This window comes from Xanthomonas sp. NCPPB 3218, from assembly GCF_056725185.1.
In genome coordinates this window covers 1,087,159-1,199,694 of sequence record NZ_CM161516.1, presented here as the reverse complement: position 1 = coordinate 1,199,694, position 112,536 = coordinate 1,087,159, and the positions used below count along the sequence as shown (strand labels likewise).

Sequence of the window (112,536 nt, the reverse complement as noted above, 5' to 3'; positions counted from 1 at the left end):
CGGCCGGCATGTCGATGCCGTAGATATTGGGATAACGCACCGGCGGCGCGGCCGAGGCCAGATACACCTTGCGCGCACCGGCATCGCGCGCCATCTGCACGATCTGCCGGCTGGTGGTGCCGCGCACGATCGAATCGTCGACCAGCAGCACCACGCGGTTGCGGAACTCCAGGTGGATCGGATTGAGCTTGCGCCGCACCGATTTCTGCCGCTCGCCCTGCCCCGGCATGATGAAGGTCCGGCCCACGTAGCGATTCTTGACGAAGCCCTCGCGGTACTTCACCCCGAGCACGTTGGACATCTCCAGCGCCACATCGCGCGAGGTGTCCGGGATCGGAATGATGGTGTCGATATCGTGGTCCGGGCGCAGCCGCAGGATCTTCTCGCCCAGCTTCAGGCCCATGCGCATGCGCGCCTTGTGCACCGAGATGTTGTCGATCATCGAGTCGGGACGCGCGAAGTACACGTACTCGAAGATGCACGGCGCGTTGACGGTCGGCGCAGCGCAGACTTCCGAAAACAGCTCGCCGCGCGCGGTGATCACCATCGCCTCGCCGGGGCGCACGTCGCGCACGCGCTGGTAGCCGAGGATGTCCAGCGCGGCCGATTCGGAGGAGACGATGTATTCGGTGCCTTCGGCATGCTCGCGCTTGCCCAGCACCAGCGGACGGATGCCATGCGGGTCGCGGAAGGCCACCAGGCCCAGGCCCAGCACCACGCTGACCACCGCATAGCCGCCCTTGCAACGGCGGTGCACGCCGGCCACCGCGCGGATCGCCGCCTCGGGGGTGAGCATGCGCTGCGCGTCCAGCTCGTAGGCGAACACGTTCAGCAGCACTTCGCTGTCCGAATCGGTGTTGATGTTGCGGCGGTCGGCTTCGAAGACCTGCTGGCGCAAGGCCTCGGTGTTGATCAGGTTGCCGTTGTGCGCCAGCGCGATACCGTAGGGCGAGTTGACGTAGAACGGCTGCGCCTCGTCCATGCCTTCCGAGCCTGCGGTCGGGTAGCGGCAATGCGCGATGCCGACCCGGCCTTCCAGCACCGCCATCTTCTTTTCGTCGAAGACGTCGCGTACCAGCCCGTTGGCCTTTTGCACACGCAGGCGCGTGCCGTCTGCGGTGGCGATGCCTGCGGCGTCCTGCCCACGATGCTGCAGGACGGTCAGGCCGTCATAGAGCTGCCCGGCGACGTTCTGGTTGCCGACAATACCGACGATGCCACACATGGTGCGCGTTCTCCGCTACGGCTTGCGCCGTTACTGTGAAGGGGGCCGTGCCTGGCCTTGGGACTCGACCCGAGCCGGGTCGCTTTCTCCGCCGCGAACCTGCGCCGGATCGATATTGGCCGGCATCGCCTGCGCCGGATCGCGTCCGTCGCTGGCGGCTTTACCGGGTTGCCCGAGCGCACGCGTGATGGTGTCGCTCAGACCGGACCCGGACAGCGCCTTGCCCAGGTCCGTATTATCGCCTGCCGAGGGCAACTTCCCCAACTCCGTTGGCAAGTTGCCGAGTTCCATCGATGGCATGTCCATCGACGGCATCCGCCAGGCCGGCAGTTGCGCCCGCATCCAGCTCGCGCCCGGCGACAGCATCGGCATCAGCATCGACTGGCGCCAGGACGGCTCGCGCGGCAGCGGCGTGAAGCTCATCAGCAGCACCAGCACGCTGGCCAGAAAACCGCCGCGCACCAGACCCAGGCCGAACCCGAGCATGCGGTCCATCCCGCCCAGGCGCACCGCATCCACCCCGGCACGGATCACCATGCCGATCACTGCCACGGTGATCAGCACGCCCACGAACACCATCGCGTAGCCGCCAAACGATTCGGTGGCCGACGGATGCTTGCCGTCGGCGATCCAGCGTGCGGCCGGGCCGCCGAACTGGAATGTCGCCCAGCCGGCCAGCAACCACGACAGCGTGCCGACCACGATGGCGACAAATCCGCGCAGCAGGCCCAACAGGGCCGACACCAGGATGATGACGCCCAGCACCATGTCGATCATTACCCACTTCTCCGCGCGACGCGCGCGCCGCTGGTCCAACCTGGCTCGGTGTTCATTGCGCTCCCCTCCATGGGTGTGAGGCGATCAGGAAATCCGCTCGCCGCTGGCGATACCACGCAAGCGGCGATCGGGCGGGCTGCGGACGAGCCGCACTGCGCGTAGCGAACCAACCGTCATGCCGATCTCCGGCATGTACCGCGCCCGCCGGTTGGCGGCGCAGTCGTTTACGGATGCGGACGCACCATGCCGGAAATGCCGACCTTGGCCGCCACCTGCGCACGCAACTGTTCGGCATCGCCACGGTTGGCCACCGGGCCGACCCGCACGCGGTTAAGCGCGCCCTTGTCGGTCCGCACCTGTTCGACGAAGGCACTGAAACCGGCGGCGCGCACGCGGTCGCGCAAGGCGTCGGCGTCTTCGGCGCGCCCGAAGGCGCCCAGCTGCACCGCAAAGCCGACCGAACTGGCCGCAGGCGCTGCCGGCGCGGCGGGCGCCGCGACGGCCGGCTTGGTCGGCTCGGGCTTGGCCGGCTCCGTTTTCGCCACCTCCGGCTTGACCGGAGCGGGCTTGGGCGCTTCGGCCGGCTTGGGCGCGGCGGCCACCGGCTTGGCCGGTTCTGGCGGCAGGCTTTCGGTCTTGGTCGGTGCGGCGGTGCTGGCGGCGGCCACGCTGCTGCTGGGTTTTGCGGCCGGGGCCGGCGTCGGTGTACTGGCTGCAGGCGCTGGCGCGGCGGCATTGGCATCCAGCGTCACCACCTGGGCGTTGACGTCGCTGCGCACCTTCACTGCCTGCAGGCGCGCCGATTCGGCCTGCGCCTGGTCGACATACGGCCCCACGCGCACGCGCCAGGCCGGGCGGCCGTTGATCTGGGTCTTTTCGCTGAAGCCGGGCAGCTGCGCCTGCTTGAGCCGCGCCAGCACCGCGTCGGCGTCGGCGCTGGTGGCGTAGGCGCCGAAGTTGACCGCGTAGTTGCCGGCCGCCACCTCAGGCGCCGACGGCGCGCTGGACGGGTTGGCCAGATCGGCCGCGTCCGGGTTGTCCTGCACCGCAGCCGGCGCCGAGGCGGCGCCGCGCATGCCCAGCGCGCCACCGACAGGCGCATCGCCCGGGGTGACCAGCGGCAATTCGCGGGTTTCGAACTCGCCATTGGCCGGTGCGGCAGGCGCCTCCAGCGGCACATCGGCCACGCCGCTCGACGGCGCAGGGCCCTTGACCAGCATCGGCAGGAAGATCACGGCAAGCGCCACCAGAACGATGGCGCCAATCAGTCGCTGTTTCAGAGCAGTATCCACGTAGAGAGACGAGAGGCGGCGTGGCGGGGTGCCGCGGCGATTATAAGGCCGCAGCCGGGCTACCGACCCGGGTGGACTGAACGAAGTGCGCTTAGGGCGTCGGCAACGGTATGAAACGAGCCGAACACCAGCACCCGATCGCCCGGTGAGGCCTGCGCCAGCACCGCGCGCAGTGCGCCCGCCACATCGCCATGGCAGGCCGCCTGCGCTGCGGCACTGCCCTGCAGACGGGCCTGCAAGGCCTGCGCCGACTGCCCCCGCGCACCGTCCAGCCCGGCCAGGGCCCAATGGTCGACCTGCGCGGCCACCGCCTCCACCACGCCCAGCACATCCTTGTCCGCCAATGCGGCGTAGATCGCATGGGTGGTGCCGGTGTGCGCCTGCGCGCCCAGCGCATCGGCCAGCGCGCGCGCGGCCTGCGGGTTGTGGCCGACATCCAGCAGCACCTGCACGCCATCGATGTCGCTGCGCTGCAGGCGCCCGGCCACCCGTGCATTGGCAATGCCCTGCGCCCAGGCGGCATCGGGCAGTTCCACCGGCAAGGCCTGCAACGCGGCGATCGCCGCGGCGGCGTTGGCCAGTTGCACCGGCGCCTGCAAGGCCGGCATCGGCAGCTCCACGGTCACCGCGACATCGCGCCAGCGCCACTGCGGCGCGTCCGGGTGCTGCGCCTCGATCGGCTCGAAGAAATAGTCGCTGCCGGCGCGGATCGCATTGGCGCCCAACTGGTAGGCCCGCCGCAACACGCTCGACGGCGGGTCGATTTCGCCCAGCACCACCGGCTTCCAGGCGCGGATGATGCCGGCCTTCTCGGTGCCGATCGCCTCGCGGTCTTCGCCCAGCCAATCGGTGTGGTCGATATCCACGGTGGTGATCACCGCCACATCCGAATCAATGATGTTGACCGCGTCCAGGCGCCCGCCCAGGCCGATTTCCAGCACCGCCAGGTCCAGCCCGGAGCGCTGCAGCAGCCACAGCGCCGCCAGCGTGCCGTATTCGAAATACGTCAGCGCGGTCTGGCCACGTGCCGCTTCGACGGCGGCAAAGGCGTCCACCAGTTGCGCGTCGCCGGCCTCGTTGCCGTCGATGCGCACGCGCTCGTTGTAGCGCAGCAGATGCGGCGAGGTGTAGCTGCCCACCTTCCAGCCGGCGGCCTGCGCGATCGCCTCGATAAAGGCCACGGTGGAGCCTTTGCCATTGGTGCCGCCTACGACAATGACATGCCTGGCTGGCGCTTCAATCTGCAACCGCGCAGCGACCTCGCGCACGCGCTCCAGGCCCATGGCGATGTTCTGCGGATGCTGCTGCTCGATGTAGGCGAGCCAGTCGGAGAGGGAGTCGGTTGCGTTCACGGTCAGGGCTGCGCGAGAAGAAGCGCATTATCGCCGTTTGCCGGCGCGCAGCGCATATCACCAGGCACGCCGGCAGATCGCGCACCGTCGCATGGGCCGACAGGGTGCGCGCGCCTCGGCCAGCAACTGGAGGAGCGCTGTCGCCCGCAGTCAGGGGACATCGGAAATGGACGCAATGCGCATGCCCAACACGGAGCGTTGACCGCGCAACAGCACCGAGACGCGCTGCTCGGGATGACGCCGATATTGCGCTTCGTCGATGCACAGATGGCCCGGAAAACGATGCGCGAGCGGCCCGCCACTCAACCGGTATTTGCACGCTCGCGCGCCGGGCATGGCGGCGGTCTGCATGACATGCGTCTCTTCGAAATCGACACCGGCGATGCGGGTGTAGACCCAGGGCCCACCTCTGGCCAGCACCAGCCAGCACAGCAATCCCAAGAGCGGCGGCGCCAGGCAGAGCGCCAGCACGGTGTTGAACAGCTGCTTGCCAACGACCGCCTTCCACCCGCCGATGCGATAGGCCGGCGCGACGATCGATACCGTCAGACCGCTTCCCAGCAGCACCATCGGCGCTATCCAGGCCCGACCGGACAGGAAAGGCGCGGGAATGAAGTCGGAGAACGCCCCCAGCGCCAGCAGGCCGGACACGCTGCCAAAAACAGCGTAGCGAAGCGCCCTGGGCCACCTGGCAATTGTGCCGATATCACAGGCCACGGTCTCATCCAGCGTCCGTGCCGGGCGTTGTCTTACAGCGCCCGATGCTTGGCTTCACCAAAAAACGGCGTGTGGTGCGCGCAGTCGTTGAGCCGCACCACTTCCAGATGATCCACGTCCTCGCCTTCGAGCAGGTTGAGCGTGGTCGGTGCCTGGCGGAAGGTCCACAGCCGGGACAGCGGCAGGCCCAGGATCTTGCACAGGATCACGCGGTTGACCGCATCGTGCGCGACCACCAGCAAGGTATCGGCCGCGCCCAGGCCTTCGGCCGCGCGCGCCAGGCCGCGCCAGCTGCGGTCCAGCACCTGCCGCAGGGACTCGCCGCCGGGCATCAGCACGGTATCGGGCTCGTCGCGCCAGGCGCGCAGACGTGCCGGATCCTTGTCGTTGATCTCGCTGGCCAGCAGGCCTTCCCATTCGCCGTGGGCGATTTCCTGCAGGTCCGCATCGGTCTGCAGCAGGCTTTCGCGGTTGCTGCCCAGCGCCAGCCTGGCGGTGGCCTGCGCACGCGACAGCGGCGATGCCACCGCGCGGGTGATCTCCAACGATTGCAGGCGCGCGCCGAGGGCGGCGGCCTGGCCTTCGCCGACCGGCGACAGCGGGATATCGATCTGGCCCTGGTAACGGCCTTCGGCGTTCCACGGCGTCTCGCCGTGACGGGCAAGCAGGATGCGCATGCGCGAGGGATTCCTTGGGGAAGGGGCCGGCTCGCCGCAGCGAAACGGGAGCGCATGATAACCCCTCCCGCTGCGGCGCCGGCCGCCCGCGTCGGCACACGCCGAATTCCGGCAACAGCTGCGATGCCGGGCGACTCCGGCATGACCCAGCGCAAATACCGGCTATCCACGGCGACCGTGCGGGTCATCGCCGGATCGAAGAGCCCGTTGTAGCCCACCGACGCTGGGTTGCCGTCGAGGCCAGAACGACCCGCCTCCCCTGCGCGTCCATCACCGGTGCGCCCCCGGCGCCGGCTCAGGCGCGCCCGAATGCCGGATCGCTGCGGCTGGGCCTGCCGGTTTCCAGATGCCCGGCCAGGCGGCGGCGGAATGCCGCGCCCGGCTGTTCCAGCACCAGGTCGTACCAGTGATCGCTGGCAGCAAGCGCCAGACGCACGGTCTGGCGCTGACCTGCGGCCAGGTGCAGCGAGCGCGCGGTCGGGTCTGCGTAGTCCAGCGCGCGCAGTTGCAGCGTGCACGGCTGCTGCCCGGCATTGCCGATGTCCAGCACCAGCGCCTCGCCGTCCTGCCGCGCCTCCAACCATGGCGCAGCCGACTGCGTCCCGGCCGCAGCGAGGTCGCCGGCGAATTCGCGCAAGAAGCCATTGGGTCCATGCACGCTCAGCGCATAGGCATCGTTGTGCGCAGCGCCGACCGGCACATCGTCGAGGCGGGTGCCGGGCAATACGGTGTAGTACCACGGGCCCCCACTCGCAGCGCTGGAGTAGACGTTGAACGCGGCTGCCGCAGCGCCGCTGTTGACGAACTGCAGCTGCACGCCGCCGTCGCCCTGCTCGCGCGCATGCACCTGCAAGGCATACGGCAACGCGCGCGCCGGACGTTGTCCCGGCTCCTGCCGCGGCATGCTGCCCTTGGCCGGCGGCACCGGTAGCGGCTTGTTGCGCACCGCGGCGGTGCGCGCGCGGTAGTCGTCGACCGACGGCAATGCGCTCAGCGCTGAATCGTCCGGCTTGCGGAAATCGAACACGCTGGTCAGATCGCCGCTCACCGCGCGACGCCACGGGCTGATGTTCGACTCGGCCACACCGAAGCGGCGTTCCAGCAAGCGCAGCACCGAAGTGTGATCGAACACCTGCGAATTGACCCAGCCGCCACGCGTCCAGGGCGAGATCACCAGCATCGGCACGCGGATGCCCAGCCCCATCGGCACGCCCTCGTACACCTCCCCGCGCGTATCGACATTGCTGCGCCCCATGCGCGCATCCAGCGCCGGCAGCGCTGCGGGCACGTGATCGAAGAAGCCGTCGTTCTCGTCGTAGTTGATGATCAGCGCGGTCTTCGCCCACACCTGCGGGTTGGCGGTGAGCGCATCGATCAGGCGCGCCACCAGCGATTCGCCATAGGCCGGCGGCGCTTCCGGATGCTCGCAGTACGCGGTGGGCGGCACGATCCAGGACACCTGCGGCAAGCGATCGGCCTGCACGTCGGCGGCGATTGCAGCGATCAGGTGCTCGGCCTGCGTGGTGGCGGCATTGTCTGCAGTGGACCCGGGCACGCAGGCACGTGCGCGTCGATAGCGTTCGTCGCCGGGGTGCAGATCGCGGTAGTGCGAAAAATACGCCAGCGAGTTGCAGCCGAAGTTGTCGTACTCCTGGTAAACGCGCCAGTCCACACCTGCGGCCTGCAGGCGCTGCGCATAGGTGGTCCAGTCCATCGCCGCATAACCAGGCTTGTCGCGCGCCATGTCGGCAGTCCAGTTGCCGTCGTCGGCATTGGTCACCGCCTGCGCGCCGAGATTGCCCACGCTCGGGCCGCTGGTGCCGGTGAACAGGTACATGCGATTCGGATTGGTCGGCCCGTGCAACGAACAGAAATAGCCATCGCAAATGGTGAACGCATCGGCCAGTGCGTGGTAGTACGGGATGTCGTGACGCTGGAAATATCCCATCGTCAATTCGCCCTTGTACGGCACCCAGGCGTCGTACTCGGCCCAGCGCGCCGGGTCCTGCCCATGGCCGGCTTTCCACGAGTGATCCAGGCTCTTGATCAACGGCGCACAGGTGTCTTGCGAATCGAAGGCGAACGGCAGCAGGCGACGACCATCGGAGGCCGGCTGGCTCCATACCGGGTGACCGTCGCGCAGCTGCAACGGGCGCGGATCGCCAAAGCCGCGCACGCCACGCAGCGCACCGAAGTAATGATCGAAGGAGCGGTTTTCCTGCATCAGGATCACCACGTGTTCGATGTCGCGCAGCGTGCCGGTGCGCGAGTTGGCCGGCAGCGCGAGTGCGCGGCCGATCGAGGACGGCATGGCGCCGGCGGCGGTCAGCGCGGCGACGCGCTTGAGGAAATCGCGGCGCGAGGGGGAGGACGTCATGGCTACGGAACCTGCAGGAAATACGTGTACATCGCCGCGCAGTGCGGCTGGGTACGACACGTATAGCGGGCAAGCACGACAGTTTTGCGACAGCCACCGTCATCAATGTTTCATACGTCGTTGACACCCTGCGTCGCGAAACGCCGGTCCTGCACCGTGCGTTGCCCTCAGCCGTGCTCGAACAGGATTCCCCCATGACTTCCGCTCGCCGTTTTCATGTCACTCCGCTGGCGCTTGCCCTGGCCGCGCTGCTCCCCGCCATCGCCTCTGCTGCCACACCGGCGGCCGATCCGATTGCCGGTGCAGATGCGCCGGTAGCCGATGCCCCGGCCAGCGTGGCCGATGCCGCCACCAACGCCACCCAGCTGGACGCGATCAACGTGGTGTCGCAAGGCAGCACCCGCCAGGTCCAGCGCATCAGCCGGCAGGACATCGAGCAGCTGACCCCGGGCAGCAGCGCCTTCAAGGCAGTGGAAAAGCTGCCGGGCGTGCAGTTCCAGTCGGCCGATCCGTTCGGCACCTACGAGTGGTCCACGCAGGTCACCCTGCACGGCTTCGATCAGAGCCGGCTGGGTTACACGCTCGATGGCATTCCGCTCGGCAACATGAGCTACGGCGTCACCAACGGCCTGCACATCACCCGCGCCATCATTTCGGAAAACCTCGGCTCGGTGGAAATCGCGCAAGGCGCCGGTGCGCTGGGCACTGCGTCCAACACCAACCTTGGCGGCACCATGCAGTTCTACTCGGCCGACCCGCAGAGCACGCCGGGCCTGCGCCTGGTGCAGACGGTCGGCAGCGATGCCACGCGCCGCACCTTCGTGCGCGGCGACACCGGCGATCGCAACGGCTTGTCGGCGTACCTGTCATATGCCAATGCCAGCACCGACAAATGGAAGGGCTTCGGCGACCAGCAGTCCGAGCAGGCCAACCTCAAGACCGTCTACCAGTGGGGCGACGGCAACCGTCTGAGCCTGTTCGTGGATACCTCGCGGCGCAAGGAATACGACTACATGGACCTGTCGTTGACCAGCCAGCGCGCACTGGGCTGGGACTACGACTACCTGCAGCCGGATTGGGCCACCGCCGTGCAGATGGCGCGTGCGTATCAGAACACCGGCGCCACCAGCGGCGTGGCCAACGGCTATCCGCAATCGCTGGCCGGGCTGCCCGACGATTACAGCTGGCTCGATGCCAGCTACTACGCGGGTGGCGGCCTGCGCCGCGACAACCTGGCCGGGCTGTCGGGCACGTTCCTGTTCGGCGGCGCCACCCTGGATGCCACCGGCTACTACCACGGCAATCGTGGCGAAGGTCAGTGGGTGACGCCGTATGTACGCACCTCTGCGCAGGTGCCGCTGTCGATGCGCACCACCGACTACGGGCTGGATCGTTTCGGCGGCACCAGCGCCTTGAAATGGGCGTGGGGCAACCACGATCTGGAAGTGGGCCTGTGGGCGGAAAACGCACGCACCACGCAGCAGCGCAACTACTTCGCGCTCGGCAACGAGGGCTATACCTCGCTGTACAACGTGTATGAAGCGCAGACCCCGTTCCGTCGCGATTTCCTGCAGCGCTACACCACCCAGACCCGCATGCTGTACCTGCAGGACACCGTGCGCCTGCTCGACGATCGGCTGACCCTCAACTACGGCGCGAAGGCGCTCAGCACCACCACGCGCGCGCAATCGCTGGTGCCGACCACCGCACTGGCACAGGGCCGCATCCGTGCCGAAGACAACTTCCTGCCGCAGGTCGGCGTGAACTACAAGCTGGACGAGCGCCAGGACCTGTACGCCTCCTACAGCAAGAACATCGCCGCGTTCGGCTTCACTCCGTTCGGCACCTCGCAGGCGGCGTTCGACCGCAGCCGCTCCACGCTGGAGCCGGAAGAATCACAGACCGTGCAGGTGGGTTACCGCGTGCAGGATGCGCAGTTCCAGCTGTCGGCCGACGCCTACTTCACAAAGTTCTCCAACCGCTTGTTGACCACCTCGCCGTGTACCGCCGTGCAGACCTGCGCGGCGATCCTGAGCAATGTCGGCGCCGTGCATAGCGCGGGTGCCGATCTGGCCTTGATGTGGCGCCCGGTGGAGGGCCTGAGCTGGTTGAACTCGCTGTCGTGGAACCGCTCGCGCTACCAGGACGATTACCTCAACAACGGCGTGGTCGCCACCTCCGGCAAGGACGTGGTCGGCATCCCCGCGTTGATGTTCTCCTCCAGCGCGAGTTACCAGCTCGGCAACCTGCGCCTGGATCTGGACGGCAAGTACGTCGACAAGCGCTACATCACCTTCCTCAACGATTCGCAGGTGCCTTCGTACTGGCTGTTCAATGCCGGCGCGCGCTACGACTTCGGTCGCGTGGGCGGGGTGGCCGATGTGGCGCTGGCGCTCAACATCACCAACCTCACCGACAAGCGCTATTTCGCCAGCACCGGCACCAACGGCTATGTCGCCTCCGATCCGGATGGCTACAACCAGACCATGGTGGTCGGCGCACCGCGGCAGTATTTCATGAGTCTGGACGTGAAGTTCTGAGTCGCCGCCGCCCCTCTTCTCGGGCGAGAAGACACGGCTTGCGCACCCAGGCGCGCGTGCTTTGGAGCGTCCCGCCGCGGGTGCGGGCAGGGGCGCGGAGCGGAGGCGTTGAGGGTGAGAGTGAGGGTGACGCCGATCATTCATCCTGGCGACGCGTGGCGACGCGCTTGCCATCGCAGGCGGCGACAGATCTCTGAGGCGCCCCTTCATCCGGCGCTGCGCGCCACCTTCTCCCGAGGGGAAACGGACGGCACCGGCCCTACCCCGTCATGAACCCGGTCAGCCGACATCACTCACTTCCCGCACCGCCGCATGGCCCCGACCTCGCGCCGCATATAATCGCCGTCTTACTTTCACTCAGCAGGTCCCGCCAGATGGCGCAGACGATGAAGGCGCTGGTCAAGCGCGAAGCAAACAAGGGCATCTGGCTGGAACAGGTCGCCATCCCCAGCCCCGGCCCCAACGAGGTGCTGATCAAGCTGGAAAAGACCGCGATCTGCGGCACCGACCTGCATATCTACCTATGGGACGAGTGGAGCCAGCGCACCATCAAGCCCGGCCTGACCATCGGCCATGAGTTCGTGGGCCGCGTGGCCGAGCTCGGTTCGGCGGTGACCGGCTACCAGATCGGCCAGCGCGTGTCGGCCGAAGGCCACATCGTCTGCGGCCACTGCCGCAACTGCCGTGGCGGCCGCCCGCACCTGTGCCCCAACACGGTCGGCATCGGCGTCAACGTCAACGGCGCCTTCGCCGAGTACATGGTGATGCCGGCCAGCAACCTGTGGCCGATCCCCGACCAGATTCCCTCGGAGCTGGCAGCGTTCTTCGACCCTTACGGCAATGCCGCGCACTGCGCGCTGGAATTCGACGTGATCGGCGAGGACGTGCTGATCACCGGCGCCGGCCCGATCGGCATCATTGCCGCCGGCATCTGCAAGCACATCGGTGCGCGCAACGTGGTGGTCACCGACGTCAACGACTTCCGCCTCAAGCTGGCGGCCGACATGGGCGCCACGCGCGTGGTCAACGTGTCCAAGACCTCGCTCAAGGAGGTCATGGCCGACCTGCATATGGAAGGCTTCGACGTGGGCCTGGAAATGAGCGGCAACCCGCGCGCCTTCAACGACATGCTCGACTGCATGTACCACGGCGGCAAGATCGCCATGCTCGGCATCATGCCGCGCGGTGCCGGTTGCGACTGGGACAAGATCATCTTCAAGGGCCTCACCGTGCAGGGCATCTACGGCCGCAAGATGTACGAGACCTGGTACAAGATGACGCAACTGGTGTTGTCGGGTTTCCCGCTGCACAAGGTACTGACCCACCAATTGCCGATCGACGACTTCCAGAAGGGCTTCGACCTGATGGAAGAAGGCAAGGCCGGCAAGGTCGTGTTGAGCTGGAACTGATCGGCCGATACGTTTCAACGCAAAAGGCGCCGCAAGGCGCCTTTTGCATGTCCGTCTTCAGAGCGAGGCAAAGCGTAGTGGGCCGAAGGCGCGGCGGCCTCACCGCACCAGAAAATGCGTCGGTTGCCTTGTTGAAAGCCTGCTTGTTGCTTTGCTTGTGATGGAACGTCTGTCAGACGCACCGTCATCCGAACAACGCACGCCATGTCCTGCTTGCAACCCTGCACACCGACCATCTCGACTGGTCCTTGCCCGCTCACCGTCGCGGGACCTTACGCAGCATGGATGCCGCGTAAGAGCCTACAAGGACGTACTTGCGGCGTGTCCTGCGATGGTGGGCGGGCAAGGGCCCTGCAGCCACGCAGCAGATCAGCCGCTCCGCAAGTGATCCATCCACACGATGCATCGCTCAAAGACAAAAACAAACGAGATTTGAGCCTCGGTGTCGTTCAACTTCAGGCGCTGAGGAACCCATGCATCAACTCTTGCCGCCTCACCACTACCACTGCACGGCTGCGTCGCTAGAGCCGCTGTTCAAGCGATTGCCATCACGGCATCACGGCCAGGTGACCGTGGCAGTCGCGACCAGATGGTTCTGCGAATTCTGCCGACCGAAGCCGAATTCCGCCGCCTCGCTGGTGTCGTAGTAGCCAACGCTCAGGCCCAGCGGACCGAAGGCCTTGCCGACATTCACGCCGAAGTCGTTGTAGTCGTGATCCACCTGACTCAGCGACGAGGTATAGACGCTGTGCCCCGCATGCGCGCCGAAGGTGAAGTCGTAGGGCAGCGACCAGTTGGCATCCAGCGCGTAGTAGTAGCCATCGGTCTTGGTGCCGTAGAGATCGTTGGTGTAGGCAACGGTGAGGCTATAGGTTTTCAGGAACGTGGTCTTGGTGATCAACTCGGCGTAATTGGACGCGCCCGCTCCCAGATACTGGTAGCGATTGACCATCACATCGAAATTGAAATTGGTGCCCAGATCGGTGTTGTAGCCGACAAAGCCATCCACTTCCCAATCCGGATCGCCGGCACCGTAGTCGACGTTGGACGTCCAGGTGCCGATGTACAGGCCGAATGGTGTCTTGTAGGTGAGTCCGGCCTGGAAGGCGGGCTCTTCATTGGTCTGCGAAATACCGCGGAACAGATAGTCACTGGTCACCGCAAAGGTGCCGCTGAAGGGAGAAGCGGGGGCTTCTTCGTCCTGCGCCTGTGCCAACGGCACCACACCGAGCAACAGCAACGACAGACAACACGCGAGCGAGGACGGCTTCATGGACATCTCCTGGAACGATGGGCGGTCGGATTGCGCAAGGCGGGACTGCCATGACTTCTTAGTCCAACCGTCATTGCAGCGCAACATACACGTCGCGCTCGCTTGACCCAGCGCACACGCTCGAGCGCAGATGACGCAGGTCAGCGTTCTGTCTCATCGACCGCCGGCGCGGAATCTTGATGGGCCGGGAGTGGAGATTGGGGATTAGCAGGGATTCGCTTCGCTTCTGCGAATCCCCAATCCCGAATCCCGGCTTAGATCAGACCGGAAACACGCCGTAATGCCGCGCGGCCAGCCGCAGCTGCTGCCCGGGCTGAAAGCTGCCCGCCGATGCCGGCAGCTCCACCTCCACCTCATTGCCTGCCGGCTCCAGCGTTGCACGCAGGCGCAGACGCGCCCCGCTACGCTGCGACCAGGCCACCGTGGCCGGCCAGCCAGCGTCGTCCGGCACCAGATCTTCCGGCCGCACGTAAACCTCGACCGGGCCGGCCGCCAGCGCGGCATTGGCTGCCGGCAAGGCATGCCCGGCAACCTGGATCTGGCCTTGCGCCAGCACGCCGGGAATACGGTTCACCGCCCCCACGAACGAATACACGAACGGCGAAGCCGGCTTGTCGTAGATCATCGCCGGCGTGTCGAGCTGCTCGATGCGGCCACGGTTGAGGATCGCCACCCGGTCGGCCAACTCCAGCGCTTCTTCCTGGTCATGGGTGACGAACACCGTGGTCAGGCCGGTCCGCTCGTGCAGTTCGCGCAGCCAGCGGCGCAGATCGCGGCGCACCTGCGCATCCAGCGCACCGAACGGCTCGTCCAGCAACAGTACGCGCGGCTCGATCGCCAATGCACGCGCCAAGGCCACACGCTGCCGCTGGCCGCCGGACAGCTGGGTGGGATAGCGCTGCTCCAGGCCCTGCAACTGCACCAGCGCCAGCAGCTCCTCCACCCGTGCGCGGATGCGCGCTTCGGCCCAGCGCTCGTTGCCGCGTCGCACCCGCAGGCCGAACGCGATGTTCTCGAACACGTCCATATGCTTGAACAGCGCGTAGTGCTGGAACACGAAGCCGACCCGGCGCGACTGCACGCTCATGCGGGTGGCGTCTTCGTCGCCGAACAGCACCTGCCCGCCATCGGCATGCTCCAGCCCGGCCATGATCCGCAGCAAGGTGGTCTTGCCCGAACCGGACGGCCCCAGCAAGGCCAGCAACTCGCCCTGACGCACGTCCAGGGTGATGTCGTCCAGCGCGGTGAACGTATCGAACTGCTTGCGCAGGCGGTGGATGCGGATGCCCATGTTCACCTCAATGTCGGTGGTTGGCGGCGAGCGAATCGCCGTGCCGCCATTCCAGGTACGTCTTCAGCGCCAGCGTCAGCAGCGCGGTCAGTGCGAGCAACGAGGCACACGCAAACGCGGCGCTGTAGGCGTATTCGTTGTAGAGAATTTCCACATGTAGGGGCAGTGTATTGGTGCGCCCGCGGATATGCCCGGATACCACCGACACCGCACCGAACTCACCCATCGCACGCGCTGCGCACAGCAACACGCCGTACAGCAGGCCCCAGCGGATGTTCGGCAGGGTCACCCGCCAGAACATCTGCCAGCCGTTCGCGCCCAGGCTCAAGGCGGCCAGTTCTTCATCGCTGCCCTGCTGCTCCATCAACGGCATCAGCTCGCGCGCGATGAAAGGAAAGGTGACGAAGGTCGTCGCCAGCACGATGCCGGGCAACGCAAACACGATGCGCGGCAACTGGATCAGCAACTCGCCAAAAAACGGCAACTGCAGTCGCCAGCCTTCGTCGATCAACGGCCACGCCCAGCCGCTGCGGCCGAAAATGAGCACGAAGATCAGGCCCGCCACCACCGGCGACACCGAGAACGGCAGGTCGATCAGGCTGATCAGCAAGCGCTTGCCGGGGAATTGGTGCTTGCTGACCGCCCACGCCGCCGCCACGCCGAACACCAGGTTCAGCGGCAGCACGATGGCAGTGACGATCAGGGTCAGCTTGATCGCCGACAACGCATCCGGGTCGACGATCGCGCGCAGAAAGGTCCCCCAGCCGCCGCGCAGCGCCTCGGCAAACACCAGCACCAGCGGCAGCAGCAGGAACGCCAGCAGGAACAGCAGCGCCCCCGCAATCATCAACCACTGCACCCAACGCGGCTCGTTGGTGGCCGAGTCGGTGATGCGGCGGGCCTGTTCGGTCATCTGGCGGGTGTGCAACATGGCAGGCAGCGGCGAAACAGCATCGTTCATGCAGTCCTCCGTTGATAGCGCAGCAGGCGTGCCTGCAGCGTATTGACCACCAGCAGGATCACGAACGACAGCAGCAGCATCGCCGCGGCAATCGCGGTGGCGCCGGCATAGTCGAATTCCTCCAGCCGGATGGTGATCAGCAGCGGCGCGATCTCGGTCGAATTGGGCAGGTTGCCGGCGATGAAGATCACCGAGCCGTACTCACCCACACCACGCGCGAAGGCCAGCGCAAACCCGGTCAGGACTGCCGGCCAGAGCCCAGGCAGCACCACTCGCCACACTGTCTGCCAGCGCGATGCGCCCAGCGTGGCCGCGGCCGCTTCCAGCTCGCGCTCGCTCTCGGCCAGCACCGGCTGCACCACCCGTACCACGAACGGCAACCCGACGAACACCAGCGCCAGCACGATGCCCAACTGCGTGTAGGCCACCTTGATGCCGATCGCCTCCAGCCAGCGCCCGATCCAGCCGTTGCCGCCGTACAACGCGGTCAGCGCGATGCCGGCCACCGCGGTCGGCAATGCGAACGGCAGGTCGATCACCGCATCGAACAGGCGCTTGCCTGGAAAGTTGTAGCGCACGAACACCCACGCCACCCAGGTGCCCATCACCGCATTGAAGGCGCCGGCCGCGAACGCGGTGCCGAAGCTCACCCGCAGCGCCGACAGCACGCGCGGCTCGCTCCACACCCGCCACAGCCCATCCCAGCCCAACCCGCTGGTCTTGATGAAGATGCCCAGCAGCGGGATCAACACGATCAGTCCCAGCCAGGTCAGCGTGATTCCAAGACTCAAGCCCAGCCCCGGCATCACGCGTCGGCGCGGTGACGGCGCTGGGTGGGGTGCAACCGACATCGGCATCGCCTACTTTTTTGCCTGGATCTGATCGAACACGCCACCGTCGGCGAAGTGTTCCTGCTGCGCCTTGTCCCACGACCCGAACGCGTCCTGGATGGTCACCAGCTTGATGTCCGGGAATCGTGCCAGGTCGGCAGGGTCGGCAAATTCCGGATGGCGCGGCCGATAGAAATGCTTGGCCGCCAGCTTCTGCCCTTCCGGCGCATACAGGTAACGCAGATAGGCCTCGGCCACCTCGCGGGTGCCGTGCTTGTCGACATTCTTGTCGACCAGCGCCACCGACGGCTCGGCCAGGATCGACAGCTTGGGCACCACAATCTCGAACTTGTCCTTGCCCAGCTCTTCGCGCGCCAGCAGCGCCTCGTTTTCCCAGGCCAGCAGCACATCGCCGATGCCACGCTGCACGAACGTGGTGGTGGCGCCGCGCGCACCGGTGTCGAGCACCGGCACGTTGCGGAACAGCGCCTGCATGTAGCGCAAGATACGCTCGCGGTCGCCCTTGAAGATATGGTCGGCGTAGGCCCAGGCGGCCAGGTAATTCCAGCGCGCGCCACCGGAGGTCTTGGGGTTGGGCGTCACCACCGCCACGCCGGAGCGCAGCAGGTCCGGCCAATCGTGGATGTTCTTCGGGTTGCCCTTGCGCACCAGGAACACGATGGTCGAAGTGTACGGCGCGCTGTTGTCGGGCAGGCGCTTTTCCCAGTCGCTGTCGATCAGCTTGGCCTTTTCGGCGATCGCATCGACGTCGTAGGCCAGCGCCAAAGTGACCACATCGGCTTCGATGCCGTCGATCACCGCCCGCGCCTGTTTGCCCGAGCCGCCATGCGAGGTCTCCACCGTGACGGTGTCCTGCGGATGCTGCTGCTTCCAGTTCGCGGCGAAGGCGCTGTTGTAGTCGCGGTAGAACTCGCGGGTGGGGTCGTAACTGACATTGAGCAGGCCGATATCGCGCGCGCCTGCCGGGCCGGCCAGGACCAGCAGGCTGCACAACACGGTCGCCATAAGACGGAAGCGGGGGTGGGTCACAGCAATCTCCAAACCGTTGGGGCGCAGCTGAACAGCAAGCATGCCATGCTGCGCAGCGGCACGCAGGCGGTGAAATGACATCAAGGCCGCACCTTATGCCGATTTTGCATGACGTAGTGGTATGCCACCGTGATCGTTAAAATCATGCGTCTCTTGCCACTGCGACCGCCATGACCAACGCTCCCGCCGCGCTGACTGCCCATTACGCCGCCGAACTGGAAACCATCCAGTCCCAGGGCCTGTTCAAGTCCGAGCGCATCATCACCGGCCCGCAGTCGGCGCGGATCACCCTGGCCGATGGCCGCAGCGTGCTCAACTTCTGCGCCAACAACTATCTGGGCCTGGCCGACCACCCGGACATCATCCAGGCCGCCAAGGACGCGCTGGACACGCACGGCTTCGGCATGGCCTCGGTGCGCTTCATCTGTGGCACACAGGACCTGCACAAGCAGCTCGAGCGCACCATCGCCGACTTCTTCGGCACCGAGGACACCATCCTCTACGCCGCCTGTTTCGATGCCAACGGCGGCCTGTTCGAACCGCTGCTCGGCGAAGCGGACGCGATCATTTCCGACGCGCTCAACCACGCCTCCATCATCGACGGCGTGCGCCTGTGCAAGGCCAAGCGCTTCCGCTACGCCAACTGCGACATGGCCGATCTGGAAGCGCAGCTGCAGGCCGCCGATGCGGCCGGCTGCAAGACCAAGCTGATCACCAGCGACGGCGTGTTCTCGATGGACGGCTTCATCGCCCCGCTGGACGAGATCACCGCCCTCGCCCGCAAATACAACGCGCTGGTGCATATCGACGAATGCCATGCCACCGGCTTTCTCGGCGCCAGCGGCCGCGGCTCGGCCGAGGTCAAGGGCGTGCTGGACCGGATCGACATCATCACCGGCACGCTGGGCAAGGCGATGGGCGGCGCCCTGGGCGGCTTCACCACCGCCAAGCGCGAAGTCATCGAACTGCTGCGCCAGCGCTCGCGCCCATACCTGTTTTCCAACTCGCTGCCGCCGCATGTGGTGGCCGCCGGCATCAAGGCCTTCCAGATGCTGGAAGCCGCCGGCGAGCTGCGCACGCAACTGGTCGACAACACCCGCTACTTCCGCGAGCGCATGACCGCTGCCGGCTTCGATCTCAAGCCCGGCGTGCACCCGATCAGCCCGGTAATGCTCTACGACGCGCCGCTGGCGCAAAAATTCGCCGAGCGGCTGCTGGAAGAAGGCATCTACGCGATCGGCTTCTTCTTCCCGGTGGTGCCCAAGGGCCAGGCGCGTATCCGCACCCAGATCAGCGCCGCGCACACCCGCGAGCAGCTGGATCAGGCGATCGACGCGTTCATCAAGATCGGCCGCGAACTGGACGTCATCCAGCACTGATGCGCTCGGTGCTGCGCCAACGGCTGCTGCTCGCGGCGCAGACCGATACCCAGGCGCAGCTGTTGGATAGCAACTGGGAAACCCGCTGCCTGCATTGCCGTCGGCGCCTGCAACTGCGCGCCGATGGCGAACCGCTCGGGCACACCACGCTGGAACACGTGGTCCCGCAGGCCTGGTTCGGCCGTCGCGCGGCGGCGGCCCTGTGTGCGCTGGTCGGCGACGATGCCAATGCAGCGCGCAATCTCGCCCTGGCCTGCGCCGGCTGCAATCACGCCAAGGGCCGACGCCACGATGCCAACGGTGCCGGCGACGCCCGCGCCGTCGAGGTGGTGAGCGCCTTGCTCAGCGCGCGTCTGGCGCGCTGGCGGGAGCCGCCGTCAGCGCACTGACTTCCGCTGGGCTGAGCATGCGCCACGCACCCTTGCCCAGCTCGCCCATCGCCAGCGAGCCGATCGCCACCCGCACCAGCCGCAGCACGCCGATCTCCACCGCGCCCAGCAAGCGGCGAATCTGCCGATTGCGGCCTTCGTCCAGCACGATCTCCAGCCACGCATTGCGCTCGCCTTCGCGCAGCACGCCGACCCGCTTGGCGCGCAGCAGCACGCCCTCGCCGTCCGGATCGGGATCGACCACGCCGGCCTGCAGTTGCGCCAGTTGCGCAGCGCTCGGGCGGCAATCGATCTGCACGTGATAGGTCTTGTCCGGCCCGGTCATCGGGTCGGTCACCGTGGCCGCCCATTGCGGATCGTTGCTGAAGAGCAGCAGGCCTTCGCTGGCCTTGTCCAGGCGCCCGACCGGGGCGATCCACGGCAAGCCGGCGCCATCGAAGCAGCGATACACCGTGTCCCTGCCCTGCTCGTCGCGTGCGGTGGTGACCACGCCACGCGGCTTGTTGAGCATCAGGTAGCAACGCGCCGGGCCGGCCAATGGCTGTCCGTCGACGCAGATGGTGGAGTGCTGATCAGCGCGGATCGGATATTCGGGATCGCGTATTACGCGCGCGGCCACGCTGACCCGCCCGTCGGCGACCCAGCGCGCCGCTTCGGTACGCGAACACACGCCCAGTTTGGACAGCACGCGCGCCAGCCCGTGGCGTGGCGCGGTGGTCGTACCGGAGGCGCGCGATGCGCCCGCCGGACCACGCGTGCGCTGCCGGGACGTCGCCGGCGCAGGCCGCCGGGTCATGCCGTCCCGACCGCGTTGCTTACTTGTTTTCGACCGACTTGGCGTCGGCCGCAGGCGTTGCGGTTGCGGCAGCAGCCGGAGCCGGCGCAGCCACCGGGCGTGCCTTGACCACGCGCACGCCGCGCGCCTTCATCCAGGCATCGAATTCTTCGGCGGTCATGCGCTTGCCGTTCTGGCTCATGTCAAAGCGCCACGGCGTGTTGTCGAACGCGGTGGTGGCCTTGTAGGCGGCCGGATCGTTCGGATTGACGGTGCCGCCGGGCGGAATGACCTTGGCCAGATCCTGGCAGCCTTCCACGCGCAGACGCAGCAGCACGCGGTCCACCGACTGCTCGGTGGTGTAAGGCTGTGCCAGCACGCCGGTGGGCATGCCCAGCTGCACGCTACGGGTATAGAACTCGGCGGCCGCCGGCGCGATGACGGTGGCGGGCAACGGCAGCGGCTGGGACACCGTGCTGCCGGCGCAGTTCGGAGCGGCGTAGGCGGCGGGAATCAAGGCGAGACAGAGCAATCCAGCCGTAGCGGTACGCAGCATCGGGTTCTTCCAATTATGAGTGTGGTATTGACGCGGCGAGTGTAGGCAGCGATGAACGCCGTTTCAACCGGAAACGTGCCTGGATGGCAACGCAGACAGGATTTGCACCGTCCAGGCGCGGGTTTTGCGGTCCCCACAAAGACAAAACCCGGCGCAAGGCCGGGTTTTGTATGCAACAGCTAGCGGTCCAATTAGTTCTGGACGTTCAGCTCGGTACGACGGTTCTTCGCACGGCCTTCCGGATTGTCGGAACCATCCGGGTTGGTGTTCGGAGCAATCGGACGGCTCTCGCCGTAGCCGATCGGACCAACCAGACGCGACGCATCGACGCCGTTCTTGGTCAGGTAGTCGTACACGGTGGTCGCACGACGCTCGGACAGCTTCTGGTTGTACTCGTCGGTACCCTTCGAGTCGGTGTGACCAGCAACCTCAACCTTCAGGTCGGGGTAACGCTTCAGGATCTCAGTCGCTTCGCTCAGGATCGAGACGGCGTCCGGACGCAGGGTCGACTTGTTGAAGTCGAAGTTCACGCCCTTCAGATCGATCGACACAGGCACCGGGCAACCGTCCGGACCGATGGTCTGGCCAGGCTGCGAAGCCGGGCACTTGTCGTCGCAGTTGTTGACGCCGTCACCGTCGTCATCCAGGTCTGCGCAGCTCGGAGCAACCGGAGCCGGAGCCGGCGGCGGAGCGGTCGACGGAGCCGGTCCCAACGGGATCACGACGCCGACCGAAGCCAGCACGTCGCCGAACCAGTCTTCCTGCGGAGCAGCAACGCTCTGGTCGTTGAAGTCAGCGCGGTAGGCCAACTCGGCACGCACGGCGACGCGCTTGTCGAAGGTGGTCTGCAGACCGACACCAGCCTTGGCGGCAAAGTTGCCGTCCTTCTGCTGGCCCGGCGAAACCGGGTTCGGGGTCGCGTCGAATTCTTCTTCCGAACGCTGGTAGCCCAGACCGAACAGCAGGTAGGGGTTCCAGCCGCGGCCTTCCTGGATGAAGTGGCGACGCAAGTCGAACGAGATGCCGTACTGGCTCCAGTTCTGATCCTGGTTGGCATCGAAGTTCGGGTTCTGATAGTTCAGCTCGCCGTCGATCGACCAGTTCGGGCTGACGAATTTGCCCAGACCCAGGGTGACGAACGGGGCATCATTGGTCAGACGATCGCTGTCCTGGAAGTTGAAGCCAGCGCTACCGGTCAGGTACCAACGGTCATCGAACTCCTGCGCGGAAGCAGCCTGGGCAACCGCCAGACCGCCGAGCAACGCGGCAGTGAGAATTTTCTTGTTCATGTGTATACAGCTCCTTCTTTGGGAGATAAAACCGATAGAGGCGTTGTTCTTGGTAAAGATGCTCATCACATCCAGAGCCATCGGGGCGCAGATTAAGCCGGCTTCAGTGAAGATCGCGTTAACGGTCATATAACATGTGAAAGCAATCACCAGGGCCGGCGATCCCTTTCAATACTACGTATACAGTTTCATGAAGGGAAGGACCGCGCACTCAGTTTGCACATCCGACCTGCATGAACCGCAGCCCAATTAAGCCAGTTGAATACGCTGGCCGATCTACCTCGTCGGCGGGCTGCACAGTGATGCGAAAACCACATTGGTGAACGCCAGGCCCCGTCCGAGCTGAATTGTGGGGTCGGTGGTTGCGGCGCGACAGCTTCACAACGCACCCTGAACTCCCCACATGGAGCGACCCGATGAAAGCTGTCGTTATGACCCGTCATCTTCCGATCGACGATCCCGCCGCACTGCTTGACATGGAACTTCCGGCCCCGTCGGGCCCTTCGGGGTATGACTTATTGGTTCGCGTCGAGGCGATCTCGGTCAATCCGGTCGACACCAAGGTGCGTGCACCCAAGCCACAGACGCTGGATGCGCCGAAGATCCTGGGCTACGACGCGGCTGGCGTCGTCGAAGCGGTAGGCCCTGAGGTCACCGCGTTCGCGGTCGGCGACGAGGTGTATTACGCGGGCGACATCGGCCGTCCGGGCAGCAACGCGCAATACCAATTGGTCGATGCGCGCATCGCCGGCTGCAAGCCCACCTCACTCAGCTTCGCCCAGGCAGCGGCCCTGCCGCTGACCACGTTGACCGCCTGGGAGCTGCTGTTCCAGCGCATGCCGTTCTCTTTCGACGGCGCGCGCAATCGCGGCAAGCACGTGCTGATCATCGGTGGCGCGGGCGGCGTGGGATCGATCGCCATCCAGCTGGCGCGGCATGCCGGCTTCAGCGTGATCGCCACCGCCTCGCGACCGGAAACCATCGAATGGGTGCGGCAGATGGGCGCCCAGCATGTGATCGACCATCACCAGCCGCTGCAGCCGCAGTTGCAGGCCTTGGGAATGCAGAGCGTGGACGCCGCACTCAACCTGGCCGACACCGACCGCTACTGGGAGCAACTGGGCGAGATCCTGGCACCGCAGGGGCATGTGGGCTTGATCGTGGAGCCGCGCGGCCCGCTGTCGATCGGCGATCCCTACAAAGCCAAGTGCATCGGCATCCACTGGGAGCTGATGTTCACCCGTGCCCGCTATGCAACCGAAGACATGGTCGAGCAGCACCGCATCCTCAACCGCGCCGCCAGCCTGATCGATGCGGGCGAGCTGCGCACCACCCATACCGAAACGCTGTCGCCGATCAATGCGCAGCAATTGCGCGAGGCGCACCGACGGCTGGAAAGCGGCAGCACGATCGGCAAGCTGGTACTGGCGGGTTGGTGAGGTGATCGCCGTTACCGCTTGAGTCCGGCTGCCGCAGCGGGCACGGGCCGTTGGCTCGCAGAGGAAGAAGGCAGCACGGCCCCAGCGCGCGCACGTGACCCAGCGGCAAGGCGGGAGGGGCACCCTGATCGTGCGGTCCGCCTCGCTGCTGGGGCGCAGGCCCGATCGCAGAGACGTTTCCTGTAATGCGAGGCGATCTGTTCCGCGGCAGCGGCGCGGGCGGATCGGCCCCGCTCGACAGAGACTCGCCCCCGCGACCCGCGCGGCGCTGGAGCGCGGCCGCCCGGCTGACAGCACTGATCAAGAAGTCGGCAAGTGCCCGCTCGAGCCTCAGCCAGCCAGCGGGCCAGCAGAGGCGTCTTCTTCTTCGCGCCATTGGTTGCGCTTGGCAGACATGGGACGCCCCCACTGAGATACGGCCCGATGTGCAGGCCAACCATCGCCTCCCCTCCGAAACCGCCGATTGCGCCGTACAGGTGGGTCAAGACTTGCCGCCAGGCCCGTTTGCCTGCATCGTGCGCACTCCGTACGCCAGCGTATCCACACCATGTCGCCCGCCACCGGCCCATCCGTCTCGTCCTACCCGCACCTGTTCGAACCGCTCGATCTGGGCTTCACGCAACTGCGCAACCGCGTCCTGATGGGCTCGATGCACACCGGTCTGGAAGACCGGGCGCGCGATTTCCCCAAACTGGCCGCGTATTTCGCCGAGCGCGCTGCCGGCGGAGTCGGCTTGATCGTCACCGGCGGCTTTTCGCCGAACGTGGTGGGCTGGCTCAAGCCGTTCGGCGGCAAGCTGTCGTGGCCGTGGGAGGTGCGCCCGCATCGCCAGGTCACCCGGGCGGTGCATGCGCACGGCGCGAAGATCTGCCTGCAGCTGCTGCATGCCGGGCGCTACGCCTACCACCCCCTGTCGGTGGCACCGTCCAGGCTCAAGGCGCCGATCAACCCGTTCACCCCACGCGCGCTATCGGCACGTGCGGTGGATCGTCAGGTCGCCGCTTACGCGCGTGCGGCGCGGCTGGCCCGCGACGCCGGCTACGACGGCGTGGAGGTGATGGGATCGGAAGGCTATCTGATCAACGAATTCACCGCCGCGCGCACCAACCAGCGCAGCGATGCCTGGGGTGGCGATGCGACCAAGCGCATGCGCTTTGCGGTGGAGATCGTGCGACGCATCCGCGAGGCGTGCGGGCCGGACTTCATCATCATCTACCGGCTGTCGCTGGTGGACCTGGTCGAAGGCGGCAACCAGTGGCAGGACATCCTGACGCAGGCGCAGGCGATCGAAGCGGCCGGCGCAACCATCATCAATTCCGGTATCGGCTGGCACGAGGCACGCATCCCGACCATCGCCACCTCGGTACCGCGCGCCGCATTTGCGGGTGTGACCGCCAAGCTCAAGCCGCACCTGCGTATTCCGGTGGTGGCCACCAACCGCATCAACATGCCCGAAGTGGCCGAGCGCATCCTGGCCGACGGCGCCGCCGACATGGTGTCGCTGGCGCGCCCGCTGCTGGCCGATCCGCAGTGGGCCAACAAGGCACGCACCGGCCAGTCGCACGCCATCAATACCTGCATCGCCTGCAATCAGGCCTGCCTGGATCATGTGTTCGACAACAAGCTGGCGAGCTGCCTGGTCAACCCGCGCGCAGCGCACGAAACCGAACTGATCTACGCACCGACCCCCAACCCCAGGCGCATTGCGGTGGTCGGTGCCGGCCCGGCCGGTCTGGCTTGCGCGACAGTGGCCGCCGAGCGCGGTCATCGCGTCACCTTGTTCGATGCGGGCGATGCAATTGGTGGGCAATTCAATGTCGCCAGGCGCATCCCGGGCAAGGAAGAATTCAACGAGACGCTGCGCTACTTCGGCCACCGCATCGATGCGACCGGGGTGCAGCTGCGCCTGAATACCCGGGTAGAAGCCGCAGACCTGAAAGACTTCGACGAGATTGTGCTGGCCACCGGCATCGAGCCGCGCAAGGTGGACTTCCCCGGCGCCGATCACCCGATGGTCGTGAGCTATCTCGACGTGGTGCTGGGCCGCCATGTCGCTGCCGACAAGGTCGCGATCATCGGGGCCGGCGGGATTGGCTTCGATGTCGGCGAATTTCTCGTGCACACAGGGCCATCGTCGTCGCTGGACCCTGCGCGCTGGATGGCCGAATGGGGCGTGGACCCCAGCTTCGAAACGGCTGGGGCATTGGCCAGGCCGCAGCCCGAGCGCCCTGCCCGCCAGGTCTGGCTGCTGCAGCGCAGCCCCGGCAGACCCGGCGCGCGCCTGGGCAAGACCACCGGCTGGATCCACCGCGCCACGCTCAAGGCCAAGGGCGTCAAGATGCTGGGCGGCGTGGAATATCTGGGCGTGGACGACGCCGGACTGCGGATCCGCGTGGACGGCGCCGAACAAGTGCTCGATGTCGGCACGGTGGTGGTCTGCGCCGGGCAGGAGCCGCGCCGCGACCTGCTGGCCGCGCTGCAGGCCAACGGGCAGCAACCGCATCTGATCGGCGGTGCGGATGTCGCCGCCGAACTGGACGCCAAGCGTGCGATCGATCAGGCCTGCCGACTGGCGGCGAAGTTGTAACACGCGTTGCCGCAATGCGCTGAACGCCACAGCAGCCTGAGCGCGACACCCGCACCAACCTCTTTGTGAGCGTCATGGAGCGGGGCTGGCGCAACGTCAACGCCGGTGGTGGTGGCGGTGGTGGCGGTGATGAAACGATGACCGGTTCACCCATGAGATGCCGGCGCCGGGATCCATATGCGCCGGATCGATGCAGGCGATGACGCTGCCATCGACCTGGCGCCCAACCCCGTGAGCGCCGCTGATCGGTGCAGCGCAGTCCATTCTCTTTCTTTTCGCAGCTCGGCGATAAACCGGGCATGCCCGCGACGCCGACTACATCGCTGCATCCACTTCCCGCCGATGTCCATCTGATCAGCGTATTGCTGCTCAGCCTGCCCTTCCGCGCCGCTCATGCAGTCGGCGACGTCGCACAGAACACTTTGCTGGGATTGGGCCACTGGTCCTGGCGTGGCACGCGCGGCGTCAGTGCGCTGCGTCCGATCGGCAGCGGGCTGGCCGCGCTCTTGGTCAGCGCCGCGATCGGCTTGGTTCTGAAGGCGGCACGCCTGCCGCCGCGTCGACTGCGTTGATGGTGGTCGCTTTGGTCAGCAGTATTGCCGTGCTGTCGGCATGGTGGTTACGCAACGCATTGCAGCCTTACGCGCATACGGCTGCCACGACTGCATCGCCACTAGCTGCGCTGAAGTGGCGGCGCGATCAGTTGCTGCCCTTGGCGGTCATCGCAGCACTGGCCCTGGCATTGCTGACGCTCACCAAATTGGCACCGTATCCGGCGCAGTTGCGTACCGGCTCGCCTGCTCGCCTGCTCGCCTGCTCGTCTGCTCGTCTGATCGTCTGCATGTCTGCATGTCTGCATGTCTGCATGTCTGCATGAGATTGTTTCGCACCATGTTGAACTTGATGCGTGTGATTCAACACGCCTGATGCGTTCGAACATGTGCACTGCAAATAGCAACAGCGTTAGCAAGCGCGCACTGCGATTGCCGCATGGCCAACGCCGCTGTGCCACCGATACCGTCGAAGGAATCGTGATCGATGATTTTGACGATCTCGGCTGCATATCGTCGCAGCCACTACAAGCCATCTAAAATTCCGCTGACGCATTTGTGCACGATGGATATGCAAGCCTGGCGCGCGACTTGGTGCTGCGATGCGAGGGCCAATACCGTCGTGGCGCTTCGTGTTCACTCGCCACCATCAACGCGCATCGAGCACTTCGGACGCCTCCTCTAGTGATTACAACACCGCGTTCTACGATGCACATGCGAGCGCTCGATGCATGATCCGGACAGCATCAAGCACCATGCACTGAAAGCTCCTTTATGCACCCCGCGTTCGCATCTCGACACAGCCCCGCTGCAGTAGAAAGCGGCGATACGCAAGCACATCCCTCAGTGACGATGACGTGTAGCGCAGACTGCAGATGGCATTGCATGCGTAGCCTAAGTGCAACGCATTGCACGTCTCGAGCCATTGCGCAGGCGCAACAGCGCACGCGCACCGTATCGAGATCCGTTGCGGCATCCGCTGTCGCCAGCGCGATGCGACGCACACGACGGATGCGTCGCGCTGGTGTCATCGAACCAAGCCGCAGATGCAGCAAGCAATTACACCCGTCAACCCCGCCTATTCAGCCGCGATTCTGTGATCGACGCCTACCTTGCGCCAACTTTTTGACCCGCCGCATTTGGCGGGCACCTCCGGTAGATCTTCTTTCGCCGGAGACCGGGCGACCCGTGGCAGGCCGCCTCCCCATGACGCCAAGCCCTCTGTACTGGTGCATCCACCTTGGATGCTCTGCGGATCGGCCCATACGGAGCAAGGAGTTATATGAAACTGGTTTGGATACTTTGGCTGTCGCAGTTGTTGCCGCAGCCGGCTGCAGATTCGTTGTGCTTGAGCACCACCGTGTACCTGGAAGCGCGTGATCAGACCTTGCGCGGCCAGCAAGCCGTCGCCGAAGTTGCGTTGCGTCGGCTGGACAGCGGCTTGTGGGGCGACTCGATGTGTCAGGTGGTCACTGCACGCAAGCAGTTCGCGCCCACCATCGTGGCTCCGGGGACGCAACTGAAAAACGACGATGCCTGGAACAAGGCGCTGGATGTGGCACTGGCTGCAGAGCGCAACTGGGCGCTGCCGGTGGGGCAACGCAAGGAAATCGTGCCGGGCGCCAGTCACTTTGCCGCAAGCGCGATCGCAAGCCCGAGCTGGCGTAATGCCTACCAGGTGGCCACCATCGGCGACCACACGTTCTACCGCGTACAGAAGCTGCGCCCGCGCACCGCATCCTGACGCTGCCCACGCACTCACGCGTTGCCGCTAAGCTTGCGTCTTCGTTCTTGTGCGGAAATTCTCATGAAGCTGTACACCAAGCCGGGCGCATGTTCGCTGGCAGATCACATCGTGCTGCGCTGGTCGGGGCTGCCCTTTGATCTGCAGGTGGTTGACGCCGCCACGATGAAGTCCCCCGAATATCTGCGCCTCAACCCGGCCGGTGCTGTGCCGCTGTTGGTCGTCGACGACTGGGCACTGACCCAGAACGCCGCCATCCTCAACTACATCGCCGACATCGCGCCGCTCACCGGTCTGTCCGGCGATGGCACCGCGCGCAGCCGTGCGGAGATCAATCGCTGGATCGCCTTCGCCAATGCGGATGTGCATCCAGCCTTCAAGCCGATCTTCGGCAGCACCGCCTATCTTCAGGACGACGCGCTGATCGCGCGCAGCCATGACGACGCACGCAGCAAGCTGCGCACCTTGTACGAACGTGTCGACACGCATCTGCGGGGACGCAACTGGCTGGCAGGCGACACCCACACCGGCGCCGATGCGTATCTGTTCGTGACGCTGCGATGGGCGCAGAAGGTGTGCGTGGACCTCAGTGGCCTGAGCGCGATAGATGCATTCGTGCAGCGCATGCTGGACGATGCCGATGTGCAGGCCGCATTGCAGGCCGAAGGCCTGGCCTGAGCCGGGGCATCGCACAAGCGCCACATAAAAAACGCCGGGCATTGCCCGGCGTTTTCGTTACAACAGCAAGGCGAGAAACTCAGCCCAGCAGATGCGACACGCCGCTGCGCTCTTCTTCCAGCTCGGCCAGGGTCTTGTCGATGTACTTCTGGCTGAAGTCGTCGATCGGCAGATCCTTGACCAGGGTGTACTCGCCGTTGGCGGTGGTCACCGGGAAGCCGAAGATCACGCCTTCCGGGATGCCGTAGGAGCCGTCGGACGGCACGCCCATCGTCACCCACTTGCCGTTGCTGCCCAGCACCCAGTCGCGCACGTGATCGATGGCGGCATTGGCGGCCGACGCAGCCGAGGACAGGCCGCGCGCTTCGATGATCGCCGCGCCGCGCTTGCCCACGGTCGGGATGAAGGTGGACGCGTTCCATTCCTGGTCGTTGATCGCATCACCGATGGACGCGCCATTGGCGGTGGCGAACCGGTAGTCCGGGTACATGGTCGGGCTGTGGTTGCCCCAGACCACCAGCTTCTCGATGCCGCCGACCGGCTTGCCGAGCTTCTGCGACAGCTGGCTGAGCGCACGGTTGTGGTCCAGACGCAGCATGGCGGTGAAATTCTTCGGGTTCAGATCCGGCGCCGACTTCATCGCGATGTAGGCATTGGTGTTGGCCGGGTTGCCGACCACCAGCACCTTGACGTCACGCTTGGCGACCTTGTTCAACGCCGCGCCCTGCGCGGTGAAGATCTTGGCGTTTTCCAGCAGCAGGTCCTTGCGCTCCATGCCCGGGCCGCGCGGACGCGCACCGACCAGCAGGGCGACGTCGATGTCCTTGAACGCCACTTCGGCGTCGTCGGTGCCGACCACGCCGGCCAGCAGCGGGAATGCGCAATCTTCCAGCTCCATGATCACGCCCTTGAGCGCGGCCTGGGCCTTTTCATTGGACAGTTCCAGCAATTGCAGGATCACCGGCTGATCCTTGCCCAGCATTTCGCCGGAGGCGATGCGGAACAGCAGGGCATAGCCGATCTGGCCGGCAGCGCCGGTCACGGCAACACGAACAGGTGCTTTCATGGGGAGTTTCCTCTGCTAAAAAACATGGGTGGAGGTGCACGCTGGCGTGGCGCAAGGCCTGGCGGCGCGCAGTGACAGACGAACGGCCGCACAGGGCGGCCGTTCGGGAAAGACATCAGGCGGCGAGGATCTTGTTCCACTCCGCGACACGGTCGGCCTTGGCGGCCAGCACGGCGTCGGTATCGCCTTCGATCGTCACCTTGTTGATCACATCGCCCTGGGCGACGGCATCAACCACGTCCAGGCCCTGGGTGACCTTGCCGAACACGGTGTGCTTGCCGTCCAGCCACGGGGTGGCGGTGTGGGTGATGAAGAACTGGCTGCCGTTGGTGTTGGGGCCGGCATTGGCCATGGACAGCACGCCGCGCTCGTGACCGACGCCGTTGTTGGCTTCATCCTCGAAACGGTAGCCCGGGCCGCCGCGGCCGGAGCCTTCCGGGCAGCCGCCCTGGATCATGAAGTCGGCGATGACGCGGTGGAAGCTCAGGCCATCGTAGAAGCCGCGCTGGACCAGGTTGACGAAGTTGGCAACGGTCAGCGGGGCCTTGTCGGCGAACAGCTCGACCACGATCGGGCCGCGGGTGGTGTCGAAATGGGCAATCAGGGACATGGAAATCCTTGCAGGTTTCAGGGTGTATGACAGCCCATTAGGATACACCCGGGCGTGCAGGCGGCCGTGCAGGTTGGACCATCGTCGGGGGTATCCGGGCTAGCTGAATGGGCGTTTTGGACCGCTCGGCGGCCGAACGCAACGGCACGGCAACGAAACCGCTATAATGTCGGGCTTACCTCATCTCAAGACTGGCGCCAGACAGGGGCCCTTTCCGCATGTCTATCGAAAAACTCCGCAATATCGCCATCGTCGCGCACGTTGACCATGGCAAGACCACCCTCGTCGACTGCCTGCTGAAGCAGTCCGGCACCCTGTCCGAACGCACCGTGCTGGCTGAGCGCGTGATGGACAGCAACGACCAGGAAAAGGAGCGTGGCATCACGATCCTGGCCAAGAACACGGCCATCACCTGGAACGGCAACCGCATCAACATCGTCGACACCCCGGGACACGCCGACTTCGGTGGCGAAGTCGAGCGCGTGCTGTCGATGGTGGACTCGGTGCTGATCCTGGTCGATGCGATGGACGGCCCGATGCCGCAGACCCGCTTCGTCACCCAGAAGGCGTTCGCGATGGGCTTCAAGCCGATCGTGGTGGTCAACAAGATCGACCGTCCCGGCGCACGCCCGGACTGGGTCATCGACCAGGTGTTCGACCTGTTCGACAAGCTCGGCGCAACCGACGAGCAGCTGGACTTCCCGATCGTCTACACCTCCGCCCTGAACGGCTACGCCAGCCTGGATTCGAGCGTGCGCGACGGCGACATGACCCCGCTGTACGAAGCGATCATGCAGCACGTGTCGGCACCGGACGTGGATCCGGACGGCCCGTTCCAGATGCGCATCAGCCAGCTCGACTACAACAACTTCGTCGGCGTGATCGGCATCGGCCGCATCCAGCGCGGCGTGCTGAAGAAGAACATGCCGGTCAGCGTGATCGACCGCGAAGGCAAGAAGCGCCAGGGCAAGGTGCTGCAGGTGCTGGGCTTCCTTGGCCTGGAGCGCATCGAGCAGGACACCGCCGAGGCCGGCGACATCGTCGCCATCTCCGGCGTGGCCGAGCTGACCATTTCCGACACCGTGTGTGCGCTCGACGCCCCGGAAGCGCTGCCCGCGCTGACCGTGGACGAGCCCACCATCTCGATGACCTTCCAGGTCAACAACTCGCCGTTCGCCGGCAACAAGGACCTGTCCGGCGGCAAGTTCCTGACCAGCCGCCAGCTGCGCGACCGTCTGGACCGCGAGAAGGTGCACAACGTGGCACTGAAGGTCGAGGAAGGCTCCGACGCCGACAAGTTCCTGGTCTCCGGCCGTGGCGAACTGCACCTGTCGGTGCTGATCGAGAACATGCGTCGTGAAGGCTACGAGCTGGCCGTGTCGCGCCCGGAAGTCATCATCAAGGAAATCGACGGCAAGCAGATGGAGCCGATCGAACAGCTGGTGGTGGACATCGAAGAACAGCACCAGGGCGGCGTGATGGAAAAGCTGGGCACCCGCAAGGGCCAGCTGAAGAACATGGAGCCGGACGGCAAGGGCCGCGTGCGCCTGGACTACATGATCCCGGCGCGTGGCCTGATCGGCTTCCAGAACGAGTTCCGCACCCTGACCCAGGGCTCGGGCCTGCTGTTCCACGTGTTTGACCATTACGGTCCGAAGGAACAGGGCGCGATCGCCAAGCGCCAGAACGGCGTGATGATTGCCAACGCAGCGGGCGCCACCCCGGCCTATGCGCTGGGGCCGTTGGAAGAGCGTGGCCGTCTGTTCGCTGCCGAAGGTGACAACGTGTATGAAGGTCAGCTGGTCGGTATCCACTCCAAGGACAACGACCTGACCGTCAACGCGATCAAGACCAAGCCGCTGACCAACATGCGCGCCTCGGGCAAGGACGATGCGATCAAGCTGACCCCGGCGATCAAGTACACGCTGGAGCAGGCACTGGACTTCATCGAGGACGACGAGCTGGTGGAAGTCACCCCGAAGGAAATCCGCCTGCGCAAGAAGTTCCTCACCGAAAGCGACCGCAAGCGCGCTGGCCGTTCCGGCTAAACACGGGACGTCCATCTTCGTGAGCAACACGCCCTACAGCCCGGATCCGCGTGCGCATCCGGGGCTGCATGTGATCGCCTTGCTAGAGGCGGTCAAGGGGACGCTTGCGCTGTTGGCGGCGACGGGCCTGGAAATTCTGGGCCCGCTCCCGCTGCAGAACGCGGTCAGCACACTGATCCGCCGCTTCAACCTGGATCCCGACCACGGCGCATTGCCGTCGTTGCTCAAGACCATCAGTCCCGACGCCGTCCATCTGGCCGCTGCCGCAATGCTGGCCTATGGCCTGTTGCATGTGGTGGAAGCCTGGGGTCTGTGGCGTGCCAAGGCCTGGGCGTCGCTGCTGGGCTGCCTGTCGGCGGCCATCTACCTGCCGTTCGATATCTACGCCATCGTCCGCCATCCCGGCTGGACCGCCTGGGGCGTGCTAGCGATCAATCTGATCGTGGTCGGCGTGCTGGCACGCGATCTGATCAAACGCCGGCGCCACTGAGGCCCCCTGCCCGTCTGCGGGCATGTCATACACATTGTCACCCCGCCGCAGCGCCGTTAGCCTGCGAACAATCCCCGGGGAACACCGCCAATGCGATCCACCACCTTGTCCTTCGCGCTGCTGCTTGCGCTGTGCGGCTGTGCGCATACCGAAAGCCTGACCCCGGCCGGTGCCAACGCAGCCACTGCCAGGCAAGACGATCTGATCGACGCCGACATCGTCGGCCTGCAGGCACGCATGGCGTCCGGCACGACCAGCAGCCTGGATCTGACCCGCGCGTACCTGCAGCGTATCGCCACCATCGATCGCGCCGGGCCCACCCTCAATTCGGTGATCGAACTCAACCCGCAGGCCGAAGCCGACGCACGTGCATTGGACGCCGAACGCCGCGCCGGCCGTGTGCGCGGGCCCCTGCATGGCATTCCGGTACTGCTCAAGGACAACATCGATGCGCTGCCGATGGTCAACAGCGCCGGCTCGCTGGCACTGGCCGATTTCAGGCCCGGCCGCGATGCGTTTCTGGTGCAGCGCCTGCGCGCCGCTGGCGCGGTGATCCTGGGCAAGACCAACCTGAGCGAGTGGGCCAACTTCCGCTCCACCAAGTCCAGCTCCGGCTGGAGCGCACGCGGCGGGCTGACCCGCAATCCGTACGCACTGGATCGTAATCCCTGCGGCTCCAGTGCCGGCACCGGCGCGGCGATCGCCGCCAGCCTGGCCACGGTCGGCATCGGCACCGAAACCGACGGCAGCATCACCTGCCCGGCCTCGGTAAACGGCCTGGTCGGGCTCAAACCGACCGTGGGCCTGGTCAGCCGCGACGGCATCATTCCGATCTCGGCCAGCCAGGACACCGCCGGCCCGATGACGCGCAGCGTCGCCGATGCGGCCGCGGTGCTGCAGGCGATTGCCGCGCCCGACCCGCAGGATCCGGCGGCGCGCACTGCACCGACGTCCGCGCCGGACTATCTGGCGCATCTCAGACCCGATGGCCTGCGCGGCGCCCGCCTGGGCCTGCTGCGCAATCCCTTGCGCGAAGATCCGGCCATTGCCGCCGCGCTGCAACGCGCGGTGCAGACGCTGCGCGCCGCCGGCGCCACCGTGATCGAAACCAGCCTGGCGACCGAGGGCCAGTGGGACGCCGCCGAGCAAACGGTCTTGTTGGTCGAATTCAAGGCCGGCCTGAACGCGTATCTGCGCAGCCACGCCGCGCCGGTGTCGAGCCTGGAGCAGGTGATCGCCTTCAATCGCAGCCACGCGCAGCGCGAGATGCCCTACTTCGGGCAGGAGCTGTTCGAGCAGGCGCAGGCCGCGGCCGGACTGGACGATGCCGCCTATCTCACAGCCCGCGCCACTGCCAAACGGCTGGCCGGGCCGGACGGCATCGACGCCGCGTTGCAGGCCGATCGCCTGGACGCGCTGATCGTGCCGACCACCGGCGCTGCCTGGGTCACCGACCTGGTCAAGGGCGATACCTTTCCCGGAGCAGGCTACGGTGCGGCCGCGGTGGCCGGTTATCCCAGCCTGAGCGTGCCGATGGGGCAGACCCAGGGCCTGCCGCTGGGCTTGTTGTTCATGGGCAGTGCCTGGAGCGAGCCGCGCCTGATCGAACTGGCCTACGCCTACGAACAACGCAGCAAGGCGCGTGTTGCGCCCCGCTATGCGCCGACTGCGCCCAGCGCACCGGCGGCCGCGCCTGCAGCTATACCGTAGTCGCAGGCTCACCGTCTTCGGCACCGGGCGAGCGCACGCTCTCTTGGGCGATGGGTGCGGCGGCGCGCAGGGGCGGCTTTTCCTGCGCGGCGATTTCGGCGCGAATCCTGGGCAGTGCGTACGGGTGCTCGCGAGTCAGGAAGTCGATCATGCGCTCGCGGCTGATGCAGCGCAGATCGAACGCATCGCCGGAATTGCGCGCGCTCACCAGCAGGCGTACCTGGATTGTGCTCTCGCTGGTTTCGGTCACCTGGGTCACGCACACGCGTCCATCCCACAGCGGCTCGCTCTTGCAGATGCGCTCCAGCTCGGCGCGCACCGCCGCGATCGGGGTGCGGTAATCCAGCCACAGGAATGCGGTACCGAGCAGGTCGGCGCTGCTGCGTGTCCAGTTCTGGAACGGGTGCTCGATCCACCAGGTCAACGGCACCACCATCCGCCGCTCGTCCCAGATCCGCACCACCACATACGAGCTGCCGATCTCCTCGATGCGGCCCCATTCGCCTTCCACGATCACCACATCGTCCAGCCGGATCGGCTGGGTCAAAGCGATCTGCAAACCGGCGATCAGGTTGCCGAACACCGGCTTGGCCGCGATGCCGGCCACCAGGCCGATGATGCCGGCCGAGGCCAGCAGCGTCTTGCCGATCTGGCGTACCTGCTCGAAGCCAAGCAGTACCACCGAGATGCCGAGCAGGATCACCGCGCCCATCACCACCCGGCTCAGCACGCGTGTCTGGGTCTGGATGCGCCGTGCGGTGAGGTTGTCGGACACCTCGATCGGGTTGCTGCGCAGGATTGCCGCCTCGCCGGCTGCTACCGCGCGTACAAGCAGCCAGGTAATGCAGCCGACGATTCCCACATGTAGCAAACTTTGCAGTGCCGCGAGTCCCTTACCCTCCAGCGGCGTTGCTTCCGTGGCGATACGCAAGAACAGCAGCGGCAGGATGAAGGCAGCCGGCAGCGTGACAACGCGAATGATGCGTGCGCGGCGATAGTCGCGGCCCTGCATGCGGCGAAACAGCCACAGCATCAACGACCAGGTGACGATGCCCGCCAGCAGCGCGGCACCAAGCGGGATTGCGTATTCGCGGATGACGTTCCAATCGGCAGTCAAACCGTTCCTCCTGTGGGGGGAAAGAGGGATGGCTGCAGCATCATGCCGCACGCGGCATGAGCATCACGTCATGCGTACGGTGACATCACGCGCCCAGCGGTTGCGACGCCACCTGCTGTTGCTTGCGCACGATCGCCATTGCGATTTCCAGCGACTGCTCGTAGTTCAGCCGCGGATCCACGCTGGAGCGGTAGGCGCGCTCCAGATCGCGCTCGGTCAACTCGCGCGCGCCACCGGTGCATTCGGTGACGTCTTCGCCGGTCAGTTCCAGATGCACCCCGCCCAGCCGCGTCCCGGCGGCCGCATGCAGATCGAAGGACAACTCGACCTCGCTGCGGATATTGTCAAAACGCCGTGTTTTATAGCCATTTCCGGTGCTTTCAGTATTGCCGTGCATCGCATCGCACACCCACAACACCCGACGTCCATCGCGCTTGACCGCCTCCAGCAGCGGCGGCAACTTCTCGGCGATCTGCGCCGCACCCATGCGATGGATGAAGCTCAGGCGACCGGGTTCGTCTTCGGGATTGAGCACGTCGATCAGACGCAACAGCTGATCCGGCTGCACCGATGGCCCCACCTTGATCGCGATCGGGTTACGCACGCCACGCAGGTATTCCACATGCGCGCCATCCAGCGCAGCAGTACGCATGCCGATCCACGGGTAATGCGTGCTCAGGTTGAACCAGCCCCACTGGCGCGGCACCTGCCGGGTCAGGCCTTCCTCGTACGGCAGCAACAGCGCCTCGTGCGAGGTGTAGAAGTCGATGCGATTGAGGTTGTAGACCTCAGCGCCGGACAGGGTCTCCATAAAGCGCACCGCATCGCCGATCGATGCCACCATCTTCTGGTAGTCCGCCGCCAGTGGCGAATACCCCACCCAGTCCAGATTCCAGTATTCGGGATGGTGCAGGTCGGCAAAGCCGCCGTCGATCAGAGCGCGCACGAAATTCATCGTCATCGCCGAGCGCGAATGCGCGGTGATCATGCGCTGCGGATCCGGCACGCGCGCCGCTTCGGTGAAGGCTGGCGCGTTGATCACATCGCCGCGGTAGCTCGGCAAGGTCACCCCGTCGCGGGTTTCGGTATCGGCCGAGCGCGGCTTGGCGTACTGCCCGGCAAAGCGCCCTACCCGCACCACCGGCAGGTGCAGGCCATGCACCAGCACCAGGCTCATTTGCAGCAGCACCTTCAGGCGATTGGAGATCGTGCCCGATTCGCAATCGCTGAAGTTCTCGGCGCAATCGCCGCCCTGCAGCAGGAAGCGCTTGCCTTCCTGCGCCTCCGCCAGCTGGCGCTTGAGCGCAAAGATTTCCCAGGAGGTCACCAGCGGCGGCAGCTGCCGCAACTCGCCCAGCGTGTGTTCCAACGCAACGGCGTCCGGGTAGACCGGCATCTGCAACGCCGGACGCTGCCGCCAGCTCTGCGGCGACCACTGGTCTGCCTGGTTGACGGACGAATGAGGGGAAGCGGACATCGTGAACTCCAGAAATCTCGGGCGCCGGCCAGCGCCGGAACGAAACGATCAGAACAGTTTGCGCGGACCACGCTGCCTGAAGCCGGCGTACAGCGCCCACAGCGCCAGGCCCACGAACCACAGCATGCTCCACATCGGCATGCTCAGGCCCAGAAAGCGCCAATCGATATTGCCGCAGTCGCCGGTGCCGGTCAGCACGGTGCGGAACACTTCGAACGGCCCCATCGTCTCGCTCAGGAAGCTCAACGGCGGCCCGCACGAGGACATCATGTCCTTGGGCCGGATCTGCACCCAGACATGCCGCGCCGCGATGCCCATGCCGACGCCGGCAGCGATGAAGCTGAGCACGCCATAGAGCTTGCGCGTGCCCGCTGCGCGCGGCCCATGCAACGCGCCCAGCAGAAACAACAGCGCCAGCGCCGCAAACGCGATCCGCTGGAAGATGCATAGCGGGCATGGCTCCAGCCCAAGATGCAGCTGTACGTAGATCGCATAGGCAAGCAATCCTGCGCAGGCAAGAAAGCCCAGCAAGAACTGCGCCCGGAAACCCCAACGAAATGGATTCATCGCTACCGCTTGCCTAGGATCGAATGCCCGATTATCAGCCATCGCTGCCGCGGTGACCACGGATGGCTGCATCGGGCAGGTCGCCCGGCAGCAGGCCCGGTGCAGCCATGCATGTCGCCAGTCATGTGTCGGTCTGCAGACCCTCGACACCGCCCGGAGACGGCCGCCTTTGCGGCGGTGAGCTTGATCCTGGTTGAGGCATGCACATCGCTGCGCTGTTGCCGAAACACCCATACCAAGACCGACCGCCATGGTCCGGCACAGGCAATAAAAAAGCCCGGCGCTAGCCGGGCTTTTCGAGAATCTTTGCGAAGGGCGAACCGATTACTCGGCCACTTCCTCGGCGACGACCGGACGGTCGACCAGCTCGACATACGCCATCGGCGCATTGTCACCGGCACGGAAGCCGGCCTTCAGGATGCGCAGGTAGCCGCCGGGACGGGTCGCGTAACGCGGGCCCAGTTCGACGAACAGCTTGCCCACCGCTTCCTTGTCGCGCAGGCGAGCGAACGCCAGACGACGATTGGCAACGCCATCGACCTTACCGATGGTGATCAGCGGCTCGGCGACGCGACGCAGTTCCTTGGCCTTCGGCAAGGTGGTCTTGATCAGCTCGTGCTTGAACAGCGACGCGGCCATATTGCGGAACATGGCTTCGCGGTGCGCGCTGGTACGGTTGAATTTACGACCGGATTTCTGGTGACGCATGAGTGTGATTTCCTAAGGAATGTTGAGACTGCTTGAGAGACGCTGTCGCCATCCTGGCGCTGTTGAATGGACTGCGGTTGGTCCGAGCCGGCCGTCCTTTGACCGGATGTCACCGCGGGCTTTGGCCCGTCGATGTAAAAAAAACAGCATGGGCGCCCGAAGACGCCCATGCGGTGATGCATTAACCAAGCATGCCGTGCTGGGCGACACCGGCCGGCGGCCAGTTCTCCAGCTTCATGCCCAGTGCAAGGCCGCGCTGTGCCAGCACTTCCTTGATTTCGGTCAGCGACTTCTTGCCGAGGTTCGGGGTCTTGAGCAGCTCCACTTCGGTCTTCTGGATCAGATCACCGATGTAGTAGATGCTCTCGGCCTTCAGGCAGTTGGCCGAACGCACGGTCAGCTCGAGGTCGTCGATCGGGCGCAGCAGCACCGGATCCACGCCGCTGGCAGCCGGCTTGGCCGCACCGCGATCGCGGTGGGTGAAATCGCCGAACACCGACAGCTGATCGCTGAGGATGTCGGCGGCGGTGCGCACGGCTTCCTCGGCATCGATCGTGCCGTTGGTTTCGATATCGATCACCAGCTTGTCGAGGTCGGTGCGCTGTTCAACGCGCGCAGCTTCCACGGCATAGGCAACGCGACGCACTGGCGAGAACGACGCATCCAGCATCAGACGACCGATGGTGCGGGTCTCTTCGTCCGGACGACGACGCGCGGCAGCCGGCTGATAGCCGAAACCACGCTCGATCTTCAGGCGCATGTTCAGCGCCGTGTCCTTGGTCAGGTGGCAGATCACGTGGTCGCCGTTGATGATCTCGACGTTGTGATCGGTCCTGATGTCGGCCGCAGTGACCGTGCCCGGACCCTGCTTGGACAACGACAGCGTCGCGCTGTCGCCACTATGCATACGAATCGCCACGTCTTTCAGGTTGAGCAGGACGTCAAGCACGTCTTCCTGCAGCCCTTCGACCGTGGTGTACTCGTGCAGCACGCCGTCGATCTCGACCTCGGTGATCGCAAAACCCGGGATCGACGACAACAGCACACGACGCAGGGCATTGCCCAGCGTGTGCCCGTAACCGCGCTCCAAGGGCTCGATCACGACCTTTGCGCGATTGTCGGTAAGACGTTCGATCTGCGGACCACGGGGGCGCAGAACCTGGTTGGCGGTAACCGTCATGTTGCGGGGTCTCCTGCGAACCTCCGGCGGTGCCGGAGGCTCTCCAATGTGAATTACTTCGAATACAACTCGACGATCAGCGCTTCGTTGATATCCGAAGGCAGGTCAGCGCGATCCGGAACGGCCTTGAACACGCCGCTGAACTTCTTCGAATCGACTTCGACCCACGACGGCGTCATGTCGTGCTGCTCAGCCACGGTCAGGGCTTCCTGCACGCGAAGCTGCTTCTGTGCCTTTTCCGACAGCGTGATCGCATCGCCAGCCTTGATCTGGTACGAAGCCAGATTCACCGACTTGCCATTGACCAGCACGCCACGGTGCGACACCAGCTGGCGCGCGGCCGGACGGGTGACGGCAAAGCCCATGCGGTAGCAGACGTTGTCCAGACGGGTTTCCAGCAACTGCAGCAGGTTCTCGCCGGTGTTGCCCTTCTTGGTCGAGGCCTTCTTGTAGTAGTTGCGGAACTGACGCTCCAGCAAACCGTAGATGCGCTTGACCTTCTGCTTTTCGCGCAGCTGGGTGGCATAGTCGGAGAGCTTGCCTTTGCGAGCCGCGCCGTGTTGGCCGGGCTTCTGCTCAAGCTTGCACTTGGAGTCCAGCGCGCGCGCCGGGCTCTTGAGGGAAAGATCGACGCCTTCGCGGCGGGCGAGCTTACAGGTAGGACCGATATAACGAGCCATTTCTTATCGCTCCCTTTAGACGCGACGCTTCTTCGGCGGACGGCACCCGTTGTGCGGGATTGGCGTCACGTCGATGATGTTGGTGATCTTGTAGCCCACGTTGTTCAACGAACGCACGGCCGACTCACGGCCCGGACCCGGACCCTTGATACGCACTTCCAGCGACTTCACGCCGTAGTCGAGCGCAGCGCGGCCAGCCTTTTCGGCGGCAACCTGAGCAGCGAACGGGGTCGACTTGCGCGAACCACGGAAGCCGGCGCCGCCGGACGTGGCCCACGACAGTGCATTGCCCTGGCGATCGGTGATGGTGACGATGGTGTTGTTGAACGAAGCGTGGACGTGAGCGACGCCGTCAGTGATGACGCGCTTGATCTTCTTCTTCGTTTTCTTTTCTGCTGGCTTTGCCATGATCTATCCCTTACTTCCTGATCGCCTTGCGCGGACCCTTGCGGGTGCGGGCGTTGGTACGGGTGCGCTGACCACGCAGCGGGAGACCACGGCGATGACGCAGACCGCGATAGCAGCCCAGGTCCATCAGTCGCTTGATCGCGATACCGATTTCGCGGCGCAGGTCGCCTTCGACGACATACTTGCCGACCTCGGCGCGCAGGCGCTCGATTTCGGGTTCGGACAGATCACGAATCTTCGTGGTCGAGGTAACGCCTGCGGATTCGCAGAGCTTCTTCGAACGGGTACGGCCGATGCCGTAGATGCTTTGCAACCCGACCCAGACGTGCTTCTGGGCTGGCAGGTTGACGCCTGCAATACGCGCCATGACGCGATTCTCCAACTGAGTGATGGCCCGACAGCGCCCAGGCGCCATCCGGCAGGATGGATCAAAAGTGAACTCGGAATTGTAGCAAGGCCTCGGATTGCTTTGAAGCCCGTGGAACCAAAAGTTCCATGGACCCGGCGTGGGGAGTGTGCCCTCGCTCCGGCGCCGGACGATGTTGATCCAGAAAATTTCTCCGAATCGCCTGTACTACTCCCGCACAGGACCACCTCGTCACACCCGCGCGCGAGACGTCGCGCGAGCCGCCCTTCTGATCGGAAGATCGTGGCCCGGGAACCAGGCCGTCTTCACGCAATGAAGATCTAGTGTACCACTTAACTGCGCGCCAGACCGCCGCGCGAGCCACCCTTGAGGTTGGCCTTCTTCAGCAGGCTCTCATACTGATGCGACATCAGATGGGCCTGGATCTGCGCGATGAAGTCCATCACCACCACCACGGCGATCAGCAGCGACGTACCACCGAAGTGGAACGAGGTGCCCAGCTGGGTGCGCATGATTTCCGGCAGCAGGCAGACGATCACCAGGTACAACGAACCCGCTGCGGTCAGCCGGGTCAGCACGCCGTCCACATAGTCAGCCGTCGCCTTGCCAGGACGGATACCCGGAATCAGTGCGCCAGACTTCTTGAGGTTGTCGGCGGTTTCCTGCGAATTGAACACCAGCGCGGTATAGAAGAACGCGAAGCCGATGATCAGCGCAGCGAACACCAGCATGTGCACCGGCTCGCCGGGCCCGAGCGCATTGGCGATCTTCTGCAGCCAGGAGCCCACGCCACTGCCCGACGCCGCCTGACCCGACCACATGGACAGCGTGGCCGGGAAGGCCAGGATGCTGGAGGCGAAGATCGGCGGAATCACGCCTGCCATGTTGAGCTTCAACGGCAGGAACGAGGTCTGGTTCATGTACGCATTGCGGCCGCCCTGGCGGCGTGCGTAATTGACTGTGATACGCCGCTGCCCGCGCTCGACGAACACCACGAACAGCGTGAACGCCAGAATGGTGATGACGATCAGCAGCAGCGAGATGAAGCTCAGATTGCCTTCGCGGAAGGCCTCGACGGTCTGGATTGCCGCCGACGGAAGGCCTGCAACGATGCCGGCAAAGATGATCAGCGACACGCCGTTACCGATGCCACGCTCGGTGACCTGCTCGCCCACCCACATCAGGAAGATGGTGCCGGCAGTCAGCGCAATCACTGCGGTGAGCACGAAACCCATGCCCGGCGCATACACCACCGGAGCGCCACCAGGCGCGGTCTGGTTCTGCAGTGCCAGCGCGATACTGCCGCCCTGCACCACCGCCAACAACACCGCACCGATGCGCGAATACTGGGTGATCTTACGCCGGCCGGATTCGCCTTCCTTCTGCATCGCCTTGAGGGCGGGAAAGATGTGCGTGGCCAACTGGATCACGATCGATGCCGAGATGTACGGCATCACGTTCAACGCAAAAATACTGAAACGGTGCAGGGCGCCGCCCGAGAACATGTTGAACATGTCCACGATGCCGCCGCCCTGCGCCTGCATCAACGAAAGCATGGCATCGGGATTCACGCCCGGCACCGGCACATAGCAGCCGATGCGATAGACGATCAATGCCCCGAGGACGAACAGTAGCCGCTGGCGAAGTTCCGTGAACTTGCCGAGCCCGCCACCGAGGTTACCAATGCCAGCCTGCGCCATCTGCCGATTACTCCTCTACGCTGCCGCCGGCAGCTTCGATTGCTGCCTTGGCGCCCGCACTTGCGGCGACACCCTTCAGCACGAACTTCTTGCTCAGCTCGCCCTTCAGCACGATCTTCGCCTTCTTGGCGCGGCTCGGGACCAGATTGGCCGCACGCAGCGCTGCAAAGTCGATCTCACCGGCTTCCAGCTTGTCCAGCTGGTAGGACAACACTTCGGCACTGTCACGCGCCATCTTGGAACGGAAGCCGATCTTCGGCAGACGGCGCTGCATCGGCGTCTGGCCGCCTTCGAAGCCGGCCTTGATCTTGCCGCCGCCCTTGCGAGCGAACGAACCCTTGTGGCCGCGGCCGCAGGTCTTGCCGAGGCCGGAGCCGATGCCACGACCGACGCGGGTGCGCTCGGTACGGGCGCCGTCGGCGGGCTTGAGGTCATTGAGATGCAAAGTCATGGGATTAGTCCTCAACCTTGACGAGGTAGTGAACGGTGTTGATCAGACCGCGAACCTGCGGGCTGTCCTTCAGTTCACGCACATCGTTGAGCTTATTCAGGCCCAACGCACGCACCGACAGGCGGTGACGCGACTGGGTTCCACGCAGGCCACGCACCAGGCGCACCTTCACGGTCTTGTTGGTGTCCTTAGCCATGGTTGAGCTCCTCCACCTTCTTGCCGCGCTTGGCCGCAACACGGGCCGGCGACTGCACTTCCGACAGACCCTTCAGGGTTGCACGGACCAGGTTGATCGGATTACGCGAACCAACCGCCTTGGCCAGCACGTTCTTGACGCCGACCGCTTCCAGCACGGCGCGCATGGCACCGCCGGCGATGACGCCCGTACCTTCCGACGCCGGCTGCATGTAGACGCGTGCTGCGCCATGGCCGGACTTGACGGCATGCCACAAGGTACCGTTGTTCAGATCCACAGTCGCCAGGTTCTTGCGCGCCTGCTCCATCGACTTCTGGATGGCGACAGGCACTTCGCGCGCCTTGCCATAACCGAAACCGACCTTGCCCAGACCATCGCCGACCACGGTCAACGCGGTGAAGGTGAACTGGCGACCGCCCTTGACCGTCTTGCTGACGCGATTGACCGCGACCAGCTTTTCGATCATGCCATCGTCGACTTTCTCTTCGCGGTTACGGTCGCGATCACGACCCCGCGGTGCACGTTCTTCTGCCATCTTGATTCCTTGATTGATTGGGTATGTACGGCTCGAAGCCGCTTATGGTTGTGAAGTCACGCTGTGTTCCCGGCACCGTTGCAAAAGAACGGGACGGTCCGGCATCTCCCCTGCCGGCGGTAACGCGGATGTGGCCGATGGCCACATCCGCAGCAGTGCTTAGAACTGCAGGCCGCCTTCGCGAGCTGCGTCGGCCAGCGCCTTGATACGGCCATGGTAGCGATAGCCCGAGCGGTCAAATGCGACCTTCTCGATGCCCGCAGCCTTGGCGCGCTCGGCGATCAGCTTGCCGACCTTGACGGCTGCATCGCTGTTCTTGCCGTTCTTCAGGCCTTCCTTGACGTCGGCCTGCAGGGTGTTCGCCGCAGCGATCACCTTGGAGCCGTCGGCGGTGAAGACCTGCGCATACAGATGCTGGCCGGTGCGCAGCACCGACAGGCGAGCGACGCCCAGTTCACGGATGTGCGAACGGGTGGACTTGGCGCGACGCAGACGGGCGATGTTCTTGTTGATGCTCATGATATTTATCCTACGGAAGCTGAAGGGAAAGCGTGCTCCTATCAAAAGTCCGCACAGGGATGTGCGGGCTCTTGCGAGGGACTCGCCATTAAGCCTTCTTGGCTTCCTTGCGAATGATGACTTCACCGGCGTACTTCACACCCTTGCCCTTGTAGGGCTCCGGCGGACGGAAACCGCGAATCTTGGCGGCAACTTCGCCGACGCGCTGCTTGTCGGCGCCCTGGACCACGATTTCGGTCTGGGTCGGGGTCGACAGCGTGATGCCTTCCGGCGCCACGAACACCAGCGGGTGCGAGAAGCCGAGCGCCAGGCTCAGGTCCTTGCCCTGCATGGCGGCACGGTAACCGACGCCCACCAGCTCGAGCTTGCGCTCGAAGCCTTCGGACACGCCCTTGACCATATTGGCAAGAATGGCGCGCACGGTGCCGGTGATGGCGATCTGCGACGGCTCGTTGGCCGACAGCGTGGCAACGTCGCCGTCAACGGCGATTTCGACGCCAACCGGCTTCGGCAGGGTCAGGGTGCCCTTCGGGCCCTTGACGCTGACCAGCTCGGGCTGGACCTTGAGTTCAACACCCTTCGGAAGGGAGACAGGCTTCTTGGCTACACGGGACATGATCGATTCCTTCCCTTAGGCCACGAAGCACAGGACTTCACCACCAACGCCGGCTTCGCGAGCCTGCGCATCGGTCATGATGCCCTTCGACGTGGAAATGATGGCGATACCCAGGCCACCCAGGACCTTGGGCAGCTCGGTCTTGCCGCGGTACTGGCGCAGACCCGAGCGCGAGAAACGCTTCAGGGTCTCGATGACCGGACGGCCTTCGAAATACTTCAGCACGATTTCCAGCTCCGACTTGTTGTTCTCGGTCGCTGTCACGCGCAGGTCGGTGATGTAACCCTCGTCCTTCAGGACCTGGGCGATCGCGACCTTGATCTTGGACGACGGCAATTTCACCGTCTGCTTACCAACCGCGGCCGCATTCTTGATGCGTACCAGCAGGTCGGCGATGGGATCAGTCATGCTCATATGAGTACCTTTGAGTGCACCGATATCCGCTTTCGCGAAAATCTTGTGTTTTCCTGGGGATGGGCCAGGACCCTTTACGCCATGCCAGGCCCGTGCGGGCAAGACAGAAGCGGAAGTATACGACAAAAGAGCCCGACTTGCGTCGGACTCCCATGTTGAACAGAACCATCCTGCTCAAGCCGGCCGCGAGCGGCCGGCAATGCTGTTACCAGCTTGCCTTGCGCAGGCCCGGAACGTCGCCGTTCATGGTGGCTTTGCGCAGCATGTTGCGACCCAGACCGAACTTGCGGTAGACACCGCGCGGACGACCGGACAACTCGCAACGGTTGCGGTGGCGGCTCGGCGACGAATCGCGCGGCAGCTTCTGCAACTTGGTCGACGCGTCGATCTTCTCTTCGTAGGACGCATCCTGGCTGGAGAGGATCTTCTTCAGCGCATCACGCTTGCCGGCGAATTTCTTCGCCAGCTTTGCACGCTTGATGTCGCGGTGGATCATGGAGGTCTTTGCCATTTCGGATGTCCTCGACGGTCAGTTACGGAACGGGAACTTGAACGCTGCCAGCAGCGCCTTCGCTTCCGCATCCGTCTTGGCGGTGGTGGTGATGGCGATATCCATACCGCGGATCGCGTCGACGGCGTCGAAGTCGATTTCCGGGAAGATGATCTGTTCCTTCACACCCATGTTGAAGTTGCCACGACCGTCAAAGGAGCGACCCGAAACACCACGGAAGTCGCGCACGCGCGGCAGCGAGATGTTGATCAGACGATCCAGAAACTCGTACATCTTGGCGCGACGCAACGTGGTCTTGCAGCCGATCGGCCAACCGTCACGAATCTTGAACGATGCGACCGAAACGCGCGACTTGGTGACCACCGGCTTCTGACCGGAGATCTTGGACATGTCGGCGACCGCATTTTCCAGAATCTTCTTGTTGGTAGCCGCCTCGCCCACGCCCATGTTGAGCGTGACCTTGACCAGCTTCGGCACTTCCATCGGATTGGTGTAGCCGAATTCCTTCATCAGGGCCGGCACCACGTTTTCCTTGTAAAACTTTTCGAGACGAGTGTTCATGATCGCATTCCTCAGGCGTCGAGCGCCTCACCGCTGGAGCGGAACACACGCAATTTGCGTCCATCCTCCAGCACCTTGAAGCCAACGCGCTCGCCCTTGCCCGTTGCCGGGTTGACGATATTGACGTTGGAGATATGGATCGACGCTTCACGCTCGACCACGCCGCCGGCGACACCCGCCTGCGGGTTCGGCTTGGTGTGGCGCTTGATGACGTTGGCATTGGAGACGATCACGCGATCGCCATCCACACGCACAACTTCACCCTGCTTACCCTTGTCCTTGCCGGTGTTGATGACGACCTGGTCGCCCTTTTTGATACGGTTAGCCATGTATATGTCCTCCGCTCACAGCACTTCGGGAGCGAGCGAGACGATCTTCATGAACTTCTCGGAACGCAGCTCGCGCGTCACCGGCCCGAAGATGCGGGTCCCGATCGGCTCCTGCTTATTGTTCAACAGCACAGCGGCGTTGCCATCGAAGCGGATCAACGAACCGTCGGGACGGCGCACACCCTTGCGGGTACGCACCACGACGGCGTCGTAGACTTCGCCCTTCTTGACCTTACCGCGCGGAATGGCGTCCTTGACGGTCACCTTGATGATGTCGCCAATGTGTGCGTAACGGCGCTTGGAGCCGCCCAGCACCTTGATGCACATCACTTCCTTGGCACCCGAATTGTCGGCGACATCGAGGTAGCTCTGCATCTGGATCATGATTCAGATCTCCCTTATTCGGCCGAACGGGTGACGATTTCGACCACCCGCCAGTTCTTGGTCTTGGACATTGGAGCAATCTCGGTCACACGCACGACATCGCCTTCGTTGCAGGCATTGTCGGCGTCGTGTGCGTGGAGCTTGGACGAGCGCTTGATGTACTTACCGTACAACGGGTGCTTGACCTGGCGCTCCACCAACACGGTGACCGTCTTGTCCATCTTGTTGCTGACGACACGGCCTTCGACCGTGCGCAGCGCTTGCTTTTCGTTGTTGTCGCTCATCGCGGCCGTCCTTACTTGGTGCTGCCGAGCAGGTACTTGACGCGAGCAATCTCGCGGCGCACCCGGCGGGTATCGTGGGTCTTCGGCAGCTGGCCGGTGACCTGCTGCATACGGAGCGAGAACTGCTCCTTACGCAGATCGGTCAGGTGGGCCTTCAGTTCGTCAGCCGACTTCTCGCGGAGTTGTTTGATATCCATCAGCGCACCGTCCGGGTCACGAAAGTGGTGGTCACCGACAATTTCGCGGCGGCAAGGCGGAACGCCTCACGTGCGATATCCTCGGGAATACCCTCGATTTCATAGATCATGCGGCCCGGCTGAATCTGCGCGACCCAGTACTCCACGTTGCCCTTACCGGAGCCCATGCGGACTTCGATCGGCTTCTTGGTGATCGGCTTGTCGGGGAACACACGAATCCACATCTTGCCGCCCTTCTTGACGTGGCGGCTGATCGTACGACGTGCTGCTTCAATCTGACGCGCGGTCAGCTGACCGTGCGCGGTTGCCTTGAGGCCGTACTCGCCGAAGCTGACGGCGTTTCCGCTCCATGCCAGGCCGTCGTTACGGCCCTTGTGCATCTTGCGATATTTGGTTCGCTTGGGTTGCAACATTGCCGTTACCTCGCTTCACGAGCCGGGCGCGAAGGACGGTCACCACGGTCGCCGCGATCGTTACGATCGTTGCGCGGGCTGTCGTCCTGCTTCTCCTGGCCAACCTGGGAGAAGTCGAAGACCTCACCCTTATAGATCCAGACCTTGATGCCGATGATGCCGTACGTCGTGGACGCCTCGGCAAAACCGTAATCGATGTCGGCACGTAGCGTGTGCAGCGGCACGCGGCCTTCGCGGTACCACTCCGAACGGGCGATTTCTGCACCGTTGAGGCGGCCAGCCACATTGACCTTGATGCCCAGGGCACCCAAGCGCATCGCGTTGCCGACCGAGCGCTTCATTGCGCGGCGGAACATGATGCGACGCTCAAGCTGCTGCGCGATCGACTCGGCGACCAGCTGCGCATCCAGCTCCGGCTTGCGCACTTCGGTGACGTTGATGTGGGCAGGAACACCCATCATCGCGCTCACTTCCTTACGCAGCTTTTCGATGTCCTCGCCACGCTTGCCGATCACCACGCCCGGACGGGCGGTGTGGATCGTCACGCGGGCGGTTTTGGCAGGGCGCTCGATCAAGATCTTGCTGATACCTGCCTGCGCGAGCTTCTTGCGCAGCATTTCACGCACTTTCAGGTCGGCTGCCAGGTAGGCGGCGAAGTCGGCCTTGCTTGCGTACCACTTGGAATTCCAGTCCTTGGCGATGCCAAGGCGAATTCCAGTCGGATGAACTTTATGACCCATGGTCTTTTCCTTTCCGCTTACTTGGCGGCGCCGACAATCACAGTGATGTGACTGGTGCGCTTGAGGATGCGGGTACCGCGGCCTTTCGCCCGCGCCATGAAACGCTTCAGGGAGGGACCTTCATCAACCATGATGGTCTTGACCTTCAGCTCGTCGACATCCGCGCCCTGATTGTTCTCGGCATTGGCAATAGCCGACTCCACAACCTTCTTGATCAGGTGCGCAGCCTTCTTGTCCGAGAACTTCAGCAGATTGACCGCACGTTCGGCGGACAGTCCACGCACCTGGTCAGCGACCAGGCGGGCCTTCTGCGGGGAGATGCGCGCGGTGCGCAGGATTGCTTTCGCTTCCATCGTCATCTCTCCTTACCTGCTCGACTTCTTGTCGCCACCGTGACCCTTGAAGGTCCGGGTGACGGCAAATTCGCCGAGCTTGTGGCCGACCATATTCTCGTTGACGAGCACCGGAATGTGGTTCTTGCCGTTATGCACGGCGATGGTGATGCCTACCATTTCCGGCAGGATCATCGAACGGCGCGACCAGGTCTTGATCGGCTTCTTGCTACCCGCAGCGGACTCCACCTTCTTTGCAAGGTGGTGATCGACGAACGGGCCCTTCTTAAGTGAACGTGCCATGGTCGATTAGCCCCTACGATCGCGGACGATGAATTGCTGGGTGCGCTTGTTCTTGCGCGTCTTGTAACCCTTGGTCGGAACACCCCACGGGGTGACCGGATGCGGATTACCCTGGCCAGCCTTGGCCTCACCACCACCGTGCGGGTGATCGACCGGGTTCATGGCCGCACCGCGAACGGTCGGACGAACACCGCGCCAGCGCTTGGCGCCAGCCTTGCCCAGCTTCTCGAGGTTGTGCTCGTCGTTGCCGACTTCGCCGATGGTGGCGCGGCACTCGACCGGCACCTTGCGCATTTCGCCCGAGCGCAGACGCAGCGTGGCATAGATGCCTTCGCGAGCGACCAGCTGGACGGCTGCACCGGCAGCACGTGCGATCTGAGCGCCCTTACCCGGCTTCAGCTCGATACCGTGGACCGTCGTACCGACCGGGATGTTGCGCAGCGGCAGCGTGTTGCCGGTCTTGATCGGTGCGTTGGCACCGGCAATGACCTGATCGCCAGCCTTCAGGCCCTTGGGGGCGATGATGTAGCGACGCTCGCCGTCGACGTAGCACAGCAGGGCGATATGAGCGGTACGGTTCGGATCGTATTCGATCCGCTCCACACGCGCCGGAATGCCTTCCTTGTTGCGCTTGAAGTCGATGATGCGGTAGTGCTGCTTGTGGCCACCACCGACGTGACGCACGGTGATGCGGCCATGGTGGTTACGACCACCGGACTTGCTCTGCGAGTCGAGCAGCGCCGCGTGCGGTGCGCCCTTGTGCAGATCGGGAGTAACCACGCGCACGGCGGAACGACGGCCGGGAGAGGTGGGTTTGAACTTCATCAATGGCATGGGATGGACCTCAGGCCTTGGCCGTTACGTCGATGGACTGACCATCAACCAGGCGGACGTACGCCTTGCGCCAATTGCCACGGCTGCCAGCACGGTTACGGAAGGACTTGCTCTTGCCCTTGACGTTGACCACGTTGACTGCTTTGACCTTGACGTCGAACAGCTGCTCAACCGCGGCCTTTACATCGGCCTTGGTGGCTTCGTTCGAAACTTCGAAGACATACTGGTTGGAGATTTCCTGCAGGCGCGCGGTCTTTTCGGAGACTCGCGGAGCACGCAGCACGCTGAAGATTTTTTCGTTGCTGCTCATGCCAGCCACTCCTCGACCTTCTTGACCGCATCGGCGGTGATCACGACCGTATCGGCCCCGACCAGAGCGACCGGATCCAGACCCTGCACATCACGCACCTGCACATACGGCAGATTGCGGGCGGACAGATACAGGTGCTCGGACGCTTCCTCGGTGACGATCAGCGGGCGCTTGCCCACGTCCAGTCCCTTCAGCTTCTCGATCAGACCCTGGGTCTTGGTGGTTTCGACGTCGAACGCATCGACGATCATCAGGCGACCCTGGCGGTTAAGCTCAGAGAAGATCGCGCAGATGGCCGCACGGTACATCTTGCGGTTGACTTTCTGTTCGAAGCTGCGCGGCTTGGCCGCGAAGGTCACGCCGCCGCCGATGAAGATCGGAGCCGTCAGCGCGCCATGACGCGCACCGCCGCCCTTCTGCTTCTTCGACTTCTTGGTCGTGCCCGCAACTTCCGAACGCGTCTTCTGAGCCTTGGTACCAGCGCGGCCGGCATTGCGATAAGCGACGACGACCTGGTGAACCAGATCTTCGCTGAATTCGCGACCGAACACGGCATCGGAGACCGAGACCTTGTTATTGCTACCCGTGATAACGAGTTCCATCGTCATCTCTCCTTATGCCTTGCTCGCCGGACGGACGATCACGTCGCCACCAGCTGCGCCAGGCACGGCGCCGCGGATAGCAATCAGACCACGCTCGACGTCGACCTTGACCACTTCCAGGTTCTGCGTGCTTTGCTGCACGGCGCCCATGTGGCCCGACATCTTCTTACCCGGGAAAACGCGACCCGGGGTCTGGCGCTGACCCAACGAACCCGGCGCGCGATGCGACAGCGAGTTACCGTGAGTTGCATCGCCCATACGGAAGTTGTAGCGCTTGATGGTGCCCTGGAAACCCTTACCCTTGGTGACGCCCTGGACGTCGACCTTCTGGCCGACCTCGAAGATGTCCGCCTTGATTTCGCCGCCGACGGCGAAATCGCCGAGCTGCGCATCTTCAACGCGGAATTCCCACAAGCCGCGACCCGCTTCCACCTTCGCTTTGGCGAAGTGACCAGCGGCCGGCTTGTTGACCAGTGCGGCGCGACGCGCGCCAACGGTAATCTGCACTGCGCTGTAACCGTCGGTTTCAACGGTCTTGATCTGCGCGATGCGGTTCGGAGTTGCTTCGATCAGCGTAACCGGCACCGAGCGGCCGTCTTCAGTGAAGACGCGGCTCATGCCAGCCTTGCGGCCCACGAAGCCCAACGAATATTTCTTCGTCATGGTCGTAGTCCTCAGGTCAACTTGATCTGTACGTCGACGCCAGCCGCGAGTTCGAGCTTCATCAGCGCGTCCACGGTCTTGTCGTTCGGGTCGACGATATCGAGCACACGCTTGTGCGTGCGGGTTTCGTACTGGTCACGCGCATCCTTGTCGGCATGCGGGGATACGAGGATGGTGTAACGTTCGATCTTGGTCGGCAACGGGATCGGGCCACGCACTTGCGCGCCGGTCCGCTTAGCCGTTTCGACGATCTCGCTGGCCGAACGGTCGATCAAACGATGATCGAACGCCTTCAACCGAATCCGGATCTTTTGTTCCGACATGACGGAAGCTTCCTTCGTTAAAAGAGCGACGGGCAAGGCCTCTGGGATACCTGCCCCGATATTCCTGACGTAGATGAAATCGCCGCGCATCCTGCTGGCGAGGGCATTTCCTCCGCCCAAAAACTGAGGCAGACCGGTAAACCGGCCTGCCCAGACGGAAAAGTATAGTGCGCAACAAGAGCACGGTCAACAACATGTGAGTTGTTGAGTGCTCCATGCAACGCGACCTTCCCGGTCTGGCGAACACGAGCGGCATCCTGCCGTTCTTTTCGCTGTAACTCAGCGCCCTACCCAGGGACACCGAGCCGCGCATTATAGCGGCGTGATTGTGGTCGCGCAAGCACCTGCCCTATAAGGACGTTTGCGAGCCCCGGCCCCGGACCAAAAAAAGGGCCGGCTTGCGCCGACCCTCCTTCTTGCAGATCCAGCGACTAAAGCCGCTGGATTGCAGGCACTTACTTGATGATCTTGGCAACCACGCCGGCGCCGACGGTACGACCGCCTTCACGGATGGCGAAGCGCAGACCTTCGTCCATCGCGACCGGGTTGATCAGGGTCACGACCATCTTCACGTTGTCGCCCGGCATCACCATCTCCACGCCTTCCGGCAGCTGGCAGGCGCCAGTGATGTCGGTGGTGCGGAAGTAGAACTGCGGACGGTAGCCCTTGAAGAACGGGGTATGACGACCACCCTCATCCTTGGACAGCACGTAGACTTCGGCTTCGAACTCGGTGTGCGGCTTGATCGAACCCGGCTTGCACAGCACCTGGCCGCGCTCGACGTCGTCACGCTTGGTGCCGCGCAGCAGCAGACCGGCGTTGTCGCCTGCCTGGCCCTGGTCCAGCAGCTTGCGGAACATTTCCACGCCGGTGACGGTGGTCTTCTGGGTGTCGCGGATGCCGACGATTTCGATTTCGTCGCCAACCTTGATGATGCCGCGCTCGATACGACCGGTCACCACGGTGCCGCGGCCGGAGATCGAGAACACGTCTTCGACCGGCATCAGGAACGGACGGTCGACGTCGCGGGTCGGCTCCGGAATGAACGAATCCAGCGCCTCGACCAGCTTCAGGATCGCCGGCACGCCGATGTCGCTCTGATCGCCGTCCAGCGCCAGACGTGCCGAACCGTGGATGATCGGAGTGTCATCGCCCGGGAAGTCGTACTTACTGAGCAGCTCGCGCACTTCCATCTCGACCAGCTCGAGCAGCTCGGCGTCGTCGACCATGTCGGCCTTGTTCAGGAACACCACGATGTGCGGCACGCCGACCTGACGCGAGAGCAGGATGTGCTCGCGGGTCTGCGGCATCGGGCCGTCAGCAGCCGAACACACCAGGATCGCGCCGTCCATCTGCGCCGCACCGGTGATCATGTTCTTGACGTAGTCGGCGTGGCCGGGGCAATCGACGTGCGCGTAGTGACGGGTCGGGGACTCGTATTCGACGTGGGCGGTCGAAATCGTGATGCCGCGCGCCTTCTCTTCCGGCGCCGCGTCGATCGCGTCGTACGCCTTGAACTCGCCACCGAAACGCTCAGCACCGATCTTGGTCAGCGCGGCTGTCAACGTGGTCTTGCCATGGTCGACGTGACCGATGGTGCCGACGTTCACGTGCGGCTTGGTGCGCTCAAATTTCGCTTTTGCCATGACTAACTACCTCTAATTGAAAAATTTGTGAGAAGCGGCTGAGCGAACTCAGCCCTTCTTGGTGACGGCGTCGGCGATGTTGGCCGGTGCCTCTTCGTAGTGGTCGAATTCCATCGAGAACGTCGCGCGACCCTGGCTCATCGAGCGCAGCGAGGTCGCATAGCCGAACATTTCACCGAGCGGAATCATCGCGTTGATGATCTTGCCCGACGGGCTGTCGTCCTGACCCTGCAGCACGCCACGACGACGGCTCACGTCGCCCATCACGTCACCCAGGTAATCCTCCGGGCTGACGATTTCGACCTTCATGATCGGCTCCAGCAACACCGGGCTGGCTTTCGCAAAGCCCTGCTTGAACGCCATCGACGCGGCCAGCTTGAACGCCATTTCCGAGGAGTCGACGTCGTGGTACGAGCCGAACACCAGCTTGACCTTCACGCCCACCACCGGGAAGCCGGCGATCGGACCACTGGTGATCGTCTCGCGCAGGCCCTTTTCGACCGAGGGGATGAATTCCTTCGGGATGATGCCGCCGGTGATGTCGTTGATGAAGAGGAAATCGTCCTTGACGTTGTCGCTCTTGCGATCGTCCTCGGTCATCGGCGACAGCTCGATCACCACGTGACCGTACTGACCCTTACCACCGGACTGCTTGGCGTGCTTGTAGTCGGACTTGACGTCGGACTTGCGGATGGTTTCGCGGTAGGCCACCTGCGGCTTGCCGACGTTGGCCTCGACATTGAACTCGCGACGCATACGGTCGACGATGATGTCCAGGTGCAACTCGCCCATGCCCGAGATGATGGTCTGGCCGGATTCCTCGTCGGTCTTGACGCGGAACGAGGGATCTTCCTGCGCCAGACGGCCCAGGGCCATGCCCATCTTTTCCTGGTCCGACTTGGTCTTGGGCTCCACCGCCATCGAGATCACCGGCTCCGGGAACACCATGCGCTCCAGGGTGATGACCTTGTCCTGCGCACACAGCGTGTCGCCGGTGGTGACGTCCTTCAGACCCACGGCAGCGGCGATGTCACCAGCGCGCACTTCCTTGATCTCTTCGCGATTGTTGGAGTGCATCTGCAGGATGCGGCCCACGCGCTCTTTCTTCGACTTGACCGGGTTGTAGACCTGGTCGCCGGAGTTCAACGTGCCCGAGTAGACACGGAAGAACGTCAGCGAGCCCACGAACGGGTCGGTCATGATCTTGAACGCCAACGCCGAGAACGGCGCGGTATCGGTGGCCGGACGGGTGTCTTCCTTCTCGTCCTCATCGATACCCTGGACCGGCGGACGGTCGGCCGGCGACGGCAGCAGGTGCACGACGCCGTCGAGCATGGCCTGCACGCCCTTGTTCTTGAACGCCGAGCCACAGAACACCGGCACGATCTCGACCTTCAGGGTGCGCTCGCGCAGACCCACCAGGATCTCTTCCTCGCTCAGGTCGCCCTCGTTGAGGTACTTGTCCATCAGGTCTTCGCTGGCTTCTGCAGCCGCCTCGACCATGAACGAACGCGCCTCGGTCGCGATCTCGACCAGATCGGCCGGGATGTCACGGTATTCGAAGGTGGTGCCCTGCGATGCGGTATCCCAATGGATCGCCTTCATCTTGAGCAGGTCGACCACGCCCTCGAAGCCGTCTTCGGCGCCGATCGGCACCTGCATCGGCACGGCGTAGGCACCCAGACGGGCCTTCAGCTGCTCGACGACCTTGTCGAAGTTGGCACCGGTACGGTCCATCTTGTTGACGAAGGCCATGCGCGGCACCGAGTACTTGTTGGCCTGGCGCCACACGGTCTCGGACTGCGGCTGCACGCCACCGACGGCGCACAGCACGAACACCGCACCGTCGAGCACGCGCAAGGAGCGCTCCACTTCGATGGTGAAGTCAACGTGCCCGGGGGTGTCGATGATGTTGAAGCGGTGCTGCGGCATGGACTTGTCCATGCCCGACCAGAACGCGGTGGTCGCAGCGGAGGTGATGGTGATACCACGCTCCTGCTCCTGCTCCATCCAGTCCATCACTGCAGCGCCGTCATGGACTTCGCCGATCTTGTGACTGACACCGGTGTAGAACAGGATGCGCTCGGAAGTGGTTGTCTTGCCGGCATCGATGTGGGCCATGATGCCGAAGTTGCGGTAACGCTCGATAGGGGTGGTGCGGGCCACGGGGAGCCTCTCAATTTCTTGGATTTCGGATGGCCGAACGCCGCCTTTCGGCGGCCTTCGGATTGGATGCGACGCGTAACGCGTCGCAAACAGCACTCAGATGGTGCTGAAGGGCCCCGTTACCAAGGCCCACGAGGTCACCAGCGGTAATGTGCGAACGCCTTGTTCGCCTCCGCCATACGGTGCGTCTCTTCGCGCTTCTTGATCGCGCCGCCGCGGCTTTCCGAGGCGTCCAACAGTTCTGCAGCCAGCTTGCGCGGCATGGTGTTCTCGCCACGCTTGCGCGCGGAGTCGATCAACCAGCGCATTGCCAGCGCCATGCGACGGGAGGAGCGCACTTCGACGGGCACCTGATAGGTAGCACCACCGACGCGACGCGATTTAACTTCGACAGCCGGGGCCACGTTGTCCAGTGCTTTCTGCACCAGCTCGACGGCATTCGGATTCTTTTCGCCAATGACGTCCATCGCGCCATAGACAATTTTCTCAGCAACCGACTTCTTGCCACTTTGCATCACCATATTGATGAAGCGGGCAATGGTTTCGCTGCCATGCTTTGGATCAGGCAGGACGGTGCGCTGCGGAGTAGAACCTTTACGGGACATTGGAGTGTTTCCTTAGCTCTTCGGGCGCTTGGCGCCGTACTTGGAACGACCTTGACGGCGCTTTGCGACGCCGGCGGCGTCCAGCGAACCACGGACGGTGTGATAACGCACACCGGGAAGATCCTTGACGCGGCCACCACGAATCAGGACCACGGAGTGCTCCTGCAGGTTGTGGCCTTCACCACCGATGTAGCTGATGACCTCTTCCTGGTTCGTCAGGCGCACTTTGGCAACCTTACGCAGGGCCGAGTTCGGCTTCTTCGGGGTAGTGGTATAGACGCGTGTGCAGACGCCACGGCGCTGCGGACACTTGTCCAGTGCCGGGGAGGCACTCTTGTAGGTGGTCGCTTGCCGAGGCTTGCGGACCAGCTGATTGATCGTCGTCATCAGTTGATTCTTCTGATTGAGAGGCCGAGACGGCCTTGCACGAAAACAAAGGCAGGCCGAAAAACGGCCCGCCGAGACAGGGAAGTATAGCTGGCAGGACGAAACTCCGTCAACTTCACGGAATTCTAACCCTGCTGGCCCATCCAAGGCCGGAAAACGGAGGGCCTCCTGCCCTCCTTTTCGCTTGGCTTACGGCGGTCTTGCGACCGCCGTCGGAGCGCTTACTCCTCCTCCGCGCCAGCGTCGGCCACGGCTGCGACCGGTTCGGCCACCGCCGGCTTGCCGGACAGCGTTTCCATTTCCGAGTCGGTCAGACCCGACGACTTGCGACGTCCGGCGTGATACGCCAGGCCGGTACCGGCCGGGATCAGACGACCCACGATCACGTTTTCCTTCAGACCGCGCAGGTTGTCGCGGGTGCCGCGCACGGCAGCCTCGGTCAACACGCGGGTGGTCTCCTGGAACGAGGCCGCCGAGATGAACGACTCGGTGGCCAGCGAGGCCTTGGTGATACCCAGCAGCACCGGATCGTACTTGGCCGGCAGCTCGTTGCGCTTGACCAGGCGGGCATTTTCCTCGATGACGCGCTGGCGCTCGACCTGCTCGCCGTTGAGGAACTTGCTGGTGCCCTGGTCGACGATCTCGACCTTGCGCAGCATCTGGCGCGTGATCACCTCGATGTGCTTGTCGTTGATCTTCACGCCCTGCAGGCGGTACACGTCCTGGATTTCCTTGACCAGGTACGCAGCCAGCGGCTCGACACCCAGCAGACGCAGGATGTCCTGCGGGCTCGGCTCGCCGTCCACCACGGTCTCGCCCTTGGTCACATGCTCGCCTTCGAACACGATGATCTGGCGGTACTTCGGGATCAGCTCTTCGTGTTCCGACCCATCGGTGTCCTTGATGATCAGGCGCTGCTTGCCCTTGGTGTCCTTACCGAAGCTGATGATGCCCGAGCGCTCGGCCAGGATCGCAGGATCCTTCGGCTTGCGTGCTTCGAACAGGTCGGCAACGCGCGGCAGACCACCGGTGATGTCGCGGGTCTTGGACGCTTCCTGCGGGATCTTGGCAACCACGTCGCCCACGCCGACGGCGGCGCCGTCCTGCAGGTTGACAATGGAGCGCGGCGGCAACAGGTACTGGGCCGGCAGATCCGTATTCGGGATCGTCAGGTCGTTGCCCTTGCCATCGACGATGCGCACGATCGGGCGCAGTTCCTTGGCATGTGCACCGCGACGCTTCGGGTCGGTGATTTCGCGCGAGGCCAGACCGGTCAATTCGTCGGTCTTCTCGATGACGGTGACGCCGTCGACGAAGTCGATGAAGCGGATGAAGCCGGCCACTTCCGACACGATCGGGTGGTTATGCGGATCCCAGTTCGCCACGCTCTGTCCGGCCTTGACCGCATCACCGTCCTTGGCGGTGATGGTGGCGCCGTACGGCAGCTTGTAACGCTCGCGCTCGCGGCCGTGGCCGTCGAGCACGGACAGTTCGCCCGAACGCGAGACAGCGACCAACGCGCCGCTGGCGTGCGCCACCGACTTGAGGTTGTTGAACTTCACCGAACCGGTGGTCTTGACGGTGATGTTGTCCACTGCCGCCGCACGCGATGCCGCACCACCGATGTGGAACGTACGCATGGTCAGCTGGGTACCCGGCTCGCCGATCGACTGGGCGGCGATGACGCCGACCGCTTCACCGATGTTGACCTGGTGACCGCGTGCAAGATCGCGACCGTAGCAACGTGCGCACACGCCGAACGAGGACTCGCAGCTGATGGTCGAACGCACCTTCACCGACTGCACGCTGGCGTCTTCCAGCTTGGCAACCCAGGCTTCGTCCAGCAGCGTGTTGCGGGTGACGATCGGCTCTTCGTCGTTGCCCGGCAGGTAGACGTCCTCGGCCACCACACGGCCCAGCACGCGCTCCCTCAACGGCTCCACCACGTCGCCGCCTTCCACGATCGGGGTCATGATCAACCCTTCGGTGGTACCGCAATCGACTTCGGTGATCACCACGTCCTGCGCCACGTCGACCAGACGACGGGTCAGGTAACCCGAGTTCGCGGTCTTGAGCGCGGTATCGGCCAGACCCTTACGGGCACCGTGGGTGGAGTTGAAGTACTCCTGCACGTTCAGGCCTTCGCGGAAGTTCGCCTTGATCGGCGTCTCGATGATCGAGCCATCCGGACGCGCCATCAGGCCGCGCATGCCGGCCAGCTGACGGATCTGCGCCTGGCTACCACGCGCACCGGAGTCGGCCATGATGTACAGCGAGTTCATCGACTTCTGGTCGATGGTCTCGCCCTTGGCGTTTTCGACCTTCTCGGTACCAATGGTGTCCATCATCGCCTTGGCGATGCGCTCGCTGGTACGCGACCAGATGTCCACGACCTTGTTGTAGCGCTCGCCGGCGGTGACCAGACCGGACTGGTACTGCTCCTGGATTTCCAGCACTTCGGCTTCGGCCTCGGTGAGGATGCCCTTCTTCTCGTCCGGGATCAGCATGTCGTCGATACCGATCGACACACCTGCGCGGGTTGCGTAGGCATAGCCGGTGTACATCAGCTTGTCGGCGAACACGACGGTGTCCTTCAAGCCCAGCAGACGATAGCTGGAGTTGATCAGACGCGAGATGTTCTTCTTGGTCATCTCGGTGTTGGCCAGCTGGAACGGCAGGCCTTCGGGCAGGATTTCGCTCAGCAGCGCCCGACCGACCGTGGTGTCCACGATCGAGGTGCCGCTGCTGCGCTTGCCGTCAGCTTCCACGTCCACCTGGGTAATGCGGACCTTGACCTTGGCGTGCAGCTCCACCACGCGGTTGTCGTAGGCGCGCTTCACTTCGCTGGTGTTGGCGAACACCATGCCCTCGCCCTTCTTGTTCTCCAGGGCGCGGCTCATGTAGTACAGGCCCAACACCACGTCCTGCGACGGCACGATGATCGGCTCGCCGTTGGCCGGCGACAGGATGTTGTTGGTGGACATCATCAGCGCACGCGCTTCCAGCTGGGCTTCCAGCGAGAGCGGCACGTGGACGGCCATCTGGTCACCGTCGAAGTCGGCGTTGAATGCAGTACACACCAGCGGATGCAGCTGGATGGCCTTGCCTTCGATCAACACCGGTTCGAACGCCTGGATGCCCAGACGGTGCAGGGTCGGCGCACGGTTCAGCAGCACCGGATGCTCGCGGATCACCTCTTCCAGGATGTCCCAGACTTCGGCTTCTTCGCGCTCGACCAGCTTCTTGGCCGCCTTGATGGTGGTGGCCAGGCCGCGACGCTGCAGCTTGGCGAACACGAACGGCTTGAACAGCTCCAGCGCCATCTTCTTTGGCAGGCCGCACTGGTGCAGTTTGAGGTACGGACCGACGGTGATGACCGAACGGCCGGAGTAGTCCACGCGCTTGCCGAGCAGGTTCTGACGGAACCGGCCCTGCTTGCCCTTGATCATGTCGGCCAGCGACTTCAGCGGACGCTTGTTGGTGCCGGTGATGGCACGGCCGCGACGGCCGTTGTCCAGCAGCGCATCGACCGATTCCTGCAGCATGCGCTTCTCGTTGCGCACGATGATGTCCGGCGCATTGAGCTCGAGCAGACGACGCAGACGGTTGTTGCGGTTGATCACGCGGCGGTACAGATCGTTCAGATCCGAGGTCGCGAAGCGGCCACCATCCAGCGGCACCAGCGGACGCAGATCCGGCGGCAGCACCGGCAGCACGGTCATGACCATCCACTCCGGACGGTTGCCCGATTCCAGGAAGGCTTCGATCAGCTTGATGCGCTTGGTGAGGCGCTTGAGCTTGGTTTCCGAACCGGTGCTGGCGATTTCCTCGCGCAGGCGGGTCATTTCCGACTGCAGGTCGATCGTGCGCAGCAGCTCGTACACGGCCTCGGCGCCCATGGCGGCGTCGAAGTCGTCGTTGTACTCCTGGCGTGCGGTCAGGTACTGCTCTTCGGTCAGCAGCTGGCGGCGCTCGAGCGGGGTCAGGCCCGGCTCGGTGACCACGTAGGCTTCGAAGTACAGCACGCGCTCGATGTCACGCAGGGTCATGTCCAGCATCAGGCCGATGCGCGAGGGCAGCGACTTGAGGAACCAGATGTGCGCGACCGGCGAGGCCAGGTCGATGTGACCCATGCGCTCGCGACGCACCTTGGCCAGGGTGACTTCGGTGCCGCACTTTTCGCAGACCACACCGCGGTGCTTCATGCGCTTGTACTTACCGCACAGGCACTCGTAGTCCTTGATCGGTCCGAAGATGGCGGCGCAGAACAGGCCGTCACGCTCGGGCTTGAAGGTACGGTAGTTGATGGTTTCGGGCTTCTTCACTTCGCCGTAGGACCACGAACGGATCAGGTCCGGCGATGCCAGCGCGATCTTGATCGCGTCGAAATCCAGCGTCTGGCGCTGTTGATTGAAGAGGTTGAGCAGGTCTTTCATTTGATATCTCCGGGTCGGAGGAATTTCGTAGCTGAGATGAAACCGAGGGCCTTACGTTCCGGATCCCGGCGCCGCATCGCGGCGCCAGGATCCAGCTCGATCACTCTTCCAGTTCCATGTTGATCGCCAGCGAGCGGATTTCCTTCACCAACACGTTGAAGGATTCCGGCATGCCCGCGACCATCTCGTGCTCACCATCGACGATGTTCTTGTACATCTGGTTGCGGCCCTGCACGTCGTCGGACTTCACCGTCAGCATTTCCTGCAGGGTGTAGGCCGCGCCGTAGGCTTCCAGCGCCCAGACTTCCATCTCACCGAAGCGCTGACCACCGAACTGCGCCTTGCCGCCCAGCGGCTGCTGGGTGACGAGCGAGTACGGACCGGTCGAGCGTGCATGCATCTTGTCGTCGACCAGGTGGTTCAACTTCAGGTAGTGCATGTAGCCGACCGTGGTCTTGCGATCGAACGCTTCACCGGTACGACCGTCGTACAACTGGGTCTGACCGCTCTGCGGCAGTTCGGCCAGTTCCAGCATGCGCTTGATCTCCGCTTCGCTGGCACCGTCGAACACCGGGGTGGCCATCGGCACGCCATCGACCAGGTTCTTGCCCAGGTTGAGCAATTCCTCATCGCTGAACTGCGACAGATCCACGCGCTGTGCATTGATCGCGCTGTCGTGGTTGTAGATGTCGTCCAGGAACTTGCGCAGCTCGCTGACCGCCGCCTGGGCTTCCAGCATGCGCTGGATCTTGCGACCCAGGCCCTTGGCGGCCCAGCCCAGATGCACTTCCAGAATCTGGCCGATGTTCATACGCGACGGCACGCCGAGCGGGTTCAGCACGATGTCGACCGGCTCGCCGGTGGCCATGTACGGCATGTCCTCGACCGGCACGACGTTGGAGACCACACCCTTGTTGCCGTGGCGGCCTGCCATCTTGTCGCCCGGCTGGATGCGGCGCTTCACTGCCAGGAACACCTTGACCATCTTCAGCACGCCCGGTGCGAGGTCGTCGCCCTGGGTGATCTTGCCGCGCTTGTCGGCGAAGCGTGCCTCGAATTCCTTTTCGTGCGCCTGGATCTGCTTCTGCGCACGCTCGATGGCATCGGCAGCGTCTTCGTCCTTCATGCGCAGCTGGAACCAGTCGGACTTCTTCAGCCCGTCCAGATACGCGTCGGTGACGTTGTCGCCCTTCTTCAGGTTCGGACCACCGTTAGCGACCTTGCCCACGATCTGCGAGCGCAGACGTGCGTAGATGGCCGCTTCCAGGATGCGGAACTGGTCGTCGAAGTCCTTCTTGACGCGCTTGATTTCGGACTCTTCGATCTGACGCGCACGCTTGTCCTTCTCGATGCCGTCGCGGGTGAAGACCTGCACGTCGATGACGGTGCCGTCCATGCCCGGGGGCACGCGCAGCGAGCTGTCCTTCACGTCGGACGCCTTCTCACCGAAGATCGCACGCAGCAGCTTTTCTTCCGGCGTCAGCTGGCTCTCGCCCTTCGGCGTGACCTTGCCGACCATGATGTCGCCAGCGCGCACTTCCGCACCGATGTACACCACGCCGCTCTCGTCCAGACGGTTCAGGGCCTGCTCGGACACGTTCGGGATGTCGGCGGAAATTTCCTCCGGCCCCAGCTTGGTGTCGCGCGCAACGCAGGTCAGTTCTTCGATGTGGATCGTGGTGTAACGATCTTCTTCCACCACGCGCTCGGAGAGCAGGATGGAGTCTTCGAAGTTGTAGCCGTTCCACGGCATGAACGCGATCAGCATGTTCTGACCCAGCGCCAGCTCACCGATGTCGGTGGACGGGCCGTCGGCCAGCACGTCGCCGCGTGCGATCACGTCACCCACGTTCACCAGCGGACGCTGGTTGATGCAGGTGTTCTGGTTGGAGCGGGTGTACTTGATCAGGTTGTAGATATCCACGCCGGCATCGGTGCCGCCGCCGATTTCTGCCTCGTTGACCTTGACCACGATGCGGGCCGCGTCGATCTGCTCGATCACGCCACCACGCAAGGCATTGACGGTCACACCCGAGTCGCGCGCAACCGCACGCTCGATACCGGTACCGACCAACGGCTTCTGCGAACGCAGCGTCGGCACGGCCTGGCGCTGCATGTTGGCGCCCATCAGTGCGCGGTTGGCGTCGTCGTGCTCCAGGAACGGCACCAGCGCCGCGGCGACCGACACGGTCTGCATCGGCGAGACGTCCATGAAGTGCACTTCGGCCGGCGGCTTGAGCAGCGACTCGCCCTGGAACCGGCACGGCACGAACTGCTCGGTGAGCATGTTCTTGGCGTCGGTCAGCGCGTTCGCCTGGGCGATCACGTACTCGTTTTCCTCGATCGCCGACAGGTACTCGACGTCGTCGGAGACCTTGCCGTCCAGCACCTTGCGGTACGGCGTCTCGAGGAAGCCGTACTGGTTGGTGCGGGCGAACACGGCCAGCGAGTTGATCAGGCCGATGTTCGGGCCTTCCGGGGTTTCGATGGTGCAGACGCGGCCGTAATGGGTCGGATGCACGTCGCGCACTTCGAAGCCGGCGCGCTCGCGGGTCAGGCCGCCCGGGCCCAGCGCGGAGACGCGACGCTTGTGCGTGACTTCCGACAGCGGGTTGTTCTGATCCATGAACTGCGACAGCTGCGAGGAACCGAAGAATTCCTTGATCGCGGCAGCCACCGGCTTGGCGTTGATCAGTTCCTGCGGGGTCAGGCCCTCGGACTCGGCCATCGACAGGCGCTCCTTGACCGCGCGCTCGACGCGGACCAGGCCCACGCGGAACACGTTCTCGGCCATTTCGCCGACCGAACGCACGCGACGGTTGCCCAGGTGATCGATGTCATCGACCACGCCGCGACCGTTGCGGATCTCGGTAAGCACCTTGATCACTTCCAGGATGTCGGAGGTGTCGGTGTGCTCGGCGACCAGACGCTTGGATTCTTCGTCGTTGCGCTCGGCAAAGTACTTCTTGTCGTACAGCACCGACTCGCCCAGCACGTCCTTGCGGCCGACGCGACGGTTGAACTTCATGCGGCCGACCGTGGACAGGTCGTAGCGCTCGAAGGTGAAGAACAGGTTGTGGAACAGGTTCTGTGCGGCTTCCTTGGTCGGCGGCTCGCCCGGACGCATCATGCGATAGATCTCGACCAGCGCTTCGAGCTGGGTCTTGGTCGGATCGATCCGCAGGGTGTTGGACAGGTACGGACCGCGGTCCAGATCGTTCACCCACAGGGTGCCGACCGCATCGACGCCGGCCTTGCGGAACGCTGCCAGCTGGTCTTCGGTGATCTCGTCGTTGGCATTGGCCAGCAGTTCGCCGGTGGAGCCATCGACCACGTCATGCGACAGGATGCGGGTGAGCAGATAGTCGTCCGGCACGGCCAGCGCGGCGACGCCGGCGGCTTCGAGCTGCTTGACGTGACGGGCGGTGATGCGCTTACCCGCTTCCACGATGACCTTGTCGCCATCGGCCAGGTCGAAGTTCAGCGTTTCGCCACGCAGACGCTCCGGCACCAGCTCGAGCTGCACGCCTTCGTCCGGATTGATGTGGAACGTATTGATCTCGAAGAACTCGGCCAGCATCTCTTCGTTGCTGTAGCCGAGCGCGCGCAGCAGGATCGACACCGGCAGCTTGCGGCGACGGTCGATACGGGTGAACAGCGCGTCCTTCGGGTCGAACTCGAAGTCCAGCCAGGAACCGCGGTACGGAATGATGCGGGCGCTGTACAGCAGCTTGCCCGAGCTGTGGGTCTTGCCACGGTCGTGGTCGAAGAACACACCCGGCGAGCGGTGCAGCTGCGAGACGATGACGCGCTCGGTGCCGTTGACGATGAAGGTACCGTTGTCGGTCATCAGCGGGATTTCGCCCAGATAGACCTCCTGCTCCTTCACGTACTTGATGGCCTTGGTCGACGACTCGCGGTCGTAGATCACCAGGCGCACGGTCACGCGCAGCGGCGCGCCATAGCTCATGCCACGCTGACGGCATTCACGCTCGTCAAACACCGGCTGACCCAACTTATAGCCCACGTATTCCAGCGCGGCATTGCCGCTGTAGCTGGAAATCGGGAACACCGACTTCAATGCCGCGTGCAGACCGAGGTCCTTACGCTTGTTCGGCTCCACGTCTTCCTGCAGGAATTCGCGGTAGGAATCGACCTGGATGGCAAGCAGGAACGGCACTTCGAGAATCGAGCGCTGCTTGCCGAAGTCCTTGCGGATACGCTTTTTTTCGGTGAACGAATAAGACGTCATGAGTCTTCACCCTAGGCTGCGGGGGCCGCGTCGCGGCGGCCCTGAAATAACAAAATTGTCAGTTGGAAGTCGCTGGTATTGCCGGCACCAGCACGCCTTCTCCCGCTACTTCCAACTACCAACTCGGTGAAGCGGGGATTGGGAATCGCATGATTGGGGATGCGCGAAGATTGCCTTCGAATCCCGAATTCCGCCTCTCAAATCCCGGCTTTCCATCAACGGCCAAAGGCCGGGAGCTTTACGCTCCCAGCCTTCAGTGCATCACCGTGAAACGCTGGCGATGCAAGGGACTGCTTACTTGATTTCGACAGTCGCGCCAGCTTCGGTCAGTTCCTTCTTGATCTTCTCGGCTTCGTCCTTCGACGCGCCTTCCTTCAGCATGCCACCGGCTTCGGTCAGATCCTTGGCTTCCTTCAGACCCAGGCCGGTCACGGCGCGGACGGCCTTGATGACGCCGACCTTGTTGGCGCCGCAGTTGGTCAGCACCACGTTGAACTCGGTCTGCTCTTCGACCACGGCAGCCGGGCCAGCTGCAGCAGCAGCGACCGGAGCGGCGGCGGAGACGCCGAACTTTTCTTCGATGGCCTTGACCAGCTCCATCACTTCCATCAGGGACTTCTCGGCGATGGCGTCGACGATCTGTTCGTTGGTAAGGGACATTGTGATTACCTTTAAATGATTTTCTGGATTGGGGTTCTAGCGAACGCTAGGACATCAAGCTTCGGCAGTCTCGGCGACCGGCGCGGCGGCTTCGTCGCCACCACCCTGCTTGTCGCCCACGGCCTTGACGGCACGGGCAAACATGGCAGCCGGTTCGGACAGCACGCGGGCCAGCATGGCCAGGGCCTGATCGCGGGTCGGCAGCGAAGCCAACACGTCGACGTGGCCAGCCGGGAACAGTTCCCCGCCGATGGACACGACCTTGGCCTGCAACTTGTCGTTGCCCTTGGCGAATTCCTTGATCAGGCGACCGGCAGCGCCGGGCTCCTCCATCGAAAACGCATACAGCAAAGGACCGACCAGCTTGTCAGCGACGACAGCGAAATCAGTACCTTCAACGGCGCGCGCAGCCAGGGTGTTCTTGACAACTTTCAAGAACACGCCGGTTTCGCGGGCCTGCTTGCGCATCGCGGTCATCTGGGAGACCGTGATGCCAGCGTATTCGGCGGCGATCAAGGAGTGAGCCTTGGCGGCGATGTCTGCCAGCTCGGCGACTACTTCTTGCTTCTGAGACAGATTGAGAGCCATTGCACTCCTCCGTTAAAGCCGGGATTCGGGATTAGCGATTCGGGATTCGCCAGAGCTGATGAAGCCGCTTCTGTCAATCCCCAATGCCGAATCTCCAATCCCAGCTTCAAACTACTCCGCTCGCGGCTCCTGCCGGTTGCGGTCCAGGGCAGCCTCCTTCCTGGAAGCCGGGAACATCGACCGATGTTCCTTTGGTGGCCGTTCTAGACCTGGAGTGGGCTCGATCCGGGATGTCCCAGACGCGCGTAAACCAGAAAGCTCCAGAAGGGCGACACCATCTACGCCGGCCGGCTCTTGCGAACCTGATTAAGCGATCCCGCTGCATCGACGGCGACTCCTTGCCAAAGCGAGCATCCATGCCCGTCGTCGATCTGCGCTGACCGCGCCTGCGGTCTTTGACGGCTACCGCCGGACATGCCGGCGATCGCCTTCAAAATGTCCGTTACCCCAAAGGAGGGAACGGACTCCCAGCACACGGTAACCCGGGCCGGAAAAACGATGCTGTACTACACAGACGGGTCAGGCCCATGACAGGCCCGACCCCTCAACTCACTTCAGCGCGAGGCTGGACTGGTCGACCGTCACGCCAGGGCCCATCGTCGAGCTGACCGACACCTTCTGCAGGTAGGTCCCCTTCGAGGTGGCCGGCTTGGCCTTGATCAGGTCCAGCAACAACGCCTGCAGGTTCGACTTCAGCGCTTCGTCATCGAAGCTGGCCTTGCCGATGGTGCAGTGGATGATGCCGGCCTTGTCGGTGCGGTAACGCACCTGACCCGACTTGGCATTCTTGACCGCTTCGCCCGGGTTGGCCGACACGGTGCCGACCTTCGGGTTGGGCATCAGGCCGCGCGGGCCCAGCAGGGTGCCGAGCTTACCGACGACGCGCATCGCGTCCGGGGTGGCGATGACCACGTCGTAGCTCAGATCGCCGGCCTGCATCTTCTCGGCCAGGTCGTCCATGCCCACCGCCTCAGCACCAGCGGCCAGGGCTTCGTCAGCCTTGGCACCGGCCGGTGCGAACACCGCAACGCGCACGCTCTTGCCGGTACCGGCCGGCAGCACGGTGGAACCGCGCACCTGCTGGTCGGACTTCTTGGCGTCCACGCCCAGGCGCACGGCAACGTCGATCGACTCGACGAACTTGGCCTTGGTCACGGTCTTCAGGATCTTGATTGCGTCTTCGAAGGCATAGGTCTTGCCCGGAACGACAGCGGCCGCAATGGCCTTAACGCGCTTGCTCTGTGCCATGTCTTAGCCCTCCACCGTCAAACCCATGCTGCGGGCAGAACCCGCAATCGTGCGCACTGCCGCTTCCAGCTCTGCTGCCGTCAGATCGGCTTCCTTGACCTTGGCGATCTCTTCCAGCTGCTTGCGCGTCACCTTGCCCACCTTGTCGGTGTTGGGGCGCTTGGAGCCGGAGCTCACGCCTGCAGCCTTCTTGAGCAGCACGCTGGCCGGGGTGCTCTTGGTGATGAAGGTGAAGGTACGGTCGGAGTACGCGGTGATGACCACCGGCGTCGGCAGACCCGGCTCCAGCTTGGACGTCGCTGCGTTGAACGCCTTGCAGAATTCCATGATGTTCAGACCGCGCTGACCCAGGGCAGGGCCGACCGGCGGCGCAGGATTGGCCTGACCGGCCTTGACCTGCAACTTGATGTAAGCAGTTATCTTCTTTGCCATTTCGATACTCTCCGGGTGCTAGCGCCTTGACTGCAGGCTCCCCATCGGACCGGGAAATCACGTGTCCCGGCTTCACGTTTCTGACCACACGCAGATGGCTGCCATGCGGCAGCCATTGGTTCCCGGCGGTTCGCCAGGTCAGCGAGCCGCGCACTATAGCAGCATTCAAGTCGGGCGCCTAGACGGCGCCCGGCCGGCGTCAGCCCTTCTCGACCTGACCGAACTCGAGCTCGACCGGCGTGGAGCGACCGAAGATGAGCACGGCAACCCGCAGCCTGCTCTTCTCGTAATTGACCTCTTCCACAACGCCATTGAAGTCGTTGAACGGACCGTCGGTGACGCGCACCATCTGACCCGGCTCGAACAGCACCTTCGGACGCGGCTTCTCGACGCCGTCCTGCACACGCTGCAGGATCGCATCGGCCTCTTCGTCGCGAATCGGCAGCGGACGGTCGGCAGTGCCGCCAATGAACCCCATCACCTTGGAAGTTTCCTTCACCAAGTGCCAGCTTTCATTGTCGATGCGCGGGATACCGGCCTCTTCGTGGGTCTCGATCTGCACCAGCACGTAGCCGGGGAAGAACTTGCGCTCGGACCGACGCTTCTGGCCGGCACGCATTTCGATGACCTCTTCGGTCGGCACCAAGACGTCGCCAAAACGGTCTTCCATCTCGGCACGGGCGATACGGTCACGCAATGCCTGCGCAACGGATTTTTCGAAGCCTGAATAGGCGTGAACGACATACCAACGCTTCACTGCTTGATTCTCCTCAACGAGCCAGGAACCACTGCGTGAGCTTCTGGATGACAAAGTCGAAGCCGCCCAACAGCAAACTCAGAATGATCACAACGACAACCACTACCCAGGTGGTGCGGATGGCTTCCTGACGCGTCGGCCAGACCACCTTGCGCAACTCGAACCTGGATTCGGACATGAATTCACGGGTTTCCCGGCCCTTGCCGGTTCCCAAAAACACGAATGCGCCGGCCACCAGCCCCACGATCACTGCCAGCGCACGCAACTGCGGCGTCCAGGCACCAAACTGGGTGGCGCGCTCGGGCGCAGAAAACCAGAACCACACAAACAACCCCGCGATCACCAGGAGCGCGGAGATGACGTATTTCACGATATCAGCGCTGGCAGCAGACGCGCTTTTGGAAGGCTCGATTTTGCTATTCATCCGGCTCTAGTTACCGATCTGACCCGAATCGCTGGGCCGGAAAGAGGAGTGGCACGCCAGGAGGGACTCGAACCCCCAACCTGCGGTTTTGGAGACCGCTGCTCTGCCAATTGAGCTACTGGCGTATGTACTCGTTTACCGCAAACCCTAAGACAACGAAGGCGGACCGCGGTTCAGCCGGCCCGCCATTCGTTTGGCACCAGCCGCCGCGAGGCGACTGGATGCAGGCACTTACTTGATGATCTTGGCAACCACGCCGGCGCCGACGGTGCGACCGCCTTCACGGATGGCGAAGCGCAGACCTTCGTCCATCGCGACCGGGTTGATCAGGGTCACGACCATCTTCACGTTGTCGCCCGGCATCACCATCTCCACGCCTTCCGGCAGCTGGCAGGCGCCAGTGATGTCGGTGGTGCGGAAGTAGAACTGCGGACGGTAGCCCTTGAAGAACGGGGTATGACGACCACCCTCATCCTTGGACAGCACGTAGACTTCGGCTTCGAACTCGGTGTGTGGCTTGATCGAACCCGGCTTGCACAGCACCTGGCCACGCTCGACGTCGTCACGCTTGGTGCCGCGCAGCAGCAGACCGGCGTTGTCGCCTGCCTGGCCCTGGTCCAGCAGCTTGCGGAACATTTCCACGCCGGTGACGGTGGTCTTCTGGGTGTCGCGGATGCCGACGATTTCGATTTCGTCGCCGACCTTGATGATGCCGCGCTCGATACGACCGGTCACCACGGTGCCGCGGCCGGAGATCGAGAACACGTCTTCGACCGGCATCAGGAACGGACGGTCGACGTCGCGGGTCGGCTCCGGAATGAACGAATCCAGCGCCTCGACCAGCTTCAGGATCGCCGGCACGCCGATGTCGCTCTGATCGCCGTCCAGCGCCAGACGTGCCGAACCGTGGATGATCGGGGTGTCATCGCCCGGGAAGTCGTACTTGCTGAGCAGCTCGCGCACTTCCATCTCGACCAGCTCGAGCAGCTCGGCGTCGTCGACCATGTCGGCCTTGTTCAGGAACACCACGATGTGCGGCACGCCGACCTGACGCGAGAGCAGGATGTGCTCGCGGGTCTGCGGCATCGGGCCGTCAGCAGCCGAACACACCAGGATCGCGCCGTCCATCTGCGCCGCACCGGTGATCATGTTCTTGACGTAGTCGGCGTGGCCGGGGCAATCGACGTGCGCGTAGTGACGGGTCGGGGACTCGTATTCGACGTGGGCGGTCGAAATCGTGATGCCGCGCGCCTTCTCTTCCGGCGCCGCGTCGATCGCGTCGTACGCCTTGAACTCGCCACCGAAACGCTCAGCACCGATCTTGGTCAGCGCGGCTGTCAACGTGGTCTTGCCATGGTCAACGTGACCGATGGTGCCGACGTTCACGTGCGGCTTGGTGCGCTCAAATTTAGCTTTTGCCATGGGTGCGTGTCTCGGTAATCGTTTGGAGTTGAAGACGATTGAGTAGTGGTGCTCACGAAAGGAATCGAACCTTCGACCTCCTCCTTACCAAGGAGGTGCTCTACCGACTGAGCTACGTGAGCGAGTTTTGTATTATGCCATGCATTTGCGTTCAATGGAGCGGGAGACGGGAATCGAACCCGCACCATCAGCTTGGAAGGCTGAGGTTCTACCGTTGAACTACTCCCGCGCCGGGAACTGCATGCCACAACATGAAACTGGTGGAGGGAGGTGGATTCGAACCACCGAAGGCGTAAGCCAGCAGATTTACAGTCTGCCCCCGTTGACCGCTTGGGTATCCCTCCAGCTTTTACTACCGGACCGGTGCGCGATGAGGCGAATTCGGTTCGGGGTGAAGCAGCCCGTTATTTTGTTGTGGGATGCATGCGGTGTCAACAAAAATTTTGAGCAGATCGTCAGTGCCGAAGACGCGCGACCACCGGGGTCGCGCGCAACCGGTCAGACGTTGAAGCGGAAGTGCAGCACATCGCCTTCCTGCACGCGGTATTCCTTGCCTTCCAGACGCAGGCGCCCCGCATCGCGCGCACCGGCTTCGCCGCGGTGCTTGATGAAGTCGTCGAAGCCGATCGTCTCGGCGCGGATGAAGCCCTTTTCGAAATCGGTATGGATCACCGCTGCTGCCTGCGGCGCGGTCGAGCCAGCCCTGACCGTCCACGCACGCACTTCCTTGACGCCGGCGGTGAAGTAGGTCTGCAGGCCAAGCAGCTTGTAGGCGGCACGGATGACGCGATTCAGACCCGGCTCGTCCAGACCCAGGTCGGCCAGGAAGGTGTCGCGGTCCTCGTCGTCGAGCTGCGACAGCTCTTCCTCGATCGCTGCCGAGACCGGCACCACTTCCGCACCTTCGGCCAACGCATGCCGACGCACCGCGTCCAGGTGCGGATTGTTCTCGAAACCGTCCTCTAGCACGTTGGCGATGTACATCACCGGCTTGAGCGTCAACAGGAACAGATCGCGCACCAGCGCCTTTTCATCGTCATCCAGGCCGGCTGCACGCCCCGCCTTGCCATCGGACAGCGCGGCCTGCAACTTGGCCAGCACCGGCTTGCGCGCCGCAGCATCCTTGTCGCCACCCTTGGCGCTGCGCTCGGCACGGTTGAGCGCCTTTTCCACGCTGTCCAGATCGGCCAATGCCAGTTCGGTATCGATGGTTTCGATATCGCTGATCGGGTCGACCTTGTTGTTCACATGGATGACGTCGTCGTTTTCAAAGCAGCGCACCACGTGGGTGATCGCATCGACTTCGCGGATATGCGCCAGGAACTTGTTACCCAGCCCTTCGCCGCTTGCCGCACCCGCCACCAGGCCGGCGATATCGACGAACTCGACCGCGGTTGGAATCAGTTTCTGCGGCTTGACGATCTCAGCAAGTTGATTGAGGCGCGGGTCCGGCACCGGCACGATGCCGACGTTCGGCTCGATGGTGCAGAACGGAAAATTGGCCGCAGCGATGCCCGCCTTGGTCAGCGCATTGAACAGGGTCGACTTGCCGACGTTGGGCAGGCCGACGATGCCGCATTTGATACCCATGGGTCACATCCGGGATTTGGGATTCGGGATTGGAGATTCGCCATGCCGCACGGCTGCAAATCCCCAATCCCCAATCACGCATCCCTGCTGGTATGCAGGCGCTTCATCGCCTCGTTGAAATTACCTTGCAGTGCCAGCGGCAGGATATCGATGGCCGCGTCCACCGCAGCGCCGATTGCCGCGTCGTCGTCGCGCCCTGCCCGTCCCAGCACCCAAGGCACCACGCGGTCCTTGTGGCCGGGATGGCCGATGCCGATCCGCAAGCGATGGAATTTACCGTGCCCCAGCAGGCGAATGGTGTCGCGCAGGCCATTCTGGCCGCCGTGACCGCCATCGAACTTGAGCCGCGCGATGCCCGGCGCAAGATCCAGTTCGTCGTGTGCAACGAGCAATTGCTCCGGCTCGATCTTCCAGAACCGCAACGCGGCGGCGATCGATTTGCCGCTGAGATTCATGAAGGTGGCCGGCTTGAGCAGCCAGACCGATTGCCCGGCGATCTCGACCTTGGCGGTCTCGCCGAACAACTTGGCGTCCAGCCCCCAGCGCACGCCATGGCGTTCGACGAGGGCATCGACGAAACGAAACCCGGCGTTGTGCCGGGTTTGCGCGTGTTCCGGACCGGGATTCCCGAGTCCGACAATCAGGCGGAGTGCAGACATGCCAGTGACCGCAGCCGATCCCGCGCAGTGCGAGGAATCGGCCGACGGCTTACTTGGTCTCGGCGCCTTCGCTGCCTTCTTCACCGGCAGCGTCTTCTTCCTCGATCCGCACGTGCTTGGCAGCAACCACCGCCACGTCGTGCTCCTTGCCCAGCTTCAGCTCCGGAATTTCCACACCGGCCGGCAGCTTGATCTCGGACAAGTGGATCACATTGCCCACTTCCAGGGCACCGAGGTCCACTTCGATGAACTCCGGCAGATCCTTCGGCAGGCAGACCACCTGAACTTCGTTGAGTTCATGGGTCACGACCACTTCGCTGGACTTACCGGCCGGCGAGGCCGCTTCGTTGATGAAGTGCAGCGGCACGGCGGCGCTGAGCTTCTCGTTGGCGCTGACGCGCTGGAAGTCGATGTGGATGATCAGCTGCTTGAACGGATGGCGCTGCATGTCACGCAGCAGCACCTGCTGCACGTCGCCATTGAGGTTCAGGTCGAGGATCGACGAGTAGAACCACTCGTTCTGCTGGGCAAGCCAGATCTGCTCGTGGTTGAGCTGGATGCTGACCGGCTCGAGTTCGCCACCGTAAACGATGGCCGGAATGACGCCAGCGTGACGTAGGCGGCGGCTCGCACCCTTCCCCTCGTTCGCGCGGCGCTCGACCTTGATTTCGTGAGTCTTTGCCATGTTGTTTCACTACCTAGATTGGAATACCGCCTCGCGGCGATGAAGCGTCTCACCCGCGACCAGGCGAGACGTGGTACCGGCACCCGGAACTCCGGGCGCCGAATGCGGGATCAGTCGACGTAGAGCGAACTCACCGACTCGCCGAAGGCGATACGGCGAATGGTCTCGGCCAGCAGTTCGGCCACGCTCAGCTGACGAATCTTGGCGCAGCTGCGCGCAGCTTCGTTCAGCGGAATCGTGTCGGTGACCACCAGCTCGTCGAGCTGCGAATTGTTGATGTTGTCCACTGCCGGGCCGGACAGCACCGGGTGGGTGATGTAGGCCACCACCTTGAGCGCGCCGCGCTGCTTCAGCGCTGCGGCGGCGGCGCACAGGGTACCGGCGGTGTCGACCAGGTCGTCGACCAGCACGCAGGTCTTGCCCTGCACATCGCCGATGATGTTCATCACCGTGGCAACGTTGGCGCGCGGACGGCGCTTGTCGATGATGGCCAGATCCGCATCGTCCAGGCGCTTGGCGACGGCGCGCGCGCGCACCACGCCGCCCACGTCCGGCGATACCACGATCAGGTTGTCGGTGCCGTAGGCGCGCCAGATGTCGGCCAGCAGCAGCGGCGAGGCATAGACATTATCGACCGGCACGTCGAAGAAGCCCTGGATCTGGTCGGCGTGCAGATCGACCGTCAACACGCGGTCGGCCTCCATTGCGCAGATCATCTTGGCGGCGACCTTGGCGGTGATCGGCACGCGCGAGGAGCGCATGCGGCGGTCCTGGCGCGAGTAGCCGAAGTACGGGATGACCGCAGTCACCGACGCGGCGCTGGCGCGCTTGAGCGCGTCGATCAGCACCAGCAACTCCATCAGGTTTTCCGCGCTCGGCGCGCAGGTCGGCTGGATCACGAACACTTCCTGCCGGCGCACGCTTTCTTCGATCTCGACCTGCACCTCGCCATCGGAGAAGCGCGTGACCAGCGCCTTGCCCATGCGGACGCCGAGCTCCTTGCAGATGCTCAGGGCAAGCGGCTTGTTGGCATTGCCGGAGAACACCAGCAGGTTACGTTGGTCTTGCATGGGATCTCTCGGGCGGCGGCAAAGAGCGTGCGGGCGATGATGGAGCTGGACAAAGCCGACCAAATGCCGGGCTTCTTGTTCAATCCCCGCACATGGATGTGCGGGCTGTTGCAGAGGGACCTGCATATACGGCTGTTGCAGGGGACCTGCATGTACGACTGTTGCAGAGGGACCTGCATCAACAACTGGCAGGGGCGGTAGGATTCGAACCTACGAATGCCAGGATCAAAACCTGGTGCCTTGGGCCTCTTGGCGACGCCCCTGCATCAAACCTGTCTCGCGTCCAGCGCGTCGAGCAGTGGCGAGTGCGCTGCACCTTCCACGACCCACGCCCTCAGGTTGTCCGGCAACTGCGCCATGGCCTGCTCTGCAGCAGCGCGCGTGGCGAATTCGACGAAACACCCGCTCCCCGACCCGGTCAAACGCGGCGTCCCGATCCTGGACAGCGCCTGGAACACTGCCTCGATGGCGGGTTCACGGCGCCGCAGGACCGGCTCGAACGCATTGTCGAGCAGGGAACCCGAAGCGAAGTCCGCTATTTTCACGGGCGCAGCATCCCGCGTCAATTCCCGTGATTGAAATAAGACCGGGGTGGGCACGTGAATTCCCGGATCGACCAGCACGTAGGACGCCGCCGGGAGACCAATCGGGGTCAGTCGCTCGCCGACACCCTCGGCCCAGGCATTCTGACCGCGCACGAACACCGGCACGTCGGCGCCCAACCGCAGCCCCAACTCGGCCAGCGTCTGGACCGGCAAGCCCAGGCCCCACAAGGTATTCAGCGCGACCAGCACGGTGGCGGCATCCGACGATCCGCCGCCAAAGCCGCCGCCCGCAGGGATGCGCTTGTCGACCCGGATGTCGGCGCCGGCCTGCGTGCCCGCGCTGGATTGCAGCAGGCGCGCGGCCAGGATGACCAGGTCATCGTCTTCCGCCACACCGGGCAGGCTGTCGCCGATGCGCCGGATCAGCCCGTCGTTGCGCACACGAAGATGAATGGTGTCCCCCCAGTCCAGCAGCCGGAACACGGTCTGCAGCAGGTGGTAGCCATCGGTGCGGCGCCCGACAATCTGCAGGAACAGGTTGAGCTTGGCCGGCGCAGGCCACGCCGACCAGCCCGTCTCCAGCGCGGACATCAGGGCGATACCGTCCATTGATCGACCAACAGGCGCACCTTGGCCTCGCCGTTGCGGGCTTCGATGCGCTGCGGCAGCTCGGGTTGCCCGGCGCCGGCCGGCGCCCAGGCGAGAAAGTCGATGGTCCAGCCATCCTGCTGCACGGTACGCGGTCGCCCGGCCGCATCCAGATCGGCGCGTTCGGCACCGGCGTCGGCGATGCGCAGCGCGCGCACCCAGTCCGGCATCTGGTTGACCGGGATGGTCCAGCCGGTCGCTTCAAGCAGCACCTGCTCGGCATCCGGACCGCTGCGCGGGCCGCCGTCCAGCCCTTCCAGGCGTCCGGCGCCGCTGGCGGTGTCGCCAGTGAGCACCCAACTCTGCCGGGTTACCGGCGCACTGAGCTGCACGCGATACTGCGCACCGTCCTGCTGCCAGTCGATGCGGCCGCTACCACCATTGCTGCCCTTGCTGATCGCCACCCGGCCCTGGAAAGACCAGGTCGGATGCGCCTGCAGCCAGGCCTGGCGTGCGGCTTCGGCCTGCCGCGCACCCTCGGAAACCTGCGCGACCACTGCGGCGCCACCGCCCTGCCCGCGCGGCACGCTGACGCAGGCCGACAGCCCGACCAGCACCAGCCCGCTCAGGGCCAGTGTTCGGATCGTCCCGCTCATAGCCCGAATTTTTCCACGGCGCGTTGCAGCGCGCGGTTGTCCGGATCCAGACGCCGCGCCTCATCGAAGTAGCGCCGCGCCTCCTCCTGCTTGCCGCTGACCCATAGCACCTCGCCCACGTGCGCGGCGATTTCCGGGTCCTTGACCAGCGCCCAGGCACGGCGCAGTTGCACCAGGGCTTCCTTGGTGCGGCCCATGCGATACAGCACCCAGCCGTAGCTGTCGACGATGGCCGGGTTGTCCGGGTCTGCGGTGCGGGCGCGGTCGATCAGCGCCAGCGCTTCCTTGTAGCGGGTGGTGCGGTCGGCCAGGGTGTAGCCCAGCGCGTTCAGCGCCGCCACGTTTTCCGGTTCGGCCACCAGGATCTTGCGCAGGTCGGCCTCGGCACGCGCGACATCGTCGCGGCGCTCCCAGGCCAGGCCGCGGGCATACAGCAGCGCGCCGTCATCCGGATAGGCGGCCAGGCCGCGCTCGAAGGCATCCAGTTCGCCCGCTGCGTCGTCGGCGCGCTGGTGCAGCTCGGCTTCGAGCACGTAGGCGTCGCGACGCGCGTCGTCGTCGGCAGTGGCATCGCTCTGCAATGCGCGCGCTTCGGCGAGCGCCTCGGGCTTGCGGCCCAGTTCGTACAGGGCGCTGGCGGCGCGCAGGCGCGCCTCGCTCAGCTGCGGGCCGCCGGGCACGCCGCGATACCATTCCACCGCCTCGTCGTAGCGCTTGAGGAATTCGGCGATCTTGCCGAGCAGCAGGCGGCGGTCAGGGTCGGGCTTGGCGGCATTGCTCTTGAGCTCGCCGTACAGCGCCTCGAGCGCGGTGCGATCCTTTTCCTTGGCCAGCATGGAGGCACGCAGCCCGTAGGTCTGGGTGTCCTGCGGCCCGGTCGACAACACCCGTGCGGCGGCTTCGGTCTGCCCCATGGCGTCGTAGGCAAACGCCAGCGCGCCACGCAGCTCGGAATCCTTGACCGCCTGCGGCTCGACATTCTTCAGCAGTGCCAGCGCTTCGTCGTTCTTGCCTTCTTGCTGCAGCTGGGTGGCGTGCAACAAGGCAACGCGCGGCTCTTCGGGGAAGCGGCGCACCACTTCGTCGACGATGCGCTTGGCCAGCGCCGGGCGCTCCATGCGCAAGGCAAGCCGGCCGAATTCCTGCCAGGCTTCGATCTGATTGGGGATGGCGCCGGCCTTGACCAGGTCCTCGAGCACGTCGGCGGAGGCTTCCGGCTCGCGCCCGCCATTGGCCAGGGCGATCAGGGCGAAGCGCCAGCCGCGCGGGTCTGGCTCCTTGAGCAGGCCGAGCAGATCACGGCGGGCGGTACGCAGGTCGTTGCGGCGCAAGGCCAGCGAGGCTTCGGTACTGCGCATGGACATCGACGAGGGTGCGCGGGAGCGCCACAGCGCCAGGGCCTCGATCGCACGCGGGTCGTCGTTGGCCAGCATGGCGATGCGGGCGGCCCGTTCGGCCAGCCCGGCGTCGCCGGCCTCGGCCTTGGCGGCGTCCAGGTAGGCGCGGGCGGCATCGTCCAACTGCCCGGCCTGCAAGGCGAATTCGCCGGCGAGCACCGGCTCCAGCGAGGTGGCGCCGGCGCGACCGGGCGGCGGCGCGGGCGGTGCTTTCTTGGGTGCTGCAGTGGCGCTGGCGGAGACTGCGACCAGCAAAAGAACACACAGGATGCGAATCGGTACAGGCATCTGGGGCAACCGGGCCGTAAAATGGGGCCCTGAATGGCCGCCAGCTTATCGCAAGCAACTGAACAATGACGTTGTGGGTGCTCGGACTGAATCACCAGACCGCACCTGTGGACCTGCGCGAACGCGCGGCGTTCGCAGGTGACGCGTTGCCGCGCGCGCTCGAATCCCTGCGCGCGTTGCCGCAGGTACGCGAGGCCGCGCTGCTGTCCACCTGCAACCGCACCGAGCTGTATGCGATGTCCGACGACCCGCACAGCCTGGTGAGCTGGCTGGAAACCCATGCGCCGGGCTTGAGTGGTTACCTCTATCAGCATCAGGAGGAAGCGGCGGTGCGCCACCTGTTCCGCGTCGCCACCGGGCTGGACTCGATGGTGCTGGGCGAGCCGCAGATCCTGGGCCAGGTGAAGGATGCCTGGGCAGTGGCCCGTGCACATGGCGCGCTGGGTAGCGGGCTGGACCGCCTGTTCCAACAGACCTTCTCGGTCGCCAAGCGGGCGCGCACCGATACCCGCGTAGGTGCCAATCCGGTGTCGGTGGCCTCCACCGCGGTGCGACTGGCGCAGGAATCCTTCGCGCGGCTCAACGAATCCACCGTGCTGCTGATCGGCGCGGGCGAAACCATCGAGCTGGCGGCCAAGCATCTGAGCGAAGGCCGCGTGCGCCGCTTGTTGATCGCCAATCGCACACTTGCGCATGCGCAGACGCTGGCCAGCCAGCACGGCGGTTACGCGCTGCCGCTGACCGATCTGGACCGCCATCTGGCCGAAGCCGACGTGGTGTTCTCGGCCACTGCCGCGCGCGAGCCGATCGTGACGCGGGTGCAGGTGGAACAGGCACTGCGCGCGCGCAAGCGCAAGCCGATGCTGCTGTTCGACCTGGCGGTGCCGCGCGACATCGAAGCCTCGGTGGCCGAACTCGGCGACGCCTACCTGTACACGGTGGACGACCTGGAACGTGCGGTGGAAGACAACCGCCGCGGCCGCCGTGAAGCCGCCGACCAGGCCGAAGCCATCATCGACCTGCAGGTGGCACGCTATGTCGAAACCTTGCAGGCCAACGCGCGCCAGGCGCCGCTCAAACGCTTGCGCGCGTTCGGCGACAGCACCCGCGACGAACTGCTGGCCAAGGCGCGCCAGCAATTGCACAACGGCAAGCCGGCCGACGAAGTACTGGAACAACTGGCGCATGCGCTGACCAACCGGCTGCTGCATCCGCCCACCGCCGCGCTGCGCGATGCCGCGCTCAACAACGACCTGGACTTGACCAGCGCGGCCGACCGGCTGTTCCCGGAAAAGCCGGGTTATCGACATCCCCCTGTAGCCACCCCGATCGTGAGGACCGATGACGCCGACCCTGCGCCGTAAGCTCGAAGCGCTGGCCGAGCGCCGCGAAGAACTGCAGCACCTGCTCTCCGACCCCGATGTGGTCAACAACAACGACAGGTTCCGCGCGCTGTCGCGCGAACTGTCGCAGCTGGAGCCGGTGGCCGTGGCCCTGGAAGACGAAGCGCGCGCCAAGGCCGACCTGAGCGCGGCCGAAGCGATGCGCAACGATCCGGAGATGCGCGAGCTGGCCGAAGAGGAGATCGCCGCCGCACAGGCGCGCCTGGAAGAACTGGATGCGCAACTGGCCTTGCTGCTGGTGCCGCGCGACCCGCGCGATGACGGCAACCTGTTCCTGGAAGTGCGCGCCGGCACCGGCGGCGACGAGGCGGCGATCTTTGCCGGCGACCTGTTCCGCATGTACGCGCGCTATGCCGAGCGCCAGGGCTGGAAGGTGGAAATCGAATCCGACAGCCCCGGCGAGCACGGCGGCTACAAGGAAGTGGTGGCACGGGTGGTCGGACGCGGCGCGTACTCGAGGCTGAAGTTCGAATCCGGCACCCATCGTGTGCAGCGCGTGCCGGCGACCGAGTCGCAGGGCCGCATCCACACCTCGGCGGCGACGGTGGCGATCATTCCCGAAGCCGACGATGTGGAAGAGATCGTGATCAACCCGGCCGACCTGAAGGTGGACACCTTCCGCTCGTCCGGTGCCGGCGGCCAGCACGTCAACAAGACCGAGTCGGCGATCCGCATCACCCATGTGCCCAGTGGCGTGGTGGTGGAATGCCAGACCGAACGCAGCCAGCACGCCAACCGCGACAAGGCGATGAAGCGGCTGAAGGCGCAATTGGTGGAAGCCGAACGCAGCAAGGCGGCCGCCGCCGAAGCGCAGACGCGCAAGTTGCAGGTCGGCAGCGGCGACCGCAGCCAGCGCATCCGCACTTACAGCTTCCCGCAGGGCCGCATCACCGACCACCGCGTGGAAGGCCTGACGCTGTACGACCTGCCCAACATCATCGAAGGCGATCTGGATGCACTGATCGCACGACTGCTGCACGAGCATCAGGCCGACGAACTGGCACGGTTGAGCGACAGCCCGTGAGTGCGCAGGTCCCGCGCGAGCTGCTGCAGCTGCGCGAGGCGGTGCGACGCCAGCCGGGCGACTTCATCGCCTGGCTGATGCTGGCCGATGCCGAGCTCGGCATGGGCGCAGTCGTTGCAGGCGAGGCCGCGGTACAACGCGCGCTTGCACTGCAGCCGGGCCATCCGGAAGCGTTGGCGCGGCTTGGCCGGGTGCGCTGGACACAGCAACGGCATGCCGACGCGGCAGCGTTGTTGCAGCAGGCATCGGACCTGGTGCCGCAACATCCGGGCATCGCGCTGTGGCTGGGGCATGCATTGGAAGATGCAGGCCAGGCCGAAGCTGCCGCGGCCGCGTATACGCGTGCGCATCAGCTGCTGCCCGACGAGCCGTATATCGCTGCGCAACTGCTCAACTGGCGACGCCGCCTGTGCGACTGGCGTGAGCTGGATGCGCTCGCTGCGCAGGTGCGCAGTGCCGTGACCCAGGGCGCTGCCGCGGTGGAACCGTTCGCTTTCCTGAGCGAGGACGCCAGCGCTGCCGAACAGCTTGCATGTGCACGGACGCGCGCCCAGGCAGTCGCTGCGATGTTGCGCCCGTTACCGCCGACTGCCATGCGCAGCCAGGGCGGGTTGCGGCTCGGCTTCGTTTCCAACGGGTTTGGTGCGCACCCCACCGGCTTGCTGACGGTCGCGCTGTTCGAAGCGCTGAAGCGCCGGCAGCCGGCGCTACAACTGCATCTGTTCGCCACCAGCCATGACGACCGCAGCGAGATCCGCGCGCGCCTGGCGCAAGCCGCCACGCTGCACGATGTCACCGCGCTCGGGCACCTGGCCACCGCGCAGCACATCCGCGACCAGGGCATCGATTTGCTGTTCGACCTGCGCGGCTGGGGCGGTGGCGGGCGCCCGGAAGTGTTCGCACTGCGGCCGGCGCCGCTGCAGCTCAACTGGCTGGCATATCCGGGCACGTCGGGCGCGCCGTGGATGGACTATGTGCTGGGCGATGCGTTTGCGCTGCCGCCGTCGCTGGAGCCGTTCTACCGCGAGCGCGTGCTGCGCCTGAACGGTGCGTTTCAGCCGTCGGACACCTCGCGCGTGGTCGCCGAGCCGCCGTCGCGGGCGCAGTGCGGTTTGCCCGAGCATGGCGTAGTGCTGTGCTGCTTCAACAACAGCTACAAGCTCAATCCCCGCAGCATGGCGCGCATGCTGGCGGTGTTGCGTGCGGTGCCGGGCAGCGTGCTGTGGCTGTTGTCCGGACCGGGCGAGGCCGATGCACGCCTGCGTGCGGTGGCGCAGACGCAAGGCGTGGCTGCGCAGCGCCTGGTGTTCATGCCGAAGCTGCCGCACGCGCAGTATCTGGCGCGCTACCGGCATGCGGACCTGTTCCTGGATACGCATCCGTACAACGCGCATACCACCGCATCGGATGCCTTATGGGCCGGTTGCCCGGTGTTGACCACGCCCGGCGAGACATTTGCCGCGCGCGTGGCCGGCAGCCTGAATCATCATCTGGGCCTGGATGAGATGAATGTGGCCGATGACGCTGCGTTCGTTGCCAAAGCGGTGGCGTTGGCGGGTGATCCAGCGGCATTGCGTGCGCTGCGTGCGCGGGTGGCGGAGCGTCGGCGCGAGTCGGGCGTGTTCGATATGGATGGGTTTGCCGACGGGTTCGCGGATCTGATGCAAGCACTCGCGCGCCAACATGGTTGGTTGGGTAACTAGTGGGCTGCTTGCCTTTCCAAGAGTAGATGGCTGCCCTCCGCTGCACCATCACCCCAACCCCTCTCCCGGGGGAGAGGGGCTCGAGAGCGACTCGTCCGTTGTGCGGCTTCACGCCGTGGTGCTGTACCCGGTCGTTCCGGCTCGCTAGGCTTGGGGCATGCCTTCCAATCCCGACTTCATTCCCTTGCACCTGTGCGTGCTGACGGTGTCCGACAGCCGCACGCTGGCCGATGATCGCTCCGGCGACTATCTGGTCGATGCCCTCACTCACGACGGTCACGTGCTGCACGAGCGCGCCCTGTGTCCGGACGATCGCTACCGCATGCGCGCGATCGTCTCTGCGTGGATCGCCGATGCGCAGGTCGACGGGATCCTGATCACTGGCGGCACCGGCTTTACCGGCCGTGACAGCACGCCGGAGGCGATCACCCCGTTGCTGGACAAGACCATGCCCGGTTTCGGCGAGTTGTTCCGCGCGGTCAGTGTCGACGAAATCGGTACCTCGTCACTGCAGTCGCGCGCGTTTGCGGGGCTGGCCAATCACAGTTTCGTGTTCTGCCTGCCCGGCTCCACCTCGGCCTGCCGCACGGCCTGGGAAAAGATCGTGCGTGCGCAGCTGGATGCGCGGACCAAGCCCTGCAATCTGGCGACACTGCGTCCACGTCTGGGCGAATAGCCTGCGCGCTCCATCGCTGTTGGAACGCGCATGTCGCACCTGAAACGCAAGGCCTACAAGAAGTTGCTGGCACCGCTGCAGCTGGAACTGGTCAACATGGCGCGCTGGCTGCGGCATACCAACCAGCGCGCGCTGGTACTGGTGGAAGGCCGCGACACCGCCGGCAAGGGCGGTGTGATCCAGGCCATCGCCAGCCATCTGAACCCGCGCCAGTGCCGGGTGGTGGCGTTGCCGACACCCAACGATCGCGAAAGCACGCAATGGTATTTCCAGCGCTATGTGGCGCACCTGCCGGCGGCCGGCGAGTTGGTGCTGATGGATCGCAGCTGGTACAACCGCGCCGGCGTGGAACGGGTGATGGGCTATTGCACCGACGCGCAATACGACGCGTTCCTGGAGCAGGCGCCGCGCTTCGAACAACTGCTGGTCGACGACGGCATCCTGTTGTTCAAGTACTGGCTGTGCGTGGATCAGGCCGAGCAGGAACAGCGCTTTGCCGAACGCCAGGAAGATCCGCTCAAGGGCTGGAAGCTGTCGCCGGTGGACCTGCAGTCACGCAGCAAGTACGAGGACTACACCGCCGCGCGTGAGCGCATGCTCGAGGTGACGCATACGCCGGACGCGCCGTGGACGCTGGTGGATTTCAACGACCAGAAGCGCGGCCGGTTGAGCCTGATCCGCAATCTGCTGGATCGGCTCCCGGACACCGCGGTGCCAGATGACACGCTGCAGCTGCCGCCACTGGACGGCAAGCCGCACAAGGAACGTTACGGCGTGCTGGAACCGATCGACGATTACGCCGGCCAGTCCTGAGAGATCTCGTCGCTGGCCGCGGTGGCGCGCGGCAACGGATACAGGCCGGCCTGGCGTTCGGCCTGCTCGGCCTGCAGCACCAGCTGGCTCAGGCGCTGACTGAACAGCTGCATGAAACCGCGATGCAGCGGGCGCATCGCTTCGATGTAGTCGACGTCGTCGGCCTGCGCACCGAGCGGGCTGCAGGACGACAGCAGCACTTCGTCCAGGCGTAGCGCGCTGTCGGGCAAACGCACCAGCGCGGCGCGGCGCAACCAGTCGCGCATGCCCTGGCGGTACTCGGCAGCCAGGATGTAGGCCACTTCGACCTGATCCAGGTCCACATCCGGGTTCCATGCAAGCACCTGGATGACCTGCGAGCGCTCGTCCAGCATGCGGCTCTCGGCAACCAGACCGTGCAATTGCTGCAGCAGACGCCACTGGACGCCGGCCGCCTCGCGCTGCGGGGCTGGCATGGTCTCGATCGCCAGCGCTAGGCGGCGTGCGAACAGTGCCGGCACTTCGGCCAGGACGATCGGGCCGGCATCGGCGCCGAGCAGGAAACGTTCGGTGCGCAGCGTGGCGGTGTCGGGCAGGTAGCCGTCCTGCAGCGGGCGCATCACGCCGTGGTCGAGCAGCGACAGCACCACGTCCAGCCAATAGCGACGCTCCTGTTGCAGCGCGCGGTTGGCGGTGGCGTTCTGCCAGGCCGGACGGAGATCGTCCAGACGCGCGATGCAGGCCTGGGCATCGAGGGTGTCCCAGGGCGCGCGGGTGGCGTCGTTGGGATCGAAATTCTCCACGTTGAGCATGCCGCCGCCGAAACGGTGCCAGGCTGCGCCGCGTTGGGTGCCGGCGGGATCCGGCCTGGAGGCCGACAGCGGCACCGCGGGGGCCGGGCGCAACAGGGCTGCGTAGGCGTCGGCCCAGGAATCGGGCAGACGCGCCGACAGCGGATAGCTGGCAGCGGACGCGCCCAGGCCGTGACGTGCGAGCTTCAGGCTCCACAGCACCGCAGCGATCACGATGCCGCCGAAGATCCAGGCCAGCAGCCAGCTGGTGGCCGCCTGCCCCGGCTGCAGCACGCGGGTCTGCGGCTGCAGAAACAGCAGCCAGCCACTGCCCGACAGGACGCCCAGGTACAGCCATGGCGCCAGCTGCGCCAGGCGACGGTTGCGGGTAGGCAGTTCCTGCCCGTCGGTGTGATCTTGAGATGGAGCGGCCATATATTCCCCCTGCACGCCTGATCGCGCTGACAAGGTTATCGGCGACGCATCGCAAGTCTGTTGGCCTGCTCGACTGGCGGCGACTCAGCCAGTTACAAATTCTTCAGTCGGCGGCGGCGCGCAGGGCGTGCGGGTCACCGCCGCGACCCTGGCCGCCGGCGGGCCTTGCCATAACCAGGTTTCCAGCGCATCCAGCGCGGCGTCTGGCCCGGCGGCGACCACTTCCACGCTGCCGTCGGGCTGGTTGCGCGCATGCCCACGCAGGCCCAGCGCAACCGCACGCTCGCGGGTGGAGGCGCGGAACCACACGCCCTGCACCACGCCGGTGACGATAAAGCGCGCCGCCTGCATCAGCCGGCCTTGCCGGTGATGCCCACCGCCGTCTCGATGTCGCGTGCGGTCACCGGGCCGAGGAACTGCTTGGCCACCTTGCCGTCCGGCCCGATCAGATACGTCATCGGCAAGCCGCGCGGCGTGGCGAAGTCCTGCGGCGGCTGGTAGGGGTCGAGGATGGCGATCGGGTACGACACCGGGTGGTCCTTCAGGAACGCCTGCATGTCGGCGCTGCTGATGTCTTCATAGGCCAGGCCCACCACTTCGACGGTGTCGCGCATGGTGTGCAGCGCCGACAGCTCGGGCATTTCCTTCAGGCACGGCGCGCACCAGGTGGCCCAGAAATTGACCACCACCCACTTGCCGCGATGCGCGGCCAGGTCGTAGGCCTCGCCGGTCACGGTCGGCAGCGACAGCTTGGGCATCTCGGCGGTCTGCTGCACCACCGAGGTGTCGGTTGGGCTGGCCGGGTCGGCGGGAGCGGCCGGCTTTTGCGGCGTCTGTGCGGTGGTCGCCGGCGCTGCACCGCCGGCGGAGGGCGTGCCCTCGCCGGTGGGCTTGCAGGCGGTCAGCAGCAACAGCGGCAACAGCAGCGCACAGGCGCCGCGCACAAGGCGCACGGTCATGGGAGGTCTCCGGGAAGGTGGGTGTAGAGGTCGCCGACCGGTTGCGCCAGCACGCTGCGCAAGGGTTGGCGCAGTTGTTCCAGCGCAGCGGCAGCGGCCTGGCCGTAGGCATCGTCGCGGCACGGCAGGGGGCGGTCTTCGATCGGCACGCGCAGCTGGCAGCTTTCGTAGAGTTCGGCCAGCGGCACCACGTCCAGGTCGCGCGCCAGCAGCCATTGGCCGCGCTCGTCGCGGCGCAACAGGCGGATGCGTTTGAGTTCGCACAGCAACTCCTGCATCAGCGTGTCGGTGAGCATCGGCTCCAGCGCCAGGATGCGGTCTTCATCCAGGCCGTTGCCGTGGATGCGTGCCTGGCGGAAGCGGCCGAGCAGGCGCAGCAGGCCATAGATCTCGAAACCCGGCGGCAGCCGCATCGCTTCGGGCTGGTAGCGGAATGCCGCCATCGAGGAGGCCAGCGAGGCGCCCAGCAGCACCGAGACCCAGCTCAGGTAGATCCACAACAGCAGGATCGGCAGCGCCGACAGCGCGCCGTAAATGCGCTGGTAGGTCTGGAAATTGCCCAGATAGAAGCCGAAGCCCCATTTGACGATTTCCATCAGGATCACCGCCAGCAACGCGCCCGGCAGCGCATGCCGCAGGCGTACCCCATGCTGCGGCACCACGCGGTAGATCAGCACGATGCAGACGAATTCCACCGCCATCGGCGCCAGCCGCCAGGCGAATTCGGCCAGCCACTGGCCTTCGGTGGTGCGGAACAGCGGCAGCGCGAACACGTAGGCGGCCATCGCCATCGAGGCGGCGGCCAGCATCGTGCCCAGGGTCAGCACCGTCCAGTAGATCAGGAAGCGTGTCACCTTCGGCCGTGCGGCGGCCACCCGCCAGATGCTGTTGAAGGTCTGCTCGATGCTATGCAGGGTGATCAGCAGCGAGGCCACCAGCGCGACCATACCGGCCACGGTGAACTTGCCCAGATCCTCCAGCGAACGATTGAGGTAGTTCTGCACCGAGCGTGCCGCGCCGGGCACGAAGTTGTTGAAGATGAAGTCGGTCAGCGCGTCCTTCCACTCGTTGAAGGCCGGGAACGCCGACAGCACCCCGAACACCACGATCGCCAGCGGCACCAGCGCGAACACCGTGGTGTAGGCGAGCGAGGCGGCCGCCTGGAACAGGCGGTCGTCGAGAAAGCGGCGCCACAGGAAGCGCCCGAAGCTGACCGTCCGCGCGCGGTCGCGCAGCCGTTCTTTCCATTGGTGGATTTTGTTCACGCGCAACATCGCGCAAGGGTACCCGATGCGCCGTCATCGCGGCCTTGCCGCAACTGCGGCGTGCAGGCAGGCGGTGGCTTGGCCGATACTGCGGCAACTCACACAGGCGGTAGATGCGCGATGGCGGAGATTCTGGTGCTGTATTACAGCCGTGGCGGTTCGGTGGCGCGGCTGGCGCGGCAGATCGCGCGCGGCATCGGCGAAGTACCGGGCATGGGCGCGCGGCTGCGCACGGTACCGCCGGTAGCGGCGGTGACCCAGACCAGCGCCCCGCCGGTGCCGGACGAGGGCGCGCCGTATGTGGACAAGGCCGATCTGGCCGAGTGCAGCGGCTTGCTGCTGGGCAGCCCGACCCGCTTCGGCAACATGGCCGCGCCGATGAAGCATTTCCTCGACGGCCTGGGTGCCGAGTGGGCCAGCGGCATCCTGGCCGGCAAGCCGGCAGGCGTGTTCACTTCCACCGCCTCGATGCACGGCGGCCAGGAATCCACCTTGCTGTCGATGCACCTGCCGCTGCTGCACCACGGCTGCCTGATCGTCGGCATCCCGTTCACCGAGCCGGCGCTCAGCCATACCACCAGCGGCGGCACGCCGTATGGCGCCAGCCATGTCTCCGGTGCCGGCGACGACCCGCAACCGAGCGAGGACGAAGCGCTGCTGGCGCGTGCGCTGGGTCGCCGGGTGGCCGATATCGCCCGGCGCCTGGCCAGCCCATGAGCGTGCGTGCCACGCACTGGCTGCTGACGGCCGCGCTGATCGCGCTGACGGTGCTGTTCGTGAGCTGGTTTCACGACGACCGCCACCGCACCGCGGCGCTGCTGGTGTTCGCACTGCCGCCGGCGCTGATGGCCGCGCTGGCGCTGCGCAGCGCACGTGCGCGTTTCTGGGCCGGCGTGTTCGCGCTGGGCTGGTTCAGTCACGGCGTGATGGCCGCCTGGAGCCAGCCGCAGGCACGTGGGCTGGCCTGGCTGGAAGTACTGCTGGCCCTGCTGGTGGTGGCATTGGTGGGCGGCCCCGGCATGGCGGCGCGCTTCGGCCGCAAGCGCCCTCCACGTTGACCCGCTTGGGCAGCACCCGCGCCGGGGTCGTATCATGACGGCCCTCGCGCGGCCTGCACCGCGCCCGTTTGAAGGACCCGCAGCAATGGAAGACCTCCTGATCGTCACCACCGGTGGCACGATCGACAAGATCTACTTCGACGACAAATCGGACTACCAGATCGGCGACCCGCAGATCGGCCAGATCCTCAAGGAGCTGGGCGTGACCTTCCGCTTCTCGGTGATTCCGATCATCCGCAAGGATTCGCTGCACATCACCGACGCCGACCGCGAACTGGTGCGCGCCACCATTGCCGCCCAGCCGACCCGCCACGTGCTGATCACCCACGGCACCGACTCGATGGTGGAAACCGGCAAGGTGCTGCAGTCGATCGCAGACAAGACCATCGTGATGACCGGCGCGCTCAATCCGGCGCGCTTTCGCGGCTCCGATGCCGAGTTCAACATCGGCTGCGCGGTCGGCGCGGTGCAGTCGCTGCCGGCGGGCGTGTACATCGCCATGAACGGGCGCATCTGGAATCCGGAAAAGGTGCGCAAGAACGTCGCCGCCAACCGCTTCGAATCGCTCTGACGCCATGAGCAAGGCCACCCGCGCGACCAAGGCATTGGATGCCGCCGGCGTGGCCTATGTGTTGCACCCCTACGCCTACCAGGCCGATGCCGACGCGAAGGGCGTGCAGGCGGCGAACGCCCTGGGACTGGTGCCGCACACGGTGCTGAAAACATTGATGGCCTGGGTCGACGACGAGGCGGTGTGCGTGGTGATTCCGTGCGATCGCCGGGTGTCGCTGAAGAAACTGGCCAGTGCCTGCAACGGCAAGTCGGCGCGCATGATGGAGGTGGCCGATGCCGAGCGTCGCACCGGCTACAAGGTCGGCGGCATCAGCCCGCTGGGGCAGCAACGCCAGGCGCCGGTCCTGATCGAAGCCAGTGCACTGGATGCCCCGTCGCTGTGGATCAACGCCGGGCAACGCGGCTTGCTGCTGGAATTGCCGGGCGATGGCATCGTTGCCGCATTGCGGGCGCGGCCCTGCAGTGTTTGCGACTAGCCGCGGCGAGACACCGCGCCGCGTGCGGGCCGGCTGACGCAAGCCGGCATCTGGAAATCCAAAGGTGGCTCCGGTTCGCGGCAGCGATCACGCACCTCCGCTGCGGCGTGAGGCATCGCCAGCGCCACATGGCCGATGCAAGATCACGCCCCAAGGATGACCGGAGTCCTGCACGCCACCGGCGCAGGACTCCGGGCACGCTCAGTACGTGGCCACCAGCGTGACCGCCGAGAACGCCAGCGTGGCCTTGAGCCGCACGTAATACACCCCTGGCGCGGGTGCGCTCAGCGTGCAGCTGTCGGCATTGCCCACCACCGCAGTGCGGCAGTTGTAGGCGGTATCGCTCGGCAATGCGCCGGCACGCAGCGACAGGTCGGCATTGCCGCTACCACCGCTGAGCGCCACCCGCAGGCTGCGCGTGCCTGCGGGCACGTTGACCTGGTAATACAGCGAGCCACCGGTGGCTGCGGCCAGGCCGTTGCGTGCTGCATTGCTGGTCAGGGTGGTCGAGGCGATCACCGCAGCCACCGCACCATCGGCGTTGACCAACCCTGCCCCACACCCCTGCGGACACGCCACCGGCAATGCACGCGCCGTGCTCTTGAGCATCGCTTCGACGCTGGCCGCACTGAGCGGATTGAGCGCCACCGACTGCATCAATGCCACCACGCCAGCCACATGCGGCGCCGCCATCGAGGTGCCGCTGTAGACCGCGTAACCTGGGGTGCCCACCGCCGTGCTGCCGCTGTTGAGCGTGGACAGAATCGCCTGCCCCGGCGCGGCGATATCCACGCCCTGGCCGAAGTTGGAAAAGCTGGCCTTGGCCCCGGCCGAGGTGGTCGCCGCCACCGCGATCACGTTCGGGCAATTGGCCGGCACGCTTTTGGATACGTCGATATTGCTGTTGCCGGCAGCCACCACCACGCTGGTGCCGCGCGACACCGCGCTGGCGATCGCATTGCTCAAGGTGGTGGAACAGGAACCGATGCCGCCCAGCGACAGGTTGATCACCCTGGCCGGGGTCGGATTGGCCGGCACGCCGGACACCGTGCCGCCGGAGGCCCACACGATCGCATCGGCGATGTCGGACAGGTAGCCGCCGCAACGGCCCAGCACGCGCACCGGCAGCACCTTTGCATTGAACGCCACGCCCGCAGTGCCGGCGCCATTGTTGGCGGCGGCCGCGACGATGCCGGCCACATGGGTGCCATGCCAGCTGGAACTGGACGCGCTTGCGCCGCTGCCGCACTCGTTGGCCGCGGCCCAGTCGCCCGGATCGGCGGCATCGGTATCGCGCGCGTTGCCATCGCGGGCGATGAAGGCATCGCTGATGAAGTCATAGCCAGCCAGCACATTGGCCGACAGCTCCGGATGCGCGGTCACGCCGGTATCGATCACCGCCACCACCGCGCCCTTGCCGGTGGCCTTGTCCCAGGCCGGGCGCACGTTGATGCCGGCGCTGGTGGTCCCCAGCGCCCATTGCTCGGACAGGCGGCTGTCGTTGGGCACCAGCATCGGGCGCAGCAGCATGTCCACTTCCACGCGCTTGACCGCCGGGTCGGCCGCCAGACGACGCATCAGGGTTTCCGCATCGACCCGGTCCAGCGCGCGATCGGCCACCAGCAATTGCGGCCCGACCCCGAGCCAGCGCGACGACGACAGGCCAAGCGCTCGCCCGCGCCGCGCCGGCACCGCACGGGCGATCTCACGCAGCGAGCCACTCAGGCGCCCACGGTTGCCGGCGCTGCTGTCCTTGTAGCTGACGATGAACGCTGATGGGCGGACGCCGACCCCAGCCCCTGCAGGCTGACGTCGCCAGCAAATGCAGGCGCAGTGCCGCATAGCAGTGCACAGGCCAGCGCGACATGGCGCAGCCCCTTGAACGGTAAATAACGCATGGATCGACCCCTCCCCGGGATGTCGTGGTGCAAACGAGGGCACATCTGTGCCGCCCTTGCATCGTGGTGAGGCGCGCCGACTGGCGTCGCTGCCCACCTGCCCACGCTATCGACCGGGTATGCGCGGACCTGAGCCGGTATCGCTGGCCAGGCGTGGCGAACCACCGGGTTGGTTAAGGTGGCCGCTCGAGAGGCAGATGCCGGCGGCGGCCAGGACCGCGCCGTCCCACCCTCCAGCGCTGCCCCCAAAACGCCATTGCCCCGCACTTTGGCGGGGCAATGGGGGTATCGAGCGTGCTGCAGACACACCGCATCACGCAGACCGCAGCGGTGCCAACGGCTCGGCCGCTGGCACCGCGAGGCGTCTTACGGGGTCTGGCTGACCGCACCGGCCGCGTTGACGATGCCGGCACCGCAGCCGCCCGAGCAGGCGCCCGGCAGCGGACGCGCGGTGTTCTTCAACAGCGTTTCCACCGCCGCCGGGGTCAGCGGACGACTGGCCACCGACTGCACCAGCGCCACCACGCCGGCCACGTGCGGTGCCGCCATCGACGTACCGTTGTAGGAGGCGTAGCTGGCGCTGCCCGGCGTGGTGGTGCCGCTGTTGAGCGTGGACAGGATCGCCGAGCCCGGGCCGGAGATGTCGATGGTGCTGCCGAAGTTGGAGAAGCTCGAACGCGCACCGGCCGAGGTGATCGACGCCACCGAAATCACGTTGGCGCAGCTGGCCGGGGTGAAGTTGGCCACGTTGGCATTGCTGTTGCCGGCCGCCACCACCACCGTGGTGCCGCGCGATACCGCGCCATTGATGGCGTTCTGGTAGGTGCTCGAGCAGGTGCCGTTGCCGCCCAGCGACATGTTGATCACTTCGGCCGGATTGGCATTGGCCGGCACGCCGGAGACGGTGCCGCCGGATGCCCACACGATTGCGTCGGCAATGTCGGAGGTGGTGCCGCCGCACAGGCCCAGCGCACGCACCGGCACGATGCGCGCATTGAATGCGGTCCCCGCCACGCCGGTGCTGTTGTTGGTGACCGCAGCAATGGTGCCGGCCACATGGGTCCCGTGCCAGCTGGAGTTGGCCGCTGCCACGCCGGAGCCGCATTGGTTGGCTGCGCGCCAGTCGCCCTGGTCGGCCGGGTTGTTGTCGCGGCCATTGTTGTCACGCGCACGCGCCGCGTCGCTGATGAAGTCGTAGCCCGGCAGCACGTTGGCGTTGAGGTCCGGGTGGCTGGTGATGCCGGTGTCGATCACTGCCACCACCACACCGGTGCCGGTGGCGGTATCCCAGGCCGGACGCACGTTGATGCTCGAGGCGGTGGTGCCGAAACCCCACTGCTCGGACAGACGGGTGTCGTTGGGGGTCAGCGTCGGGTACATGATCTGATCGACTTCCACGTACTCCACGCTCGGGTCGGCGGCGATCCGGCGCATCAGCGTCTCGGCCTCGGCACGGTCCAGGCCACGGTCAGTCTTGAGCACTTCCGACCCCAGCGCGGTGCGACGCACGTGATTCAGGCCCAGCGCGCGGCCAGCGCGCGCCGGCACGGCGGTGGCGACCGAATTGAGCGATGCGCGCAGCGAGGTCGGGCTCACCGCGGCGCTGGAACCGTCCCGGTACTTGACGATGAAGCGGTCCAGGGTGGGCTGCGAATCCAGCCCGGAAAGATTGACCTGACCAGCAAACGCCGGCACTGCCAGCAGCGAAGTCAGCGCGGACACACCTAGAACCACCAGCGCGCGCGTGGGCGCACGACGTTGCGACACATTGGACATCGATCGTTCCTTAATTGAGAGGTACCGCAATTGCGGCGAGATGGCCAAACCGGCTCCACGTGCTGCGGATCGGGTCAGGCAGTGCACGGGCGCGGGCGCCCGGCGAGACGACTGACCGATGTCCATTCCGGTCGAGCGGCAACACACCGCCGGCGCCTGCCGATGCGGCAGACGTGGGCAATAGGTCGCTGATGGGGTGAAGCGGATCGGATCGGCACTGCCTGGCCGGGGCCAGGCAGTGCCGACGTGCCTCAGTAGCTGGCGCGCAAGGTCACGCCGGAGAACGTGCTGTACGCCTTGAGGCGCACGTAGTAAGTGCCAGACGGCGCGCTGATGCTGCAGGTCTCGGCATTGCCGCTGCGGTACGGACGGCAGGTGTAGGTGGTGTCGGTCGGCGCACTGCCGGCACGCACGTACAGGTCTGCATCGCCGCTGCCGCCGCTGATCGCCACGGTCAGCGTGCCGCTACCGGCCGGCACTGCAATGGTGTAGTTCAGTTCCGCACCCGTGGCTGCGCCCAGTCCGGTGACCGGCGTGCCGTTGGTCAGGGTGTTGCCGGTGCCGCCACCGCCGCCGCCATTGCTGCCACTGATGGCGGCAGTCACCGCCGCATCCGCATTGACGATGCCGGCGCCGCAGCCGCCCGAGCAGGCGCCCGGCAGCGCACGCGCGGTGTTCTTCAACAGGGTTTCCACGGCGGCCGGCGTAAGTGCGCTCGGCGCGACCGACTGCACCAGCGCGACCACGCCGGCCACATGCGGCGCCGCCATCGAGGTACCGTTGTAGGACGCGTAGCTGGCGCTGCCCGGGGTGGTGGTGCCGCTGTTGAGTGTGGACAGGATCGCCGAGCCCGGCGCCGACACGTCGATCCCGGTGCCGAAGTTGGAATAGCTGGCCTTGGCGCCGGCCGAGGTGGTGGCTGCCACCGCGATCACGTTGGCGCAGTTGGCCGGCAGCGAACCGGACACGTTGGCAGAATCGTTGCCTGCCGCCACCACCACCGTGGTGCCGCGCGATACCGCACCGCTGATCGCATTCTGCATGGTGGTCGAGCAGGTACCGCCGCCGCCAAGCGACATGTTGATCACTTCGGCCGGATTGGCGTTGGCCGGCACGCCGCTGACGCTGCCGCCGGAGGCCCAGATGATGGCGTCGGCGATATCCGACAGCGAGCCGCCGCACTTGCCGAGTACGCGCACCGGCACGACCTTGGCGTTGTAGGCGGTCCCCGCCACGCCGGTGGTGTTGTTGGTCACTGCGGCCACCGTGCCGGCCACATGGGTGCCATGCCAGCTGGAGTTGGCGGCGGGAATACCGGAGCCGCATTCATTGGCGGCGTACCAGTCGCCTTCGTCGGCGGGATTGCTGTCGCGCCCGTTGCCATCGCGCGCCGTGGCGGCATCGCTGATGAAGTCGTAGCCCGGCAGGATGTTGGCGTTGAGATCGGCATGGGTGGTGATGCCGGTGTCGATCACCGCCACCACCACATTGGCGCCGGTGGCCTTGTCCCAGGCCGGGCGGATATTGAGGCCGGCATTGGTGGTGCCGAAGGCCCACTGCTCGGACAGGCGGGTGTCGTTCGGGGTCAGCGTGGCGTGCAGGATCTGGTCAACTTCCACGCTCTGCACGTTGGGGTCGGAGGCCAGTTGGCGCATCAGGGTCTCGGCTTCGGCACGGTCGAGTGCACGGTCGGCCTTGACCAGCTCCGGTCCCAGCGCCAGGCGGCGCACCGAGTTCAGGCCCAACGCCTTGCCGGCCTTGGCCGGAACAGCGCGCGCGGCGGTGCGCAGCGAGGTGCTCAGCGCGGTTGGACTGGCCAGCGCGGTGCTGCCGTCCTTATAGGTCACGATGAATTTCTGGTGGGTTTGGGCGGTGGCCAGGCCATCCAGATACACCTCGCCGGCAAAGGCCGGGGTTGCCAGCAACAACGAGGTCAGCGCAGCTGCGCTCAGGATGGTCAGTGCGCGGGGGCGCTTGCGGAAAGACTCGTTCGACATCGAATTCCCTTCTAGATCAAAGAGAACCGCCGTAGCGGTGGTAGCCGGTGCCGCCTTCCATAGGTCAGCACCGAGGTCCCGGACCGATCCCCTGTTATCGATCCGTTCAGCGAACCTACCGCACTACAACCAGACTGGACAATAAGAAGTTCGCACTTTCGAAAAATTAAATATCAGATTTGTGACACCGTACGGCACCGTTCAGCCAGTTGACGACACATCCGGACATGAATTGGCACACACCTGCTGCGTTGCCCCAAAAAAAAGGCCCCTGCGCGACCGCACAGAGGCCTTTTTTGACGCGATGCGCTGGCTCAGGACAGACGCACCAGCCAACCGTGGCGGTCCGGGACGCGCCCGTACTGGATGTCGGTCAGCTCCTGGCGCAGCGACATGGTCACCTCGCCGGCCGGTGCGGAGAGATCGCCGACCGCAAAGCCATCGCCCTTCAGCTCGCCGATCGGGGTGACCACGGCAGCGGTGCCGCAGGCGAACACCTCGGTGATCTCGCCCGACGCCACGCCCTGCTTCCACTCGTCGATGGCGACCTTGCGCTCGATCACCTGCATGCCGCGATCGCGGGCCAGTTGCAGGATGCTGTCGCGGGTGATGCCTTCCAGGATGCTGCCGGACAGTTCCGGCGTCACCAGCGTGCCGTCCTTGTAGACCAGGAACACGTTCATGCCGCCCAGTTCCTCGATGTATTTGCCTTCCACCGGGTCCAAGAACAGCACCTGCGAGCAGCCTTGCGCATAGGCCTTCTGCTGCGGCAGCAGCGAGGCGGCATAGTTACCGCCGCACTTGGCCGCACCGGTGCCGCCCTTGGCCGCACGTGCGTACTCGGTGGACAACCAGATCGACACCGGTGCCACGCCCTTGGCGAAATACGGACCGGCGGGACTTGCGATGACGTAGTACGAGGCCTTGTGCGCCGCACGCACGCCCAGGAACGCCTCGTCGGCAATCATGAACGGGCGGAAATACAGGCTGGTTTCCGGCGCCGACGGCACCCAGCTCGCATCCACCGCCACCAGCTGGCGCAGCGATTCGACGAACAGGTCCACCGGCAGTTCCGGCAGCGCCAGCCGCCGCGCCGAGCGCTGCAGCCGCTCGCCATTGGCCTGCGGGCGAAAGGTCCAGATCGAGCCGTCGGCATGCCGGTAGGCCTTGATGCCTTCGAAGATTTCCTGGCCGTAATGCAGCACCGAGGCGGCCGGATCCAGCTGCAGCGGGCCATACGCGCGTACCTGCGCGTCGTGCCAACCAAGCTCGTTGGTCCAGGAAATGGCGACCATGTGGTCGGTGAAATGCAGCCCGAAGCCGGGCGCGGCCAGGATCACGGACAGCTCGTCGGCACTGCGCGGCGACGGGGAACGGGTGGAAGCGAAGGACACGGACACCGGAAGATTCCTGTATGGCGGGCGAAAGGACGCGGCGCCACCTGTTGGACATGGCGCCTGACGGTCAGAGCATGCCGGTCTCGAGACGGGCTGCTTCGGACATCATATGCCGGCCCCACGGCGGGTCGAAGACCAGCTCGACGTCGGCCTCGGCAATGGTCGGGATCATCTCCACCTTGCTGCGCACGTCGTCGACCAGGATCTCGCCCATGCCACAACCGGGCGCGGTGAGGGTCATCTTGACGTCCACCCGGCGCTGGTCGTCTTCCTCGCGATGGCTGACCACCGCCTCGTAGACCAGTCCCAGATCGACGATGTTGAACGGGATCTCGGGGTCGAAACAGGTGCGCAGCTGCTGCCACACCAGTGCCTCCACCTCTTCGTCGCTGGCATCGGCGGGCAATTCCAGCCCCGGCGGGGCCTCCTTGCCGATCGCATCGCCATCCTTGCCGGCAATGCGGAACAGGTTGCCTTCGACAAAGACCGTATAGCTGCCACCCAGCGCCTGGGTGATATAGCCGTAACTGCCTGCGGGCAGGGTCACCGAATCGCCCTGCGGCACCATGACGGCATCGCAATCGCGTTCGAACTGGACGGGTTCGCTGCTACGGGAGTACATGGGCTGGATATGGGGCCGCGGCGGATGCGCGCAAGTCCGCCATTCTAGCCGACCACGGCAAGGCCGCTGCCGTTGCGGGATGGAGCCAGCGACGACGCTGCATTCCATCGGCGCGTCCATCACCGCGCAAAGTACAGCGCGCGCTTTATCATGTGCGCACTGTCAGGAGCTCCAATGCCGCCTACCACCGCGTCCGCCAGAACCGCCCACTGGCTCTGGCCCCCGCTCCTGCTGCTGGGATGCGTCACCGCCCTGATCGCCTGGATGCTCATCGCGCTTGCCGTGGGCAACCAGGCCGGCTGGATGGCGGTGCTGGTGGCCCTGGAAATCGTCTGGATGCTGCGCCTGGGCACGCTGGGCGCCGGCCCGTTGCGCATCGGCGTCGCGGTCGTGGCGACCGCGCTGGTCATCGTCGGCGCCAACTGGGGCATCGCCTCGGCGCAGCTGGGTGGCGCACTGGGCCTGGACCCGTGGACCTCGGCACAGAAGATGGGCGCCGGGCTGGCCTGGACCCTGCTGCAACTGGCCAACAACGGTTTCGACCTGCTGTGCTATGCCGCCGCGCTGGTCCTGGCGTGGTGGGCGGCGCGCTGAGTCGGACGCGTTCGCAACGGCTGCCACTCGGCATCCGTTGAAGCTGATGCTTCATGTACACAGCGCAAGTCACGCCGCTCCTGCTTAGCGCTGGCGCTTTATTTTCCTGACGCAGCGATATCCAGGGAGCTGTGCGGCTTGGCGGCGGGGCCCTCGACGCTGCGAGTTTGCTGCAGGGCCCTTGCCGGCCCACCATCGCAGGACACGCCGCAAGTACGTCCATGTAGGCTCTTACGCGGCATCCATGCCGCGTAAGGTCCCGCGACGATGGGCCGGCAAGGACCTGTCGAGATGGTCGGTGGTTTGGTTGCAAGCAAAGCATGGTGTGTGTGTGTTGTTCGGATCACCGTGCGTTCGATCGGCTTTCCAGCACAAACCGGGTAACGGCAGCGGCTCAACAAAGCAACCTGCAAACGTTTCAGCGTCCCAACGCAAGACTTGCAATCGCAACAGGCAGCTTTTCATTCGACCACCGACCAACTTCCTGGTGCGGTGTCCTTGCCGGTTGCGTGACCCTTGGCGGCATGGATGCCGCCAAGGAGCCTCCACGGACGGATTCACGGCGTGTCCCGCAAGCGGTGAAGGCATCGCGCACTCGAAGAGCCGAGCGTTTGACTGTCACTAAGCACTGCTGTGACTCAAAAGCTCGGTGGCTTGTTTCGGGCTGGCTGATAAGACTGGCCAGATGGTGCGGATAGAGCGTTCGTGAAGCAGCCGATCTGCAGCTCAGCTGCAAGGAACTGGCAGCGAGAACACCGCCCCCTCGACCAAGTGGCTTCGCAAATTCATCCGCCAAGTCAGCCGCACGACGCCTCAGTGCCCGCCCCCGTCCAGCGCCTTCAGCTCGCTGACCAGCGCGCCGGCCGCTTCCGCGCCATCGCCGTACAGCATGCGGGTGTTGTCGGCGTAGAACAGCGCATTCTCGATGCCGGCAAAGCCGGTGCCCTTGCCGCGCTTGATCACTACCGTGTTCTTCGAATTGACCACGTCCAGGATCGGCATGCCGTAGATCGGGCTGGCCGGGTCGGTCCTGGCCACCGGGTTGACCACGTCGTTGGCGCCGATCACCAGCGACACGTCGGTGCTGGCGAACTCGGGGTTGATGTCGTCCATGTCGGCGATCAGGTCGTAGGGCACGCCGGCTTCGGCCAGCAGCACGTTCATGTGCCCGGGCATGCGCCCGGCAACCGGGTGGATTGCGAACTTCACCTTGACCCCGCGCGCGATCAGCCGCTGCGCCAGCTCCCAGATCTTGTGCTGCGCCTGTGCCACCGCCATGCCGTAGCCGGGCACGATCACCACCCGCTCGGCGAACGCCATCATCGCCGCCACGTCGCCGGCCTCGATCGGCTTCTGCGCTCCGGCGATCTCCTGCGCCTGCCCGCCGCCGCCGAAGTTGGAAAACAGCACGCCGCTGATCGGCCGGTTCATCGCCTTGGCCATCAGGCGCGTCAGCAGGATGCCGGCCGCGCCGACCATCATGCCGGCGATGATCAGCGCCTCGTTGCCCAGCACATAGCCTTCGAAAGCCACCGCCAGGCCGGTGAATGCGTTGTACAGCGAGATCACCACCGGCATGTCGGCACCGCCGATCGGCAACGTCATCAACACGCCCAGCGCCAGCGCCACCACGAAGAAGGCGATGATCGCCAGCGGCTGCAGGCTGCTGGCCGCCCAGATGCCGAGCACCAGCACCGCCAGCGCCACCAGCAGATTGAAGGCCTGCTGGCCCGCAAAGGTCACCCGACGGTCGAGCCGGCCATCCAACTTGGCCCAGGCCACGATCGACCCGGACAGCGACACTGCGCCGATCGCCGAGCCCACCACCGCCAGCACCACCGTGGTGGTGTCCGGCCGCCGCGCCGCCAGTTCGGCGATCGCCTGGGCGCTCCAGTGGGTGGTGTCGCGGTTGGCGAAGAAGGCAAAGCGCAGCAACTCCACCGCCCCGATCGCCGCCGCCGAGCCGCCGCCCATGCCGTTGTACAAGGCCACCATCTGCGGCATGTCGGTGATGGCGACCTTCCTGGCCGACCACCACGCCACCCCGGTTCCGATCGCCAGCGCGGCCAGGATCAGCGGCACGTTATGCAGCTCGGGCAGGAAGAATGTCGCCACCGTGGCGATCAGCATGCCCAGCCCGGCCCAGCGGATGCCGCTGCGCGCGGTCAGCGGCGACGCCATGCGCTGCAGCCCGAGCAGGAACAAGGTCGCCGCGACCAGATAGCTGGACTTCACCAGCCATGCCAGCAGCTCGGCAGTGGAGACGTTCATGGCGCGTCCCCGCCCGACGGCTTCTTGCTGGACTTGAACATGTCCAGCATCCGCTCGGTCACCACGTAACCACCGGCCGCATTGCCCGCACCCAGCATCACCGCGACAAATCCCAGCGCCTTTTCCAGCGTGGTATCGGCATGCCCCAGCACCACCATCGCACCGATCAGCACGATGCCGTGGATGAAGTTGGAGCCGGACATCAGCGGGGTATGCAGGATCACCGGCACCCGCGAGATGATCACGTGGCCGGCGATGGCCGCCAGCATGAAGATGTACAGCGCTACGAATCCGTCGCTCATCGTCGTTCGCTCCACTGGCCGGTGCGGCCCGCCGATCATACCCACGCCGTGCGCGCCCGGGCGCGTGTCAACCGAATCGGCACTCGCTCGTTGACGTCGTATCGTCTCCGCGGAAGCTACGCTGTGCTGGTGGGAACCCCTTTCGATCCGCAACCTGCCGCACCGGCCGCCACCGTGCCGGCTTCGCTGGACGCCTTCCTGGCCGGCATCGGCCCGCGTGCGTTCCGCTTTGCCGAGGCCGGCCTGCGTCACCGCGAAGATGCGCTGGACGCCGTGCAGGACGCCATGGTGAAGCTGCTCGGCTACCGCGAGCGCCCGGCCGCCGAATGGACGCCGCTGTTCTGGAGCATCCTGCGCAGCCGCATCATCGACCTGCAGCGCCGGCGCAGCTTCCGCCTGAAGTTCTGGGCGCCGGCCGAACGCGCCGACGACGAGGGCACCATCGACTGGGCCGACCCCGGCACCGGCCCGGTGGACGAACAACAGCATCAACAGGCCTACCAACGGCTGGTCGAGGCCTTGCGCAACCTGCCTGCGCGCCAGCGCGAAGCGTTCACGCTGCGCGTGCTGGAAGACCTGGACGTGGCCACCACCGCCAAGGCGATGGGCTGCTCGGAAGGCTCGGTCAAAACCCACCTGTCGCGTGCGCGCGACGCGTTGCAAAAACAGTTCGAGGATTTCCTGTGAACCGCTCCCACGACCCGGCCCAGCTGGATGCGCACCTGCGCCAGCTGCATGCCTCCGCACTGACCAGCCTGCCGCCGCAGACCCTGGCGCGCCTGCGCCAGGCCCGTCAGGCGACCGCTCCCACGCGCGCCCGGCGCGGCTACTGGTTGCTGGCGACTGCGTGTTCCGGCCTGCTGGCGGTCGGCATCGGCCTGCAGCTGCGTCCGGGCGAGCGCGCCTCGCCGGACCGCGCTCCGACCCAGGTGGTCGCCGGCACCACCACCGATACCGACGACATGTTGACCCAGAACCCGGACCTGTACGTCTGGCTGGGGTCGGATACTGCCCTGGCCATGGAATAAGCACGATGACCCGCACCACCCGCCTGTTGTTGACCCTGCTGCTGTGCGCCGCGCCCTGCGCGTCCTTGCTGGCCCAGGCCCATTCCCCCGGACCGCCGGGACCGCCACCGCCGGATGGCCCCGGCCCGCGAGGACCCGGACCGCGCGAGGCAGACACGCCGATGCCCGAGTGGGACAAGCTCACCCAGCAGCAGCGGCAGGTGTTGATCGATGCGCTGCGCGAACGCTGGAACGATGCGCCGGAAGAACGCCCGCGCATGTACCGCCATGCGCGCCGCTGGCTGGACATGACCCCGGAGCAGCGCAAACAGGCCAAGGCCGGCATGGACCGCTTCCGCAACATGAGCCCGGAGCAACGCCGCGAGGCCAAGGCCTTGTTCGAACGCATGCGCACGCTCAACCAGCAACAACGCAATGAGCTGCAGCAACGCTGGCAGAAGATGAGCCCGGCCGAACGCAGCACCTGGCTGCGTGAGCATCCGCCCACCGACGACTGACGCAGCGCTGCCGCGGCAAGCGCAACCCGTCAGCGCACCGGTGCATCCCAGTCACGCGCGGCCACCGTAGGAGCGCGCTGACGCGCGACGGAGCGTTACCGATAAAGCGCCATCGCGCGCCAGCGCGCTCCTACCCGCCAGTGCGCAAGGCGCATGGGCTCGGCGGGGCTACGCAGTCGCTGGCGCCGACCAGCGTGTCTTGGCCAGCAGTTCGTCGTCCCAGTCGAACGACAGCGCGCCATCCTTGATCAGCAATGCGGCGAACGCGTAGACGTTGCGCGCAAACATCTCGCTGGCGTGCACCGCGCCCTGGCTGGCCAGGTTGAGCGGCCCGGCGATCACCACGCCGTCGCGCTCATAGGTATCGCCGGGCCGGGTGGCAGCGCAATTGCCGCCGGTTTCCGCGGCCAGATCGACGATCACGCTGCCGGCGCGCATGCCGTGCAGCATCTCCGTGCTCAGGATCTTCGGCGCCGGCCGGCCGGGCACGGCGGCGGTGCAGACCACCACGTCCACGCCTTTGAGGTGTTCGGCCAGCCGGCGTTGCTGTTCGGCGCGTTCGTCGTCGGTGAGCTGGCGCGCGTAACCGCCCTCGCCGGCCGCGCTCACGCCCAGATCCAGGAAGCGCGCACCCAGCGAGGCGATCTGCTCGCGCGTTTCCGGGCGCACGTCGAAGCCTTCGACCTGCGCGCCCAACCGTTTGGCAGTGGCGATCGCCTGCAGCCCGGCCACGCCCGCACCGATCACTAGCACCTTGCACGGGCGCATGGTGCCGGCGGCGGTGGTCAGCATCGGAAAGAAACGCGGCGCCAGCTGCGCGGCGATCAGCACGGCCTTGTAGCCGGCCATACCGGCTTGCGAACTCAAGACGTCCATCGATTGCGCACGTGTGGTGCGCGGCAGGCGCTCCAGCGGAAACGCGACCAGCGCAGCGGTGGCGATCGCCTGCGCACGTGCCGGGTCGGCGTCCGGCGCCAGCATGCCGATCAGCACGGCGTGGGGCCTGCATTGCTGCAGCAGTTCGGTGGGCGGTGCCTGCACGCTCAGCAGCACTTCGGCCTGCGCCAGCGTGTCTGCCGTGGCGAGCTGCGCCCCGGCCTGCAGATACGCCGCGTCGGCCATGCTGCTGGCACAGCCGGCGCCTGGCTCGATCCACACGCTGGCGCCGAGCGCGACCAGTTTCCTGACCGTTTCCGGCGTGGCGGCGACACGGCGCTCGCCTGCCGCGTGTTCTTTCAGCACCAGCACCTGCACAGCCATGGCTTGCTCCGCTCGCGCGCCTGTCGTCGCGGCGATGCTAGCAGAGCGCAGCAGCCACGCTCAGGGCGTCAGCAAGGCCGGCAGCATCGGGGCGAGCAACTGTTCGGGCGGCGCCAGCGCCACCGCTTCGGTGCGGTGGTCGATGGCCAGACACGCATAACCATGCGCCGCGCTCCAGGCCAGCAACACCCGTTGATGCAGCAGGTGCGCATCCGGCGCACTGCCGTGCCGGGCCAGCCAGGCCGCATGCAGGGCATCGCGCAGGCAGGCCATTGCCGCATCGGTGGCTGCCAGCAGGCGCGGCAGGCTGCGTCGCTGCGGCTCCAGGCTCTGCATCAGGCGAAACTGCTGCGGGTAGGCGATGGCGAACCGGATGTAGCCCAGGCCGCCACCCAGCAGTGGGTCGACCTCGCGCTGGGCCTGCACGATCCACTCGACCATGCATTCGTAACCATCTGCGACCAGTTCCACCACCAGGCCTTCCAGCGAGCCAAAGTGATGTGCCGGTGCGGCATGCGAAACGCCCGCACGGCGGGCGCACTCGCGCAGGCTCAGCCCGCGCGGACCCGATTCGCCGACGATCTCCCAGGCCGCGCGGCGCAGGGCGGCGGGCAGATCGCCATGGTGATACGTCGCTGACCTGGGCGCGTGGGACATGGCGGCTTCGCAAATCGGGATGTCATTGGAGCAGGGAATCTTGACGCTGACAAGATTGAAGGTGCAGACTCGCCCCCGCATCTTGCCAGCGTCAAGATCGGCGCCGGATGCAGCCCCTCCCAGTGAGTTTTTTCATGGCCAAGGCATTCTCCCGCTGGCGCATGCGCCTGACCCGCACGTTGTTCGGGTCGGCCAGCCGCCTGGCTCCCGGGCCGACCGGCCGCCTGCTGGCGCGCCGCTTCGTGACGCCGGATGCGGCATCGCGCCGGCATGCCGCATCCACCCTGGCGACGCTGTCCGACGTGGGCCGCGACAGCCTGTCCATCGATGGCATCGAGATCGCGGTGTATGTCTGGGGCGACCCGGCGCAGCAACCGTATGTGCTGCTCTCCCACGGCTGGTCCAGCTATGGCCTGCGCTTTGCCGCCTGGGTGCCACGGCTGCAGGCGCTGGGCTATGCGGTGGTGGCCTTCGACCAGGCCGGGCACGGATTGAGCGGTGGGCGCATCAGCTACATGCCGCACTTTGTCGAGGTGCTGCGCCGGATCGGGCGGCGCTTCGGCCGGCCGGCGGCTTTCATCGGTCATTCGCTGGGTTCGGCATCGGTCGTGTTCGCCGATGAAGCGGCCTGGCAGCCGGCGCGCTACGTGCTGATCGCGCCATTGCTGGCCCCGGCCGAGACCGCACGCCGCCAGTTCCGCGCCTTTGGCATCGCGGCCAAGACCTTCGTTCCGTTCGAGAATCTGCTGCATGCGATCACCGGCAAACGCTTTGCCGATTTCGATGCGTCCCCGCATCTGCCGCGTTTCCAGCGTCCGGCCCTGATCATCCACGACCGCCGCGACCGCGAGACACCCTGGGACGAAGGCGCGCGTTTTGCGGCGCTGTGGCCGCAGGCGCAATTGCTGACCACCGAAGGCCTGGGACACAACCGCATGGTCGACCATGCCTCGGTCATCGAAGCGGCGCTGGACTTTATCGGCCCGGCGCGGGCCTGAGCGTACCGCGATGCGGCAAGCGCATCGCGCGGTACCCGCTAGTGCACGGTGCTGTTGTGCAACGGATCCAGGCGGTCGATGACGCCCTGCATGGCGCTGTCGAAGGCGCCGTCGTTGATGTGCTCGCGCAGCCTGCCCAGGCGCACCATCACCGCCAGCTCCTCCGGCGAGGCGACGCAGAAGCGTACGCCGCGGCGATTGACGAACAGCAGCCGCTGCGAGATCGGGCTCACCCACGACAGCTTGCCCGCCTGCACCTTGCCGTCCTTGTCGACGAAATCCAGCCAGGTGCCGATATCCATCGCACGGAAACGCTCGGCATCGGCGCTGTCGATGCTCTGCGCCACCGCCTCGGCCCCCAGCACCACGCTGACGCTTTCGGCAGCCGGCGGCGGCAGGTTGACCTGCGGCAGCTCCGGCAAGGCCTTTTCCAGCTCCGGGCGCGCTTCGGCGATGGCCTGCAAGGTGTCGTGCAATGCGGTGATCGCCACCACCACCGCGTCGCCATGCAGGCCGACGCTGGCAAATACGCGATGCAGGGCCGGCTGCCAGACCTGCAGCCACGGCTTGCCGACGATGTGGCGACGTGCCTCGGCCAGTTCTTCCAGCACGCCATCGGCCAGGGCCAGTGCCTCGACGGTGCCCGGACCTTCCTCACCGTCGCGCAGGATCGCCATGGTCAGATGGTGCAGCCACGGCTGACGCAGGAAATCCTCCACGGCCCTGGGCAGCGGCGTGCCGGCCTGCGTGCGCTGTTCCAGCTCCGACAGCGCGCGGCTGCGTGCCAGCTCGAGCTTTTCCTGGCCGCGCTGGGTTTCGGTGGCGCGCCGCTCGGCAATTTCCACCCGGCGCCGGTGCTGCGACAGGAAATCGCGGAATTCCTCTTCCAGGGTCAGGAAGATCGCCAGGTTCTCGTTGAATTCGGCCACCAGGCGGTCGACGATTTCCTCGACCTTGCCCATCAGCACACGCTCGGCAGCGCTGTCGCCGGTGTTGCCTTCGCAGGCCTCGGCCAGCGAATTGAGCAGGCGCCGCGCGGGATGGGTCTTCTGCACGAACATCTTGCGATCCAGCAGCGCGACCTTGACGAAGGGCACCACCAGCCGGCCGATCATTTCGCGCGAACGGTTTTCCAGATCGCGCTCGTCCAGCATCACGTCGAACAGCATGCCGACCAGGTCGATCGCATCCTCGTCCATCGGGTCCAGGCGCGCGGTCGCCGGGTCCACGCCCAGCCGCGTGGCGCTGGACAGCACTTCGTTCTTCAGCCGCTGCGCCAGCGATTCGGTGTCGTCGCCGATGGCCGCCTGCAGCGTCGCGCTCGGCGTGGCCTGCAGCAGCGACAGCACCGACATCATCTCGCGCTGGCTCAGCGGGCGTTGCTGGCCCACCGCCACCGATGCGGCAGAGGCGGTGTTGTCGCGCACGCTGCGGGTCTGCTGCAGCAGTTCGTGCAACGCTTCCAGCAACATGCCCTGGCTGCCGCCGGGGTGATCGGCCTCACCGCCATCCATGCCGCCGGCAGCGCCGCCACCGGCCTGGCCACGCTGGGCGGCGGCCTGCATGCGGCCGCGGCTGTGCGCCCAGCGGTCCAGGAAGCGGTTGGCCCAGGCCGGTGCGTACTGGTCGCTCTGGTCGTCGCCGCCGATGTCGGCAGCCGCGCCCTGGGCCTCGGCCTGGGCGCGCTCCTCGGGCGTGTCGCCACGCGGTTGCACGCGCGGCGGCGGGCGCTTGGGCTGGGAGATTTCCGGCATGACGCCGGCCTTGGCCAGCGTCTCGTCCAGGCGCGCATACAGCTTGCCGATCGGCTCGGCCAGGTCGCGCTCGCACAGCTTGATCAGTACCAGGCGCACTTCCGGCGCCAGGTCGCAGGTGGCGAAGGCTTCGTGGATCGCCACGCCCAGATGCTCCGGACCGAGCGGGTTGGTGTCGGCCACCAGTTCCAGGCCGCCGGCGATCCAGCCCAGGCGGCGGTCCACCCGCGCCAGCACCTGCTTGAAGTCGCGCAGCAGCACCGTGGCCAGGTTGCGCACCGCCAGCCGCGATTCGAGCACGTGTTCGGGCACCAGACTCAGCGGGCCGGTGCCGATGTCGCCTGCCAGGACCACCTCGGCCGACAGCGGCTCGCCCAGCAACAACGCCTGCCAGCCGTCGTCCAGCTGCTGGCGGAACCGCGTGGCCACTTCGTCGCGCTTGCGGCGCAACTCGCGCATGCCGTCGAGAAACAACAACTGCGATGTGCCCGCGGATTCGGCGCGATCGAACAGCACATCGTCAAAGTGTGCGACTGCAGCGGCAAAAACCTGCGCGAGTGCGGGCACGAACACGGCGTGCGCCTGTTCGAGCAAGCGTTGGTCACGGCCCGGATGTCCCGACGGACTGGGCTGAAAAGTCATGCGCAAAGGCTCCCCGCCCCTGCAGGCGTGAAAATATTCAAACGAAAGAAAACAGACGCGGCCCCAAATTCCGCCACCGCATGGTAGGCGTTTCGCTCGTTTGTTAAGTGTGACGCAATTCGCACTTTAGTCGTGACCGCCCAGGGTTTGCGTGTCAGTCGGACATCCTAGCGTGCATCGCTGCGGTGGCGCTTGCCAGCGCGTATTAACCGCCTGCGGGGGTTAAGCCTTCAGCATGTGCGGCCGGTCCAGCGCATCGACGACATCCTGCATCGCGCTGTAGAACGCGTCCTCGTCGCGATGCAGACGCAGGCGGTCCAGCCACACCATCATCGCCAGTTCCTCCGGCGAGGACACGCACAGCCGCCCGCCGCGCCGGTTGACGAACATCAGCCGCCCGGAAATCGGGCTGATCCAGGACAACCTGCCGGCCTGCACACGGCCGTGCCGGTCGACGAACTCCAGGCAGGTGCCGAGCGCCATGCCGCGGAAGAAATCGGCGGTGACACGATCGAATTCCACCTGCGCGGTGGCATCCAGCATCGGCGTCAGCGGCTCGCCGACAGGCTCGGCCGGACCGGGGCTGGGGCGCAGCGCGCTCAAGGTCGGCGCAAACAGGGCCGGATCCGGCGCTCCCGCAGCCGGCACCGATGGCGTGGACAGCAGCGCGCGCTGCAGTTCCTGCAGGGCCAGCTCGGCGTCGCGTTGCGCCAGGCCGGCCAGCGCGAAAGCCTGCAGCAGCTGCGCACGCTGCGGCTCCAGCGCGGCGTCACCAGGCGCAGCACCCAGTTGCGCCAACACCGCATCGCCCAGGGCCACGGCCGCGTCCAAGGCCTGGCCGGTGCCGTCGCCACGCAACGCCACCTGTTGCACATACGGCTGCCAAACGCGGCCGAGGAAGTGCTCGACCAGCGGCGGCAGCGGCCCGCGCGCCAGGCGCTCTGCCAGCGCCTGCGCGGCAATGCTGCGTGCGGCTTCGCGGCGTTCTTCGGCGCGCTGCAATTCGCTGGCACGGCGCTCGGCGATTTCCACCCGGCGCCGATATTGTTCGTAGCTGGCGCCGAACTCGGCCTCCAGCGTCAGAAACAGCCCCGGATGCTCGTCGAAATCGCGCACCACCGTGTCGATCACCGCCTGCACCTGGCCGAGCAAGGCCTGCTCTGCCGCGGTTTCGCCGGCATTGCCATCGCAGGCGTCGACCAACAGGTTGAGCAGGCGGCGTGCGGGATGGCCGTCGCGCACGAACAGGTGGCCGTCCAGCATCGCCAGCTTGGCCATCGGCACCAGCAACTGGCCGAGCAGGCTGCGCTGCGCATCCGAAAGATGGCTCTGCACCAGGATCGCGGCGAACAACAAGGCCACCAGATCCAGCGCGTCCTCGTCGTCGGGGTTGAGGCAGGTGGTGGCCGGATCCACCCCAAGCGCGGCGGCGGCGCGCCTGACCTGCTGCCGCAGGCCACATGCCAGGCCCGAATCGGTGCCGTCGATGGCATCGAAGCCGGCCGCCGGCATGGTCTGCAGCAGCGACAGCGCCGACACCACCTCGCGCGGCGACAGCAGGCGCTGCCCGGCAGGTGCGGGCGTGTCGCCATCGGGTTCGCGTTGGCGGCGTGCATGCTGCAGCAAATGGTGCAGGCCGGCCGGCAACAGCTCGCGGCCGCTGCGCAGATGCACGTCGATCGCCTCGACGCCGGCCAACGCTCCCTGCCCGCCCGACCAGTCGGCGAAGAAGCGTGCGATCCAGTCCGGCGTCTCGGCGGCCTGCTCGCCGGCGCCTTCGTCCTGGCGCGGAATGCCGCGCCGCCGGCTGCGCGGCTGCGGCAACTCGCGCAAGCGCGCCACCTGCGCCAGCGCCTGTTCCAGCGCGCCGTAGCGCTGGCCGACGCGTTCCATCAGGTGCTGCTCGCAGACCTTGATCACCGCCAGATGCGCCTTGGGCGCCAGCGTCACCCCCTGAAAGGCCTCGTACAGGGCCACGCCCAGATGCTCCGGCCCGAACGGATTGCTGTCGCCGTCGATACGCAGCCCGCCGGCAATGAAGCCCAGATAGCGATTGAGCCGCATCAGCTCCGTGCGCCACTGGTGCTGCAGCGCGCCGGCCAGGTTGCGCACCGCCAGGCGCACCTCCAGGTCCTGCTCGGGCAGCAGGGTCAGCCCGACCGCACCGCGTCCCAGGCTGCGATCGGCCGACAACGGCCGCCCGGATTCCAGCCCCTGCCAGGCCTTGGCCAGATGCCCGCGGAAACGCGCGGTGATCGGCTCGCGCTGCTGCCGCACCGCCTGGATCGCCTCCAGGAAGTCGTTCTGGGCCGGGCCGGCATCGGCCGCCAGCTGGAACAGCGCCTCGGCCAATGTGTCCTGGAATTGGACAAAGGCATCGGCCAGCGGCACCAGCACGATCTCGCGTACCTGGTCGAGCAGCTGCGAATTGCGGCTGGGGAGCACGGGGGTGGACACGAACTGGGTCATCGGGCGGCGCGCAGGACGAACATGGAAGGGATGTCACGACCGGGCCGGCATCGGCCCGCCGCCCATGATGCGGCGGGCGTTGGGAAGGGCCCGTCTATAATTGCCCGCATCCTCGCCTCGACCCGGAATTATGCACGCACCGTATTCGCTCCAGGCGCTGGACGCGCGCCGCTCGGTCCCCTCCAAACAGCTGGGCGAACCCGGCCCGGATGAAGACACCCTGCTGCGCATGCTCACCTCGGCAGTGCGCGTGCCCGACCACGGCAAGCTGGTGCCGTTCCGTTTCTTGCGCATTAGCGGCGATGCCCGCCAGGCACTGGGCGATTTCCTGGCCGAGCGCAGCCTGGCCGCCGACCCGCTGGCGCCGCCCGCCGCGGTCGAAAAAGACCGCAACCGTTTCAACGATGCGCCGCTGGTGATCGTGGTGATCGCCGCGCTGCGCCCCGGGCACAAGGTGCCCGAGCAGGAACAGCTGCTCACCGCCGGCTGCGTATGTTTTGCGCTGCTGCAGGCCGCGCAGGCGCATGGCTTCGGCGCGCAGTGGCTGACCGCGTGGATGGCCTACGACCCGGCGGTGACCGGCTATCTGGGCCTGGAGCAGAACGAGCGCATCGCCGGTTTCATCCATATCGGCACCCCGCGCCTGCAGGTGCCAGAGCGCGAGCGCCCGGACCCGCGTGCGCTGCTGCGCGACTGGACCCCGTGACCACGCACGTCCCCATGCTTGCAGGCGCGCCGCCGTCGATCAGCCGCCCGACCCCGCTGTATCTGGTCGATGCCAGCCTGTACGTGTTCCGCGCCTGGCATTCGATCCCGGACGAATTCCAGGATGCGCAAGGCTGGCCGACCAATGCCGTGCACGGCTTTGCGCGCTTCCTGCTCGACCTGCTCGAACGCGAGGATCCGCAGCACATCACCATCGCCTTCGACGAGGCGCTGGACAGCTGTTTTCGGCATGCGATCTACCCGGCCTACAAGGGCAATCGCACGCCGGCACCGGATGCGTTGCGGCGCCAGTTCGCGCATTGCAAGGCGCTGTGCGCGGCATTGGGCCTGAGCGTGCTGGCGCACCGCGATTACGAGGCCGACGACCTGATCGGCAGCGCCTTGCACAGCGTGCGTGCGCACGGCCTGCGCGGGGTGATCGTGTCGGCCGACAAGGACCTGTCGCAGCTGCTGCTCGAACACGACGAGCAGTGGGATTACGCGCGCAACCTGCGTTGGGGCATGGGCGGGGTCAAGGCGCGCCACGGCGTGCACGCCCATCAGATCGCCGACTACCTGGCGCTGTGCGGCGATGCGATCGACAACATTCCCGGCGTCACCGGCATCGGCGCCAAATCGGCGGCGGTCCTGCTGGCGCATTTCGGCAGCCTGGATGCCTTGCTGGAGCGTATCGACGAGATCCCGTTCCTGCGCCTGCGCGGCGCGGCGCAGATGGCTGCGCGCCTGCGCGAGCAACGCGAGCACGCGCTGCTGTGGCGTCAGCTCACCACCATCGCACTTGACGCGCCGCTGGCGCTGACCGATGCCGGTTTCACGCGCGCGCCAGCCGATACCGACATGCTGGGCGGCTTGTGCGAGAGCCTGCGCTTCGGCCCGCTCACCCGGCGCCGGTTGCTGGCCGCCTGCGGCGGCGCGCCGGCACCGCGCACTCCCGTTTCCCTGGAACAAGGCCTGCATCCATGAACCGACACGACACCCCGCCCACCGTGGTCTACGAAGGCAAGTACCAGCGCATGGTCGTGCGCGGCACCTGGGAATATTCCGAACGCGTGCACGCCGGCGGCCTGGCCGCGATCATCGTGGCGGTGACCCCGGACGATGCGATGTTGTTCGTCGAACAGTTCCGCGTGCCGCTGCAGGCCCGCACCATCGAAATGCCGGCCGGCCTGGTCGGCGACGTGCATGCCGA

109 protein-coding genes, 5 tRNA genes and 3 pseudogenes (2 of these 117 cut by a window edge) are annotated in these 112,536 nt (G+C 65.4%); 29 read left to right on the top strand and 88 right to left on the bottom strand.

Annotation, left to right across the window (positions count from 1 at the left end):
* From purF to AC1PLS_RS05205, 8 genes and pseudogenes are all read right to left on the bottom strand, one after another.
* On the bottom strand, positions 1-1,225 hold the 5' portion of the coding sequence (gene purF, locus AC1PLS_RS05240) for an amidophosphoribosyltransferase (RefSeq protein ID WP_016902228.1). The gene continues 242 nt to the left of window position 1, outside the view; 1,225 of the gene's 1,467 nt are visible here — the first part of the coding sequence; it begins with the start codon at positions 1,223-1,225; its stop codon lies off the left edge, out of view.
* A gap of 30 nt (positions 1,226-1,255) precedes the next feature.
* Entirely contained in the window at positions 1,256-2,002 is a 747-nt protein-coding gene (locus AC1PLS_RS05235; RefSeq protein ID WP_016902227.1) for a CvpA family protein, read from the bottom strand.
* A 224-nt stretch (positions 2,003-2,226) separates the two neighbouring features.
* Positions 2,227-3,294, bottom strand: coding sequence for an SPOR domain-containing protein (locus tag AC1PLS_RS05230; protein WP_481104258.1), 1,068 nt, complete (start codon positions 3,292-3,294; stop codon positions 2,227-2,229).
* Positions 3,295-3,353: 59 nt separating this feature from the next.
* Positions 3,354-4,646, bottom strand: a complete 1,293-nt coding sequence (gene folC, locus AC1PLS_RS05225) for a bifunctional tetrahydrofolate synthase/dihydrofolate synthase (protein ID WP_481104257.1) — start codon at positions 4,644-4,646, stop codon at positions 3,354-3,356.
* A gap of 150 nt (positions 4,647-4,796) precedes the next feature.
* The gene (locus tag AC1PLS_RS05220; RefSeq protein WP_184456435.1) at positions 4,797-5,297 is read right to left on the bottom strand and encodes a hypothetical protein; all 501 of its coding nucleotides are present in this window, start codon (positions 5,295-5,297) and stop codon (positions 4,797-4,799) included.
* A 98-nt stretch (positions 5,298-5,395) separates the two neighbouring features.
* Positions 5,396-6,040, bottom strand: coding sequence for a histidine phosphatase family protein (locus AC1PLS_RS05215; protein ID WP_016902223.1), 645 nt, complete (start codon positions 6,038-6,040; stop codon positions 5,396-5,398).
* A 97-nt stretch (positions 6,041-6,137) separates the two neighbouring features.
* A pseudogene (locus AC1PLS_RS05210) lies at positions 6,138-6,332 on the bottom strand (S46 family peptidase); the annotation flags it as partial.
* A 3-nt stretch (positions 6,333-6,335) separates the two neighbouring features.
* Entirely contained in the window at positions 6,336-8,417 is a 2,082-nt protein-coding gene (locus AC1PLS_RS05205; RefSeq protein WP_481104256.1) for a phosphocholine-specific phospholipase C, read from the bottom strand.
* Between the two features lie 194 nt (positions 8,418-8,611).
* Between AC1PLS_RS05205 and AC1PLS_RS05200 the strand changes: the two genes are divergently transcribed.
* Both AC1PLS_RS05200 and tdh read left to right on the top strand, forming a co-directional pair.
* Positions 8,612-10,957 (top strand): TonB-dependent receptor, encoded by a 2,346-nt coding sequence (locus AC1PLS_RS05200; RefSeq protein WP_481104255.1) that lies wholly within the window; start codon positions 8,612-8,614, stop codon positions 10,955-10,957.
* A 374-nt stretch (positions 10,958-11,331) separates the two neighbouring features.
* On the top strand, positions 11,332-12,366 hold the full coding sequence (tdh, locus tag AC1PLS_RS05195) for an L-threonine 3-dehydrogenase (RefSeq protein WP_184379655.1): 1,035 nt from the start codon (positions 11,332-11,334) through the stop codon (positions 12,364-12,366).
* Between the two features lie 556 nt (positions 12,367-12,922).
* On the opposite strand, the gene AC1PLS_RS05190 is transcribed toward tdh, so the two are convergent.
* The 5 genes from AC1PLS_RS05190 to AC1PLS_RS05170 all read right to left on the bottom strand — a co-directional run bounded on the left by AC1PLS_RS05190 (position 12,923) and on the right by AC1PLS_RS05170 (position 17,852).
* Entirely contained in the window at positions 12,923-13,639 is a 717-nt protein-coding gene (locus tag AC1PLS_RS05190) for a TorF family putative porin (RefSeq protein ID WP_039530470.1), read from the bottom strand.
* Positions 13,640-13,898: 259 nt separating this feature from the next.
* A complete protein-coding gene (locus AC1PLS_RS05185) occupies positions 13,899-14,930 on the bottom strand; it encodes a sulfate/molybdate ABC transporter ATP-binding protein (protein ID WP_016902217.1) in 1,032 nt (343 codons plus the stop codon).
* A 7-nt stretch (positions 14,931-14,937) separates the two neighbouring features.
* Positions 14,938-15,891 carry a sulfate ABC transporter permease subunit CysW gene (gene cysW, locus AC1PLS_RS05180; RefSeq protein WP_054591855.1) on the bottom strand — a complete coding sequence of 318 codons (954 nt, stop codon included), beginning with the start codon at positions 15,889-15,891 and terminating at the stop codon, positions 14,938-14,940.
* Complete coding sequence (gene cysT / locus AC1PLS_RS05175; RefSeq protein ID WP_481104254.1) at positions 15,888-16,748, bottom strand: sulfate ABC transporter permease subunit CysT; 861 nt, start codon at positions 16,746-16,748, stop codon at positions 15,888-15,890. The genes cysW and cysT overlap by 4 nt, the downstream gene beginning before the upstream one ends.
* Before the next feature lie 3 nt (positions 16,749-16,751).
* Positions 16,752-17,852 carry a sulfate ABC transporter substrate-binding protein gene (locus AC1PLS_RS05170; protein ID WP_065031986.1) on the bottom strand — a complete coding sequence of 367 codons (1,101 nt, stop codon included), beginning with the start codon at positions 17,850-17,852 and terminating at the stop codon, positions 16,752-16,754.
* An 89-nt stretch (positions 17,853-17,941) separates the two neighbouring features.
* Between AC1PLS_RS05170 and kbl the strand changes: the two genes are divergently transcribed.
* Both kbl and AC1PLS_RS05160 read left to right on the top strand, forming a co-directional pair.
* Positions 17,942-19,150: a glycine C-acetyltransferase gene (gene kbl / locus AC1PLS_RS05165; protein WP_024938548.1), complete on the top strand. Its 1,209-nt coding sequence runs from the start codon at positions 17,942-17,944 to the stop codon at positions 19,148-19,150.
* A complete protein-coding gene (locus tag AC1PLS_RS05160; RefSeq protein ID WP_435015127.1) occupies positions 19,150-19,539 on the top strand; it encodes an HNH endonuclease in 390 nt (129 codons plus the stop codon). Before kbl ends, AC1PLS_RS05160 begins: the two co-directional genes overlap by 1 nt.
* On the opposite strand, the gene AC1PLS_RS05155 is transcribed toward AC1PLS_RS05160, so the two are convergent.
* The 3 genes from AC1PLS_RS05155 to AC1PLS_RS05145 all read right to left on the bottom strand — a co-directional run bounded on the left by AC1PLS_RS05155 (position 19,493) and on the right by AC1PLS_RS05145 (position 22,159).
* The gene (locus tag AC1PLS_RS05155) at positions 19,493-20,335 is read right to left on the bottom strand and encodes a pseudouridine synthase (protein WP_167708513.1); all 843 of its coding nucleotides are present in this window, start codon (positions 20,333-20,335) and stop codon (positions 19,493-19,495) included. The two genes, AC1PLS_RS05160 and AC1PLS_RS05155, sit on opposite strands and share 47 nt — an antisense overlap.
* 19 nt (positions 20,336-20,354) lie before the next feature.
* Positions 20,355-20,870, bottom strand: coding sequence for a hypothetical protein (locus AC1PLS_RS05150; protein ID WP_024938551.1), 516 nt, complete (start codon positions 20,868-20,870; stop codon positions 20,355-20,357).
* Positions 20,871-21,061: 191 nt separating this feature from the next.
* Positions 21,062-22,159 (bottom strand): OmpA family protein, encoded by a 1,098-nt coding sequence (locus AC1PLS_RS05145; protein WP_024938552.1) that lies wholly within the window; start codon positions 22,157-22,159, stop codon positions 21,062-21,064.
* A gap of 416 nt (positions 22,160-22,575) precedes the next feature.
* Between AC1PLS_RS05145 and AC1PLS_RS05140 the strand changes: the two genes are divergently transcribed.
* The 5 genes and pseudogenes from AC1PLS_RS05140 to AC1PLS_RS05120 all read left to right on the top strand — a co-directional run bounded on the left by AC1PLS_RS05140 (position 22,576) and on the right by AC1PLS_RS05120 (position 29,158).
* Positions 22,576-23,598 carry a zinc-binding alcohol dehydrogenase family protein gene (locus AC1PLS_RS05140; protein ID WP_184431979.1) on the top strand — a complete coding sequence of 341 codons (1,023 nt, stop codon included), beginning with the start codon at positions 22,576-22,578 and terminating at the stop codon, positions 23,596-23,598.
* Between the two features lie 547 nt (positions 23,599-24,145).
* Positions 24,146-26,185, top strand: a complete 2,040-nt coding sequence (locus tag AC1PLS_RS05135; RefSeq protein ID WP_184431981.1) for an NADPH-dependent 2,4-dienoyl-CoA reductase — start codon at positions 24,146-24,148, stop codon at positions 26,183-26,185.
* A 332-nt stretch (positions 26,186-26,517) separates the two neighbouring features.
* A pseudogene (locus AC1PLS_RS05130) lies at positions 26,518-26,981 on the top strand (MFS transporter); the annotation flags it as partial.
* A 1,037-nt stretch (positions 26,982-28,018) separates the two neighbouring features.
* Entirely contained in the window at positions 28,019-28,480 is a 462-nt protein-coding gene (locus AC1PLS_RS05125) for a cell wall hydrolase (protein ID WP_016905076.1), read from the top strand.
* 63 nt (positions 28,481-28,543) lie between these two features.
* A complete protein-coding gene (locus AC1PLS_RS05120) occupies positions 28,544-29,158 on the top strand; it encodes a glutathione S-transferase family protein (RefSeq protein WP_184431984.1) in 615 nt (204 codons plus the stop codon).
* A 79-nt stretch (positions 29,159-29,237) separates the two neighbouring features.
* Here the strand turns inward: AC1PLS_RS05120 and AC1PLS_RS05115 are convergent, their stop codons facing one another.
* The gene (locus AC1PLS_RS05115) at positions 29,238-30,224 is read right to left on the bottom strand and encodes a malate dehydrogenase (RefSeq protein ID WP_184431986.1); all 987 of its coding nucleotides are present in this window, start codon (positions 30,222-30,224) and stop codon (positions 29,238-29,240) included.
* A gap of 115 nt (positions 30,225-30,339) precedes the next feature.
* Entirely contained in the window at positions 30,340-30,834 is a 495-nt protein-coding gene (locus tag AC1PLS_RS05110) for a peptidylprolyl isomerase (RefSeq protein ID WP_016904578.1), read from the bottom strand.
* A gap of 218 nt (positions 30,835-31,052) precedes the next feature.
* Here AC1PLS_RS05110 and typA point away from each other — a divergent pair, with 218 nt between their 5' ends.
* From typA to AC1PLS_RS05095, 3 genes are all read left to right on the top strand, one after another.
* Positions 31,053-32,882 (top strand): translational GTPase TypA, encoded by a 1,830-nt coding sequence (gene typA / locus AC1PLS_RS05105; protein WP_016904579.1) that lies wholly within the window; start codon positions 31,053-31,055, stop codon positions 32,880-32,882.
* A gap of 70 nt (positions 32,883-32,952) precedes the next feature.
* The gene (locus AC1PLS_RS05100; protein ID WP_184380449.1) at positions 32,953-33,372 is read left to right on the top strand and encodes a DUF2127 domain-containing protein; all 420 of its coding nucleotides are present in this window, start codon (positions 32,953-32,955) and stop codon (positions 33,370-33,372) included.
* A 105-nt stretch (positions 33,373-33,477) separates the two neighbouring features.
* On the top strand, positions 33,478-35,082 hold the full coding sequence (locus AC1PLS_RS05095) for an amidase (RefSeq protein WP_184432938.1): 1,605 nt from the start codon (positions 33,478-33,480) through the stop codon (positions 35,080-35,082).
* Here AC1PLS_RS05095 and AC1PLS_RS05090 read toward each other — a convergent pair.
* The 55 genes from AC1PLS_RS05090 to AC1PLS_RS04820 form a co-directional block, all read right to left on the bottom strand.
* Complete coding sequence (locus tag AC1PLS_RS05090) at positions 35,072-36,199, bottom strand: mechanosensitive ion channel family protein (RefSeq protein ID WP_039523792.1); 1,128 nt, start codon at positions 36,197-36,199, stop codon at positions 35,072-35,074. The genes AC1PLS_RS05095 and AC1PLS_RS05090 overlap by 11 nt on opposite strands.
* An 85-nt stretch (positions 36,200-36,284) precedes the next feature.
* The gene (locus AC1PLS_RS05085; protein ID WP_039530484.1) at positions 36,285-37,676 is read right to left on the bottom strand and encodes a class II 3-deoxy-7-phosphoheptulonate synthase; all 1,392 of its coding nucleotides are present in this window, start codon (positions 37,674-37,676) and stop codon (positions 36,285-36,287) included.
* 48 nt (positions 37,677-37,724) lie between these two features.
* On the bottom strand, positions 37,725-38,243 hold the full coding sequence (locus AC1PLS_RS05080; protein ID WP_024938561.1) for a disulfide bond formation protein B: 519 nt from the start codon (positions 38,241-38,243) through the stop codon (positions 37,725-37,727).
* 324 nt (positions 38,244-38,567) lie between these two features.
* Positions 38,568-38,951 carry a 50S ribosomal protein L17 gene (gene rplQ, locus AC1PLS_RS05075; protein WP_003486665.1) on the bottom strand — a complete coding sequence of 128 codons (384 nt, stop codon included), beginning with the start codon at positions 38,949-38,951 and terminating at the stop codon, positions 38,568-38,570.
* A gap of 181 nt (positions 38,952-39,132) precedes the next feature.
* The gene (locus AC1PLS_RS05070; RefSeq protein WP_002811635.1) at positions 39,133-40,131 is read right to left on the bottom strand and encodes a DNA-directed RNA polymerase subunit alpha; all 999 of its coding nucleotides are present in this window, start codon (positions 40,129-40,131) and stop codon (positions 39,133-39,135) included.
* Between the two features lie 53 nt (positions 40,132-40,184).
* Complete coding sequence (gene rpsD, locus AC1PLS_RS05065) at positions 40,185-40,811, bottom strand: 30S ribosomal protein S4 (RefSeq protein WP_024938562.1); 627 nt, start codon at positions 40,809-40,811, stop codon at positions 40,185-40,187.
* A gap of 15 nt (positions 40,812-40,826) precedes the next feature.
* Positions 40,827-41,219, bottom strand: coding sequence for a 30S ribosomal protein S11 (gene rpsK / locus AC1PLS_RS05060; RefSeq protein WP_003486671.1), 393 nt, complete (start codon positions 41,217-41,219; stop codon positions 40,827-40,829).
* A gap of 10 nt (positions 41,220-41,229) precedes the next feature.
* Entirely contained in the window at positions 41,230-41,586 is a 357-nt protein-coding gene (gene rpsM / locus AC1PLS_RS05055; protein ID WP_003486672.1) for a 30S ribosomal protein S13, read from the bottom strand.
* A gap of 332 nt (positions 41,587-41,918) precedes the next feature.
* Positions 41,919-43,286: a preprotein translocase subunit SecY gene (secY, locus tag AC1PLS_RS05050; protein WP_016900648.1), complete on the bottom strand. Its 1,368-nt coding sequence runs from the start codon at positions 43,284-43,286 to the stop codon at positions 41,919-41,921.
* A gap of 7 nt (positions 43,287-43,293) precedes the next feature.
* Entirely contained in the window at positions 43,294-43,737 is a 444-nt protein-coding gene (gene rplO / locus AC1PLS_RS05045; RefSeq protein WP_016900650.1) for a 50S ribosomal protein L15, read from the bottom strand.
* Between the two features lie 4 nt (positions 43,738-43,741).
* Positions 43,742-43,933 (bottom strand): 50S ribosomal protein L30, encoded by a 192-nt coding sequence (gene rpmD / locus AC1PLS_RS05040; protein WP_024938563.1) that lies wholly within the window; start codon positions 43,931-43,933, stop codon positions 43,742-43,744.
* Positions 43,926-44,468 (bottom strand): 30S ribosomal protein S5, encoded by a 543-nt coding sequence (gene rpsE, locus AC1PLS_RS05035; RefSeq protein WP_003486682.1) that lies wholly within the window; start codon positions 44,466-44,468, stop codon positions 43,926-43,928. Before rpsE ends, rpmD begins: the two co-directional genes overlap by 8 nt.
* 159 nt (positions 44,469-44,627) lie before the next feature.
* Complete coding sequence (gene rplR / locus AC1PLS_RS05030) at positions 44,628-44,987, bottom strand: 50S ribosomal protein L18 (RefSeq protein WP_016900655.1); 360 nt, start codon at positions 44,985-44,987, stop codon at positions 44,628-44,630.
* Positions 44,988-45,075: 88 nt separating this feature from the next.
* Complete coding sequence (gene rplF, locus AC1PLS_RS05025) at positions 45,076-45,603, bottom strand: 50S ribosomal protein L6 (protein ID WP_024938564.1); 528 nt, start codon at positions 45,601-45,603, stop codon at positions 45,076-45,078.
* 15 nt (positions 45,604-45,618) lie between these two features.
* Positions 45,619-46,017 carry a 30S ribosomal protein S8 gene (gene rpsH, locus AC1PLS_RS05020; RefSeq protein ID WP_010371096.1) on the bottom strand — a complete coding sequence of 133 codons (399 nt, stop codon included), beginning with the start codon at positions 46,015-46,017 and terminating at the stop codon, positions 45,619-45,621.
* 205 nt (positions 46,018-46,222) lie between these two features.
* Positions 46,223-46,528 carry a 30S ribosomal protein S14 gene (rpsN, locus tag AC1PLS_RS05015; protein WP_005917137.1) on the bottom strand — a complete coding sequence of 102 codons (306 nt, stop codon included), beginning with the start codon at positions 46,526-46,528 and terminating at the stop codon, positions 46,223-46,225.
* Positions 46,529-46,546: 18 nt separating this feature from the next.
* Positions 46,547-47,089 carry a 50S ribosomal protein L5 gene (gene rplE, locus AC1PLS_RS05010; RefSeq protein ID WP_010371090.1) on the bottom strand — a complete coding sequence of 181 codons (543 nt, stop codon included), beginning with the start codon at positions 47,087-47,089 and terminating at the stop codon, positions 46,547-46,549.
* Positions 47,090-47,100: 11 nt separating this feature from the next.
* Entirely contained in the window at positions 47,101-47,418 is a 318-nt protein-coding gene (gene rplX / locus AC1PLS_RS05005; protein ID WP_003486696.1) for a 50S ribosomal protein L24, read from the bottom strand.
* A gap of 15 nt (positions 47,419-47,433) precedes the next feature.
* Positions 47,434-47,802 carry a 50S ribosomal protein L14 gene (rplN, locus tag AC1PLS_RS05000; RefSeq protein WP_003486699.1) on the bottom strand — a complete coding sequence of 123 codons (369 nt, stop codon included), beginning with the start codon at positions 47,800-47,802 and terminating at the stop codon, positions 47,434-47,436.
* Positions 47,803-47,816: 14 nt separating this feature from the next.
* Entirely contained in the window at positions 47,817-48,086 is a 270-nt protein-coding gene (gene rpsQ, locus AC1PLS_RS04995) for a 30S ribosomal protein S17 (protein ID WP_016900663.1), read from the bottom strand.
* Positions 48,087-48,097: 11 nt separating this feature from the next.
* A complete protein-coding gene (gene rpmC, locus AC1PLS_RS04990; protein WP_006450638.1) occupies positions 48,098-48,283 on the bottom strand; it encodes a 50S ribosomal protein L29 in 186 nt (61 codons plus the stop codon).
* The gene (gene rplP, locus AC1PLS_RS04985; protein ID WP_011036127.1) at positions 48,283-48,696 is read right to left on the bottom strand and encodes a 50S ribosomal protein L16; all 414 of its coding nucleotides are present in this window, start codon (positions 48,694-48,696) and stop codon (positions 48,283-48,285) included. Before rplP ends, rpmC begins: the two co-directional genes overlap by 1 nt.
* Before the next feature lie 5 nt (positions 48,697-48,701).
* Positions 48,702-49,436: a 30S ribosomal protein S3 gene (rpsC, locus tag AC1PLS_RS04980; RefSeq protein WP_024938565.1), complete on the bottom strand. Its 735-nt coding sequence runs from the start codon at positions 49,434-49,436 to the stop codon at positions 48,702-48,704.
* Positions 49,437-49,453: 17 nt separating this feature from the next.
* Positions 49,454-49,789, bottom strand: a complete 336-nt coding sequence (gene rplV, locus AC1PLS_RS04975; protein WP_002811686.1) for a 50S ribosomal protein L22 — start codon at positions 49,787-49,789, stop codon at positions 49,454-49,456.
* A 12-nt stretch (positions 49,790-49,801) separates the two neighbouring features.
* Positions 49,802-50,071, bottom strand: a complete 270-nt coding sequence (gene rpsS, locus AC1PLS_RS04970) for a 30S ribosomal protein S19 (protein WP_005993369.1) — start codon at positions 50,069-50,071, stop codon at positions 49,802-49,804.
* A 6-nt stretch (positions 50,072-50,077) separates the two neighbouring features.
* On the bottom strand, positions 50,078-50,905 hold the full coding sequence (rplB, locus tag AC1PLS_RS04965) for a 50S ribosomal protein L2 (RefSeq protein ID WP_003486715.1): 828 nt from the start codon (positions 50,903-50,905) through the stop codon (positions 50,078-50,080).
* A 10-nt stretch (positions 50,906-50,915) separates the two neighbouring features.
* The gene (gene rplW, locus AC1PLS_RS04960) at positions 50,916-51,215 is read right to left on the bottom strand and encodes a 50S ribosomal protein L23 (protein WP_002811694.1); all 300 of its coding nucleotides are present in this window, start codon (positions 51,213-51,215) and stop codon (positions 50,916-50,918) included.
* Positions 51,212-51,817 (bottom strand): 50S ribosomal protein L4, encoded by a 606-nt coding sequence (gene rplD / locus AC1PLS_RS04955; protein ID WP_024938567.1) that lies wholly within the window; start codon positions 51,815-51,817, stop codon positions 51,212-51,214. The genes rplW and rplD overlap by 4 nt, the downstream gene beginning before the upstream one ends.
* 12 nt (positions 51,818-51,829) lie before the next feature.
* On the bottom strand, positions 51,830-52,480 hold the full coding sequence (gene rplC, locus AC1PLS_RS04950) for a 50S ribosomal protein L3 (protein WP_005993363.1): 651 nt from the start codon (positions 52,478-52,480) through the stop codon (positions 51,830-51,832).
* Positions 52,481-52,491: 11 nt separating this feature from the next.
* Entirely contained in the window at positions 52,492-52,803 is a 312-nt protein-coding gene (gene rpsJ, locus AC1PLS_RS04945) for a 30S ribosomal protein S10 (RefSeq protein WP_003486723.1), read from the bottom strand.
* Positions 52,804-53,258: 455 nt separating this feature from the next.
* Entirely contained in the window at positions 53,259-54,449 is a 1,191-nt protein-coding gene (tuf, locus tag AC1PLS_RS04940; RefSeq protein ID WP_003486726.1) for an elongation factor Tu, read from the bottom strand.
* 48 nt (positions 54,450-54,497) lie between these two features.
* Positions 54,498-56,615, bottom strand: a complete 2,118-nt coding sequence (gene fusA / locus AC1PLS_RS04935; RefSeq protein ID WP_024938568.1) for an elongation factor G — start codon at positions 56,613-56,615, stop codon at positions 54,498-54,500.
* Positions 56,616-56,752: 137 nt separating this feature from the next.
* Positions 56,753-57,220 (bottom strand): 30S ribosomal protein S7, encoded by a 468-nt coding sequence (gene rpsG, locus AC1PLS_RS04930; RefSeq protein ID WP_005993356.1) that lies wholly within the window; start codon positions 57,218-57,220, stop codon positions 56,753-56,755.
* Positions 57,221-57,232: 12 nt separating this feature from the next.
* Positions 57,233-57,607, bottom strand: a complete 375-nt coding sequence (gene rpsL, locus AC1PLS_RS04925; protein WP_002811712.1) for a 30S ribosomal protein S12 — start codon at positions 57,605-57,607, stop codon at positions 57,233-57,235.
* Between the two features lie 221 nt (positions 57,608-57,828).
* Positions 57,829-62,043: a DNA-directed RNA polymerase subunit beta' gene (rpoC, locus tag AC1PLS_RS04920; protein ID WP_184431988.1), complete on the bottom strand. Its 4,215-nt coding sequence runs from the start codon at positions 62,041-62,043 to the stop codon at positions 57,829-57,831.
* A gap of 100 nt (positions 62,044-62,143) precedes the next feature.
* The gene (gene rpoB, locus AC1PLS_RS04915; protein WP_024938570.1) at positions 62,144-66,295 is read right to left on the bottom strand and encodes a DNA-directed RNA polymerase subunit beta; all 4,152 of its coding nucleotides are present in this window, start codon (positions 66,293-66,295) and stop codon (positions 62,144-62,146) included.
* Positions 66,296-66,589: 294 nt separating this feature from the next.
* Positions 66,590-66,955: a 50S ribosomal protein L7/L12 gene (gene rplL / locus AC1PLS_RS04910; protein ID WP_008574194.1), complete on the bottom strand. Its 366-nt coding sequence runs from the start codon at positions 66,953-66,955 to the stop codon at positions 66,590-66,592.
* A gap of 54 nt (positions 66,956-67,009) precedes the next feature.
* A complete protein-coding gene (gene rplJ / locus AC1PLS_RS04905; protein ID WP_016900680.1) occupies positions 67,010-67,543 on the bottom strand; it encodes a 50S ribosomal protein L10 in 534 nt (177 codons plus the stop codon).
* Positions 67,544-68,092: 549 nt separating this feature from the next.
* Positions 68,093-68,791 (bottom strand): 50S ribosomal protein L1, encoded by a 699-nt coding sequence (rplA, locus tag AC1PLS_RS04900; RefSeq protein ID WP_016900681.1) that lies wholly within the window; start codon positions 68,789-68,791, stop codon positions 68,093-68,095.
* A 3-nt stretch (positions 68,792-68,794) separates the two neighbouring features.
* Entirely contained in the window at positions 68,795-69,223 is a 429-nt protein-coding gene (gene rplK, locus AC1PLS_RS04895; protein ID WP_046345810.1) for a 50S ribosomal protein L11, read from the bottom strand.
* 199 nt (positions 69,224-69,422) lie between these two features.
* Complete coding sequence (gene nusG / locus AC1PLS_RS04890) at positions 69,423-69,980, bottom strand: transcription termination/antitermination protein NusG (RefSeq protein WP_047128216.1); 558 nt, start codon at positions 69,978-69,980, stop codon at positions 69,423-69,425.
* A gap of 13 nt (positions 69,981-69,993) precedes the next feature.
* A complete protein-coding gene (gene secE / locus AC1PLS_RS04885; protein WP_481104253.1) occupies positions 69,994-70,404 on the bottom strand; it encodes a preprotein translocase subunit SecE in 411 nt (136 codons plus the stop codon).
* Between the two features lie 49 nt (positions 70,405-70,453).
* Positions 70,454-70,529, bottom strand: a tRNA-Trp gene (locus AC1PLS_RS04880).
* Between the two features lie 106 nt (positions 70,530-70,635).
* Positions 70,636-71,826, bottom strand: a complete 1,191-nt coding sequence (gene tuf, locus AC1PLS_RS04875; protein ID WP_003486726.1) for an elongation factor Tu — start codon at positions 71,824-71,826, stop codon at positions 70,636-70,638.
* 46 nt (positions 71,827-71,872) lie between these two features.
* Positions 71,873-71,948: transfer RNA gene (locus AC1PLS_RS04870), tRNA-Thr, on the bottom strand.
* Between the two features lie 33 nt (positions 71,949-71,981).
* Positions 71,982-72,055 (bottom strand) — tRNA-Gly (locus tag AC1PLS_RS04865).
* Between the two features lie 29 nt (positions 72,056-72,084).
* Positions 72,085-72,170 (bottom strand) — tRNA-Tyr (locus AC1PLS_RS04860).
* Positions 72,171-72,324: 154 nt separating this feature from the next.
* Complete coding sequence (gene ychF, locus AC1PLS_RS04855; RefSeq protein WP_054591844.1) at positions 72,325-73,416, bottom strand: redox-regulated ATPase YchF; 1,092 nt, start codon at positions 73,414-73,416, stop codon at positions 72,325-72,327.
* A gap of 74 nt (positions 73,417-73,490) precedes the next feature.
* Positions 73,491-74,075 carry an aminoacyl-tRNA hydrolase gene (pth, locus tag AC1PLS_RS04850; protein WP_029219212.1) on the bottom strand — a complete coding sequence of 195 codons (585 nt, stop codon included), beginning with the start codon at positions 74,073-74,075 and terminating at the stop codon, positions 73,491-73,493.
* 49 nt (positions 74,076-74,124) lie between these two features.
* Positions 74,125-74,760, bottom strand: coding sequence for a 50S ribosomal protein L25/general stress protein Ctc (locus AC1PLS_RS04845; RefSeq protein ID WP_016900688.1), 636 nt, complete (start codon positions 74,758-74,760; stop codon positions 74,125-74,127).
* Positions 74,761-74,870: 110 nt separating this feature from the next.
* Positions 74,871-75,830 carry a ribose-phosphate diphosphokinase gene (locus AC1PLS_RS04840; protein WP_481104252.1) on the bottom strand — a complete coding sequence of 320 codons (960 nt, stop codon included), beginning with the start codon at positions 75,828-75,830 and terminating at the stop codon, positions 74,871-74,873.
* A gap of 186 nt (positions 75,831-76,016) precedes the next feature.
* Positions 76,017-76,093: transfer RNA gene (locus tag AC1PLS_RS04835), tRNA-Gln, on the bottom strand.
* Positions 76,094-76,096: 3 nt separating this feature from the next.
* A complete protein-coding gene (gene ispE / locus AC1PLS_RS04830; RefSeq protein WP_184431994.1) occupies positions 76,097-76,984 on the bottom strand; it encodes a 4-(cytidine 5'-diphospho)-2-C-methyl-D-erythritol kinase in 888 nt (295 codons plus the stop codon).
* Positions 76,966-77,619 carry a lipoprotein insertase outer membrane protein LolB gene (gene lolB, locus AC1PLS_RS04825; protein ID WP_104553648.1) on the bottom strand — a complete coding sequence of 218 codons (654 nt, stop codon included), beginning with the start codon at positions 77,617-77,619 and terminating at the stop codon, positions 76,966-76,968. Before lolB ends, ispE begins: the two co-directional genes overlap by 19 nt.
* A complete protein-coding gene (locus AC1PLS_RS04820; protein WP_349781406.1) occupies positions 77,616-79,304 on the bottom strand; it encodes a tetratricopeptide repeat protein in 1,689 nt (562 codons plus the stop codon). Before AC1PLS_RS04820 ends, lolB begins: the two co-directional genes overlap by 4 nt.
* A 65-nt stretch (positions 79,305-79,369) precedes the next feature.
* On the opposite strand from AC1PLS_RS04820, the gene hemA reads away from it, so the two are divergent.
* The 5 genes from hemA to ppk2 all read left to right on the top strand — a co-directional run bounded on the left by hemA (position 79,370) and on the right by ppk2 (position 84,923).
* Complete coding sequence (hemA, locus tag AC1PLS_RS04815) at positions 79,370-80,668, top strand: glutamyl-tRNA reductase (protein WP_046345803.1); 1,299 nt, start codon at positions 79,370-79,372, stop codon at positions 80,666-80,668.
* Positions 80,646-81,731, top strand: a complete 1,086-nt coding sequence (gene prfA / locus AC1PLS_RS04810) for a peptide chain release factor 1 (RefSeq protein WP_046345802.1) — start codon at positions 80,646-80,648, stop codon at positions 81,729-81,731. Before hemA ends, prfA begins: the two co-directional genes overlap by 23 nt.
* Positions 81,728-83,434, top strand: coding sequence for an O-linked N-acetylglucosamine transferase family protein (locus AC1PLS_RS04805; RefSeq protein ID WP_184431998.1), 1,707 nt, complete (start codon positions 81,728-81,730; stop codon positions 83,432-83,434). Before prfA ends, AC1PLS_RS04805 begins: the two co-directional genes overlap by 4 nt.
* Positions 83,435-83,591: 157 nt before the next feature.
* Complete coding sequence (moaB, locus tag AC1PLS_RS04800) at positions 83,592-84,110, top strand: molybdenum cofactor biosynthesis protein B (protein WP_024938580.1); 519 nt, start codon at positions 83,592-83,594, stop codon at positions 84,108-84,110.
* A gap of 30 nt (positions 84,111-84,140) precedes the next feature.
* Complete coding sequence (ppk2, locus tag AC1PLS_RS04795) at positions 84,141-84,923, top strand: polyphosphate kinase 2 (RefSeq protein WP_024938581.1); 783 nt, start codon at positions 84,141-84,143, stop codon at positions 84,921-84,923.
* On the opposite strand, the gene AC1PLS_RS04790 is transcribed toward ppk2, so the two are convergent.
* From AC1PLS_RS04790 to AC1PLS_RS04775, 4 genes are all read right to left on the bottom strand, one after another.
* Positions 84,905-86,128 (bottom strand): hypothetical protein, encoded by a 1,224-nt coding sequence (locus AC1PLS_RS04790; protein ID WP_126966979.1) that lies wholly within the window; start codon positions 86,126-86,128, stop codon positions 84,905-84,907. The two genes, ppk2 and AC1PLS_RS04790, sit on opposite strands and share 19 nt — an antisense overlap.
* Before the next feature lie 84 nt (positions 86,129-86,212).
* Positions 86,213-86,479: an acylphosphatase gene (locus AC1PLS_RS04785; RefSeq protein WP_024938583.1), complete on the bottom strand. Its 267-nt coding sequence runs from the start codon at positions 86,477-86,479 to the stop codon at positions 86,213-86,215.
* Complete coding sequence (locus AC1PLS_RS04780) at positions 86,479-87,087, bottom strand: TlpA family protein disulfide reductase (RefSeq protein WP_104568879.1); 609 nt, start codon at positions 87,085-87,087, stop codon at positions 86,479-86,481. The genes AC1PLS_RS04785 and AC1PLS_RS04780 overlap by 1 nt, the downstream gene beginning before the upstream one ends.
* Entirely contained in the window at positions 87,084-88,361 is a 1,278-nt protein-coding gene (locus tag AC1PLS_RS04775; protein WP_024938585.1) for a YihY family inner membrane protein, read from the bottom strand. The genes AC1PLS_RS04780 and AC1PLS_RS04775 overlap by 4 nt, the downstream gene beginning before the upstream one ends.
* A 51-nt stretch (positions 88,362-88,412) precedes the next feature.
* On the opposite strand from AC1PLS_RS04775, the gene wrbA reads away from it, so the two are divergent.
* The 4 genes from wrbA (at position 88,413) to ybaK (ending at position 90,459) form a co-directional block, all read left to right on the top strand.
* Positions 88,413-89,069, top strand: coding sequence for an NAD(P)H:quinone oxidoreductase (gene wrbA / locus AC1PLS_RS04770; protein ID WP_184432000.1), 657 nt, complete (start codon positions 88,413-88,415; stop codon positions 89,067-89,069).
* Positions 89,066-89,410, top strand: coding sequence for a DUF2069 domain-containing protein (locus AC1PLS_RS04765; protein ID WP_047128204.1), 345 nt, complete (start codon positions 89,066-89,068; stop codon positions 89,408-89,410). The genes wrbA and AC1PLS_RS04765 overlap by 4 nt, the downstream gene beginning before the upstream one ends.
* 85 nt (positions 89,411-89,495) lie before the next feature.
* Positions 89,496-89,981: an asparaginase domain-containing protein gene (locus AC1PLS_RS04760; RefSeq protein ID WP_016900703.1), complete on the top strand. Its 486-nt coding sequence runs from the start codon at positions 89,496-89,498 to the stop codon at positions 89,979-89,981.
* 4 nt (positions 89,982-89,985) lie between these two features.
* Complete coding sequence (gene ybaK / locus AC1PLS_RS04755; RefSeq protein ID WP_054591331.1) at positions 89,986-90,459, top strand: Cys-tRNA(Pro) deacylase; 474 nt, start codon at positions 89,986-89,988, stop codon at positions 90,457-90,459.
* Positions 90,460-90,660: 201 nt separating this feature from the next.
* Here ybaK and AC1PLS_RS04750 read toward each other — a convergent pair.
* The 5 genes and pseudogenes from AC1PLS_RS04750 to sufT all read right to left on the bottom strand — a co-directional run bounded on the left by AC1PLS_RS04750 (position 90,661) and on the right by sufT (position 98,149).
* Positions 90,661-92,357: pseudogene (locus AC1PLS_RS04750) on the bottom strand (S8 family peptidase).
* A gap of 366 nt (positions 92,358-92,723) precedes the next feature.
* Positions 92,724-94,133 carry a S8 family peptidase gene (locus AC1PLS_RS04745; protein WP_024938590.1) on the bottom strand — a complete coding sequence of 470 codons (1,410 nt, stop codon included), beginning with the start codon at positions 94,131-94,133 and terminating at the stop codon, positions 92,724-92,726.
* A 251-nt stretch (positions 94,134-94,384) separates the two neighbouring features.
* Positions 94,385-96,130 carry a S8 family peptidase gene (locus tag AC1PLS_RS04740; protein ID WP_024938591.1) on the bottom strand — a complete coding sequence of 582 codons (1,746 nt, stop codon included), beginning with the start codon at positions 96,128-96,130 and terminating at the stop codon, positions 94,385-94,387.
* A gap of 314 nt (positions 96,131-96,444) precedes the next feature.
* Positions 96,445-97,530, bottom strand: coding sequence for a branched-chain amino acid aminotransferase (locus AC1PLS_RS04735; RefSeq protein ID WP_039523741.1), 1,086 nt, complete (start codon positions 97,528-97,530; stop codon positions 96,445-96,447).
* Between the two features lie 64 nt (positions 97,531-97,594).
* A complete protein-coding gene (gene sufT / locus AC1PLS_RS04730; protein ID WP_016900709.1) occupies positions 97,595-98,149 on the bottom strand; it encodes a putative Fe-S cluster assembly protein SufT in 555 nt (184 codons plus the stop codon).
* A gap of 174 nt (positions 98,150-98,323) precedes the next feature.
* Here sufT and AC1PLS_RS04725 point away from each other — a divergent pair, with 174 nt between their 5' ends.
* Entirely contained in the window at positions 98,324-98,743 is a 420-nt protein-coding gene (locus AC1PLS_RS04725; protein WP_481104251.1) for a hypothetical protein, read from the top strand.
* A gap of 813 nt (positions 98,744-99,556) precedes the next feature.
* On the opposite strand, the gene AC1PLS_RS04720 is transcribed toward AC1PLS_RS04725, so the two are convergent.
* A complete protein-coding gene (locus tag AC1PLS_RS04720; RefSeq protein ID WP_016900711.1) occupies positions 99,557-101,014 on the bottom strand; it encodes an NAD(P)(+) transhydrogenase (Re/Si-specific) subunit beta in 1,458 nt (485 codons plus the stop codon).
* Complete coding sequence (locus AC1PLS_RS04715) at positions 101,011-101,316, bottom strand: NAD(P) transhydrogenase subunit alpha part 2 (protein WP_046346232.1); 306 nt, start codon at positions 101,314-101,316, stop codon at positions 101,011-101,013. The genes AC1PLS_RS04720 and AC1PLS_RS04715 overlap by 4 nt, the downstream gene beginning before the upstream one ends.
* Before the next feature lie 123 nt (positions 101,317-101,439).
* Between AC1PLS_RS04715 and AC1PLS_RS04710 the strand changes: the two genes are divergently transcribed.
* The 3 genes from AC1PLS_RS04710 to AC1PLS_RS04700 are packed head-to-tail and all read left to right on the top strand — an operon-like array spanning position 101,440 to position 102,841.
* The gene (locus tag AC1PLS_RS04710; protein ID WP_047128197.1) at positions 101,440-102,003 is read left to right on the top strand and encodes an RNA polymerase sigma factor; all 564 of its coding nucleotides are present in this window, start codon (positions 101,440-101,442) and stop codon (positions 102,001-102,003) included.
* A complete protein-coding gene (locus AC1PLS_RS04705) occupies positions 102,000-102,344 on the top strand; it encodes a hypothetical protein (protein WP_184432004.1) in 345 nt (114 codons plus the stop codon). The genes AC1PLS_RS04710 and AC1PLS_RS04705 overlap by 4 nt, the downstream gene beginning before the upstream one ends.
* Before the next feature lie 5 nt (positions 102,345-102,349).
* Complete coding sequence (locus AC1PLS_RS04700; protein ID WP_434982396.1) at positions 102,350-102,841, top strand: DUF3106 domain-containing protein; 492 nt, start codon at positions 102,350-102,352, stop codon at positions 102,839-102,841.
* Between the two features lie 168 nt (positions 102,842-103,009).
* Here the strand turns inward: AC1PLS_RS04700 and AC1PLS_RS04695 are convergent, their stop codons facing one another.
* Positions 103,010-104,101 carry an NAD(P) transhydrogenase subunit alpha gene (locus AC1PLS_RS04695; RefSeq protein ID WP_481104250.1) on the bottom strand — a complete coding sequence of 364 codons (1,092 nt, stop codon included), beginning with the start codon at positions 104,099-104,101 and terminating at the stop codon, positions 103,010-103,012.
* A gap of 60 nt (positions 104,102-104,161) precedes the next feature.
* On the bottom strand, positions 104,162-104,758 hold the full coding sequence (locus AC1PLS_RS04690) for a TetR/AcrR family transcriptional regulator (RefSeq protein WP_024940632.1): 597 nt from the start codon (positions 104,756-104,758) through the stop codon (positions 104,162-104,164).
* Positions 104,759-104,892: 134 nt separating this feature from the next.
* Here AC1PLS_RS04690 and AC1PLS_RS04685 point away from each other — a divergent pair, with 134 nt between their 5' ends.
* Positions 104,893-105,756 (top strand): alpha/beta hydrolase, encoded by an 864-nt coding sequence (locus AC1PLS_RS04685; protein ID WP_046345788.1) that lies wholly within the window; start codon positions 104,893-104,895, stop codon positions 105,754-105,756.
* 38 nt (positions 105,757-105,794) lie between these two features.
* Here the strand turns inward: AC1PLS_RS04685 and AC1PLS_RS04680 are convergent, their stop codons facing one another.
* Positions 105,795-108,152, bottom strand: coding sequence for a DUF1631 domain-containing protein (locus AC1PLS_RS04680; RefSeq protein ID WP_054591339.1), 2,358 nt, complete (start codon positions 108,150-108,152; stop codon positions 105,795-105,797).
* A 222-nt stretch (positions 108,153-108,374) separates the two neighbouring features.
* Positions 108,375-110,621 carry a DUF1631 domain-containing protein gene (locus AC1PLS_RS04675; RefSeq protein WP_184432008.1) on the bottom strand — a complete coding sequence of 749 codons (2,247 nt, stop codon included), beginning with the start codon at positions 110,619-110,621 and terminating at the stop codon, positions 108,375-108,377.
* A 130-nt stretch (positions 110,622-110,751) separates the two neighbouring features.
* Here AC1PLS_RS04675 and AC1PLS_RS04670 point away from each other — a divergent pair, with 130 nt between their 5' ends.
* The 3 genes in view from AC1PLS_RS04670 to AC1PLS_RS04660 are tightly spaced (at most 14 nt apart) and all read left to right on the top strand, a layout consistent with a single transcriptional unit that may run on beyond the window.
* On the top strand, positions 110,752-111,327 hold the full coding sequence (locus tag AC1PLS_RS04670) for a nitroreductase family protein (RefSeq protein WP_039523709.1): 576 nt from the start codon (positions 110,752-110,754) through the stop codon (positions 111,325-111,327).
* 14 nt (positions 111,328-111,341) lie between these two features.
* Complete coding sequence (locus AC1PLS_RS04665) at positions 111,342-112,310, top strand: 5'-3' exonuclease (protein WP_184432940.1); 969 nt, start codon at positions 111,342-111,344, stop codon at positions 112,308-112,310.
* Positions 112,307-112,536, top strand: partial view of an NUDIX hydrolase gene (locus tag AC1PLS_RS04660; RefSeq protein WP_024940626.1) — the 5' end (the start) only. Its footprint extends 322 nt past the window's final position; 230 of the gene's 552 nt are visible here — the first part of the coding sequence; the start codon lies at positions 112,307-112,309; the stop codon falls past the right edge of the window. The genes AC1PLS_RS04665 and AC1PLS_RS04660 overlap by 4 nt, the downstream gene beginning before the upstream one ends.

What these genes read in the sequence shown, in the direction of transcription:
- rpsC (WP_024938565.1), bottom strand. Translation starts at nt 49,436, where the DNA reads ATGGGTCATAAAGTTCATCCGACTGGAATTCGCCTTGGCATCGCCAAG.
- AC1PLS_RS05235 (WP_016902227.1), bottom strand. Translation starts at nt 2,002, where the DNA reads ATGATCGACATGGTGCTGGGCGTCATCATCCTGGTGTCGGCCCTGTTG.
- rplW (WP_002811694.1), bottom strand. Translation starts at nt 51,215, where the DNA reads ATGAGCAGCAACGAAAAAATCTTCAGCGTGCTGCGTGCTCCGCGAGTC.
- AC1PLS_RS04680 (WP_054591339.1), bottom strand. Translation starts at nt 108,152, where the DNA reads ATGACTTTTCAGCCCAGTCCGTCGGGACATCCGGGCCGTGACCAACGC.
- AC1PLS_RS05085 (WP_039530484.1), bottom strand. Translation starts at nt 37,676, where the DNA reads ATGTCCGCTTCCCCTCATTCGTCCGTCAACCAGGCAGACCAGTGGTCG.
- AC1PLS_RS05070 (WP_002811635.1), bottom strand. Translation starts at nt 40,131, where the DNA reads ATGACGGTTACCGCCAACCAGGTTCTGCGCCCCCGTGGTCCGCAGATC.
- AC1PLS_RS04685 (WP_046345788.1), top strand. Translation starts at nt 104,893, where the DNA reads ATGGCCAAGGCATTCTCCCGCTGGCGCATGCGCCTGACCCGCACGTTG.
- sufT (WP_016900709.1), bottom strand. Translation starts at nt 98,149, where the DNA reads ATGTACTCCCGTAGCAGCGAACCCGTCCAGTTCGAACGCGATTGCGAT.
- rplQ (WP_003486665.1), bottom strand. Translation starts at nt 38,951, where the DNA reads ATGCGTCACCAGAAATCCGGTCGTAAATTCAACCGTACCAGCGCGCAC.
- AC1PLS_RS05150 (WP_024938551.1), bottom strand. Translation starts at nt 20,870, where the DNA reads ATGCTGCGTACCGCTACGGCTGGATTGCTCTGTCTCGCCTTGATTCCC.
- rplD (WP_024938567.1), bottom strand. Translation starts at nt 51,817, where the DNA reads ATGGAACTCGTTATCACGGGTAGCAATAACAAGGTCTCGGTCTCCGAT.
- rpsH (WP_010371096.1), bottom strand. Translation starts at nt 46,017, where the DNA reads ATGAGCATGACTGATCCCATCGCCGACCTGCTGGTACGCATCAAGAAT.
- secY (WP_016900648.1), bottom strand. Translation starts at nt 43,286, where the DNA reads ATGGCGCAGGCTGGCATTGGTAACCTCGGTGGCGGGCTCGGCAAGTTC.
- prfA (WP_046345802.1), top strand. Translation starts at nt 80,646, where the DNA reads ATGACGCCGACCCTGCGCCGTAAGCTCGAAGCGCTGGCCGAGCGCCGC.
- AC1PLS_RS04715 (WP_046346232.1), bottom strand. Translation starts at nt 101,316, where the DNA reads ATGAGCGACGGATTCGTAGCGCTGTACATCTTCATGCTGGCGGCCATC.
- AC1PLS_RS05120 (WP_184431984.1), top strand. Translation starts at nt 28,544, where the DNA reads ATGAAGCTGTACACCAAGCCGGGCGCATGTTCGCTGGCAGATCACATC.
- rpsD (WP_024938562.1), bottom strand. Translation starts at nt 40,811, where the DNA reads ATGGCTCGTTATATCGGTCCTACCTGTAAGCTCGCCCGCCGCGAAGGC.
- rpsK (WP_003486671.1), bottom strand. Translation starts at nt 41,219, where the DNA reads ATGGCAAAGCCAGCAGAAAAGAAAACGAAGAAGAAGATCAAGCGCGTC.
- AC1PLS_RS04820 (WP_349781406.1), bottom strand. Translation starts at nt 79,304, where the DNA reads ATGCCTGTACCGATTCGCATCCTGTGTGTTCTTTTGCTGGTCGCAGTC.
- AC1PLS_RS04780 (WP_104568879.1), bottom strand. Translation starts at nt 87,087, where the DNA reads ATGACCGTGCGCCTTGTGCGCGGCGCCTGTGCGCTGCTGTTGCCGCTG.
- AC1PLS_RS04840 (WP_481104252.1), bottom strand. Translation starts at nt 75,830, where the DNA reads ATGCAAGACCAACGTAACCTGCTGGTGTTCTCCGGCAATGCCAACAAG.
- tuf (WP_003486726.1), bottom strand. Translation starts at nt 71,826, where the DNA reads ATGGCAAAAGCTAAATTTGAGCGCACCAAGCCGCACGTGAACGTCGGC.
- AC1PLS_RS05155 (WP_167708513.1), bottom strand. Translation starts at nt 20,335, where the DNA reads ATGACCCGGCGGCCTGCGCCGGCGACGTCCCGGCAGCGCACGCGTGGT.
- rpoB (WP_024938570.1), bottom strand. Translation starts at nt 66,295, where the DNA reads ATGACGTCTTATTCGTTCACCGAAAAAAAGCGTATCCGCAAGGACTTC.
- AC1PLS_RS05215 (WP_016902223.1), bottom strand. Translation starts at nt 6,040, where the DNA reads ATGCGCATCCTGCTTGCCCGTCACGGCGAGACGCCGTGGAACGCCGAA.
- typA (WP_016904579.1), top strand. Translation starts at nt 31,053, where the DNA reads ATGTCTATCGAAAAACTCCGCAATATCGCCATCGTCGCGCACGTTGAC.
- rplX (WP_003486696.1), bottom strand. Translation starts at nt 47,418, where the DNA reads ATGGCTAACCGTATCAAAAAGGGCGACCAGGTCGTCATCAACACCGGC.
- lolB (WP_104553648.1), bottom strand. Translation starts at nt 77,619, where the DNA reads ATGAGCGGGACGATCCGAACACTGGCCCTGAGCGGGCTGGTGCTGGTC.
- rpsS (WP_005993369.1), bottom strand. Translation starts at nt 50,071, where the DNA reads ATGGCACGTTCACTTAAGAAGGGCCCGTTCGTCGATCACCACCTTGCA.
- tuf (WP_003486726.1), bottom strand. Translation starts at nt 54,449, where the DNA reads ATGGCAAAAGCGAAATTTGAGCGCACCAAGCCGCACGTGAACGTCGGC.
- AC1PLS_RS05125 (WP_016905076.1), top strand. Translation starts at nt 28,019, where the DNA reads ATGAAACTGGTTTGGATACTTTGGCTGTCGCAGTTGTTGCCGCAGCCG.
- AC1PLS_RS05200 (WP_481104255.1), top strand. Translation starts at nt 8,612, where the DNA reads ATGACTTCCGCTCGCCGTTTTCATGTCACTCCGCTGGCGCTTGCCCTG.
- AC1PLS_RS05205 (WP_481104256.1), bottom strand. Translation starts at nt 8,417, where the DNA reads ATGACGTCCTCCCCCTCGCGCCGCGATTTCCTCAAGCGCGTCGCCGCG.
- rpmC (WP_006450638.1), bottom strand. Translation starts at nt 48,283, where the DNA reads ATGGATATCAAACAACTCCGCGAGAAGTCGGCTGACGAACTGAAGGCC.
- kbl (WP_024938548.1), top strand. Translation starts at nt 17,942, where the DNA reads ATGACCAACGCTCCCGCCGCGCTGACTGCCCATTACGCCGCCGAACTG.
- rplJ (WP_016900680.1), bottom strand. Translation starts at nt 67,543, where the DNA reads ATGGCTCTCAATCTGTCTCAGAAGCAAGAAGTAGTCGCCGAGCTGGCA.
- AC1PLS_RS05170 (WP_065031986.1), bottom strand. Translation starts at nt 17,852, where the DNA reads ATGTCATTTCACCGCCTGCGTGCCGCTGCGCAGCATGGCATGCTTGCT.
- ychF (WP_054591844.1), bottom strand. Translation starts at nt 73,416, where the DNA reads ATGGGTATCAAATGCGGCATCGTCGGCCTGCCCAACGTCGGCAAGTCG.
- rpsJ (WP_003486723.1), bottom strand. Translation starts at nt 52,803, where the DNA reads ATGTCGGAACAAAAGATCCGGATTCGGTTGAAGGCGTTCGATCATCGT.
- rpmD (WP_024938563.1), bottom strand. Translation starts at nt 43,933, where the DNA reads ATGGCTAAGGACACCAACAAGACCGTGAAGGTGCGCCTGGTGCGTGGC.
- AC1PLS_RS05080 (WP_024938561.1), bottom strand. Translation starts at nt 38,243, where the DNA reads ATGAATCCATTTCGTTGGGGTTTCCGGGCGCAGTTCTTGCTGGGCTTT.
- rplF (WP_024938564.1), bottom strand. Translation starts at nt 45,603, where the DNA reads ATGTCCCGTGTAGCCAAGAAGCCTGTCTCCCTTCCGAAGGGTGTTGAA.
- rpsQ (WP_016900663.1), bottom strand. Translation starts at nt 48,086, where the DNA reads ATGAGCGACAACAACGAAAAGCAAGCGCTGCGCACGGTCGAAGGCCGT.
- rpsN (WP_005917137.1), bottom strand. Translation starts at nt 46,528, where the DNA reads ATGGCAAAGACCTCCATGATCCACCGCGACATCAAGCGTGCAAAGCTG.
- ispE (WP_184431994.1), bottom strand. Translation starts at nt 76,984, where the DNA reads ATGGACGGTATCGCCCTGATGTCCGCGCTGGAGACGGGCTGGTCGGCG.
- pth (WP_029219212.1), bottom strand. Translation starts at nt 74,075, where the DNA reads ATGTCTGCACTCCGCCTGATTGTCGGACTCGGGAATCCCGGTCCGGAA.
- AC1PLS_RS04765 (WP_047128204.1), top strand. Translation starts at nt 89,066, where the DNA reads ATGAGCGTGCGTGCCACGCACTGGCTGCTGACGGCCGCGCTGATCGCG.
- AC1PLS_RS04725 (WP_481104251.1), top strand. Translation starts at nt 98,324, where the DNA reads ATGCCGCCTACCACCGCGTCCGCCAGAACCGCCCACTGGCTCTGGCCC.
- rpsE (WP_003486682.1), bottom strand. Translation starts at nt 44,468, where the DNA reads ATGGCAGAAGAACGTGCACCGCGGGGTCGTGATCGCGACCGTAACCGC.
- AC1PLS_RS04740 (WP_024938591.1), bottom strand. Translation starts at nt 96,130, where the DNA reads ATGTCGAACGAGTCTTTCCGCAAGCGCCCCCGCGCACTGACCATCCTG.
- ppk2 (WP_024938581.1), top strand. Translation starts at nt 84,141, where the DNA reads ATGTCGCACCTGAAACGCAAGGCCTACAAGAAGTTGCTGGCACCGCTG.
- rpsL (WP_002811712.1), bottom strand. Translation starts at nt 57,607, where the DNA reads ATGACGACGATCAATCAGCTGGTCCGCAAGCCTCGGCAAGCGACCACC.
- AC1PLS_RS04675 (WP_184432008.1), bottom strand. Translation starts at nt 110,621, where the DNA reads ATGACCCAGTTCGTGTCCACCCCCGTGCTCCCCAGCCGCAATTCGCAG.
- rplP (WP_011036127.1), bottom strand. Translation starts at nt 48,696, where the DNA reads ATGTTGCAACCCAAGCGAACCAAATATCGCAAGATGCACAAGGGCCGT.
- rplV (WP_002811686.1), bottom strand. Translation starts at nt 49,789, where the DNA reads ATGGAAGCGAAAGCAATCCTGCGCACCGCGCGCATCTCCCCGCAGAAG.
- rpsG (WP_005993356.1), bottom strand. Translation starts at nt 57,220, where the DNA reads ATGTCCCGTAAAGGTTCTACTCCGCAGCGCACCGTCCTGCCTGATCCA.
- AC1PLS_RS04670 (WP_039523709.1), top strand. Translation starts at nt 110,752, where the DNA reads ATGCACGCACCGTATTCGCTCCAGGCGCTGGACGCGCGCCGCTCGGTC.
- moaB (WP_024938580.1), top strand. Translation starts at nt 83,592, where the DNA reads ATGCCTTCCAATCCCGACTTCATTCCCTTGCACCTGTGCGTGCTGACG.
- rplE (WP_010371090.1), bottom strand. Translation starts at nt 47,089, where the DNA reads ATGAACACTCGTCTCGAAAAGTTTTACAAGGAAAACGTGGTGCCGGCC.
- rplL (WP_008574194.1), bottom strand. Translation starts at nt 66,955, where the DNA reads ATGTCCCTTACCAACGAACAGATCGTCGACGCCATCGCCGAGAAGTCC.
- cysT (WP_481104254.1), bottom strand. Translation starts at nt 16,748, where the DNA reads ATGCCGATGTCGGTTGCACCCCACCCAGCGCCGTCACCGCGCCGACGC.
- rplA (WP_016900681.1), bottom strand. Translation starts at nt 68,791, where the DNA reads ATGGCACAGAGCAAGCGCGTTAAGGCCATTGCGGCCGCTGTCGTTCCG.
- rplO (WP_016900650.1), bottom strand. Translation starts at nt 43,737, where the DNA reads ATGACTTTGCATCTCAATGACCTCAAGCCCGCCGACGGCGCCCGTACC.
- AC1PLS_RS04845 (WP_016900688.1), bottom strand. Translation starts at nt 74,760, where the DNA reads ATGGCAAAGACTCACGAAATCAAGGTCGAGCGCCGCGCGAACGAGGGG.
- cysW (WP_054591855.1), bottom strand. Translation starts at nt 15,891, where the DNA reads ATGAACGATGCTGTTTCGCCGCTGCCTGCCATGTTGCACACCCGCCAG.
- AC1PLS_RS04760 (WP_016900703.1), top strand. Translation starts at nt 89,496, where the DNA reads ATGGAAGACCTCCTGATCGTCACCACCGGTGGCACGATCGACAAGATC.
- AC1PLS_RS04720 (WP_016900711.1), bottom strand. Translation starts at nt 101,014, where the DNA reads ATGAACGTCTCCACTGCCGAGCTGCTGGCATGGCTGGTGAAGTCCAGC.
- rplB (WP_003486715.1), bottom strand. Translation starts at nt 50,905, where the DNA reads ATGCCATTGATGAAGTTCAAACCCACCTCTCCCGGCCGTCGTTCCGCC.
- AC1PLS_RS05160 (WP_435015127.1), top strand. Translation starts at nt 19,150, where the DNA reads ATGCGCTCGGTGCTGCGCCAACGGCTGCTGCTCGCGGCGCAGACCGAT.
- rplC (WP_005993363.1), bottom strand. Translation starts at nt 52,480, where the DNA reads ATGACGAAGAAATATTCGTTGGGCTTCGTGGGCCGCAAGGCTGGCATG.
- ybaK (WP_054591331.1), top strand. Translation starts at nt 89,986, where the DNA reads ATGAGCAAGGCCACCCGCGCGACCAAGGCATTGGATGCCGCCGGCGTG.
- rplR (WP_016900655.1), bottom strand. Translation starts at nt 44,987, where the DNA reads ATGAGCATCAACAAGAACATCGCCCGTCTGCGTCGCGCCAAGTCCACC.
- AC1PLS_RS05190 (WP_039530470.1), bottom strand. Translation starts at nt 13,639, where the DNA reads ATGAAGCCGTCCTCGCTCGCGTGTTGTCTGTCGTTGCTGTTGCTCGGT.
- AC1PLS_RS04700 (WP_434982396.1), top strand. Translation starts at nt 102,350, where the DNA reads ATGACCCGCACCACCCGCCTGTTGTTGACCCTGCTGCTGTGCGCCGCG.
- AC1PLS_RS05135 (WP_184431981.1), top strand. Translation starts at nt 24,146, where the DNA reads ATGTCGCCCGCCACCGGCCCATCCGTCTCGTCCTACCCGCACCTGTTC.
- AC1PLS_RS04695 (WP_481104250.1), bottom strand. Translation starts at nt 104,101, where the DNA reads ATGGCTGTGCAGGTGCTGGTGCTGAAAGAACACGCGGCAGGCGAGCGC.
- AC1PLS_RS05115 (WP_184431986.1), bottom strand. Translation starts at nt 30,224, where the DNA reads ATGAAAGCACCTGTTCGTGTTGCCGTGACCGGCGCTGCCGGCCAGATC.
- AC1PLS_RS05140 (WP_184431979.1), top strand. Translation starts at nt 22,576, where the DNA reads ATGAAAGCTGTCGTTATGACCCGTCATCTTCCGATCGACGATCCCGCC.
- AC1PLS_RS04690 (WP_024940632.1), bottom strand. Translation starts at nt 104,758, where the DNA reads ATGTCCCACGCGCCCAGGTCAGCGACGTATCACCATGGCGATCTGCCC.
- rplN (WP_003486699.1), bottom strand. Translation starts at nt 47,802, where the DNA reads ATGATCCAGATGCAGAGCTACCTCGATGTCGCCGACAATTCGGGTGCC.
- AC1PLS_RS05145 (WP_024938552.1), bottom strand. Translation starts at nt 22,159, where the DNA reads ATGAACAAGAAAATTCTCACTGCCGCGTTGCTCGGCGGTCTGGCGGTT.
- hemA (WP_046345803.1), top strand. Translation starts at nt 79,370, where the DNA reads ATGACGTTGTGGGTGCTCGGACTGAATCACCAGACCGCACCTGTGGAC.
- AC1PLS_RS04785 (WP_024938583.1), bottom strand. Translation starts at nt 86,479, where the DNA reads ATGCAGGCGGCGCGCTTTATCGTCACCGGCGTGGTGCAGGGCGTGTGG.
- secE (WP_481104253.1), bottom strand. Translation starts at nt 70,404, where the DNA reads ATGAATAGCAAAATCGAGCCTTCCAAAAGCGCGTCTGCTGCCAGCGCT.
- AC1PLS_RS04745 (WP_024938590.1), bottom strand. Translation starts at nt 94,133, where the DNA reads ATGTCCAATGTGTCGCAACGTCGTGCGCCCACGCGCGCGCTGGTGGTT.
- AC1PLS_RS04665 (WP_184432940.1), top strand. Translation starts at nt 111,342, where the DNA reads ATGCTTGCAGGCGCGCCGCCGTCGATCAGCCGCCCGACCCCGCTGTAT.
- rplK (WP_046345810.1), bottom strand. Translation starts at nt 69,223, where the DNA reads ATGGCAAAGAAGATAACTGCTTACATCAAGTTGCAGGTCAAGGCCGGT.
- rpsM (WP_003486672.1), bottom strand. Translation starts at nt 41,586, where the DNA reads ATGGCGCGTATTGCAGGCGTCAACCTGCCAGCCCAGAAGCACGTCTGG.
- AC1PLS_RS05185 (WP_016902217.1), bottom strand. Translation starts at nt 14,930, where the DNA reads ATGGGCATCCGCATCCACCGCCTGCGCAAGCAGTTCGATACGTTCACC.
- AC1PLS_RS05110 (WP_016904578.1), bottom strand. Translation starts at nt 30,834, where the DNA reads ATGTCCCTGATTGCCCATTTCGACACCACCCGCGGCCCGATCGTGGTC.
- AC1PLS_RS04775 (WP_024938585.1), bottom strand. Translation starts at nt 88,361, where the DNA reads ATGTTGCGCGTGAACAAAATCCACCAATGGAAAGAACGGCTGCGCGAC.
- tdh (WP_184379655.1), top strand. Translation starts at nt 11,332, where the DNA reads ATGGCGCAGACGATGAAGGCGCTGGTCAAGCGCGAAGCAAACAAGGGC.
- rpoC (WP_184431988.1), bottom strand. Translation starts at nt 62,043, where the DNA reads ATGAAAGACCTGCTCAACCTCTTCAATCAACAGCGCCAGACGCTGGAT.
- AC1PLS_RS04790 (WP_126966979.1), bottom strand. Translation starts at nt 86,128, where the DNA reads ATGGCCGCTCCATCTCAAGATCACACCGACGGGCAGGAACTGCCTACC.